The following is a 92709-nucleotide window of genomic DNA, read 5'->3' as shown; positions in this document are numbered from 1 at the left end:
AAATACTTAAAAAAAAGCCCGGTCTAAAAACCGGGCTTTTTACTTTTTAGCTAGCTTTGCGTTCGTGAGACTGGCGGTATTCCACCAGGTCTTCAATCGTCACAACAGCCATGTTGTGCTGGCGAGCAAAGGTGATGCACTCTGGCGCGCGCGCCATGCTGCCATCGTCGTTGGTCAGTTCGCACAGCACACCCGCAGGTTTGAATCCAGCAAGAGTAACCAAATCGATAGTGGCTTCAGTGTGGCCACCACGAGTTAACACGCCACCAGGCTGAGCGCGCAGCGGGAACACATGGCCCGGGCGGTTCAGGTCGCTTGGTTTTGCGCCATCAGCGATCGCGGCACGCACGGTAGTAATACGGTCTGCAGCAGAAACACCCGTAGTTACACCGGTTGCAGCTTCGATAGTCACAGTAAACCCAGTGCCATAAGCACTGGTGTTGTTCTCAACCATCATTGGCAACTCGAGTTGTTTACGGCGTTCTTCAGTCAGGCACAGGCAAACAATACCGCTACCGTGGCGAATGGTCAGCGCCATTTGCTCAACGGTCATGGTTTCCGCAGGGAAAATCATGTCGCCTTCGTTCTCGCGATCTTCATCGTCAAGAACCATAACCCCGCGGCCTTCACGTAGTGCTTCAAGAGCGTGTTCTACGCGCTGTGTAGGGGTGCCAAATGCAGAAAGGAGCGTCTGATTCATGGTAAAAAAACCTCATTAAAATTATGGTTACCAGAATCAGGGCAGTCTTAGGAGCTAAAAAAATAACGTGAGCAGGCTTAAAAGCTTGAGCTTAGTCGTTACTCTCTCCCATCCGGACTATAACCGTCGGCTCCGGAATTACACCGGATCTGCTGACCTCCAGAGTGCTCTGGAGCGCTCGCGGGCTTTCAGCGTTCGCTGATTTACCGCCGGTGGGGAGTTACACCCCGCCCTGAGAATAAGCAGACTTACTATAACGCCGATGATTTTCTCTGGCAACGGCAAACCTTATAACATTTCGGGTTTCTAACCAGTCGTGCAGGCATTACAATTAAGGCAGACCAATCCCGTAAGATTATGGAAGCCGCTATGATTGACCCGAAAAAAATTGAACAGATCGCACGCCAGGTCCACGAGTCAATGCCGAAAGGGATTCGTGAATTCGGGGATGATGTTGAGAAGAAAGTGCGTCAGGTTTTGCAGTCTCAGTTAACCCGTCTTGATCTGGTAAGCCGTGAAGAATTTGACGTACAGACTCAGGTGCTGCTGCGCACCCGTGAAAAACTGGCATTGCTGGAACAGCGTCTGACTGAGCTTGAGAATCGTAGCGTTCAGGCACCAGAAGTGGTTCCGCCGACCGAACCGCAGATGTAAAAAACGCCCCGAATTTGGGGCGTTTTCAATTATTCACAACAGATTATGCCTCGTGGCTTTGAATCTTCTTAATGATGTTTGTCGTCGAACAACCATCTTCAAAATTCAGCACCATCACTTCACCACCGTTGGCCCAGACCTCTTTACTCCCGGCAATATCATCCGGTTTGTAATCGCCACCTTTGACCAACAAATCAGGCAAGATCTCGCCGATCAAGCGTTGCGGCGTGTCTTCTTCAAACAACACCACCCAGTCCACGGCTTCCAGCGCTGCCAGCACGATCATGCGTTGATCCTGCGGGTTTACCGGGCGAGTTTCGCCTTTAAGGCGTTTGGTGGAGGCGTCGCTGTTAGCGGCCACAATTAAACGGTCGCCAAGCTTACGCGCATTCGCCAGATACGAAACGTGGCCTGCATGGAGGATGTCGAATACGCCATTGGTCATCACGACTTTCTCACCGCGCTTACGGGCGTTTGCAACAGCTACTTTCAACTCAGCTTCGGTCATAACGCCAAAGCCTGAGTCAGCACGGCCACGTACAGCGTTTTCCAGCTCAATTGGCGAAACGGTGGAAGTACCCAGTTTACCAACAACCACGCCTGCTGCCGCATTGGCAAAGTAGCACGCTTCCTCCAGTGAATTACCCGCAGCAAGCGTTGCAGCTAACACACCAATTACCGTATCACCCGCACCAGTCACATCGTAAACTTCCTGTGCCTGAGTCGGCAGATGGAATGGCTCGATACCAGGCTGAAGCAGTGTCATACCGTGTTCGGAACGAGTAATCAGCAATGCGGAAAGATCGTATTCAGCGATAAGCTTCATACCACGTTCTACCAGCTCTTCGTCGTTCTTACACTTGCCAACAACCGCTTCAAATTCAGAGAGGTTTGGCGTCAACAACGTAGCACCGCGATAACGATTGAAGTCCGTGCCTTTTGGATCAATCAGCACTGGCACATTGGCCGCCCGCGCAAGGCTAATCATGTGCTGAACAGTTGCTAACGCACCTTTTGCGTAGTCAGAAAGTACTAACGCGCCAATATGTGGCAGCGCCTGGCTAATACGCTCATGCAAAGGTTCCGGATCAACGCCTTCAAAGCCTTCTTCGAAATCAAGGCGAATCAGCTGTTGGTTGCGGGAAAGTACACGCAGTTTGGTGATTGTCGGATGAGTCGGGACCGAAACGAAATCGCACTTAACGTTAACTCCCGCCAGCGTCTGGCTGAGTGCCCGCGCAGCATCGTCGATGCCCGTCAGACCCACCAGGCGAGAATTTGCACCCAGCGAAGCAATATTCATTGCCACGTTAGCCGCGCCGCCAGGGCGTTCTTCAATATTATCGACTTTCACCACTGGCACCGGAGCTTCCGGGGAGATGCGGCTCGTAGGGCCATACCAGTAGCGATCCAGCATCACATCACCAACTACCATGACGCCTGCACGGCTGTATTCGGGCAGCGTTACTTTCATTCCTGACTCTCCAGAGAGGGATAAAATTTTGTCGCGGATAATATCACAATTAATCTTACGCGCGTGTTTGCGGCTCACTCAGCCACGTTTGCCAGCTTTTCAATACCTGCTCGCGCTCTTGGGTAAATGTATCCATTGCCACGTTTCCAGGCAGTTCTTGCAATGCCAGGTGATGAAGTTCATCGCGCAACGTGACATAAGCATGCGTCAGCGCTTTCACTTCGTCATCACTCATGATGTCGTTTTGCGCCATTAATTCCAGAATGCGCACATTGTCAGACCAACGCGTCAATTTTGGGGACTGTGACGCATAACGTAACACCAGATATTGCGTGATAAATTCGATATCGGTGATACCACCTTCATCGGCTTTAATATCAAAGCGTTCACGCGTTTTTCCACCCATGTGCGCGCGCATTTTCTCACGCATTTCACGCACTTCGGTCTGGAGTTTTTCACCTTCACGCGGCACACATAAAATATTGCGACGAATCGCATCGAACTCCTGCTTTAGCAGCGGATCGCCATAGACAATACGCGCACGTACCAGGGCCTGATGCTCCCAGGTCCAGGCTTCGTTTTGCTGATAATCAGCGAAAGCCTCGGTGGTGGTCACCAGCATTCCAGCTGCTCCAGAAGGACGTAAACGCGCATCGACTTCATACAAAATGCCCGATGACGTTCGGGTACTGAACAAGTGCATGATGCGTTGTGCGAGGCGCAAGTAGAACTGGCGACCGTCGATTTCACGTTCGCCATCTGTCATCACATCCGACGGGCAATCGTGCAGGAAGACAAGATCCAAATCGGAACTGTAGCCCAGTTCCCAGCCGCCGAGTTTGCCATAACCAACGACAGCAAACCCACGTCCTTCGCGGCTCTGCAAGTGTTTTGGCTGGCCGTATCGCAAGACCATTTGCGCCCAGGCTTGCTGCACGACCGCATCGATCATCGCTTCGGCAAGCCAGGTCAGATGGTCACTGACTTTCATTACCGGCAATGTGCCTGTAATGTCAGCCGCCGCCACGCGTAACAGCTGCGCTTGTTTAAACTGGCGCAACGCTTCCAGCTGTTGTTCTTCATCATCATCAGGAACGCGCAGCAAATACTGGCGCAGTTCATCACGATAGGCATCGGTGGCGGTCGGTTGGTAAAGGGTATTTGGGTCGAGCAGTTCATCAAGCAACAGCGGATAACGTGCCAGTTGGCTGGCAATCATCGGAGACGCGGCACATAGCGTTATCAGGTGCTTAAGTGCTCCCGGATATTCCGTCAGCAGCTCAAGATAGGTGGTGCGTGTGACAATGCCGAGCAACAGCGGCGTTAAACGGGACAATGGTAATGGCGCATCGCTGCGGGAACAGGCCTCGCACAGCAAACGTGGCATTAGTTGATCCAGCACCTGTCGTCCACGCGGCCCGATAGTTCGCTTGTCGGTATCCTGGCGGAAATCACTCACCAGGCGGAGTACTTCACCACGCGCTTGCGGCGTTAAATGCTCCAGCACAGGTGTATTCGCATCAGCGTCCAGCGCGTCCTGCCACAGCTCACGCCACGCTTGCGCGAGTGTATCTTCACCCGGTTCCGGTTCATCGTCGCCAATGAGCTCGTTAAATACCTGGCGCACAGCATTCATATGTTGTTGCAGCGTTTCTTGCAGTTCATCCCAGCTTTGCGCGTTCATGCCCCACGCCAGGCGAGCACGGTTCAGCTCATCGCCTGGCAGAGTCTGAGTTTGTTCGTCATTGATGCTTTGCAGCAGGTTTTCGAGGCGGCGAAGATATAAATAGGCCTCATTCAATTTGACGGCATCGCCTTCTGGCAGCAGGTGCAAATGCTCAATAGCTTCAAGGGTCGGCAGCAACGATCGTGACTGCAAAGAGGGCTCGCGCCCACCACGAATCAGTTGGAATACCTGGACAATAAACTCGGTTTCACGAATGCCGCCCGCGCCGAGTTTGATGTTGTCGGTCAGCCCACGCCGACGCACTTCGCGGGCGATCATCCCTTTCATATTTCGCAGCGATTGGATCACACTGAAATCGATGTAACGGCGGAAGACAAAAGGACGCAGCATGTTGCGCAGCTCCTGGCTCCACACATCGTCGTTATCGCCCATGATACGAGCTTTAACCATCGCGTAGCGTTCCCAGTCACGCCCTTGTTCCTGGTAATAATCTTCTAATGCGGCGTAGCTCACCACCAACGGGCCACTATCCCCGAACGGGCGCAGACGCATATCGACGCGATAAACAAAGCCGTCTTGCGTCGGTTGATCGAGGACTTTGATCAGGCGCTGGCCAAGGCGGGTGAAGAATTGGGCGTTATCCAGTTCACGGCGCCCACCCTGGGTTGAACCGTTTTCCGGCCAGGCAAAAATCAGGTCGATGTCGGATGAGAAATTCAACTCACCACCACCAAGCTTACCCATACCGAGAATCATCAGCGGTTGTGCGACACCCGCCTGGTTACACGGCGTGCCCCACTCGCGGCAGCATGCGGCATAGAGCCAGTCACGGGCGGCGATAATCAACGTTTCTGCAAGCACACTCAGTTGCTGGAGAGAGCTTTCTGTTGGCACCTGTTGCAATGCCTGCGACCAGGCAATTCTTACCATCATGCGACGGCGGAACAGGCGCAGCACGGTCATCAACGCGGGTTCACTATCAACCCCCTGCAACTCTTGCTGTAGCCAGACCGCGTAGTGCTGCCATTCGTCGGCAAGCGGCGCTGAGTGCTGTAATTCCTCGAGCCATGCGGGATGAGCCGCCATGCTGTCGCAAACAAAATCACTAAACGCCAGAACAGCCTGGGCCTCATGGCTTAGCGTCTGGCGGTCAATCTCTTGTGGCAGACGCGCCAGCGCCGCCTGCAAATGCTGCTGTAATAGTGGCGCTTGCGACATCATGGTCGTGTCCCTTAGAAACGGTGGTTACTACTTACCGCTATGCAGCCAGAAAGGGGCCTGCGAAATAGCTTCATTACGATAATGTTCGATTTCTACCTGCTGACGCGTTGCGATGGCGTGACGCAGCCCTTGCCAGTTGTCCAACCACGGTTGCGTTTTCGCATCTTCATAAACGCCAGCCAGCAGACGGATAGAGCCAGTTTCACGCGCCAGGCGCGGCAGTTGGTCAGCATAGCTGTCACCCAACGGGCGCTGGAAAGTTTCCTTCAGTTCTGCGGCGTGGCGCGAAAGATGGGTATCCGCAAAACGCTTAAACGAACCCGCCAGTTTGACGTTAGCTTTTTCGTCGGTGAATTTCTGCCATTGACGCCCTACCAACCACTCGGTCAGCGCCAGTTTGGCCTGGCTACTTTCCGCACTAAAAGCTAGTTCCTGCGCTTTGAGATCGGAAGCCAGCATCGTTTCGTAGGTTGCGGCCAGTTCACGGACTTGCGTGCTCGCCTTGCGTGGAATAATGCCGCCGAACAACGCCAGTGCATAGCGCACAAGGCCAACGGCTTCCAGAACCTGTGCTTTCGCTTTGCCGTTGCCACGCAACCACAGCTCTTCGTGGTATTGCCAGTGGCTAAGCGCCAGTTCCAGTGAACCTTCAAGCCCTTGTTCAACCGTCGCTTTCGGGGGAACGCGTAATACCGTTAACGGCTTAATTTCTCTTTCCATATTTCCCTGCATCAAATGGTATCCGCGCGCGGCTTTGCTCAGGCTACCCTGGCGTAAACCCGGTTGAGCAACCAGCTGCTTCGCTAAAGCTAAAACGTCTGCCGTTTCGCCTTCGAGTAATTCCAGTTCCAGCTCACACAGTGGCTCAGCCAGATCACCCGCTTTCACTTCCCCGAGATCCAGCGCCAGTTCGATACGGCTTTTGCCGTGGGTCACCACCCATTTTTCGCGGGCAAAATCAGTGCTGAAAAGTGGGTTTAAACGGGATTGCAAATCGTCCGGGGAAAGACCTTCAGGCCAGACTTCTTTTGGCAGCAGCGACAGGTCAAGTTCAGCCTTGCTGAGCTCAACATTATATTCGGGGCGCTGGTGCAGCCCGCCAGTGACACGGCCTGCGATTTTCATCGTCATTTCATAGCGACCATTATCGCCACGGATACGTAAGCCCATATCATGACGGCGCAACTGGTTGTCGGCAGTTTCATAATAGATGTTGAGCAACTGGCGGGGTTCACTATGCTGGCTTTCCAGCGAATTTAATGTGTTACGAATAGAATCCAGCTCAGCTGGATTAACAATAAATTTGAGTTCGATTTCCTGAGTCATCGTCTTTGTACTTTTAGTTGGGTTGCACCCGGTATATATACCTAAATAATTCGGATTGCAGGTGAGTGAGTACAACCAACACACCTGCAACTTAAGTATGACGGGTATATCCGGCGAACTTAGTCTCTTAATAGTGGTCAGTAGATAATATTTTTCGCCAAATTACCATGAGTGGCGCGCATTTTGACGTGCCATAAGCTGTGAGCAATTGGTCAAATTCACACCAGGATGATTCTCATTCAGGTTTACGGATTGCACCGTCAGACTGATGCCACTACTATCGTTCCACTATTTATGACAATAACGACGAAATCATGCACAAATTCCGCCTAATTTGCCTTACTTTGCTCTCCCTTAGCGTTTCTGTAGTGGCTCATGCCGATGAAAAACGTTATGTATCTGACGAATTGAACACCTGGGTGCGTAGTGGTCCTGGGGATAATTATCGCTTGCTTGGCACCGTAAATGCGGGTGAAGAAGTGACCTTGCTGCAAAGCAATGAAGAAACTAAATATGGCCAGGTGCGCGACAGTAATGGTCGCACCTCCTGGATCCCATTGGCGCAACTGAGCACCAATCCAAGCCTGCGTACGCGTGTGCCGGACCTTGAAAACCAGGTTAAAACGCTGACCGACAAGCTCACAAATATCGATACCACCTGGAATCAACGCACGGCTGAAATGCAGCAGAAAGTGGCGCAAAGCGACAGCGTAATTACCGGTCTTAAAGAAGAAAATCAACAACTTAAAAATCAATTGATTGTCGCGAAGAAGAAAGTTGATGCCGCGAATGTTCAGTTGGATGACAAACAACGCGCCATCATCATGCAGTGGTTTATGTATGGCGGTGGCGTCGCTGGTTTCGGTCTGCTACTTGGCCTGTTGCTGCCTCACATGATCCCAAGCCGCAAGAAGAAAGATCGCTGGATGAACTAATCTGCAACCCTGTATCCTACACTTACATATTATCGTAATTGGATGCAGGGGCATTAAAGCGTGAAGATTTATCTGGTCGGTGGTGCAGTACGTGATGGGTTGTTGAAATTACCGGTCAAAGATAAAGATTGGGTGGTTGTTGGTGCCACACCGCATGAGATGCTTGATGCGGGTTACCAGCAGGTTGGGAAAGATTTCCCAGTTTTTTTGCACCCTGAATCACGTGAAGAATATGCACTGGCGCGCACGGAGCGTAAATCAGGCCAGGGGTATACAGGTTTTACCTGTTATGCCGCGCCTGATGTCACGCTTGAGCAGGACTTGCTACGCCGCGATTTAACCATCAACGCGATTGCCCAGGACGAACACGGCGAATTTATCGACCCGTATAACGGGCGTGCCGATATCGAAAAACGCCTGCTGCGCCATGTATCGCCAGCTTTCAATGAAGACCCGCTACGCGTTTTACGCGTTGCGCGTTTTGCTGCACGTTATGCTCATCTTAATTTCCAGATTGCCCCGGAAACTCAGGCGTTGATGTCTGCGATGGCGGCGAACGGTGAACTTGAGCACCTCACTCCAGAGCGCGTCTGGAAAGAGACTGAAAATGCCCTCACCAGCCGTAACCCGCAGGTTTATTTCGATGTGCTTCGCAAATGCGGCGCACTGAAAGTCTTGTTCCCGGAAATCGACGCGCTGTTTGGTGTGCCCGCACCAGAAAAATGGCACCCGGAAATCGACACCGGCATTCACGTTCTGATGACACTGGCGATTGCCGCTCAACTTAGCCCGGACGTTGACGTGCGCTTTGCGACACTATGCCACGATCTCGGTAAGGGCCTAACACCAAAAGAGTTCTGGCCTCGTCACCATGGGCATGGCCCAGCAGGGGTTAAACTTGTCGAACGGTTATGCCAGCGTATGCGTGTACCGAATGAAATTCGCGATCTCGCTAAACTGGTTGCCGAATATCACGATCTGATTCATACGATTTCTATTCTACAACCGAAAACCATCGTCAAATTATTCGATGCCATTGACGCCTGGCGCAAACCGCAGCGCGTTGAACAAGTCGCGCTAACCAGTGAAGCCGATGCTCGAGGGCGAACAGGTTTTGAAGCCAGTGATTACCCTCAAGGCAGGTTGCTGCGTGCGGCATGGGCTGCGGCGCAAAGCGTCAGTAACAAAGAAGTGATTGATGATGGTTTCAGCGGACCAGCGATTCGTGATGAATTAACACGTCGTCGCATTGCCGCCGTGGAAGCATGGAAAAAAGAAGCGGGGTTGGTCACGCCATTACCATCTGCCAGCTGATGGCTATCTGCTACAAACAATAAAGCCACTCAATATGAGTGGCTTTATTGTTATTCAGTGACGAACTTTAGAAGAATACGAAATAAACCACTGCTGCGACCGCAAAGCGATAAATTGCAAACGGGATAAAGGAGATGCGTTTAATAATTTGCAGGAAGGTTTTAATGGCAATCAGCGCAACGATAAATGCGGTAATAAAACCGACGGCAAACATTGGCAAATCAGCAATGCTCAGGAAACCGATGCTCTTATACACATCCAGCACCGTGGCACCCATCATCATCGGCACCGCTAGTAAGAACGAGAACTCAGATGCTGCATAACGGCTAACGCCCATTAACATTCCACCTGAAATTGTCGCACCAGAGCGTGAAAAACCAGGCCATAACGCTAAGCACTGGAAGCAACCGATAGCAAACGCCTGACGATAGGTGATGTCATCGACTCCTTCAGCACGCGGGACCTTTGGTTTTAACAATTCGGCTGCAATCAGAAGTACACCGCCTACTACCAGTGCATACATGACGTTTACCGGATTAAATAACGATTTAATCATGTCATGGAAAACCAGGCCCAGAACAACCGCAGGCACCATTCCCAATAAGATATGAATCAGCGATAAACGCCCTGTTCCAGTACCTTCATGAGGCTGACGACCGAAATGAATACCGATAAGCCCGAACAAGCGACGCCAGAACATCACCACCACGGCTAAGATCGATCCTAGCTGGATAACCACTTCAAATGTTTTCGCGGTGTCACCTTCAAATCCAAGAAGATGGCCGACAATAATCATATGACCGGTAGACGAGACGGGTAAAAACTCCGTTAACCCCTCAACGACACCAAGAATCGCAGCAATAACCAACGAATGCAGATCGCCCATTAATAAATCCTCTAACCCCTAAAACAAACATAAAAAAAGCGGCGTCTGCCGCGAAAAGATGACAGTTATGACCAGGTTACACGCACTTGGTTTAACAAATATGAATTTATTTATTGGCTTTCAGATTACTGCCACGCTCGATGATGACCCCAACATTCGTCGCCTGAGCAACAGCACCTGGCTTGCTGACTTTTAAACGCACCCAGGGTGAGTTAAAGCGGCTTAACAAAAGCTGTGCAACCTCCTCAGCAACACGTTCTACCAATGCAAAACGGCCGCCAGATACGTGGCTGATTACCGCTTCGCTGACATCCGCATAGCTTAAACAATGAGTTACATCATCACTGCTGGCGGCCAGGCTATTATCCCATGCCATCTCGATATCAAATACCAGCTTCTGGGAGATGGTTTGTTCCCAGTCATAAACACCAATAGTGGTGATTACAGTAAGTTGCTCTATAAATACAATATCCATCACGCCCTGCCCGGTTTTTAGTCACGCCAGATACCACTTCTGGCGAAATATGCGTATTATCCACAGATGCAGAGAATACAACGACACTTTCAAAATGGAACAGCGTTATGAGTGCAATCGCGCCTGGCATGATCCTGCTTGCGTATCTTTGCGGCTCAATTTCTAGCGCCATCCTGGTCTGCCGAATCGCCGGTCTCCCTGACCCGCGAGAGAATGGTTCCGGCAACCCAGGTGCGACCAATGTTTTGCGAATTGGCGGTAAAGGTGCAGCCGTAGCGGTACTCATTTTTGATGTTCTCAAAGGAATGTTACCCGTCTGGGCGGCTTACGCGCTGGGTGTGACACCTTTCTGGCTTGGGCTTATCGCCATCGCTGCCTGTCTTGGCCATATCTGGCCCGTTTTCTTCAATTTCCATGGTGGCAAAGGGGTTGCTACAGCCTTTGGCGCTATTGCCCCTATTGGCTGGGACTTAACCGGCGTGATGGCTGGAACCTGGCTGTTGAGCGTATTACTCAGCGGTTATTCCTCACTAGGTGCCATCATTAGCGCACTGATTGCCCCGTTCTATGTCTGGTGGTTCAAACCGCAGTTCACCTTCCCGGTCGCCATGCTCTCTTGCCTGATTTTAATGCGCCATCACGACAATATTCAGCGTTTATGGCGCGGGCAAGAAACCAAAATCTGGAAGAAACTGCGCAAAAATAAAGACAAAAAAAAGGAGTGATACGTCACTCCTTTTCAAAAACTTAGTTATCTTTAGGCCGCTGGTAACTCAACCAATGGCCAGCGTGGGCGAACTGTTACACTTAATTCACCCGCTGTTCCTGCTTTCAAACGAATCATACCCGCGTAGGCAATCATCGCACCGTTATCGGTACAAAACTCAGGACGAGCGTAAAAGACTTCGCCACGGCGCTTAGCCATCATCTCTGCCATACGCGCACGCAGAGTGCGGTTGGCGCTCACACCACCAGCCATCACCAGACGTTTAAAGCCTGTTTGCTCCAGTGCACGTTTGCACTTGATTGCCAGGGTATCGACAACCGCATCCTCAAAAGCACGAGCGATATCGGCACGCGTTTGTGGGTCTGCTTCGTTGCCGCGAATAGTGTTCGCAGCAAATGTTTTCAGACCAGAGAAACTGAAATCAAGACCAGGGCGATCGGTCATCGGGCGTGGGAAAGTAAACCGCCCTTCAGTGCCCTCAGAAGCCATTTTTGACAACATTGGTCCACCAGGATAATCCAGACCCAACAGTTTGGCCGTTTTATCAAAGGCTTCACCTGCGGCGTCGTCAATTGATTCACCCAGAAGCTCGTATTGGCCAATGCCTGTCACACTAATCAGCTGCGTATGACCGCCGGAAACCAGCAGTGCCACAAACGGGAACTCTGGCGGATTGTCTTCCAGCATTGGGGCTAATAAATGCCCTTCCATGTGATGCACCGGTACAGCGGGTACATCCCAGGCGAACGCCAGAGAACGGCCAATTGTTGCGCCTACAAGCAGTGCTCCTACAAGCCCTGGTCCGGCGGTATAGGCAACACCATCAATATCTTTTGCTGTTAATCCAGCCTCTTTAAGAGCCGCCTGAATCAATGGCACGGTTTTGCGTACATGGTCACGGGAAGCAAGCTCCGGCACCACGCCGCCATAGTCAGCATGCAATTTCACCTGACTATACAATTGATTGGCTAACAAACCCTTTTCATCGTCGTAAATGGCGATGCCGGTTTCATCACAGGATGTTTCTATACCCAGTACACGCATGGCGTTCTCTACCTCAAAGTCTTGCGGCGAAGTTTAAGCCCCTGAGCGCTTATTGTAAAACTTTGCTCACATCCTGGGCGCAGGTGGTGTATAATCCGCACCCCTGGAAGATTCCGGCCTTAAAAGCCAGGTTTCTGGTTGTCCGGTGCTTTACAAAGCAGCAGTAGTTGCAGTAAAATTCCGCACCATTTTGAAATAGCTGACGCCTCAGTCAGCGGCAAACCGAATTTATCAAAGGTGAGAGTTAATGCCGGTAATTAAAGTACGTGAAAACGAGCCATTCGACGTAGCACTGCGTCGCTTCAAGCGTTCTTGTGAGAAAGCAGGTGTTCTGGCGGAAGTTCGTCGTCGCGAGTTTTATGAAAAACCAACGACTGAACGTAAACGCGCTAAAGCTTCTGCTGTGAAACGTCACGCTAAGAAACTGGCTCGCGAAAACGCACGCCGCACTCGTCTGTACTAATATCCTGGAGGTTTACACCTCCGGAACAGACTTGTAGTAGTTGTAAAGGCCGTGCTTCCGAAAGGAATGCGCGGCTTATTTTCGTTCATGAACTGACATACTTCCTGCTCTTTCGCACTGCTGCAATATCGCATGTCTGAAGGAAAGCGAGTACCAAACGGGGCCTATGGCTGGACGAATTCCACGTGTTTTCATCAATGACTTGCTGGCTCGCACCGACATCATCGATCTGATCGATGCCCGTGTTAAGCTCAAAAAGCAGGGCAAGAACTATCATGCGTGCTGTCCGTTCCATAACGAAAAAACCCCCTCTTTCACCGTAAACGGTGAAAAACAGTTTTACCATTGCTTCGGCTGTGGGGCACACGGCAACGCCATCGATTTTTTAATGAACTATGACAAGCTTGAGTTTGTCGAAAGCGTTGAAGAATTATCAGCGATGCACAATCTTGAAGTGCCTTACGAAGTCGGTAGCGGACCAAGCCAGATTGAGCGTCATCAACGGCAAAGTCTTTATCAATTGATGGATGGCCTTAACGCCTTCTATCAGCAATCCCTGACTCAACAATCGGCTGAATCTGCGCGCCAGTATCTGGAACGACGTGGTTTAAGTAACGAAGTTATTCAACACTTCGCCATTGGCTATGCTCCTCCCGGCTGGGATAACGTATTAAAGCGTTTTGGTGGCAATAGCGAAAACCGTCAAGCGCTGACGGATGCAGGCATGTTGGTAACTAACGATCAGGGGCGCAGTTACGATCGTTTCCGCGAAAGGGTGATGTTCCCCATCCGCGACAAACGGGGTCGGGTAATTGGTTTTGGTGGACGTGTGCTGGGCGATGGCCAGCCTAAATACCTTAACTCCCCGGAAACCGATATTTTCCATAAAGGCCGCCAGCTCTATGGCCTGTATGAAGCACAGCAAAGCCAGCCTGAACCAGCACGTTTATTGGTTGTGGAAGGCTACATGGATGTGGTGGCATTGGCGCAATACGGCATATCGTACGCCGTTGCTTCATTGGGCACCTCAACCACCGCTGACCATATCCAGTTGTTGTTTCGGGTGACGGATACCGTTGTCTGTTGTTATGACGGGGATCGCGCAGGGCGTGACGCTGCATGGCGTGCTCTGGAAACTGCGCTACCTTATATGACGGATGGACGTCAGTTGCGCTTTATGTTCCTGCCTGACGGTGAAGATCCCGACACGCTGGTGCGTAAAGAAGGAAAAGAAGCATTTGAAGCGCGCATGGAACATGCTCAACCGCTTTCGACGTTTCTTTTTAACAGCCTGATGCCTCAGGTTGATTTGAGTTCACCTGATGGTCGTGCGCGGCTGAGTACTCTTGCATTACCCCTGATTAGTCAGGTACCTGGTGAAACACTACGCATTTATTTGCGTCAGGAACTGGGAAACAAACTAGGCATTCTGGACGATAACCAGCTTGAAAAGCTGATGCCAAAGCTTGCGGAAAGCAGCGCCCCGCGCCCGGCCCCACAGCTAAAACGCACAACCATGCGTATACTGATAGGATTGCTGGTCCAGAATCCGGAGTTGGCCCCGAGTGTGCCACCGCTTAACGGTCTGGAGCAGGCGAAGTTGCCAGGGTTACAACTCTTTATTGATTTGGTGAACACCTGTCTGGCACAACCTGGTTTAACCACCGGGCAGCTTTTAGAGCTATATCGCGGCACAAATGAAGCTGCCACCCTTGAAAAACTCTCTTCATGGGACGATATAGCAGATAAGGACATTGCAGAAAAAACGTTCAACGATGCACTAGAACACATGTTTGATTCCGTGCTGGAGTTGAGGTTTGAAGAATTGATGGCACGTTCCAGAACAACCGGGCTTACCCCTGCGGAACGTGAGGAAGTCCGTGTGATAACAGAATCACGCGCGAAAAAGTAAATTTTATCGGCTTAAGTGCCGAACATTAATCGGGTCAAACCCGAACGCCGCAAGGATGGGCAGCGGCAATAAAATAAGTCAGCCCTCGTTACGTTATTGTTGGCGGTTTCGCCGACCGACACCAACCCTAATACTGAAGTGTGGATACCGTCTTATGGAGCAAAACCCGCAGTCACAGCTTAAACTTCTTGTTACCAAGGGCAAGGAGCAAGGCTATCTGACCTATGCCGAGGTCAATGACCATCTGCCGGAAGATATCGTCGACTCTGATCAGATCGAAGACATCATCCAAATGATCAATGACATGGGCATTCAGGTGATGGAAGAAGCACCTGACGCCGATGACCTGTTGCTTGCTGAAAATTCAAACAACACAGACGAAGATGCGGAAGAAGCTGCCGCTCAAGTACTGTCCAGCGTAGAATCCGAAATCGGGCGTACTACCGACCCGGTTCGCATGTACATGCGTGAAATGGGTACCGTTGAGCTGTTAACCCGTGAGGGTGAAATCGATATCGCTAAGCGTATCGAAGACGGCATCAACCAGGTGCAGTGCTCCGTTGCCGAATATCCGGAAGCGATCACTTATCTGCTTGAGCAATACGACCGCGTTGAAGCAGAAGAAGCTCGTCTGTCTGATTTGATCACTGGTTTTGTTGACCCTAATGCAGAAGAAGATCTTGCCCCTACCGCCACTCACATTGGTTCTGAGTTAACAACCGAAGAAAACAGTGACAGTGACGATGAGGAAGATGAAGACGACGATGCTGACGATGACAACAGCATCGACCCGGAACTCGCTCGTGAGAAATTCGGTGAGCTGCGTACGCAGTACGAAAGAACTCGCGACACAATCAAAGCGAAGGGCCGTGCTCATGCCGATTCTGCCGCTGAGATTCAACAACTGTCTGAAGTCTTCAAACAGTTCCGCCTGGTACCGAAGCAGTTCGACTACCTGGTAAACAGCATGCGCGTCATGATGGACCGCGTTCGTACTCAAGAACGTCTCATCATGAGATTGTGTGTTGAACAGTGCAAAATGCCGAAGAAAAACTTCATCACACTGTTCACTGGCAACGAAACCAGCGAAACCTGGTTCAACGCAGCCATCGCAATGAACAAGCCATGGTCTGAGAAACTGCATGACGTTGCTGACGACGTGCATCGTAGCTTGCAGAAACTGCAACAAATTGAAGAAGAAACCGGCCTGACCATCGAGCAGGTTAAAGATATCAACCGTCGTATGTCCATCGGTGAAGCGAAAGCTCGTCGTGCGAAGAAAGAGATGGTTGAAGCAAACTTACGTCTGGTTATCTCGATCGCTAAGAAATATACCAACCGTGGTCTGCAATTCCTCGACTTGATCCAGGAAGGCAACATCGGCCTGATGAAAGCAGTTGATAAGTTTGAATACCGCCGTGGTTATAAGTTCTCTACTTATGCAACATGGTGGATTCGTCAGGCTATCACGCGTTCAATCGCTGACCAGGCACGTACCATCCGTATTCCGGTGCATATGATTGAGACAATCAACAAACTCAACCGTATTTCACGCCAGATGCTGCAAGAGATGGGCCGTGAGCCGACGCCGGAAGAATTGGCAGAACGTATGCTGATGCCAGAAGACAAAATCCGTAAAGTGCTGAAAATCGCTAAAGAGCCTATCTCCATGGAAACGCCAATCGGCGACGATGAAGATTCGCATCTGGGTGATTTCATCGAGGATACCACCCTCGAGCTGCCACTGGACTCTGCAACGTCTGAGAGCCTGCGTAACGCAACTCACGACGTTCTGGCAGGCCTGACAGCACGTGAAGCGAAAGTTCTGCGTATGCGTTTCGGTATCGACATGAATACCGACCACACGCTGGAAGAAGTGGGTAAACAGTTCGACGTTACCCGTGAACGTATCCGTCAGATTGAAGCGAAGGCCCTGCGCAAACTGCGCCACCCGAGCCGTTCTGAAGTACTGCGTAGCTTCCTGGACGATTAATCTTATCGCCCTTCTAAAAGCCCTCTTCGCGAGGGCTTTTTTATGCCCGTAAGAATGTCATTCCAGTCAGTCTTCGTGTCCGTGTTGCCCGATGAAGTACCAGAAGTGAAAAGCATAAGAGTTTGATTAGGCTTTGATTATAAAAGCAGCAGATGTCACGCAATCACTGGATTGATGCTGCAAGTTACATTATAATCCTGCGCCACGGCCCCTTAGCTCAGTGGTTAGAGCAGGCGACTCATAATCGCTTGGTCGCTGGTTCAAGTCCAGCAGGGGCCACCAAATAAAACAAGGAGTTAGATGAGAAATCGTCTGACTCCTTTTTCGTTTTATACGAATCGGGTCAGGTAATGGGTCAGGTAAGGAATTGCCTCCCTGCCCTCTTCATCTCGCTGCCAGCATCCCTGGATAGTGCTTCGCCACGATATCATTCATCTTTTCTGTAAGATCGTACCGCTTAAAAGTGATGTGCGCTGTTCCCTTCTGGAAGTAACGGATACTAAAGAAATCATCTTCGTAGACATCCTTCGACGGGTTGTCCCGAATATGATCCATCAAACGTATAGTGACATCGCCACGGTTGTCGGGTATCGGTTTACCATCCAGCAGAAACAGCATTCGCTCCAAATCTGCCAGTTGATCCCGACGCCAGCCCCTGCTCAAGCTAAATCCCCAGCGGTTACACGTAACCAGATTGTTGATGATGACCTTCTTACCAAAGCTGCAGGGGCTATTGGTCTTGTAATTCCACGACAGGCCTTTGAAGACATTGATGACGCCACGTTCGAAGACGTCCATTTTGTTCAGATGTAGCTGCTCAAAAGTACTGAGTATATTGGCTTCGCTGATGGCTGGAATATTATCGCCTTCAAGATTTCTGTCCCATTGCTCTCTGGCCTGGGCATCCATCAGGCTAAGCATTCCTGATTTTTTCATCAAATCTCGCCATATACTGCGATCAAGATTGCGGGTAATGACGTCCATGGCGGTTGCCATTTTCTCCATTAACCAGCAACCCGAGCGAAAGTCTTCTCGCATGCCCCAGTCTTTTGCCATCCCACCACCAAGACTGCGGGTCAGTGTCGAGATGTCATCAAGTTGCCGGATGAGGGATTCAATCTTTTCCAGCGCAGCATTGCGGCCTGTAACAATACGTTCAATGCTGGTCGAACAGATAAGCTCATTGTGTTCCGTTAATACATCGGATTCTGTTTGCATCGTAAATCGTCCATTAAAGCAAACACGCCTGCAGGGAGTTGCAGGCGCATTATGCGGTGAATAAATAGAGTGGAAAGTACAGGGGTAAAAATCAGGAATGAGGCTCGAAGAATTTACGTATTCATTAATCCGGTAGCTCGCTTTGCTCTGAGAATATCGGTAGCCGTCAGGAACGGTGTCTGCTCCTGCCATGTAAACCCTTTGCGGTCAGTGCGTATTAGTTCATAACGTTCCACCAGGAAATTCACCGCATCAGCCAATGTTATTCCCGCTTCGATATGCTCCTGAATGGCCGTGTCATCATGGAATGGCGTGTCGTTAAGTGTCAGACCGTAATGGTGTTCTAATAGGTAAGTTAACAGTTGCTGCCAGACCTGCACGGGCGACAGGCGTGACGCAACCTGCACCGTGGCCGGTACAGTTGAGATTTGCATATGTTGAGTCTCTTAAATAAAGGAGGAAAAGGTTTGAAGGATTACGATGCAGGGATAAAGCTAAAGATCAGTCTTTAACCTATTTTGAGGGATAAATTGCGATATATACATACCCATGACTGCCCAACGTATCGGCTTCACAGGTCAACCCATTACGGTACAGCGTGACGCAATGCGCGTACCGGGGGTTCAGTTCACAGGAGAGCAGCATCAGCTCCAGATGTGCGACAAAATGAGGGAAGGCTTCATCCAGTTGTAGGGCCTGTACCTCACTGAACATACCGGTGAATCCTGCCCGGTCTGCCAGAAAATGCAGACGATTACCTTCCTGCACCAGCCGTGCTCCGAAGCATGGCGTGATATCTCGTTTAAGACCCCAGGTTTGGGTAGTGTCTTTATTCATCATTTTATTCCTGTTAAAGAAGACCATGTTCGGCGAATGAGAATATTTGCCTGCCGCCGACAATCAGGTGGTCGGGTACCCGGATTTCCACCAGCATCAGCGCCTTTACCAGTCGTTGGGTAATGGTTTTGTCAGCCTGGCTAGGGTTTACCTCCCCGGAAGGGTGGTTATGGGCAAATATCACCGCCGCTGCGTTAAAGTACAGCGCGCGTTTCACCACCTCGCGAGGATGAACTTCAGTGTGACTGAGGGTGCCGGTGAAGAGCGTTTCGTGAGCCAGCAGCTGGTTCTGGTTATTAAGGTACAGCACGATAAATTCCTCGCGCTCAAGGGTTCCCATCTTCAGCCTGAGCCAGTCGCGAGCCGCCTGTGTGGAGGTGAAAGCCACCCCCGGCTCACGCAGATGGTGGTCAAGCAGATTCAGGGCTCGCTTAATGGTGCGCTGTGAGGTCAACGGTAGTTCCGGCGTAAACAAGTTCAGTTGTTTCTCCATGGCAAAACTCCTTAATCAATGATGGCGAGAATGGCGTGGGATTCGGGATGGCTAAGGGCGTAATCCCTCAGTTGGTAGTAATGCTCTGTCATGGCATCGCACTCTGTACGACAGGAATGGTGGCTGTACTCAATCAGGCACACAGCAATGCCCGCTGCTTCTTCGCTCATTTCCGCGCTGTTGCCATTCATGTTGTTTAACAATGTCCATTTCTCATCATTCTCAGCTTCGGGTGCCATAAATGCACCACCGTTGCTGAGTGTATGGAAATGCCAGATACCACCGTTGTAGTCTTCACAGAAGCGGTCCATCCAGCCAAAGATACGGGTCTCGATAAAAATCCACTGCGGGATACGCCCGAAGTGCAGCGGCCAGAAATCCAGGCGCTGTTCATCGGGTACCAGGCTGGCCGTAATGAGGGTAGACATGTGTGAATCACTCATCGGCGAGTGGGCTGTATCAGTTTGTGTGGTCATGGTTTTGCTCCGTAATAAAAAAGCCAGCCGGTAAGGGCTGGCGTGATGTAGTTGATAAAAATCGGGATAAAGCGGGTGAGTCTGAAGAGAGAAAACGGTGTTGCGATTGAATGCAAAAGGCCCCTGCTGCGAGAACAACAGGGGCCTGGAGTGGTTATGTGATGCCCCGTAAATGGGGCAGATGCGTTATCAGAAAGCGACTTTCAGCGTTGCCTGACCGTTGTAGCCATCAGCACTGCTACCGCTGACGCTGCGGGTATAGCCACCCTGTATACCCAGCGTCACGTTCTGGCGGATAAGCGCATCAATACCGGCCTGGAAATCAACAGATGAGCCATCCTGAGACGGGCTGAAGCTGACATTGCTGCCTGCTGTCGCTGTGCCCATGCTCATATCGCCGTCTGAGCTGAAGGTACGGATAACAGAAGGACGTACCCACCAGTTCACCGGCAACTCGCTGACGCTGTGCTTCATGCTGTCAGCAAAGCCTGCGACTGTAGAGGTCCCTTTACCGAAGTCCATTTCAGACGAACTACCGAAACGGAGTCCGGCCCGGACATGCTGTGCACTGCCGTCGCCAAAGTTCACATAACCGCCGCTATCATGACCATTATCCAGAGACAGATCCTGCCAGACGTACTGCAGTTGTGGCTCCAGCACCAGTCCCTGACTGATGTTAAACGGCAGACCGGTTTCCAGTGAGGCAAGCCAGCCGGTACCCCGGGTGTCGAAACGGTTGTCTTCAGAGCTGGCTTTCAGGCTGTGACGTGAACCCTGCGCCACCACATCGGCCCACAGCCCGCTGGTTGCATGAACCGCTGTCAGATAACCGCCGAGGCTGTATACCGTATCACGCACGTAGCCCGCTGCAGAGCGGTCATCGTTTTTCACATCCACCAGCGACTGACCGGCAGCACCATACAGACCACTGGTCAGGGAGAGTAAGCCGGTATCATGCTTCAACAGGTCACCACCGAGCTGAATAAAGCCGTAGCTGCCGCTGCTTTCCGGCGTGTCGCCCTGTGCAATACCGCCGTTACCGTCATGCCCGGTATGCCCGCCCTGAATACGCCCCCAGAGACCTTGGTCAGTCACCGCACTGCTGCGCTGGCTGTATGAACCTGCCAGTGCCCGGTCGTAATCCATGCTCTGCGCAAACACAGAGGCGTAAAGTGCCACTTCGGCACGGTAGCCGGCTTCGCTGGAGAGATACCAGTTCTCATCGGCACTGCCGTGGTTCAGGGTGTAGTTATACGCCCCGGCCTGCAGTTTACGACCCAGTGCAAAAGCACCCGCATCGGTAGTGGCTCCGTTAATCGCATCCACCACTTTGATACCGTTGCCGGTAGTGGCAAGGCCGAGCCCGGCATCACCGGCATTAGTGAAGTTCAGCCAGGTTTTACCGGTTGCTCTTCCGCCGTCAATCACCAGCATATCGATCGGGAAGGTCGGGTCATCAAGGCGAAGGGACAGGTTAATTGTGCCGTTGCGGCCCGTCAGATTCGTTACCGTCAGCGTTTCAGGGACAAAGTGACTGCCTGTGGCTGGCGTAAAGCTGATGGTTCCGGCGCTATCCAGGTTGTCGAGCACCGATTTAACCGTCGCACCACGCTGAATATTCCAGCTGGCACCACTGTCGAGGGTGACATCGGTCGGGTCAATCGCCCCGTTCATCACTGAGTTACCGGTCAGGCGCACCTGCGTGCCGGACTGCGCAATAATGTCGCTGTTGATAACGGCATTATTCAGCGCCAGCGTTCCCTGACTGAGGGTCACCTGTGACTGGGACAGCGTGCCGTTGCTGACCGTCAGGGTGCCGTCCCCGTCCTTGAGTAACTGACCGTCACCGCTCACCGAACCACTGATGGCCGAGTTACCGTTGCTGAAATGCAGTTGTCCGTTGTTGGTGGCATTCCCCGTCAGCGACGCGCCGTCATTAAAGGTGGTGGTGCCGGTAAGTGTACCGCCCTGCGCCACATTCAGCGTACTGCCCGCCCCTACGGTGGTGTTATCCGCACTGCCGTTGCCCAGGACGGAAAACTGGCTGCCATTATCGAGACGCAGGTTGCTGGCTTTGCCGGTTGCCGCATCAATGCCGAAGACGCCGGAAACGTTCGTGCCACTGACCGTTGCGCCAGTATCGGCAATCAGCACGCCGCCGCTATTCATGATGATGTTCTCTGCCTTACCGCCGGAGGAGACAGCCAGAATACCGCCCTGATTGACCGTAGTGGTATCGGCACTGCCGTTGCCCAGTACATCAAGACGCCCGCCGTTTTCCAGCAACACGTTAGTGGCACTCGCAGTCGCCGCATCCACGCTGAAGTTACCCAGGCTGTTGGTCCCGGACACGGTGGCAGCGGTACTGGTGATCAGTGCCCCACCAACATTCATGGTGACATCGGTGGCGGTGCCCCCGGCGTTAACCTGTAGCTTACCGCTGTTATTTACTGTGGTGTGGTCCCCTGTCGCGCCGTCTTTTACCACCTGCCAGCCGTTGGCATTAATCACCGTATCCGATGCCGTGGCCCCGGAATGGACGTACTGATTCCCGCCGTCCAGTCGGGTATGTTGTGCATGACCATTCACACTCTGGTCGCCCCCAGCTTTAATCACTGTGCCGGTGGCAAGGCCTCCTGTCGCAATAATCTGCCGACCATCGTTATTAATGGTGGTATCAGTTGCGGTACCGGCAACCCACTGCCCGTCAGAGTTCTCCGCATCCGGCCCGCCCTGTGCACCGGTATTGACCACTGTACCGGAAGCCTGTGCGCCGGCTTTCACCAGCTGATATCCGCCCTGATTAATCAATGTGCCGGAAGCCAGTCCACCAGCATGCACCCACTGTTCACCACCATTAAGAATAGAGTCAAAGGATTCACCATGGATGCTCTGACCGCCGCCGCTGTTAACGGTTGTGTCTGTGGCGCTGCCGCCATCCAGTACTGACTGCAGTCCGTTATTGTTAACGGTAATTTGTTTTGCCACACCACCTGACTGTACAAACTGACCGCCGGTATTCGACTCGTCATCATCGCCATATTCCAGGCCGGTATTAATGACGGCGCTGTTAGCCTCGCCGAAGACCAGCTGCGCGTCGTGATTGCTGATGACCGCGCCATTCACCACCTCACCGGCGGCTACTGTACTGATATTTCCCGGTGAATCATCGGCCAGTACCGCAGGGCTTGCCACCAGTCCGGCAACGGCCAGCGCCAAAACAGCACCGCTACGTTTTCCTTTTGCTTTTGCCCGCTCTGAGACAACAATAAATGCTCCCAGAACGTCGTTCCATACCAGCCGGTAGCTGGTGTTCAGGTTTCGCTTCATCGTATTACCTTATTATTGTGTGCAAATTAAAAAGCCTGCCTCCACGAGAAGCGGAGGCAGGCCAGTGAATAAACGTTATGTAGAAGAAAGTGCATCCAGCGATTGCTGGATGCACCGGATATGCGGCAGAGCCCGGACAAAACCGGTGTCTTCCCCCAGCCGGTACAGGCGTTCGTTACGCCTGAATACCTCCGTTGTGGGCTGCACTATATGGATTTCACTCAGGGTGAAAACTGCAGGATGTCCGTTATATTCGGCTATCAGATACCAGTCTCCTTTCTGTGCAATCAGACGGTAGGGTGCCAGCCGTTCACAGCGCTGCCCCTCTGCCAGGAGGGTCACGCGCTGACAGGTATTGATGGCTTTTACCAGACGGTAAAAAGACAGGGGTGCAGAAGGTTTGCCTGTCTTAAAAATATCTCCGGCCAGGCACGGCGCGTCATCACTGGTCAGCAGGATGTTGACCAGCCGACGGTCCAGACCGGGAAACATGCCCGCCAGACCGGTGCGGTGGGCAAAGGTGAGCACGTCCAGCTCACCCTGAGCACCGGCATTCGATGAGCGCAGGTGGCAGTAACCGTTCTGATACTCCAGGTCCAGATAAATCAGCCGCTCACGAAAATCCCGCCGCAGGGTTCTGACCGATACCCCAAACTCGATAGCCAGCTTACGCACGCTCAGCGTTTCGCCTGCCACCAGGCGGCTGATAATCAACGACAGCCTGACAGCCAGCCGGTCATGGCGACGCTCTGCCTGTGTCATGTGAAACTCTCCGTGTAGGTTAACCTGCTGAAAATGGATGTGATTACTTTAAAGAGGGGGGCGGACAGGGTATGGACACTGTAAAAACTATTTTTTCGTTTTGCGAAGATGAGCGCTGGCAGGGGTTACAGAGGAAATAGACTGTTTTTTCAGCAGGTAATAAAATTCAGGAAGGACAGGTGGTGTCCCTTTTTAACGTAACGCTAACAACTCACTCTATGTGTGTTGCCCGTTTTCAGGACATCTGTGTCAGCAGCGTCTCTGCCATCACCCACAGGGCCCGGTTAAGTTTCACATCGCCATCTATGCCACGTACCGCACGGGTATGGGTTCGTCCACCTTTTGCACTACGACCACTTAGCCCGCCCTTAATAAGGTTCTCCTGAATGCGCTGATAGGTGGTCCACAGGTCATCGCTGTAATCTTCATAACGCCTTGGTGTCAGGACTTGTGCCGGGGTCACTGGCTGGTGGTCTTCACCAAACCGATAAGTAATTGCCGCTTTCGCCAGTGCCTGCCGGGCCGGTGGTGGAAGCATCAGCGACTGCATGGCATCGCGCTTTTCCTCCACCCGGTCAAAAATCCCCAGTACTTCATACGCCCCTTCAATCACCTGACTCACCACATCCCCTTTATGCGGAACGCGTACCTCACCAAAGGTCTCACCGCAAATCAGCCCATTCTGGCAAACCTCACGAAATAATCCCGGCAGCATCTGGTACGAACTGGAACCGTCATGTGAATTCAGCAGAATGATTTCTGGCACCTGCTTGACAGTAATCTGGCCCTCACGGCGCAGGCGTAACATGTGCTTTGTATGCTCGCGACGTTCCGGGTCACGAACCCGGGTCTGACAGGCAAAGAACGGCTGAAAGCCTTCACGTTGCAGGCTGTCGAGCAGAGTAATGGTGGGTATGTAGGTATAACGCTCACTACGTGAAGCATGTTTGTCTTCGCTGAAGACACTGGGCACCGTACGATACAGCTCTTCATGGGTTAACGGACGTTCACGACGGATAACATTTGCAGCGCCAAAGCGCGAAGCCAGACGGGTCATAAGCAGATTCCTTACTGAAATTAAATAAAGAAAAGCCCTGTCGCACAGGCGACAGGGCTCAGGGAATAGCAAAGGGTTGAAGAAAACTCAGAAGAAGAAACTCCAGACGGCACGGGCGACCGATACCACGGTATTGCGTACAGCTTGAATGATTGCCCGGATCGGGGCTGGTAGCAGCGGCATGGAACTTACTGTGTCCAGCACCGAGCCAACCGTTTCACCAAAATCGTCACAGGCTTTTTTATTAACGGCATCGCTACGAAGCGGCGCACTGAGCTGTGCCGCTACCGGGCTGGTGGCCTCACGAGGCAAACAACGAATCATCCGCTCAGCCATCACCCTAAGCCCCCATTGCAGGCGTGTTGATACAGTACACACCGGATGCACGGGCTGGAACAGTTCATGCAGCAGGCAGATTTTACGGCTGATGTTCTGCTTTTGCTCTGTGGATAGTTTATTGCCACCACTGGTGGGCTCGACTTTATCAGCCTGGCTGATAACAAACAGCACCTTATGCCGGTAAGACTCACCGATCACGTGGCGGTAAAAATGTTCATCCACCGCCAGCGCCCGGTCATCGGCCTTAATCAGCCACAGCACCAGGTCCAGCCGGGGAAACTGTTGCCGATAAAGCGCAGCATATTCAGCATCGCGGGTACCGTTTTCACCGACACCCGGTAGATCCACCAGCGTCATGCAACGCTCGCCTACCTGCAGACTAAAGCGCAGTGGTTCGCGCGTACAGGCGGCCACATCGCTGACAGGTGAAACCTCACTGGCAAACAAGGCATTGCACAGCGACGATTTTCCCGCCCCGGTTTTGCCCATAATGCCAATCACCGGCTCATAGTGAGTAAGCTGGTTTATTTGCTTCAGAATACGTTCTGACGCCCACTGTGGCAGGCCAGAAAGCGACCGCTGCAGCGACTGCAAGCCTTCAGATTTTTTCATCACTACTCCTCTGAAATGAAAACAAAAAAGGCAGAACCGTGAGGTTCTGCCGTTAATGCGGTATGTTCAGTTGAATGATATATATCTGAATATTTTTACAATGCTGATAGGCCGTTCTGTGCTGTGAGTTCAATTGGTCGATGCAACGCTAGGTTTAAATCAAGTGGTAACTAGGTGGTAGCCTGAAATATAGTCAGCGATTGAGACTGAATAACACAATGAGTCAGTTCTTTTAATCCCACTGAATTATTCCTGGCATATTACGCACCCGAATGCTCCTACCTCAGTACAGGCAGCGAAAAAGGACGATAGCAACCAATATAGCTGGACGAAATATGGATTGGCAGTATGGCCCGCTTCAATGTCCTTGAATATTTGCTCAACAGCGGCCTTGCTCAGTGATGAAGTCACTATGGCCACCCGTTTGGAGGTGTGAGGCGCATTCCTGCAAAACTCCACAGCAGCCCTTGACTCAGCAGGTGTGCCACGGCATGTTCGATGAATGCCAGTCCTTACTTTGTTGTTGGTGTAAAATCGCTCCCAGCGTGCAAACTTTTTACCCATGGCTGGAGCGGGCAGCGTGAGGTTGCCTAGGTTCTTGATAGCCTGGCTTACTGATACGTGAAATGCACCAGCGCCAAGAGTCAGCTCACCGTGCTTTGCATGATAGAAGGTGACTCTTGGTGAAGCAGGATCGGTTCTAAACCCAACGAAATCCGCCCATTCATCTCCAAGATCATCGCAGACTATGACATCGTCTTCGCGGGCGATCGTCGACAGTACAGCGCCAAATGTAGAGTCTGGATCGAACGTACGATGGGCAGCAGTAAAGGTACCTTTTTCATCTGTGACAGTTGCTAACTCTGCATTACCGAAAAGATAGCCCAAGAACTGTGTGCCACCGTTGACCAATGAGTCGTCTTGGTAAAGGCTGCCGTCTAGATAGGCAAATTTCGGCTGGTCAAATAAGACGATAAACGTGTCCTGTTTGTCGATAAACTGCTTAAGCGGGGTGCAGTTATCGTCCGCACCAAGTGCAAATTGAGTATCCTCTACGTATACATCGGCGAGCAAAGGCAGTGTAAGGCGTTTCAAAGCGATTCGCGTTTTATTGATCGCGATCTCACCTACCTCTACACCTGTTCCCTGCTGGGAAACCATGTGTTTGCCAGTATCGTTTTTAGCGACGTACAAGATATCTGTCAGCTCCGTGAGTATCAAATCGACTTCAGCCTTTGGCAGCTCACGATAGCCTCCTCCGTCAGGTTTGACCAAGCGGATAATTTTGTCATCAAAGATGGCCTGTCCGAGAATAGCGGTATCAACCGCAAACTGGGCAGGGCTAGCCGTCAGATCTGATAGCTCCATCGGCCGCGCGAAAGCTGCTAGGAAAGGTGAAGAGGTTGGTCTGCCAGGACGAGGGTGTAAGCGATCAATGATTTGGCAGGCATAATCAACTAAATCCAAATAGCCCGAGCGATCCGCGCGAAGAGAAATCCGCCCGGTTCGCGGCGTCGTTGAAAAGTGTTTGTCCTCTTCAGTAAAGCTGTAACCCAGCGGGGCAAATCGAGCCGAGGAAGCCATACCTACATTGTTCTGGAGGTTCTCGCCTTCAAGCGTCTTGCTGCGCAATGCAAGGCGGGATAGATTCATATGCCTCAGTCGGACCCGGGCAAATACCGAGTCCTTACTTGTCAGTCCACGGTCGATATCTTGGGCGCTTATACGCTGCAAGTGCCGCTTGGAGAAATAAGCAGGGATATCGATCTGGGATTTGAAAATGGCAACATAATCGCGATGCTCGACGATCAGCAAATATCCGGTTACCCGGTCGATCACACTTTGAGAGCCAGGCAGAAAAGCCGGTGCCTTGTCAAACTGAAAGCACAAAGCAGACCAAATTGACGCCCCGTGGGGCTGCCGAATGAAAGAGAAAAGATTGTTGGAAGGGGAAGTTTGCGCCTTTCTAATAGCCCGGAACAATGCCGTGATCGCAACTGTCGTGATTGAAGCTTTTTGGCGGTAGAAATAGCAAGATTTGCTGGCTTGAAGTTCATCGATCATGGTCGATTCCCTACGAAAATGGATGAAGCGAAAGTACTTCAGCCTCAAATGCTAACCCAGCGCTCTCATTAGTGTCTAGATAGTTTGTTTCGGGTAATAGTGGCTGTTGTGAAGGACCGTTCTGTGCCAGAAGCGGACATTTCTAACAACACGGAGCGTTAATCAATGGGGTGCAGGTCAGTCGGAGGAGTCAGTCGACGCTAGGGGAGCTGCGGTTTACGCGTTACGGAATGTTTTTCGCCACTCTCTGGGGCTGACACCGAATTTTTCCCGAAACTGCAGCCTGAACGTTGCAGCAGACTGAAAGCCCGCTTTCTCAGCGACCTGTTCTACAGGAAGATCCATGTTCTCCAGTAACTCCTGACTCCTATGCAACCGTGCTGCTGTAATCCACTCAACGACGGACATACCGGTCGCTTTCGTGAAATGTCGCGTCAGCGTCCTGCGGCTCATTGAGGCGTATGCGGCCAGAGAATTAATATCGTGCGGCTCCTGAAGGTTCTGTAGCAGGTGATCAAGAACCATGTTAATTCTACCGTCGGCGGTCTTTTGCGTGACGTGATGATTGATATACTGTGCCTGACCACCTTCACGGTGTGGAGGCGTGACCATCCTACGGGCAATGCCATTAGCCACAAGGCTGCCAAAATGTTGACGAATAATATACAGACAGCAATCCATCGCCGCAGCCGTTCCCGCCGATGTAGTCAGTCCACTGTCATCAACATAGAGTTCATTAAGATTTAAATGAACTGATGGAAACAGCTCCCGAAAATCATCCTCATATTCCCAGTGCGTTGCTGCCATATGCCCATCCAGCAAGCCTGCATAAGCCAATACGAAAGTGCCCAGGCACAATCCCACAATCTGGACTCCCGCTTCGCGTGCTTTAACCAGAGCGTCAAGCAGAGGACTGGATGGTCGTTTCCGCACATCTCCCCAGAAGGGCACAATGACGATATCAGCCTGCGCTAGCACCTCCAGACCATGATCGGCCTGTATTGCCGTTCCTTCCTCAGACCAGACGAGACCTGGTTTTTCAGCGCATATCAGGCGGGCAAAAAGCTGTTGGTCTGTGACGGTCTCACCAAAAAGAATCAGCGGAACTGATACGTGATAAGTGCTGAAGCCCTGGGTAACAAGAATGGCAACTGTGATCACAGATATTGTACTCCCTGAGGATCGGTTGGTGTCAGAACGTGACAGCTTCGCCGTCAGCAGGCGCTGAAACGTAGCTCTGAATATGGTTAGCGTACGCATAATCCAGAACTTCCTGTCGTGTGACCAGACAGTGGTTTACAGCTTCCATGTGGGTGGCAACTATTTGGGCTTCAGGCAATACAAAGTGAGCCTTCAAAATATCTTCTTTACCAAAGATGATTGCGCCAAAGCCCAGAACATGAGCCCAACCGGTATTCATAATCAACACCCCCGGCATATATTTGCGCATGTTTTGTTCAATGACTTTCACCCAGATAGAGTCACCCACAAGATATACGGTTTTTTCTGCTGGATGACGGAACACCACACCACAGGCATCGCCAAGAATTTCGGCCATCTGCGGGTTGGTATAGGCTTCATCTGAACCATGCTGGCATGCTGTCTTAATGAGTTCAATATCTTCAAAGCGGCTGGTTTCGGTCAGAGTAACCAGATTCGTAAAACCCTGAGCACACAGCTGTGTTTCATCGTTCTCATTCTGGACGTAAATCAACATATCCTTCGGCACAATATCTGCAGCGGCCAGATCCCAGTGATCCGGATGAGTATGGGTAATAATGATTGCGTCCACATCAAGCAGTAAGCTTATATCCAGAGGCAATTCCACCATAGGATTACGAATTTCTGAGCGAGCCGTTCCCTCAAAACCATCCCATGCATCTTTATCAGAAAGCATGGGATCGATAAGAAACTTCTTGCCTGCATATTCGAGGATTTGGGTCGCATTACGGATCTGAGTAATTTTCATTTTGTGTTCTCCCGAACGCTATTTAATTTGGTAAGAACCACGGCTACCATGGCCCGATAACTAATTGTAGTGATTATCGGGTAACTCAACAGTGTCCTAAAGGCCAAGTTTCACGCATATCGGGTCAAAATACTGCCAGTAAAGTCAGCAACATAAGCCAAATCTTTTATGTCCGCTTCTCGCTCAAAGCAGACCTACGGCTCGGTTGGCTGTCCGCCTCGTGCCAAAAGCGGACTTTTCTTACCCGGTAAAAACAAGCCAAAGGGTCCATAATTACATGTATTACGGACCCTTACGCAGCAGCTCACTCATTCCTCCCCCGAGGGGATTTACAGGGAATCAGGGCCAACAATCATTGACTTTTTGTCACCTGCGGCAGTTTCCATTCATTATTCATGACGGCATCCTGAGGTTGATACATACGGAACAGTAGATAGAAGTTGCCCTCAGGTGCAGGTAACCAGTTTACGTTCGGGTCGGTAGGTTTTTTTATGGCTGAGTGAAACAGTAATACTGCCATCAGGACCCTTGACCAGGCCTTCCGTGTCGGTGCCCACTTTGTAGCGATTGAGCTCATTGTTAACCAGCATTTTGGTTTTGGCATCGTACATGGTGATTGACCAGAACGCGTTCACCGGAGGCTCGCTCGGCAGCTTGATGATGTAATCATTAGCGCCGGTCAGCGGCTGGTTCTCGCTGTCGTTATAGCGGATTGGATAGATGGCCTCTTTCTCACCCTGCCCACCGAGATATGGCCCGGAAACTAACGCAGGCAGTGGGTAGTTATAGCCGAAGGAATCTAGCCCTCGCACGTAACTCCAGCCATTCCGGTCTTCGGAGGTACTGGTTAATGTAGACGCTGCGACATTTGGTGCATCCTCCAGGCCGCGTTTCACGCCATCAATCATCACCTTTGGCGCAATGCCTTTCCGGCCAGTAAAGCTTCTCTGCAGGGATATTATCGAACCAGTTTTGCAGATAAAACCAGGCATCAATGGCCGCCTGGCGTAATGCTTTTGTGGTCTTCTCATCGGGATTAAATGGCTCGCCTTTATGAATGCCCAATGAAGAAAGCATCCCCATCATGATTTTGTCCTGTTCCCTGACAGGCTCAACACTGGCTATCGCGTGCAGATCTTTGAAATGTCTTTCGTCGTAATATGGAAGTGTTGGATAGCGTTCGTTGCGCGTTAACGCCATGTTATCCCTTACAGAAAGATGAACTAAGATAAATTTACAGTTCAGTGTAGCTGGAACTTTCTATACAGCCTGTTTTGATAAGGCCGCCGCCAAAGTCGATGACCATTTTTCTATTCCCGGTGCATCTTCGTTTACAGGATGAGTCTGTCGGAAGGTCTTTAAATGTGAATGGTACGATTATGCGGGGTGGTTACCCGACGACGATAACCGGTCAATTTACTGGTAGTTGTTAATGATAGTTAATCTTTCTAATAATCAATCAACCACTCAATTTATATGGATTTAAATATTCACGCTTTCTTTTGAAATTGATACCAGCAGATTAACGACTCGGTATTTCCGTGCATTTACCCAAACTTTCTTTTCAAGATTAATAGTTTCTCTTCTAAACAAGTCTAAATGTAATAACGAATTTCTCGTCTTGACTATACTCATTTAGTCCCTAAATGAACGGAGTCCCAAAGATGCTTAATAACGTCCCTTTTAAAAGGACAATGATAGCCAGCATGCTTACATTAATGTCTGGCGCCGTGTCCGCTGTTGAAGCCACTCCCGCCACAGCCTCACCCGAAAACGCACCGAAACAAGACGCTTCAAAACCCAACATCGTGGTTATTTTCGGTGATGATATTGGTTACTGGAATATCAGTTCTTATAACCAGGGCATGATGGGTTACAAAACACCGAACATCGACAGTATTGCCAATGAAGGCGCCAAATTCACCTCCTACTATGCAGAACAAAGCTCAACGGCTGGGCGTTCTTCGTTCATTACCGGGCAAATGCCATTCCGTACCGGGATGAGTAAAGTCGGTATGCCAGGTGCACCACAAGGCCTGAGCAAAGAAGATCCCACCATCGCCAACATCCTTAAACAGCTCGGATATGCTACCGGTCAGTTTGGTAAAAACCACCTCGGTGACCGCGACGAATTCCTGCCAACCGCACACGGTTTCGATGAATTTCTCGGCAACCTCTACCACCTGAATGCCGAAGAAGAACCAGAAAATCCGGATTACCCGAAAGATCCTGAATTCCGTAAAGAATTTGGCCCACGTGGCGTCATTAAAAGCTCGGCCGACGGCAAAATTGAAGATACCGGCCCACTGACGGTTAAACGTATGGGCACCGTTGACGAAGAAACACTCGCCGCAAACAACGACTTCATGGAACGTCAGACCAAAGCTGGTAAGCCGTTCTTCACGTGGTTTAACACCACACGTATGCATAACAAAACTCACCTCAAAGATGCCAGCATTGGCGCGACAGGTCTTGGGACTTACGCTGACGGCATGGTAGAGCATGACAAAATGGTCGGTGAGGTGCTGCAAAAGATTAAAGATTTGGGCATCGAAGATAACACTATCGTTCTCTACACCACCGATAACGGCCCGATGACGGCAACCTGGCCTGATGCGGGTATCACTCCGTTCCGTGGTGAGAAAAACACCGGCTGGGAAGGCGGTTTCCGCGTCCCTGCCATGATCAAATGGCCAGGCCATATCAAACCGGGCAGTCTGGTAAACGACATCTTTGGCAGTAACGACTGGTTCCCAACGCTGGTTGCCGCAGCGGGTGTTCCGGATATCAAAGAGCAATTGCTGAAGGGCTACAAAACCCCATCAATCACCTACAAAGTCCATCTTGATGGCTATAACCAACTCGACTTCCTGCAAGGCAAAGGCGAAGACCCGCGTAAAGAGTTCTTCTACTGGAGCGATGACGGCGACTTACTGGCAATCCGCTACGGCCGATGGAAAGCGCACTTCATGATTCAGGAACACACGGGTCTGGATCTGTGGCGTTATCCGTTCACCAAACTGCGTGCGCCAATGATCTTCGATCTGGAAGTTGATCCGCTGGAGAAAGCTTCCGACGGTATGGGTTACCAGAGCTGGTTCTACGACCGCATGTTCCTGATGGGCGGCGCGCAGAAATACGTGAAAGAGATGCTGGCAACCTTTAAAGATTACCCACCTCGTCAGAAACCAGGTTCATTCACCGTTTCCGATGCCGCGGCAATGATCGAACAAGGTTCAAACGCGAATAACTAACTCGCGGTGAATCAGGTGGATTAATTAATCCGTAGGGTGGATAAGCGCGAGCGTCATCCACCATTTGCACCCGCAATGGCGGGTGACGCAGGCTTACCCGCCCTACACAAATCCTCCGTTTTCCAAAAAGAGTTTTCGAAGGGGCAGCTATGAAGTACAGCACCACATTGCCGGTTAAAGCATTACCGTCAGCAGAGAAATACGATGGCAAAGGCCCTGAATACAAGCGTCGTTTCCATGTTATGGCGAAGCCGACTGGCTCCACCTGTAATCTCGATTGTTCCTACTGTTTTTACCTGCATAAAGAAGACCTTCTACATCAGGACCGCCACACGGGTATGAGCGACGAAGTGTTGGAAAACTTCATTCGCCAGTACATCGACGGGCAAGATGGCGAACAAGTGGTTTTCTCCTGGCAAGGTGGCGAACCCACATTGATGGGGCTAGAGTTTTTTGAAAAAGTCGTCAAATTCCAGAAGCTGTACCAAAAGCCCGGTCAACGCGTTGAAAACGACCTCCAAACCAATGGCGTGCTGATAAACGACAAATGGGCTGAATTCCTTAAAGAACACCGTTTTCTGGTGGGACTGTCGATTGACGGCCCACGGGAATTGCATGACCGCTATCGCGTCACACGCAGCGGCAAACCGACTTTCGACTTAGTGATGAAAGGCGTCGAAGCACTCAAAAAATACAAAGTCCCGTTTAACGCCCTCGTCACTGTCAACCGCACCAATGCCCGCTTCCCGCTGGAAGTGTACCGCTTTGTCACCCGTGAGCTGGAAGCAACCTACGTGCAGTTCAACCCCTGCGTAGAGCCAGTTGATTTCAAAGTCACCGCCCCGCAATTCTGGCGTGACGATACCATCCCGATTACTGGCACCCGCCGCGCGCGCCCAGGGGATCTCGACTCCATCGTGACCGACTGGTCGGTTGACCCGGACGACTGGGGCACTTTCCTGAAAACGGTGTTTGAAGAGTGGGTTAATAACGATTTAGGCCACGTACAGGTCAACCTGTTTGAAACGGCAGTTGCTCAAACCATGGGCATGCCCGCGCAAATCTGTACCGCATCCGAATTCTGCGGCAAAGGTTTGGCTATCGAGAAAAATGGCGATATCTATTCCTGCGACCACTACGTTTATCCCGAATACCAGATTGGCAATATCGAAAACACTAAACTCGCCCACATGGCATTTTCCGAACGCCAGAAAGCCTTTGGTATGGGTAAGAAAGATACGCTGCCGGAATACTGCAAACAGTGCCCGTACCTGAAATTATGCTGGGGCGAATGCCCGAAAAATCGTCTTGTTCGCACCCCGGATGGCGAGCCTGGCCTTAATTATTTGTGTCCTGGCATCAAAACTTTCTTCAATTACGCCGAGCCGATTTTGGTCGGGCTCGCTACGCTTTTGAAACGTGACTTTGCAGGATTGCGCAAATGACAAACAGAGAGAAGCTGCTCGAACTCGAACGGCGTATGAATCAACAAGTTTTGGGGCAGGAATCGCTGGTACGGATGTTAATTGTCGCCCTGCTTTGCGACGGACACGTGCTGCTCGAAGGCTTGCCTGGGCTGGCCAAAACCCGTGCGGTACGGGAGCTTGCTAAACATATAGAGGGCGAGTTCCGTCGCATACAGTTCACCCCGGATCTTCTGCCGTCAGATATCACCGGCAGCGAGATTTACCAGCAAAATGCCACGCGTGAAGAAGACCAGTTTCGTTTCCGGCCAGGCCCGGTATTCGGCAATATCATCCTTGCCGATGAGATAAACCGCGCCTCGGCACGCGTGCAATCGGCCCTGCTCGAAGCCATGGAAGAACGCCACGTTACCGTTGCCGGGAAAACCTGGCCGCTACCGGGCATTTTCATGGTGCTGGCGACGCAAAACCCGGTGGATCAAGAAGGCACCTGGCCGTTGCCAGAAGCGCAGCTTGACCGCTTTTTGATGAAAGTTCTGGTGGATTATCCGTCCAAAGAAAACGAGCAAAAAGTGATGCAACTGGTGCGTTCGGAGCAGCAGCAAAAATATCTGGCAAGCGGCGATGAACAAACGGAAAAACCGGCTGAAACGCTGATGTTATCGCAGCAAGATATTGCCACCTGCTGGCAGGAAATCTCAGCGGTTTACGTCGCGCCAACCATTGAAAACTACATCGTCAATCTGGTGGATATGACCCGCCATCCGCAGGGTATCAGCGACACGCTCGCCAGTTACATCACGTTTGGCGTCAGCCCACGCGGCACCTTAGCACTCGATCGTTGTGGCCGCGCACTGGCCTGGCTCGAAGGCCGCGACGCGGTATTGCCAGAAGATATCAAGCTCGTCGCCCCGGCAGTGTTACGCCATCGCCTGATGCTCAGTTACCAGGCCAACGCCGATAACACCTCGCCAGACGACGTGATCCGGATGTTGCTCGACGCAGTGGTGGCGTAATGAATAGCGCGTTACAGGTGGATCGCCAAACCCTGATGGCGCTGGCAGGCGAAGCGCGTTTGCTGTCGAACCCGCCTGGGCAGATCCCACCGGGAGCGCTGGCGGGTGAGCGTGTTTCACGCCAGCAGGGGCGTGGGCTTAATTTTGACAGTCTCCGGCGCTACCAACCAGGTGATGACGTGCGGTTGATCGACTGGCAAGCCACCGCCCGCCTGCGATCGCCGTGGATCCGCATGTATAACGAAGAGCGCGAGCGCCCGGTGTTCTTGATCGTCGATCAGCGGCTGGATATGTTTTTTGCCACCCGCGGGCAAACCAAATCTGTCGCTGCCGCCAAAATTGCGGGCCTGCTCGCATGGCGAAGCTGGCACGATGGCGACCGCATCGGCAGCGCGGTGTTCAGCGATGCGAATTACAGCCTGCAAAAATGCCGCGCCCCACGCACCAATCTGCCCGCAGTGCTCGATGACCTGCTGCAATACAACCAACAATTACCCGAACGCTACCCTGATGAAACACCCGCAACCGTGACGCTCGGCAGCGTGCTACAACATGCCATGCATCTGATCCCTGCCGGGTCCTGGGTGGCCGTCATCAGTGATTTCCACGATCTCGATGCGTCCGGTGAAGCCTTGCTGGCCGCCCTGCGGCGACGCTGCGAGATTAGCGCGTTTGTCACACTTGATAACCTGCATCTCACCCTCCCGGCACAGGGAAACCTGGCCGCCAGCTATCAGGGTCATGAAGCCGCATTTTCGCTTTCGCCACGGCTAAAAGATGAGATTCAACAGAGCGTGACTGCGCGGCTTTCCGGTCTGCAAAATCGACTGACACGGCTTGGCATCCGCGTGAATCAGATAGTCGTCACAGACGATCTTCTCAAGCAGCTACAAAAGGGAGTCTGAATGCTGGAGAAAGGATTTAGCGTGCCGGAGCTGTTAAACCCGGCGCTTCCACGAAGTATCTCCTGGTTTCCCCTGCCGCCCGGCTGGTTTGCGCTCGGCGGCGTGTTACTTATCGCGCTGATTATCTTCGGGTTATTCCGCCTTGCGAGATGGCGGCGCAATGTGTGGCGTCGTGAAGCACTGGCGGCATTGCAACAGCCGCACAGCGCAGATAGCTGGCTGGAACTGATAAAACGCATTCTGCTGATGCACCAACCGCGCAGCCAAATTAGCCACACGCTTGCGCCAGAACAACTTCTCCAGCAGGTGGAAATCGACGCCGATTTACGCCAGCAATTGAGCGCCAAATATTGCCAGCCGGATAACCAGCTCGAGGCGAATCAAAACGCACGCCTGCAAACTCAACTGAAACACTGGCTGGAGAAACTGCCTTATGTCTGAGTTTCTGAGCCGCCTCGATTTCGCCTGGCCGTGGGCGTGGTTACTGATTTTCCTGCCGTTGCTTGGCCGCTATTTTTTACCGCAGGATCGTGAAGTCAAAGAACACGTTCGCGTACCGTTCTTACCGGAATTAATTGATGAGCTGAAACTCAACAGCCAGCCGGTGCGCACCAGCAAACTCTCAAGCCTGATTTTTTGGCTGACGTGGATCCTGCTGGTTGCCGCCCTCTCGCGCCCGGAATACCTGACTCCGCCGCAGCATATTCAAAAACCAATGCGCGATGTGGTGCTGATTCTGGATGTCTCCGGTTCGATGGGCAAAAACGACGTTCAGGGTGGGATCACGCGCCTGCAGGCCGTTCAGGAATCGGTGCGAAAATTTGTGGCGGCGCGTAAAACCGACCGCATCGGGCTGGTTATTTTTGCAAGCCAGGCGTGGCCATTCGCCCCGGTTAGCGAAGACAAACAGGCGCTGCAAACCCGCATTAACCAACTCGCGCCAGGCATGATTGGTCAACAAACCGCGATTGGCGACGCGCTGGGAATCGGTGTGAAACTGCTCGATACCACCACCAACAAAGACGCCAGCAAACTGGCAATTTTACTCACCGACGGCAACGACACCGCATCGCAATTAGCGCCGCCGCTCGCCGCACAACTGGCGGCAACGCACCACGTTCAGGTTCATACCATCGCCTTTGGCGATCTGAACAGCACTGGCGATGACAAAGTAGATTTGCCGCTGATGCAGGATATCGCGCGCATTACCGGCGGAAAATCCTGGACTGCCGCCGGTTCCGGTGCGGCTCTCGACAGCGTATGGCAGGAAATCGACGCCATCACCCCCGTGCAGGTGAAATCCATCGGCTGGTCGTGGCACATCCCGCTGTTCCAGTGGCCGCTGCTACTGGCGCTGGCGTTGCTGATTTTGCTCGCGGTCACGCGATTCGTGCGGGAGAAAACAGCATGAGTGACTTCCATTTTGTTTACCCCTGGCGGCTGCTCGGCCTACTGATTTGCGCGCTGCTGTGGTTTGTCGCCAGCAGCCAACGTAGCGCCTGGCACCAGATTATGGACAAGCCATTTGCCAAAGCGCTGATTATTGGGCGACAAAAACGCCTGACCCAGATTTTACCGTGGTTGTGCGCACTCGGTGTCATCGCCCTGGCAGGCCCGACCTGGCAGCGTGAACTCCCGGCCGCACTGACGCAGCAAAGCAACATGATGGTGGTGTTACAGCAAGATCCGGCGATGTACGCGCAGGATTTAGCTCCGAGCCGCCACCAGCGTATGCAGAGCAAAATCATGGACCTGATGAACCGTTCAACAGGCACGCATTTTGGCCTGGTGGTTTACAACGCTCATGCATATCTGACCACACCACTCACTTCCGACCCGACGTTTTACTCGCTGTTCTTGCATGCCCAAAGCCCAAATTTATTGCCAGAAGGTGAAGGCTCGGGGCTAAAACAGGCTATCGCCCTGGCGATGAAAAACATGCCAGAAACACCGAATATGCCGCGCAATATTTTACTGATTGCCGACACCGTTTCGGCGCAAGATGCAACCTGGCTTGCCCAACAAAAAGTGCCGATCCAAATCTGGGTTCCGGGGACCGCACGCGGGGGTGAGTTACCCGAAAGCTACGCCCAGCGAGGGATTGATACGCGTCTGAACGTCGAACGCTTTAGCCAAATTCGCGACGGCGGCATTCCGGTCACGCTCGTCACCAGCGATGACAGCGATTTATCGGTACTCGCCAGCCACATCCAGCAATCGGTGAGCGCGCAAAATAACGCTCGCGGCGATTTGCACTGGAAAAACAGCGGCTATCTGCTGGTGATCCCAATGCTTTTGCTACTGCTGCTCGGGCGGCGACAGCTGATTTGCTGGCTGATTGTGCTGGTGCCGCTGCTGTATCTGCCACAAAGCCAGGCCGCATGGCAGGATGCGTGGATTAGCCCGGATATGCAGGGGCAACTCGCCTTCAATAAAGGTGAATATAAAAAAGCGGCAGAGCGTTTTCAGAACCCGCTGTGGCAAGGCATCGCCTACTACCGTGCCGAAGATTTTGTCGCGGCTACTTCCGCATTTCGCCAGGCGCCGCAAACCGCTGAATCGCTGTTATGGACGGGCAACAGCTACGCCCAGCAAAAGCAGTGGCAGCAGGCCATTAACAGCTATGACCGCGCCTTAAGCCTGCGCCCGGACTGGGCAATGGCCCAGAAAAACCGCGCCGCCATCGCCAAAATCATTATGGAATTGCGCCAGAAAGAACGCGATCGCCAGGCGGCTCAGGGTAAAGAACAGGACTATAAACCGGACGAAATTAAACACGATTTAAAGAAAGATCAGGGCGTCAATCAGAAGGATATCCAACCCGTTGCCAGCAGCAGCCCGCAGGTCAATCAGTGGTTTGAAAACCTGGAGGTTTCCCCTTCCGGCCTGCTGGAAAATCTCTACCGCGCCAACACGGAGGAGACGCCATGAGAGCCTTGCTGATTGTGCTTTTGCTGGCGGTGTTACCTGCCCGAGCGGCGATGGACATTACGCGTGAGCTTGAAGCGCCAGACCATGTCGCGCCCGGTCAGCCCGTGCGGGTGGCTATCACCTTCTGGACCGATAGCTGGTTTAATCCGCCTCCGCAATGGCCTGATTTTAAAATTGAGAACGGCTCGTTACTCACCACGCCGCTGCCAAACCAACTGCTGAGTCGCCAGAAAAATGGCATTAACTGGAGCGGCGTGCGCCTTGAGCGACAAATCACCGCGTGGGATCAGGGCGTGCTGCTGATGCCTGCGGTGGAAATTACGCTGACATCGCCCAACCAACCGCCGGTTACCGTGCAGTTGCCGGAGCTGAAAAAAGAAGTTGCATGGCCGAAAGGCGTGGAACAGCCGGATCGTTTCCTGCCCGCCAGCAACTTAAAGCTCAGCCAGAAAATCACCCAGTATCACGCCGCCAAAGACGACAAACTTCACGCCGGTGACGTGGTTGAACGCACCGTGACGGTACAAGCCAACGGCATTGTGGCGACGCAAATTCCACAATTGCTGTATGCGATTCCAGGCACTGACACGCAGCGCCTGACGCCCGAAAACACGATGCTGAAAACGGGACGAGGTGAAATCGAAGGGGCGCAGCGAGTAGAAACCCTGCGCTATCTGCCGTCGCAGGCGGGAACCATCACGATTCCTCCCGTTAAATTACGCTGGTGGGATACGGCGAATAAGCAGTGGCAACTGGCTGAACTGCCCGGCTCAACGATACAGGTTCTGGACGCTCGCGCCGCAGGCGGTGAATCCGCACTGCGCGGCACCACCGATGATGACAACTGGCGCACCGTTTTGATTATTGGAACCTTCGCCGTCCTGGCATTACTCATCTGGTTTACGCGACGCCTGCTGTGGCGCAGTGTGCGTTATCTGCACCACGTCTGGCAGCGCTTCTGGAACCCTGTCCCATTGTCCGAACTGACTCCCACCAAAAGGGGTGAACGATGAAACACGCATTACTCTTCAGCGCCATGCTATTCGGTACTATTGGCGCAGCGCATGCCGATGACCCACTCTCTACCTGGAACAATACTTCGTCGAAACAGGCCATTGAGCAATGGGTGCAAAATGCCACTAATAAAGATCGTTCGACTTTTATCCCGCCAGAAAAGCGCTACGTGGTATTTGATAACGACGGCACGCTGTGGCCGGAAGCACCGCTGACATTCCAGCTTCAGTTTGCGGTGGATGAAGTGAAGCGCCTGGCACCTGAGCACCCTGAATGGAAAAACGACCCTGTTGTGAGCGCGGTACTAAATGACGATTTAAAAACCGTTGTGGCTTCCGGTGAGAAGGGGCTGATTCAGCTTTTAGAGCTGACGCACAGCAACATCACTACCGAGGAGTTTAACCAGCGTGTCAGCAACTGGGTCGACAGCCATCGTGATAACCGTTTTGGCTGCAGATATGATCAAATGAGCTACCAGCCAATGCGCCAGTTACTCGATTACCTGCGTGAAAATGGCTTTAAAACGTGGATTGTGTCCGGCGGCGGCATTGATTTTATGCGCGTAGTGGCAGAAAAAATGTATGGCATCCCGCCTGAGCAGGTTATCGGATCATTCTCGCTCAGCGAGTTTTCCCTGACAGACAACGGCACGCAGTTGCGTAAAACCATGAAAGGCGCGTTTAACGACGATGCGGCAGCCAAACCGGTCGCTATTCACCTGTTTATGGGCCAGCGCCCGGTTGCGGCGTTTGGTAACAGCGACGGTGATTTAGCGATGATGCAGTACACCGCGTCAAACCCGGACTATAAGACCTTCGGTTTACTGGTTCACCACACAGATGCGGAGCGTGAATACGCTTATGACAGCCATCCACCGGCGAGTGGAAAACTGGTTGAAGGGCTAAGCCTGGCGAAAGAAAAAGGCTGGGCTATCGTCGATATGAAGCACGATTGGAAAACAGTTTTCGACCCAGCATTATGTAAATAATGTCATTGTATCCAACACAAAGCCCTTAACTCATAGCACTGAGTTAAAGGCTTTTAACAATCAGAACTGATAACTGTAATTGACGCTGGTAAACCACAGATATGGATTATCGTAATTGCCCGCCAAAACCGCCGGAGACTGAATTATTGAAGACTGCATATGCAGATATTCCACTGCTATCCCAATATTGCTTGCCTGGCTCAGTTGATACTGCGCACCGGTGGCAAAACGCCATTCGTCACCCGTTGGCAGGGTTAAAGCCGCATCACTCTGATCTTTGTATACAGTACTATCAAATGCCACGCCGGCATTGAGACGCCACTCTTCAGTTGGACGGTATTGCACACCCAATGCGGTATGCCAGGTATCTTTAAGGCGGCTGGTTTTGTCGAGCGCCTCACCTGCCACGGTAATCTGTGGTGCACCAAACTGGCTCCAGTCCTGCCAGCCAAGATCGCCCATCACAGACCACTGTTTATCGATATCGTGTACCAGGCTCAGCATGATTTGCTGTGGCGACCGGACTTGCGCACCGATGGGTAAGGTGAAATCGACATTTGGCAGGTTGGGGAACCGCGCCTGAGCATCAATAGTAAAGTCGTAATCGGTTTTACTGTTCCAGGTTATCCCCGCGCGGGTTTGGTCAGTCAGATCCATCAACAAACCGAGACGATAGCTCATCGCCCAGTCGTGGTCTTTTTGCGTTTTATCATCCCCATCAATGTTGCGCGTCAGCGACAAGAAACCATAGTTGGCATTGACTGACCCCCCGATGGAAACACGATCGCTCAGTTTCCAGGCCAGAGAGGGGCTCAGGGTCATGGCAACCATGGTGCTCTTTTTGATTAACCGGTCTCCAGCCCAGTCGCCAAAATCTATCCCCAGACCATAGTTTCCATACAGACCAATGCCCGCATACACATCATCACTGACTTTTTGGCTATAGAAGCTACTGGCATTAGGGAAAATATTCATGACATTCCCCGGGCTCTGTCTGGCGTTATCTAACTGATAATTGATATCTCCCCCCATGACCTGTAGACCACCGGTGAACATATGATCCGGTAGACGGGTCATACCCGCCGGATTGGTGACAATGGTAGAAGCATCCTGAGCGCGTGCAGCCTGCCCGGCACCGGCCAGTGCCGTATCTTCTGTACCAATCTCATAAAAATAAAGGCCACTCGCATGAGAAAATGAGGCTAACAGCAGTCCTGAACACGCCACGATGCTCTTTTTCATGTGCCACCTGTTTCTTAAAATAACCGCTAAAAGGCCTGGGATAGCCTGCGGCTCGAAGCGAGCCGCAGTATCATCAGAAGCGAATTTTCATCCCAACAGACGCTGAAATATCAGAGGATACGGACGTGTCGCCACCGTTATCCCAGCTTTTGCCCACCTCGGTATAGGCCTGCACATCCGTGGTTACCGCCCATGTTGTACCGAGAGCCACTTCAGTTGCCTGGAAGCGCTGGTTGGCATTGATTTCCGTCGCACCGGCCTGGTTGGCCGTATTGCGATACGTCACGCTGTCCTGGCCGTCAGACAGTTCCTGCCAGTAGTTTGCGCGAACATAAGGCTTAACTTTGCCGTAGTCCGTGTCGTAATCGGCAGTCAGACGGACCCCAAGGCGGCCAATCACAGAACCGTCAGCGTCCACCGAAACTTTGGTTTTCGACCGATCGGCAAGTGTGACATCATCAAAATGACTGTACTGATAAATAAGTTGCGCCTGCGGTTCGAGCTGCCAGTTGCTATCGCCTAATTGCCACGGTTTTCCGACTTCAACCGACGCCACCACCGAGCTACCGTCCGGGCTGTAGGATTCATGATCGCTCATGTTCTTCAAATCGACAGAGTGATAACCGTACTGCAGGACGTTATCGACGTACAAACCGTCGGTGTCAGTCCAGGTGGCGTAACCCCCCAGGTATGAGGAGAAGGTCGAGTTGTACGCGGCCCCGCCGCTCATCCCGGTATCGCCATTGATCGAGCTGTCGATATCCATAAAGGTGGTATACAAACCTGCACGCCATTTATCGTTTTGCCACAGGTCCAACCCCATTTGCATCCCGTTGAAGTTGGAACTGCTTTGCGAGCCGGTAGGATCGTCGTGTTTTTGATCGACCGATTTGACGATGTAACGTGCCCAAAAACGGCTTTCCTGATCGGCCGCAACATCTGCACGCCAGGGTTGTTCATCGCCCACACGCTGGTGAAGTGTCCCAAGAACCGCTAAATCGGCCTGGCGGATAATCGCGGCCAGCGTATCGAAGCCCGGTACATCAGGACGATAACCGGCGCGTAAGAACCAGTCTTCACCCGCCCCTTGCGCGTTACCGGCAAACAGCTGGTATTGCCATGCGCCCGCGGTAAGCACGCCATCGCCAATGGTAAAGGCATCTTTGGTGGTCTGAGCGGTGGTGGTCGCCCCATTAACGGCTTCAACCACCATAATGCCGTCACCGGTGGTCGGTTCGCCGAGTTGGCTAACATCAATATTCAGGTTCGTCAGGCCAGTAGCACTGCCGCCATTTATCACCAGACGGTCGGCGACACCTGGGCTATGCTGCTGGGCAGCAATGTTCAACGTACCGTTCAGGCCGACGTAATCACCGTTGACCGTCAGGGTTGATCCGACATCGCCGCCACGCAAATTAATAGTGCCCTGGTTCACCAGGTTGGCGACCGACTGGCTGTAGCCACCGGTATCCAGTAACGCACCACGGCTCACAATATGGCTGGATGGCTGGCTAAAGCGATTCTCACCGGATGCCAGCAAGGTGCCTTTTTCCACGAGCGTAATTCCGCTCCAGCTATTGTTGCCATTGAGAATGGTGGTGCCGCTGCCCTGCTGCCAGACCTGGCCGCTGCCGGAAATGTTCCCGCTAAGCGACAAGGTATCGCTGCGGTTAATCGCAAGCGTCGCGTTATCGACAATATTCCCGCCAATGTTGCCCGCCGTACCCCCGTTCCCCAACTGCAATGTGCCTTTGCTGATAGTGGTTTGCCCGTTGAATGTGCTGTCTTGCGTGAGCGTTAATGTGCCATCGCCCAGCTTAGTGAAATCGCCATTGCCGGTAACCGCCGTTAACAGCGAAACCGCATGACCGTTGGTGTCAATTGCCCCACCGACGCCCGAAAGCGTCACCTGGCGGGCAGTATCAAACGCTGCGCCATAGCGCAACGTGCCGCCACTCACGCCAATACCGGTTCCCGCTGCACCGAGATTATTATCCGCAGAAACTTGCAGTACCCCGCCGTTAACCTGCGTGCCGCCCTGGTATTGGTTATTGCCGTTCAGAATCAAGGTGCCGAGATCGGCTTTATTAATTCCACCTTCACCGTCAATAACCGAGTTAATAGTGGCGGTATAACCCGCACTCGGTGCCGTACCATCACCGACGCGAATGATCGTATTGGCGGTATGGGTGGTGAGATTATTCCCGCCGATAACATAACCGTCAGTGGCAAACTGCGCGCCACTGATCGCCACTTCACCGAGGCTGGTGTCGATAGTGACATTACCGGCGCTACCGCCAAATACGGCAAAGGAACCATTGCTGAACGGTGTATTAAAGCGCCCTTCAGGATCGGTGACATCCGTGGTCCAGTTGTCATTGCCGCTGCTGTTTTGCCAGATACCGTTTCCGCCATCGATCTGGTCGTTATTTTTCAACGCCCCGCCCGTACCACCGAAACCGTCCCAGAAGCGCATGACATAACCACTGCGGTTGACGAGGTTCACCTGGCCTGCGATAGAGGTCTGAACGTAGAGATCGTCTGCCGCCGCAGGCGCGGTGCCAATATCGAGAATGTTGTTGGTTAACGCACCGGAATAATTAAAGACGCGATAGATCCCGACATCAAAATTGCCGCCCGGTGTCTGGGTGATATTCAGTTTGCCGTTAAGATTGAGGTCGCCATTAATATTGATAAGATCGTTAAGCGTGCCGCCGACGGTGTATGGCTGGCCAAACTGGAAATCGACTTGCGAATCCTGATTGAGGGTTAGCGCGCCCATCGTCAGCACACCCACACTTGACAGATCCTGCCCAGCCGCCAGGTGCCCGCCGTTGTCTATCACCACGCTGCCACCGAGTTGGCCCGCACCGCCAAGCGTTGCACCGCTATTCACAGTGGTTTGCCCGGTTGCCGCCACTTGATTACCGTTAATCAGTAACACGCCTTGCTGAGCATCGGTGGTTCCGGTCCAGGTGTTGGCGGCGGTGAGGTTTAGCGTTCCGCTTCCGGTTTTCACCAGATTTCCGTCACCGCTGATAATGCCGCTGATCGAGTCGTTGCGCCCTAAGGCGCCTTCAACCAGAGTTGCCGCACCCAGCATCACGTTACCTGCACCTGATAATGAACCTATCGAGGTCCCCGACAGCGCAGAACTGATATCCACCAGGCCGCCCACGAGGTTAGAAATCACCGCGCCTGCGCCCTGAGCGTTGTCAGCAAAGGTCACACGTCCGCTGTTATTGACCGTCGATGAACCCGCATCGGCACTGCCGTTGAGCGCAAGCAGGGAACTGGCATCAACCGACACATTCGTATTATCACCCTGGCTCGTATCGCTGAAAGTGGCATTACCGCCGTTAGTCAGATTGATCGTGCTTTGCCCGGCTCCGGCGTTGTCGTGGAACGCCAGTGATGCGTTGTCGACGGCAAAGGTGTGCGTTTCACCCGAAGCGGCGTTATTGAGGTTTAACAGTGCCAGAGAGCTTAACGAAACCAGGCTATCTGACGTACCAAATGCCCCAGTGGTATTAGCATTGACCGTCAGTTGCCCGGTACCATTTTTGCCGATAATCTTGGTGTCGCCCTGATAGGTATTCGCGGTGCCCAACTCAAGCACGCCATTATTGGTGCCCGTGGAGCTATCTTTAATAGTCAGAGGACCATCACCGCCAATCACGCCTGTTGGGGTAAAGGTATGGCCGAATACATCCAGCGCAGCGCCCGCAGCGCCATCGACAAAGAATAAGCGTGATGTCGTGAGATCGGCCCCCGCCTGGAAGGTGGCACCATTTTTCAACAACACTGAGTTACTGGTCGCACCAAGCGCGTTGTCGTTGGTGATATTCAGCGTGCCGTTCCAGACTTCCACGCCACCGGTAAACACATTATTGCCGGTTAAAATCAGGCGACCGGGATCGGTTTTCAGCAAACGGATATTGCCAGCGGACAGATCGTTCTGCACCAGGTTGACGTTGATAAGCGTCGTGATGTCGGCTCCCGTCGCACCATTCCCCACACGAATCGCAAAATAGCTGTTGGCATGAGTCGCCCCTTGCGCTTCGTAGCTGTTATCCGGCGGGAAATTACCCGGCGGGTTAGTCGCATCAAAGAACAGTTGCGAATCCGGGCGCGCAGGATCGGCATTCAGGATGTAGCCATTACTGGCGAACTGCATCCCGGAAGTGAGCACATCGCCAAACGCATTGCTCACGCGCACCACGTCGCCTAGCCCCTGGAATACGGCAAAAGCATCCTGCGCCCACGGCGCATTACCGACCCCATCGACTTGCGTCCAGTTGTTGCTGACGCCTGAAATCAGGCTGGTCCAGTAACCGAAGCCACCGTCAACCCGGCCATTGCCTGTCGTACCATCCCCGTGGTTGCCTGGGGTCACATCAAGGTCACCATCCCAGAACTGCAACTGATTTGTCGGGTCAATAAAGTTGAGCGCGAGGTTAACTTGCTTGTCGATGTTGGTCTGGATAGCGTAGTTATTGGCGTCGTTGGGTGGCAGCGACACGATATCCATGGTGTTGTCGGTGAGCGAACCGCCATAGTTAAACAGGCGATACACACCCGGCAGGAAGGCTCCACCTGCGGTCAGCGCCACATTGAGTGAACCATCAAGTATTAAGTTACCTTTCACATCCACCAGGTCATTGAGTGAGCCACCCGGTGTATAAACTTCTCCCAACTGGAACTGGCTGTTGGTGTCATTGGCAAGTGTCAGGTCGCCCTGAACGGTCAGCATCCCGGTGCCATTGCCACGGCTGTCATCACCCGGGCGCAATGTGGTCCCACTCTCGAAGAGAACATCACCGCCGAGGGTGCCATAACCGCCAAGCGTAGTGCCGCTCCTGACGGTGGTCAGCCCTGTGCCACTCTGCACACCGTTAATTAGCAAGGTACCCTGTTCAACAGTGGTGGTTCCTGCATAGCTGTTATTGCCACCGAGGCGAGTGACGCCGCTACCAATCTGGCGGAACGCACCACTTCCTGAAATAACACCATTGAGCGCCACTGCATCAGAGTGGTTAACCGTCAGGATGCCGTTATCAGTAATGTTGGTTTGCTCGGATAGTTTGCCGGTGGTATTACCATCGCCGAGAGTCAGCTCCGATCCTGCGCCTATCAAAGTATTCCCGGTGTAGGTGTTATCGCCGAGCAGAATAGTATTACCGCTATTGATGCGCTCCATGCCCCCCGTGCCACTGATAACACCGCTGTAGATTTGGTCAGCCGCACCATCGAATGACAGCAAGCTTGTCGCCCCCGAGGTGGCGACATTGTAATTATGGATGGTGGCCTCGCCCGCAGTCGGGGCGCTGTCGCCGCTACGCAGCGTGGCACCATTGTTGATAATGATGGTTTGTACGCCGGAGAGCGTTAAATTATCCACCACCCGTGCGTCAGTCGGATCGCCATCTAAAGTCAGCGTGCTCCAGCCCGACCCAATATTGGTGCCTTTTGCCAGGTCGTCCGCGCTAAAGGATCCCAATAATGCAGGTGTTGCTCCCTCATTCGTACTATTAAGAGTTAACGTATTATTGGTGCCGCCTTCACTGAGAATATGCGTCACGTTCGCCATCGACACGTTACCCAGCGTGGCGCGGTCATTGCCATCTGCACCTGTGAATGTCACTCCACCCGTGTAATCACCCGCCGTCCAGCTGAACTGGTCGTTACCACTACCCAGCGTTATTTCCCCACGGGTCGTTGCCCCCGGGCCATTTAACGACACCACGTCATTGCCGGTACCGGTCAGAATCGCTTGTGCGGTGGCATCTGCCGCCAGCAATGTACCGCTGTTAATGACGGTAGTATTTCCTGCGCCTGAGGCATTAATCACTGGCGCACCCGCTCCGAGGCTTGTGATCACGCCTGAGTTGGTAATCGTACGACTGCTACCGCTTAGACCATCGGTTGCCACAATCGCTGAACCCGCACCGGTGTCCATGTTGATAGTCGCAGCAGAACTCACATTGTTGGATGTTCTTGCCAGAATACCGACGCTCCCCGCCCCGTTGCCATTAATGGTGTAGCCGCTGCCGATTGTGAGAGAACCCGTAGTCACCGAACCATCGGCCTGCATAAATGCAAAGCCTTCACCATTGCCGGAAACATTCAGGGTGTTGTTCGTGCCCTCCGCGCTAAAGGTGACGGCAGTGCGAATCGCAGGGCCATCGGAGGCGTTAATCGTGACGTTGCTAAGATTGATGTTGGAGGTATCGGCGTTGTTATTAATCCCCGCGCCGCTGTCGGAAATGTCGATAACCGTATCCGAGGCGTTAAAGGAGGTGGCACCGGCATCCATTCTTACACCATCGGCTCCACCAGAGGCCGTAATCTGGTTGCCTGTACCGTTAACCGTTAAATTCGCGCCTGCTCCAATGAGCTGGACTGCCGCTAAACCGCCTGAGGCATTGACTGTGCCGAGGCGGTTAACCACCGCATTCGCTCCACCCACACGAACCCCGACGTTGCCGCTATTCGCGGCACCGCTGACGCTAATAATGCCGTTATTCGTCAGCACGCCATTATTTTGAATATCGACACCAATATTATTGGTGCCAGAAACATTCACCGGCGCACCGACCGTTGCGGTACCGTTGTCATGCAGAATGATCCCGGTACTGTTGGTGCCATTTAATGAAATGCCAGGGCCGCTTAGATTGAGCACCCCCGCATGAGCCACGTTGTAGCCAACAATGCCACTTTGTCCAGGGCTGCTGGTAATCGAGGCATTGGATGTCACGTCAGTCTGCACTTCATCGGAATCAATGGTGCCGTCGATATTGTAATTACGTCCGTCAATCAGGACTGCGGTGGTGTTGTTATGCTGCAGGACAATCCCGCCGTCACTAATATTGCCGACTGCCCCGCCAGTCACTTTTACACCAACCGCTTTTTCGCCATTGACGAATATCTGTGCGGTTCCGGTGGTGAGTGAGGTTTTAGTTCCGGTCGTTTCATCGACGCCATTGGCAATAATCCCGGTTCCATTGTTACCTGATACCGTCAGTTGATATCCCGCTGCAGCGCCGCTATTACCGGCAAAAGTCGCCCCGTGATCCACAGCAAACAAAATAGAATCGGCCTGGCCGTTATCATTGATATTCGCATTGCCGAGATTAATCTGCGCCTTATTACCCCAGGCGTAGTAACCCATCTGTTTGACGTTTTCGAAAGAAAGCGTCGAAGCTGAATCAATATCGATGCGCGCATCGCCACGCGCATGTACACCAATCGCCCCGGCAGATAACAAGCGAATGGTAGAGTTCAGGTTAACCTGGGCGTGTTGGGTGTTTAGCCCTTCCGCATAAACGGCATAGTTACGATAGGTGTAGGGTTGGCCATCGCTGCCACCGGTATCCCCCGCGGTCCCGACCGTAATCGCACTTCCTGTTGTGGTGGTAACTTCCGCCCCCGCATCTTGCGCCAGCACGTTGATGGCAATGTTGTTATCACCGTCCACCTTGATAAGGCCGCTGTGCGTCACGGTGCCGACATTGTCAACTGCGTTCAAACCATAGTTAGCAGCGGCTGAACCGTCAGTCAGTTTACCTAACACATTGATCGTGCCGGAGTTGGTCACCGCCCCTGACGCCCCTTCGATGGAGATCCCGGCGGCATTACGGGTATTTTCAGCAATGGTTATCGTACCGGTGTTGTTCACCGCGCCGGTGCTTTGGGTGCGAATCCCCGCCGACAGATCGCCACCGGTCATCGGAACCGGTGTTGGCGCGGTGGAATTTAAGACAGGATTGACGCCAAGGTAGATATTACCGGCATTATTGAATGTGGCGCTTTGATCAAGCCAGACGCCGTAACCGCCGGCTTTGCCGAACTGATTATTACTGTTGCCAGCCAGTGCGATGGTACCTGCTAACGTATTCGAAACCGTGGTGGTGCCTGACGCGCGAATGCCCACGGCACCGTTGGTGGTGGAGTCAGTAATCGCCGCATTGATATGACCGTTGTTGGTCAGCGTACTGTTACCGCTGCCCTGCATGCCTGTGCTGCCCGCATTAGAAACGTTCTGGTTGCTGCCATCCTTTTCAATAAACAGACCCGCGTTGAGCGTGCCATTGTTGATGGCCGTGGCGTCCGTCGTCAGCATACCAACAGAGTCTGGGCTACTGCCGCTGCTGCGCCAGGCGTTGATTGCCCCGTCGTTTGTGATGATGGCACCATTGTCCCCACGCATCACCGCCGATGCCCCGTCAACCGCCAGGCTCCCGTCGCTGGTGACTAAACCAGACGCATTCGCACCTGTGGCATATATAACGTTTAAATCCCCAGTTGAAACCGTGGCGTTGTTGTTGTGTACGCCTTTGTCATCCCAGACATGGTAGGTCAGGTTGATACTGGTATTTTCCTCTTGTGCCAACATGCCGCTAATAATCGCGTCGTAGGTGTTTTGCGCTTCAACAGACGAGTCAATCACCTCGCCATTGACTGTTGCACCCGCCGTCAGCCAGTACTGGATCTGCGGTTTACCAGCATAAGCCCCCTGGCCTGTCAGGAAATCATTAACATCTGCAATGTCAGTGGAAGAATGAATAACGAAGTCTTTATTCCCCAGTAGCAGAGCCTTATTTCCGACCTGCTCGTAGTGGGGCAGCGTGATGGTGAAATCGTATTTCGCACTTTGTGCTTCAAGATTTTGTGTATCAGATGACAGCACGATCGCCGGGCGGAAATGGATAAAGTTATCGGAACGCCATTCGGTTCGGCTGGTCGCACTCCCGCTGCCGTCCGCTTTTGCCAGCACAGAATTTTTAGCCAACAGGTCAATGGTATTTGCAGCTGCCGCAATCGGCGCATTCGCATCGCTTGAACCCACATTGATATTGGCCTGCCCGCCGGTTGCCGCTACCAACGCGATACCGAAATTATTAAAGATACGAATCGAGTTTGGGTCGTAAACCGGCAACAACATGTCGCTGACTGCCGTGTCATCGGCAGCAATAAACGTCGAGGAATCATAAATGCTGATGACTTGATAACTGCCGTCAAGACCTGGCACTTCGACGTTCAGTTCCTGGCTTTCCTGAGGTCTGGCCGGAGAAGGCGAATACGTGTACTGATCAATGTTTGCAGCTGTTATTGGCATAGCAGCCCCGGTTGAATCCGTGGCTTCGATAGTGATGATACGGTTTGGATCGGTCCCCGCCCCGGTTCCACCGGGGTCAGGAAGCGCATTCAGTACCGTGACCCCCGTACTGCTGCCGTTTGTCCCCGTGGCAATGTTGGGTATCGAGCCAGTAATATTCAGTTCAGTGCCTGGGGCGTAATGATTTGTCAGTGGCTGACTATCAATGGTAAACGCGTAACCCGTCTCTTTAACCGCATCGTAAACCGGTAGAAACAGGTAGTTGGGATAAGCCGCGCTCCACGTCACATCTACAGCGCTGGCTGTCGGGCCATAAACACCGGCAACAATCAGCGCAGTAGTTAATAATTTTCGGCCTCCACGCCCGGTCTTCGATCCTTTTTTCCCTGTTCGGGATGTTTCTGCAACGGCAATAAAACTGTTCGCCACATGGCTCCATACCAAACGATAAATATTATTCATAAGTCATCTCTGCAAGGCCGCATAAGGAAATAGCGCGTTGACACAAATAAACAACAAGAAACACTTGTCGAAACACTTTGAGTAACATTAGTACATGGTTGAGTTTTGAGAGGGCGGAGGAGTAGAAAAGTCTTATTTAACGGATGCTTTTATAAAATGTTCAGGTTCAGTGAAGAAACTCATGATGAGCTCTGTTTATTATTGCAACGGTATGGTGGTTACGTCTGCTCATCGCTCACAGCGGACTTTAAGCCCAGTTAACGTGTCACATTGCTCACAGTAGTGAGTTAATCATTGGAACGTTGATCAACCCCATTGAAAATTTTCAAAATATCCAATATATCGATATAGAGGGCTTCCCTCTTAAACCTCTAAAGGATAACTATCATGGGTCTTAAACCGGGTCCAAAACCAATTGCCAAATCGACAGGAAAACCTGATCAACGTCGACGTGATAATAAAGATACTCCGGGTAATACTCCGGGGCTAAAGCCTAGTAAATCCACAGGGAAATAAAAAAATTCAGGGTATAGACGATTTATTTATACCCTGATTATAAATCCAGGTTACTGAAGATTTTCCTGCAGCCAGGTACGTGTACCTTCAACATCAAAAGCTTTCGCACCATATCCTTTCGCAAGCAGGGATTCGGGTAGATACTCATCATATTTATCCAGATATTTGTCTGGAACATCCGCAGCAAGCTCAAATTCTGAAGGTAAACCCGACAATAGTATTTCTTTAAGCGCTTGCTGGACTGAGGCTACAATTGAGTCCCCGACTTCTATCACACCTGCATATGAATTAGCTTTGAAGCCACTACGTAGGAGCAAAGCCGTCATCGTATTGACGACTTTATCGCCCATCCAGGGGAGTACGTAACAGTGCTGACCGCTAGCAATAAAATGGGTGTTTTGCAGATTGAAACGCTGGAAGTTGTCACGGCCTTCCGCAAAGAGGTTTCTGGCGGCAGCATCCGCATAATCAACTCTCTGGTTACCTACCGCGATGCGATAGTCATTTTCTCTGTAGATTGCGAGCATCTCCTGGCGAACAACATCATGAACAGACATACCTCCACCACTAAACTTTGGTGGCTGACCACCTTTGGTCGCCTCAACATAGATAACTTTTTTTTCCACTTCTATCTCAGTCACTTTCCAGCGCCGCCCGCCGAAGATGATGTGCTGTTCAGGCAAAAGCGGGGAGTCTATAGGCACTGTGCCAAGGGTTCGGCTTCCCGTGACAATGCGGAACTCTTCTGGCGTATTAAACACGGCGTAAAACGTGTAATGGTTAGTCAGCTTCTCCCCTTCAGCCCCGATAACCATCTCTCCGCTAGCAAGTTGTGTGAGCAGTCCACATGCCCCCATATGCTTAAGCAGACTTTTGAAATCGGTCAACTCGACGTTCCGGAATGGGCCGGTCTGGCACAATTGTGACCACAGCTGATCGGCTCGAACACCACCCCATTGCGCAGTGATCGCCAGAATCTGGTGCAACAGCGTAGAGTAATGCATCTGGCAAGTATCAGCCGGCTCGAACCATCGCTGAGAGATCATCAGCCTAATCATTGCCATCGACTGAACCATCTGCAGCCGCAGTTGGTCCACGATGCTACTGGTTGCAGTAAGTTCATCTTCAGTAATGAGCATCCTCAGCACCGACGGGGAGTCGCGCCGCCCTGACCGCCCCATGCGTTGGCGCAGACTTGATACGGAATGCGGGGGTGTAACCTGGATAACCGACTGCACCTTACCGATATCAATACCCAGCTCAAGCGTCATGGTACAGATAGCTGTTGTGGGTAAATTCCCTTTTTGTAGACGGGCTTCTAGTGTTTCGCGTAATTCCCTGGCCAGGGATCCGTGATGGGGAAAGAATTCATTCGGAACAATATGTTCCTCACACATGTCACTCAGTGTTGCGGCAATGCTTTCAGTACGCCTTCGACTGTTTGCAAAGACCAAATGGGAGTCGCCACGGCAGAGTCTGAAAATGTCAGCGCAGACGTGTTTTTCTGCTGAGTTCTGCGGCTCTTCTCCTTCTTCACTCACCGACTCCATGTAGCCTTTAACCTGCACCTGCAATGTCGCCTTGCTGCTGTCGTCTGTCACGGTTTCGCATGGCAGTAGCTTATCCGGGCGCAACAGCTCAGGCACTTTATCCAGTTCTCCCAGCGTGGCGCTTAACGCAACGCGGGGAATCGGGTTTGCGTGACGACTAAGTACATGATCGATTCTGTTGAGCAGGGAGAGCAGTTGCATACCGCGCTCTGTACCAATAAACGCGTGAAACTCATCAATAACAATGTAGGCGACTGGCGAAAATGCCTGCTTAAGCCAACCCGATGAGTTTATAAGTAAAGACTCAAGAGATTCTGGCGTAATGAGTAAAATGCCTGAGGGGCTTGTCCGGGCCTTCTTCTTTTTACTTTGCAGTATATCACCGTGCCAAGGTGTCACTGGCATATCCAGCGCTTCACCAAGACTCTCAAGACGACGGTACTGATCGTTAATGAGTGCCTTAAGCGGGCTGATATATACAATGCCAAACCCACTTGTGATATCTGCAACCGCTGAGCAGGCAGGCAAAAAGAATGCCTCCGTTTTACCCGCGGCGGTACCGGCACTGATTAACACGTCGCGGTCACGGGCTAATATTGCCGGGATAGCGCTCTTTTGCAGAGGTCTTAAATCAGGCCAGCCTTGCTTATAAACCCACTTACGAACGCGAGGGTCGAGACGATCGTACGCGCTGCTCATAATGTGAAGTTGGCTAGGCCGTCATCGTCTTCCTGCGCAATGGCATCATCCATGTCGCTGGGCCTGTCATCCTCAATCGCCACACCCGAGATAAGCATCTGCCAGTCCATCATGTTGTTTTGTTCCAGCACGGCCAGCATGTCGAGGAACCCTTTGATGGTATTCCGGGGCGTACGGAAGTAAGCGTCCCCGATGGTTTTACTACAGTGGTGTAGAAAACCGGTGAGTGCGTCATCTGATACCAGGTACTTCTCGGGCTCTCCGCCAGCATAAACGTGGCGGAGGTTTTTCAGTAAAATATAGAGTTCTTCTGGAGTGAGACTTGCCAGATGCAGCGTGGGTGATGAGTAGTCAATTACCCCAGCTTTCTGTGCGAACCGGTTTTCTGCCAGACGCGATTGCAGCGCTTCGTAACTGTAAAGTCCTTTACGCGGATCAAACAGGAACTCGGGAGTACCGCCAAGAATAAAACCAATATTCTCGGCAGACCCCTGCAGACAGTCATTCAGGATCCGCAGAATCTGTTCGTAGTTCGCTGTTCTCGCCTGCGTGTTATTCAGCTTATAGAGGTTCACCATCTCGTCGAGACTGACCAATAATCCGGCGTAGCCTGCCTGACGAACAAAAAGGCTCATCAACTTCAACGCATCAAAGAACGAAGCATCTGAGATAATAGTCCGAACGTCAAGATCGTTACGGGCATCGGTTTTGGTAGTGTATTCTCCGCGCAGCCAGCGAATGGCATTGGATTTTAACGTTTCATTATCCTGCTCGTGCCCGCGCCAGAATGCATCGATGACTTTAGCAAAGTCATATCCGCCCACCATGTCTGACAAAGCAGCCAGGCGTTTATGAATAACCGATGAAACTGGGGAGCCATCTGCATCAGCTTCCTTCCTTGCCTCAGTGACGAACCTTTCCACAACGCTAAGTAACGCATTGCCATCAGGTTTATTTCGGGTGGACATGTTTTTCATCAGCTCTGAGTAGAGATTACGCGCTTGACCTCCCGATGAGTGAATACGTCTGTCGGGAGATAGGTCGGCACTGACTGATACTAGCTTTTTCTCCAGCGCAATAGAGCGCACTACACTCAGAAAGAACGTTTTGCCGGATCCGTATTCACCGATGATAAGTCTGAAGCTTGCGCCACCGTCAGCAATCCTCTCAATATCTTGGTGGAGAGCGGTTATCTCATTCATGCGACCAACCTGAATATGCTGAATGCCTATCCTTGGCGTTACTCCCGACTTCAGTGACTGAATAATAGCGTCGCGTTCTTTAACTCTTATGCGTGTTACAGACATTAACTATCCCTCTAATTCTTTGGCAATTTCCAGGTCTACCCAGATATCATCATCAGTATCTTCCAGCACTGGCGCATCAACCGCTGCATAGGACCAGTCATTGATCACCTCAAGCGCACCACCGAGCATCAAATTCCAATTACCGCACAGTTCTGTCGCCTCTTTCCGGGACCACTTTTCCTTCTCCAGCAACCTGCGATAAAGTTGGCTATGTGCAGAGTCAAGACTCCCCTCCTCCAATAAGGAGACGGGAACGCTTTCTGGCAGTTCCAGTTCGTCTTCAGTGAAAATCGTGCTCAGTAATTTACGGACATCATCTGTGGCCGATTCGTGGCGAGCCAGTACGTTAGCATCCAGCGTGAACTCTGCCGTTGACTGACTCGCTGGAACAGAAGAAACGGGTGTAATTTCAGCTGTGGAATGCTGATGGATATTGGCGGAAACAGATGAGGGATCCAGACCCAAGCTTGAATAAATCTTCTCTAGCTGTTTGATTTCGGTAGGCGCGATACTGCCATCCGAGCAGGCGACACTAACGATAATCCGACCCACAGCTGATTTTTCCGCCACACTCAGCAGCGCAATCCTGTTTTTCATTCCCGTCATGTTGGCCGGGGTATGAAGCTGCCACGTTAAATACGCATGCAGGGAACGTTTTTCATCATCTGTGAAGCTGGGGTTGTGATCGATGGCGTTTTCCAGCACTTTTCGCTCGGCCTGATCAAGGCTGTTATCGGTTAAGGCTACCATCGCTCCCAGCCTGAGTGTCATCACAGCTGAGATAAACTCTGGAGACGGTGAAAAAGGTGTGCGCTCACCGGCAGTAAATAGAACCAGAACGCCGTCAACTTCTGCCTTCACATGGTGATAAAACGGGTCAGGAGCCAAGCTGTAACCCATCTTAAGCGCAAAGGCCTGCATCAGGTCAGCCTCTTTTTTATTGATTTTCTCTGGGCAACTGGCACCAATATGCTCCCAAAATTTAGCAACCGAAGTTAACCCCTCATGATCTGCGATCACTTCATTAGCCCAACGTTGGAATGTCTTTGAAATTTTTCCTGCGCTTTCATCGATGATTTCTTCAGGCAGCAACATAATTGCAGCAATATCATTTTCTGACGTACCTTTCCTACCAAGATAGCGGCTGTAAGCATCCAGTTCGTCTGTGCAGATATCTGCAAGTGTCATAATTTTCTGGACAGGGCCCTTTAACGCACTAGGGTCAGGCAGGTTGGGAACCTGAAGGCGAATGCCGCGCAGATTGGGGCTTGCTGGTGTGTAATCCAGCCTCAGTCGCGTTTTATTCGGCTTAACTAACATACCCTCACCATATTTGAGGATATAACGCCGTTTGAAAAGCGCAGCAAATTCTTTCGCGCATCGGCGGGCGGGCGTTCGCAACGTATACTCTGTATGGTTTGTTATCCAGGTTAGCGCCAGATCAGCTGATACGGGTAATCCAGCATCCACAGCCTTTGCCAGTGCTAGCTTAAACTGCATACCGTTGCTGAACCCCATCTCATTGTCGAGGTCTGCAGCAAGATTAACGTCCGGGCGAAGGATGGACATTGCTTCGAGTAACTGGGAGGAGTAGTTCCGGAAGGAACGGTTTTCAATGAATACCGATCTTAGACGGCGGATTTCTTTGAACAGATCGCAGAACTCAGCGTCAGATGTATTTTCGTCCAGGCTGTCAACAAGCGCCCGTCTTTCGAGACCATACAGATAAATAAAAACATAACCAACAGGGCAGGAAGCGTCACACCTGTCGCTGGCAAGCCAGCTGAGATACGCGCCGCGTGCCACAGGTGAAAGCGAGGAAAAACTGGGCCAGTACCCCAATGAACTATCTTCGTAAATGTAAGGTTTGGGGTATATCTTAAGCGTGTCGTCAATTAAAGATGCCTCGCTGCCATCATCATAATAATTGCTTAAGTTCTGCCCGGCTGGCTTCATACGCTGTCCGAAGTAGAAATGACCACCGGTAATCTCTATACCACCGACAGTAATCACCTCGGCCGGCAGCACCCATCGAGCCAAGGCACCCGTAGTTTTTGAGGGATTCTGGCGTTGAGTGGTTGTTATTTGATACTCGACACTCCGGCCACTGCTCAGCGTAAAGGTTGCCAAATTATCATCTTCACTGTCACCGTTTCGCACAACAGCCTCTTTTTTCTTGTTGTCAGCAAGCCACTCTTTAGGTGGCGCTTCCACGGTTCTGGAGGCATAAGTTTCTGCGGGTTTATGCTTTTTCTTTTTGAAAAACAAAAAATAAACTAAATAAATCACCGCTATAAATATCCATAACTCCATGGAAAGTAACCTTAAAAATGACTTTTCACATACACCGAAAGAATGGCGACGAAAAGCAGGACAAGTGGATTAATCTCAAAATAATACTTCTAAATCGCGAGGGTTAAAACCAAATCACCATCAAAATTAACTCATTGATTTAAATAATAAGAACTATTGGATAAGTGTGCTTCACCAGCAGAGAATTTTTAAGGTGTGCAAATGCCTGATGGGTCAATCGCTTCAGAATGATGATGTACTACTGCTACGTTACGATGCGAGCAACTGCACTGGAGATGAAGATCTGACCACTGCATGATGAAACTTACCGATTCGCTTAGAATGTCGACAATCTGTATGGCAGGGAAGCCTTTAGAAGCTATACCATCTCAAACTTCCACTTCACGCTCACTTCAGACAGGGCTCAACCTGTGGGCTAGTAGTGCCAAATGCGGACGCGGTATACCTCTATTCGGATGCCCAAATTCAGTAAACCACTACAATGTCATTTATAAATGATAGAAATTCTAATTTGGCAGATTCATGGCTACAGGGATTAATACGTAGGCCTGAACTACTCCTTAGAATGGATGTTATGGGTATAATTTCTCGAGCAAGTCTACTCTATGAAATCGCTGAGACACTGGGCTGGATATCACCACTTGTTATCACCTTTGGTGTAAATCCTTGGAATGCAGCTCTTATAAATATATCCAATGATATTCAAGAAAATCAGGAAGACATACTTAAGTGTTTTCTTCTGGCTCTTGCTATTAGGTCTGGAGGTGAAAGTGGATATAACGTGATCGAAAAATTTTATAATGATATTCACAGTAAAATTCTGAAATCTAAACTATCTAAAAAAGCACACGAGATATTATCACCTCACTTACCGGAGCTTGGTTGGCTGCAGGGTTGGGATCTTGGTCTTCGTTTTCGTTTAGCAGTAGCTGACGCTTATGTTCGCTATAAGTGGCCGCCACAGAGTTACGCGGAACTTGCACATGATAGGAAAGGGCGTGTTTTACTAGCTGATGCAGCATCTGATATTTCCGGCGGTTATGCATATTTGAAAGCAGCATCACGATGAAGTCTGTTTTTTCACTGAAATATGTTATTTTATAAAGGATATTAGCTCAAATATAAAATCTTCATATATAAACCTTACAACTCGTGACTAAATGAATCTTTTATGCTGTGGATAAGGTGGTAAAATGGAAAGAGTACTTTAAAAAACCATTAATTTACTTTTAGTCCATAAAATTTAAATGGCCTTATCAAAATAAAGGCCATTGTTTTCCATAATAAATTATCCTCGACTACACCCGAAGTTTCGGTCCCCTTCACCGAAGACTTTAGTGTCGAGTTTTGTCAGGTAATCCAGACGGTTAATTAGATCATTGTAAATGATATCAAAGTCAGGATCCTTTATATCCAGTATGTATTTGCAGTTATCTGGAAAGTGAACAAGATCACGACAATCTTCAAGCTCTAGGTCCAGAGCACTGTACCAGGCTCTTATAATCATATTGCTTAATGTGCCAGTCTGCTTAAGATGACCCAAATGGTAGTAAGCATTCTTGTTAAAGAATAAGCAAATATGGAAATGGCATTTACCACTCTGTGAGTATTCTCTTGCCCAAATATTTCGTACTACATTGTAATGAATCCTGATCCCTGCAAATTTTCTGCGATATTCATACGCCTCCAGAATTGCTTTAAGTGAATCAAGAAAGCGTGATATTGCTCCTGATTGAAGATTAGGGTAACAGCATATCGTATCACCATTATCCCAAATAGGTGGATAGTGAAGATCTACTCTTAATGCCATAGTACGTGGAAACTGATTGATTGCGTTACTAACTGTCTGCGCAATTCTTTCTCGGTAAGCGAGGATGTGTGCGCCATGAGTACCTTGGTATAGTTCCATAATATATCTCTGACTTTATTATCCCTGTGAGATCACAGGGATGTATTAGTAATAGAATATTGAAGGTTATTTATATGATAGTTGCAATTAACTATATATTACCTTTCCAACATTTAAATTCTGATAAAAGGCAACCCCAGCCTGTAAGGACTGCATAAAAACAACTCTGTAATTAGAAATAGTTAACAAGCAGCCTGTTAGCATTATTTACCTAAACGCCACCTTAAATAACCGCCAAACTATCCATTGGTTGAATAAAAAGAGTTTTCCCTTTTTTATAGGTGCTTATTTTCCCTTGTGAGTAGAGTGTGCTTAGTAATTCGTTCGTTTTATTACGCTCTCTGAACCGATTGGGTCCATATTGCAATATTGTGTTTTTCCTGATGTAAGGTACAAAATTTTGACTACAGTATTCTTTCATCCACCAATAAAGCTCATTTGCATCTGTATTGATCAGATCTAACTCCTGTGGTTTGGAAAATAATTTAATATACTCCTCTACGTACCATGCGCTTATCTCTACAGCAGCTTCAACGGCGGTAAGAGATATGTCACCTTCATTACCATTGAAATAATGTAATAATGCGGCGATCCTTGCCATATTTTCAGCGACTTTAGATGCGTAATCTTTAAAGTCTGACAGAAAGCCGATTAAGCGCATTTCTGTTTCAACTTTATTATAAAATGCAACCCATCTCTGTCCTGCTTCTGGCGAGAAATGTAGGCAGATGCGTTCATCTTTGTTGATAATACTTTCGTTGACGATCTCCATTAATCTCTCATGAAACACTGGCAGATGTTCACTTGAGACAACAGGATTAGTTATTTGTCTATATCCTTGTGTTGAAAATGGATGACAAATAAGTGTACGAGCAAAAAAACCTATCCCTTTTGCTACATCCCCTTTTCTTTCAATATACCTATTGATAACTACAGGCTGAACCTGAAGGGATAATGTCAATCTGGCATTTTTTATTAATATCTCAGGTGCATTTTTCCTTTCGACTGAATAAATCGACCCATCCCACATTTTGTTTACAAACGGTAATTCGTTTAGTGTATAACCATTAAAAACCGTACCTGCCTCATCTGATATAATTCCAACTGATCGCCATTCTCCACAAAGGTACTCTTTTATCGCCGCTGGTGTGGTATCATTGAACGTCAACTTATATCTGACAGGCTCCACAGGATAACTATCTTGCAGTATTTTCAGACATTCACGTGCCATAGTTGGATCTTTGCCACAACGGATATCTGACTTCAGTTTTGACATCAAGGCTTTCTCTTCCGCCTTGAAAATCTTTACGTTATATTGCCAGTTGATTAGTTCCTGTTTATATTGCTCAAATAACCGTTCTTCCATCTGGTAAATCGGCTTCATTAACAACTTACTTACCGTGCTTTTCCTTTCCCCTGATTCAGCAATTGTCACAATAAAAAGTGATGTCGGACCACGCAGATTATTCAGCCTGCAAACATCAATTCGGTTCTGACAAGCAAGAGAAATGACACCAAGCATCTCTGCAACAACCATGGGAAGTGGTGCCTGAGTATGTTGGACTACCTCATAAATTGCATTCCCCACTATTGCGGGAAGCATACGTATGGGGAACTCTCGATTTCCCGACATAAAACCTCATCATCATTAAATGTTAAAAGTACCTCCGGTTGAGTTGCTATTCCGCTATTAATAGTGGAAATAGCAAGATGCATTCCCAACCATCAGATAAAAAATACTAAAAAACTTATGACCCTTAGCGTTCATTGATCCAGTAAAGAAGATCGCTAAGCAACCAGCCACACGACTTAGCCCCAAGTGATTTACGTTGAGGAAACCTACCAGCCTTTTCAAGCTTCCAGGCCGTCGACCGGGAAATCGAAGTGATGTACTGGCGCTCTTTTTCCCGCACCAGTCGGTCACATTTTTCGCCGTAAACATGCAGGATTTGCAATCGCTGTTCAGGGGTTGGAATGATAGATGTTGTACTCATACTGCCTCCTTTGTTTCGGTAGAGGCAGTTTGTACGATTCAAATCAAAATTTAAAGAAGATGGGTACCCATTAAGCTATTGTCTATTGAGAACCTTATTGAGAAATTTATTTCAAATTCAGTGATACATATTTGGTAATGAGCGTATCAAGATAATTCACTAATTGCGGCAATGTAATTCTCTGCTGTAATTGATAGCCATCAATTTCCTTGCCCAATAAAACAGCCAACTCTTTTGATGTACGATCTGCATGACATTGTTTAATAATCAAATATATAATATCATTCTTTGCTTCAGATAGTCGGCCATCCTCAACATCTAAAGATAACTGCCCTTTCTCTATTAAAGAGCCGTTAATCCATCTGGATATACTTTTCCCGCTAACCGGCTCTAAAGATACACACATCTCCTTACGATACGCATTCAATATATTTGCTGTCTTTGTACGGTTAATCAAACCATTTTCTTTTGAAAAATTTATTTTAAGCAAAATTACAGCAATGAAACTCTGTATATAATACCCCTCTACCTCATGGATTTCATTTTCTTCAACATTGAGATGTTGAGATAGTTCTTGACACCCAGAGCTATCAATATACAAACATTCATCAGAGACAAAGATATCTTTATTAAAAACCAAATGGTCCTTATTATCTCGCCCCAAAACTCTAACCTCTCCTGGAATTTCATCCCACGATACATTAGCATTTTTAAGATTGTAATTAACTTTTACTAGATGAGTAGTGTTTGTGAGCTGTAGTCGCCAAAATCCACTAGCATATCCATTGTAAACATATTTATAAAAACTACTCCCTTGGAAATTTATATCCTCTTTTATTTCAGATTGGTTGCAAGGTATGAATTTCCTTACTGTAGCCTGTGGACTTCTTTCATGTTGATAGAAGTCTCTACCGATACTGATATCAAAAGTATCGTAGCGGTGTTCTTTTTTATTAGCATAACGGTTTATTCGACAGTATTCAGAACGAAGATTAACATACAGTTTTATTCTATTATCCAACCAAGCGGCGATGATATCTTCCAGTCTAATATGAAATTTTTTAGTATAAGCATCAACGCAATGAAGACCATCGGGGATATCAAATAGCTCAGGAATCTTAAAAAGATCAGTAGCATCAAAAAAATTTGGATTACTATCCATCTATCACCACCAAGAGATTAACCTTATAAATTACAAACTATTGTATCAAGATGGTGAGATGAGTCTAAAAATTATTTTATGCCGAGTAAGGGATTTTCATCGTTACATCCCTATTGATAGCAGCCTTGCGGGCAATCCCCATTCGAACTAGAATCATTGCAGCAAAACGAGGCTTTTAACATGACAAAAAAAACAGTACATAGTCAGATCACTAAAACTCAAATCTACCGTTCCGTTGCCAGCTCAACTGCAATCGAAACGGGTGTTTCTGTGCAAAAAATTGAGCAGCAACTCAAACAAAATCAGGCACAGGCGAAAGCTGTGGGCCTCGCCCGTTAATCTGGCAAGATGTCGCTCACCAGTTGTATCATGGGGCTGTAATTACCTGATACGCCCGCCTGTATTGCCTTGAAGTAAAACGCCTTGTGCTCATCCCACAGGCTGTAATCAAGTAAGCCCTTTCCTGCCAGAACAGACAGCACATCGCAAAGCAGTCGCGACAGACGCCCGTTACCTTCTCTGAATGGATGGATTAAAATAAATTCCACATGGCATTCAGCCAGATAAGTGACCAGATCCGAACGAGCCAGAGATTTAAGCTCGCCAGACCGAGCGAGAAACTGCTTCTCGAAACCATCAAGAAGTAGCGGAATCCTGTCGGCAGCGGCAAACTGGAAACCGTCTTTTGTCAGGTTAGCATTACGCAGCCTCCCAGCCCAGTCGTACACATTCCCCAGCCATTGGCGATGCCACCTACTAATGTGCTCAAAAGCCAGCACCTCAGGTGGCTGCCCCTCAATAAATAGCTGCTCATACAGCATCAGCAGTAGGCCCGATTCCAGCGCCTCCATTTCCTGTTCATCAATGATCCCCAGTTTATTAGACAGCACCAAATCACCAGAGCCCGGCTGATACCGCTCTTCTGCTGAATTAAGCTTATATTTTGCCAAGCTCTCACCTCCGCCCAAACAAGTTCACAACGTTGTTTTCCTGTTGCCGCTGGTAGTTGTTGACTCTATCTTCCCAAATCTCAAGCGCCCTGCGCTTTTCAGTCACGTAATCATAACGGTCATAGTGTTTCGAGCTAACGTCGTTCAAAGCGTGATTCTGAATACGGTCACGGATCTCTTTGCTGATCCCCGACTCCCCCATCAGAGTCTTACAGGTCCGACGTAAATCTCGCGCTGTGAAAACTTTAAATTCAGGATTAAAAGCCCGGAAATACATGATGGAACGCGCCAGACTATCTGTACGCACCGGGCGTTCACCGTTGGTTGATAGCGGGAAAATATAGGGGCTGTTACTTTCCTTAGTCAGCTCTTTCACTGAAGCTAATTCCTGTAGCGCCGATTCAGTCAGCGGGATCAGGTGCTCACGCTTGTTTTTCGATACATCGGCAATGACCAGGAGCGTCTTTTGCTGCCAGTCAATCGCGCTCCACTGGCTGGCAATCATTTCAAATGGACGCTGCCCGCCAACATAAACGCAGAAGCGGATTAAATGCTGCATCAGCGGCCCAACATTGGTGGCCTCTGCGAACTGCTCCATGACAACACGCAACTCTTCCAGCGTTAGCCATGTATCACCCACTTTTTCCGCCGAAGACTGCTTCGGTATGGCCGATACCGGGTTAACTTCAAGGCCGAACGTAATACCCACGCTGGTATTCATCGGATCGTTATCAGCTTTCAGACCGTAGTTGAATGCCGCCATCAGATAAGAACGAACTCGGTTCGCATGGACCACCGCATCACGCTGGATAATACCCGAGAGGATGGTTTTGATCTGCAGAGGCGTCACGTCCTTCGCTTTAGTATCACGAGGAATAACGGTGTAGCACTCTCGCTCCATGCGCTTCAATACATCAGCCCAAGTACGCTTGTTGTCGAGCTTCATCTTGTTAACGTAGCCATGTACCAGTTCTTCAAACGATCCTTGAGAACGATGGATCTGCATAATGTGCTGTTCGGCCAGGCGCTGTTGCTCAAGCTCTTGCTGGGGTTCCTTCCCTTCGACAAGCCAGGCACCATACTTTTTCGCCAGCTCATTGGCCGTCACTAGTTTCATCTCAGGCCAGATGCCCAACTGGATGAACTTCTCTTTCTTCCCTTTCTCAACGTAGTAACGAAAATAAAAAACTTTGCTGCCTGAAGGCTGAACCTTAACACCAAGCCTGCCGGTACCACGTTGAGCACTGTTGCTCCACACGTAGTACGCCGTGCTTTTTGTCTTCAATCCACGTATAGCAGTCTCGGTAAGATTAGCGGCCATGAGTTTACCTTTCTAAGAATAAGCGTTACCTGACCCGATGCCCATTTCGGGTCAGGTAACGGGTCAGGTAAGGATAGTACAATGGGGAAATAAGAGAACCAATCAGAAACAAAAACAACCTCATAACTGATTGATTATAGACAATTAAAAACACAAACAGAGACAATGGCGAACAATTAAAAACATGCCAATTTTATGACTCATAATCGCTTGGTCGCTGGTTCAAGTCCAGCAGGGGCCACCAAACATATCAAGGACCTGGATAAGAAGTTATCCAGGTCCTTTTTGTTTTCTGAAGTTATCTCTTGATGACCGATTAGATTCAGAGCAGAAGCTAAACAATCTTGTTTTGAAGGTTGTTTTGAACATTTCACATTCTCCAGCCACCCATCATTTCAACGATACATCCCTCAGATAAACCCAACACTTAACAAAGCATTTCCACAATGCCAGTCCTCACCAGAACCTCTCTTTTACCTCCTTCGAAATTGCCCTTAGTTCCATAAACTTCTATAAAAAACGATGCCTATTCTGTTTTTAAAACAGTGATAATTTTTTGTAGTAACGCATCATTAATATTTCGCTTATGAATATGTATAACGTTTGGGATCTTTTTATATGGGATAAAGTCACAATGAACTTCTTTAATTGGTAACACATGTTGAAGTAGCTCGAAGTAAGTTCGTGGTATAAATATTATTAGATCATGTAAAAGTGCAGTGAAAATCATGTTCATCGGGGATTCGCTCTTAGCAATTGGTTTAATATCCCTGACCTGTGTTATTTGATTAATATCACTTAATAAGATGGTACCGTAATGGCGTGTACTATATGCAATAAAGGGTTCATTTGCATACTGTTCCATGCTTAAGCTATCACCTATCGTTTTATGGTCCTTTCGGCAAACTAGCATTAAATCCCACTCGAAAAGTCTCGTGGAAAGTATGTTCTTATCTCCATCAAACTGCACCCCAATATCTAAATCAACCTCACCATTCCTTAACTTAGCAACACGTTCATCTGAGCTCGCAGAGGAATATCGAAAATCCAAAATACACTCGTTAGTCACAATACCACAGCGTATAAGCCTGTCTGTAATCCAGGCCTCTGTAAAAGCATCGGCGCGAATATATATTTCGCGGACATCAGAATCAACATCGTTAACAATATTCAGAGCGTCATTAATATCATCATTTATGATTTTAAATCGTTCGTAAATATTTAGAGCTAATGCTGTAGGAGTTACTCCATGCAAAGCGCGTACGAAAAGGGGGTCATTGTAATGTTCACGCAATTTTCTGACCGCATAGCTTACTGCTGAAGGGGCAACATCTAATACTTCAGCTGCATTCACCATACTGTTGGTGTCTATGATTGCCACCAAAAAGCGGATCAAGTTGTAATCAAATTTACCGGTTCGTAATGAAGTCATTTTGTTCGTGACTCAATGAGAAGATACATGAGTATAGTTCAGTGAAATTTTGTATGAGTACTTTCCTATTGATTCATTTTTCATATGAGTAAATGCGTGTTTCAATACACCCATAGCGAAATCAATCACTGCACCTGATACCTGATGCTCTTTTCCGTAACCCGAGGTAGTTCAGCACTTAAATAGGTAAAAGACACTTTAACTGAAACAATTAGTTAACATTGATTAAAAACCAAAAAAGAAGCAGCTAAAAAGCTGACGCAGCACTCAATAAAAAAGGAATTTATATTTAATTTTTCCTATGTAAATCACTAGATTGCACGATGGTCAGCGTTTTACCCTGGCATTGCATCTAAATATGAAACTTTGTGTTAACCCGTAAAATTTAATTTAGACAGCCAAAAATATCGAGAATACAAACGTTATAAGCATTAAAACCCAAGCAACCATAAGGGTATGACATTTGGCTCCTGATTTAACCAAAAATAAACATATATTCCAGGATGTTTCCATCTGATTACTGTTTTTTTCACTTTATATAGACTGCGTACAGCTTCATATGAAGCATATAAATGAATACTGAGAGAGTAAGGGCATTTTAAATGTTTACATCTACTTTTGGTTTTTTAATAAACGATAATATTCAGGTTGATATCCATCATCGCAGGATTATCAAGCTGGACATGGATGATGCTCGCAAGGCTTATGCACTCAATGTATGTGTCATAGCTATTAAAGATCTGCATATGATGCTGCTTGCATACTTACTTAATAATGCATGTGAAAAACCCGTAAATCGTGATGATATTTTCAAAAACGTCTGGGATGACCGAAATTTTAAATCGTCGAGCCAAATATTATGGTCCACATTGAAGGAGTTGAAAACTGATCTCATGATGGTTGGACTAGATCCTGACTTTATAAAAAGTGATAGAGGTGCTTTTTATAGTATTAATGCACATAAAGTACAGGCGCTTTATATAAAAAACCAACATTGAAACATTACCTTTCAACAACTTATTAATAAATAGATTGGTTTTATATTCCTTTGGTTAGCCTAAGGAAATTCCAGTGATATTATTTTTTTGATGAAAAAATATAAGCACAAATAACTTATATTTCATACCTGTCAAAATTAAATATTCACCTTTATCGCAAGGACTCAATCCTGGCGGGGATAACTATCGCCCCCAAAACCTACCGGTGCCATTGCCATATTTAATGAGTATTACGAAATGAAAAAATCTTTCTTATTACACCAAATACGGAAATACATAGGGCTATTTAAAGAAAATATACCTTGCGTACGCCCAGCTATTTTCGGCTCGATTATTATTGCCACCAGCTATTTAATTCTGCCGGTAATGGCCAATGGAGCATCAGCCTCTATTACACAAAAGTTAAGTCCCCCCGCGACTCATCAAACACGAGTTGCTTTGTTTAATCAGGCAATTGCTGATGACTTATCTGGCCACAACCAGGCGGCTCGCAAAGTCTATGACGAACTGACGGGCTCCGATATATCCGCAGATATAGCGGTTCCCTCAGCTATCAACCTGGTCGCACTGGGCAAGTTTGATGCTGCGGAAAAAGCCTTTGATGGCCTTGCAGCCATTGCCGATGCTCGCGTTAGCGATTATGCCCATTTGTGGCAGTTGTGGCTTAGCGCCCGAACTCATGCTGGTAAACCGGCATCCCTTAAAAAAGAGCTCGCCATGTTGACTTCCGGTATGGACGCCAGTTCACCAAGTCAGCAGGCGCTTATTCGTCTTTATTCAGGCAAGGGCAGCACCGAGGCGGTATTTGCCGCAATAGCCGCCATGCCTGGTACCGACGAACTCCAACGGCGTGATGCGCTAACTGAAGCCACCTTCTTCACCGGCGGCTACCTGCAATACGTCGCCCGCAATAACAAAGCCGCGCTTGGACTTTATGAGCGCGAGCAAAACCAACTGAACAGTACCTCTCTGGAACGTCCTTTGATTATCAAAGCCGCAGCCAGCCTGCAGGCCGCGAAACACTAACCGTTATCCTGGCACGGAGCCGGGAAGGAAACTTTATGAACAAGATTTATCGTCTGGTATGGAATTCTGCGCAAAAAGCCTGGGTTGTTGCCGGGGAATTTGCAGGGGCAAAAGGCAAGGGAGCCAGTTCCTTGCGTATTGCGAAACGTGTAAGTGGATTGACTGGCGCAGTTGCTGCGACTTTGTTGTCTTTCCCTGCTGAAGCATGGGTTGCCGGCACGGGCACCAGCAGTGCCGCATTGGATAATAACAATGCGGCCAACACATCAATAAATGGTGGCGTCGCCACAGGTAACAGCTCCACAGCTATCGGTCCGACTGCGTCAGCAAGTGGCTCTAGCGCAACAGCCATAGGTCAGTCCGCAACGGCCTCTGCGATAGATAGCATCGCACTGGGTCATTCGGCCAGTGCAACTATTGTTAACGGCATCGCCATTGGTCAGGGCGCAAAAGCCAGCGGGGGCAACGGGGCGATGGCCGTGGGTTCTCTGTCAGCCGCCTCTTCTGATGGCGCGATCGCTTTCGGTTCCAATTCGGTAGCATCGGATACTAACGCCACCGCGATTGGTCGTAGCTCTGTCGCAAATGGCTACAGTGCGGTGGCGATCGGTGATATGGCAAAAGCAACCCCAGATCACAGCACAGCGATTGGTGGCGGTTCATTAGTCACGGGTTTGGAAGGCACATCCATTGGTTGGTATGCCAATACAGCTGGAGTTCAAGCGCAGGCACTAGGCTACTATGCCAATGCGAAAGGAGCTAATTCTACAGCTATTGGTCCTAACGCAAGCTCGGCCGGTGATTACTCGCTGGCCCTGGGCTCAACGGCTTCAGCAGCAGGTAGCAACAGTATTGCTATCGGTAGCAACGCCGTGAATCACGATACAGGTGTTTTTAGCTTTGAAAGTCTGGGAGGGCCAGGTGCAAACCTTACCAACAAAGCAACATCTGCTATTTCTCTGGGGACATCCTCTTATAGCAGCCGCGGTGGTATTGCTATTGGTGACCATGCAACCGTGCCGGACAGCGACGCTAATGTCCAGGGTGGCGTTGCGCTCGGTAGCTATGCCACAGCGGGTGGTGCGGCCACAGCCATCGGCGTCGGCACAACGGCTGCACAAAATGCGGTGGCTGTAGGCGCGGTTTCCGCTGCATCAGGGCTGGGGGCAACTGCTTTTGGTACCTCTGCGAACGCGCAAAAGACAGACAGCCTGGCGATCGGTCATTGGTCTAACTCTACCTCCGACTATGGTGTAGCCGTAGGCTCCACCGCAGTGGCAGACAGCGCAGACAGTGTTGCTTTGGGTCATAGTGCCCGTGCATTGTCTACCGCGCCAGGAAGTGTTGCGCTGGGCGCTGGTACGACTGCCGACCGCGCGGGCATGGCTGGTGGCAAAGAACTGTTCAGCAATACTGCGGTTGCATCAACTAAAGGCGCCGTATCTGTGGGTGACGTGAGTTCAGAACGCCAGATCACCAACGTTGCCGGTGGTACGCAGGCCACTGACGCCGTCAACGTACGCCAACTTCAGGCTGTCTCTGACAGTAGCGTGCATTACGACACCAACCCGGATGGCACGGTTAATTACAACAACGTCACGATGGGCGGTACCACGTATAACAACACCGCCCACACTGGTGGGACAAAAATCACCAACGTGGCAGACGGTTCTAACCCAAGCGACGCGGTGAACTTCTCGCAGCTGACCACCACTAACAACAACATCAACAATATCTACGCCACCGGCACCAAGTACTTCCACGCCAACTCTACCGGTGCGGATTCTAAAGCGCTCGGCGCGGACGCTATTTCCGTGGGGGTAAATGCGGTTGCGGATGCCAATTCGGTCAACGCGATTGCCATGGGTAATGGCGCATCGGCAACGGCAGCAGGTAACAGTGTCGTGATCGGCAATAATTCCTCGGCCAACTACGCGGCAAATCCAGTCTACGCCAGACAAGTCGTGATTGGTGATTCCGCGAATACAACGGGGATGTCGAGTATTGCGATTGGCGGAGCCTCAAGTGCCACTAGCAATTCAGCTGTTGCATTGGGGCCGGCTTCCTTTGTTTCTGGAAGTGGTGCAGTCGCATTAGGCAGCAGATCTATTGCCACTGGTGTGACTTCCGTCGCTCTGGGGGCTTCTGCGAACGCCAGTGCTAATAACAGCGTTGCCATCGGGTATAACACTACCACGACCGCAAATCTTGGGCAGGCTGCCTATGTGCCCAAAGGCGCGAACGCGGCTGATATGAAAGGGAGTGCCACCGGGGAAGTATCGATTGGTTCTGCCGGAAGCGAGCGCCGGATAACCAATCTGGCGGCCGGTGCTGCGTTGACCGATGCGGTCAACGTCTCACAGCTGAAATCTCTCGCTGACGAATCCGTGCAGTACGATAAGAACGGCGACGGCACGATCAACTACAACAGCATGACGCTGGGTGGCACGACCTACAACAACAGCACGCACACTGGCGGCACCAAAATCACCAATGTGGCGGACGGTTCTGCCCCAAGCGACGCGGTTAACTTCTCGCAGCTGACCACCACCAACAACAACATCAACAACATTTACGCCACAGGTACTAAGTACTTCCACGCCAACTCTACCGGGACAGATTCGTCTGCAACCGGTAAGGACGCGGTGGCGATTGGAATGGGTTCTGTAGCCAGCAGCACGTCATCTATTGCTATGGGGCAAGGTGCTCAGGCAACAAATACCAGTCCACTTGACAGTGCGGATAGCGCAATTGCCATAGGTAATGGCGCCAACGTGAACTCCACAAATGCCATCGCGCTAGGTAATAAGGCATTGGTCGGGTTCCTCGACACCGGCTCGATTGCAATAGGGAGTTCATCTACAGCTCATGGCGTGAACTCAATTGCGATGGGTGATCACTCAAGCACCATATCAGATGATGCACTTGCTATCGGTGCCAATTCCAAAACGTATAACCAGGGTGTGGCGATAGGGAGTGGTGCGAAAGCGGGCACTGTCACCACCACCGGGGCTGTTGCTGTGGGTTATAATGCAGTCGCTTCAGGGTTGTCCACCTCTTCCATCGGTCGTAATTCACAAGCGACCGCTAATTATGGCGTAGCACTAGGTGCTGGTGCGATCGCTGATCGTTCCGGTATGAATGGCGCGAAAGAGTTGTTCAGCAAAACCACAGTGGCTTCAACTCAGGGTGCTGTATCCGTTGGTTCTGCGGGTATGGAACGTCAGATCACCAATGTCGCAGGCGGTACGCAAGCTACGGATGCTGTCAACGTGCGCCAGTTGCAGTCTGTTTCAGACAGCAGCGTGCATTACGACATCAACCCGGATGGCACGGTTAATTACAACAACGTCACGCTGGGCGGCGATACCTACAACAGCAGCACGCATACCGGCGGCACCAAAATCACCAATGTGGCGGACGGGTCTGCTCCAAGCGACGCGGTGAACTTCTCGCAGCTGACTGAAACCAACAACAACGTGACCAATCTGGGTGACCAGGTTAACAACATCTATGCAACGGGCACCAAATACTTCCACGCTAACTCAACCGGCACAGACTCTGTTGCTTCAGGTATTGATGCAATTGCGATTGGTATGAATGCGGTTGCAGATGTGGCACGTAGTGTGGCACTGGGTGATGGCGCGAAAACGCAAGCGGCTGTAGGTACTACAGGTACAACATTACTGGGTACGGATTATGCGTTTGCTGGCATAACTCCGGTAGGCACCGTCAGTATTGGTGATAAAGGTTCTGAGCGTACTTTGACTAACCTGGCAGCAGGCAGCCTGAGCGCAACCAGCACCGACGGTGTGAATGGTTCACAGTTGTTCGCCACCAACACGGCGCTCAGCACGATCACCGGCGATGTCACTAATTTGGATGCGGGCTCAGTCAAATACGACAAATTTGTTGATGGCACTGTTAACTACAACAACATCACACTGGGTGGCGATACCTACGACAACAGCACGCACACGGGTGGAACGAAGATCACCAATGTGGCTGATGGTTCAGCACCAAGCGATGCGGTTAACTTCTCTCAGCTGACCGAGACCAATAACACCATCAACAATATGTACGAGACGGGGACCAAGTACTTCCACGCCAACTCTACCGGTGCAGACTCGGTTGCCTCAGGTACGGATGCTGTGGCAATCGGTATGGGTGCAGTAGCCGATGTGGCCCGCAGCATTGCTCTGGGGGATGGCGCGAAAACACAAGCCGCTGTTGCAACTTCCGGCGCGACGATTGCTGGCACAGATTATGCGTTTGCAGGCAGTGCACCTGTTGGCACCGTGAGCATTGGTAAAGCTGGTGAAGAACGCACCCTGACTAACATGGCTGCGGGTCGCCTGAGTGCGGATAGCACCGACGGTGTAAACGGTTCTCAACTCTTTGCTACGAATACGGCGGTTGATGCTCTGGATGCGGGAGCCGTGAAGTATGACCGTAACGGTGACGGCACTGTTAATTACAACAGCGTTACCATGGGTGGTAATACCTACAACAGCATCACCAAAACGGGTGGTACCAGGATAACCAACGTCGCTCGTGGTGAGAATGATAGCGATGCGGTGAATATGTCTCAGCTTAACGAGACGAACACCACGGTGAACTACATTGACAACACGCTTAGCCACATTACCGGAAATACCACCACAACTTACACCACGTTGAATGGTGAGGGGATTCGCTATGTGCGTACCAATGAAGATGGACTGCTGGAAAGCGATTCTTCTGCTGAAGGCCAGGGCAGTACAGCTGTAGGTTATAACGCCCTTTCAACCGGTGATAATAGTCTGGCAATCGGTCGTGAAGCTCAGGCAATAAATGCAAATGATGTTGCGCTGGGCTCAGGCTCTATTACTGATATCGCTGTTGGTACCAGCGGCGCGAAGATTGGGGATGTGGATTACCTGTTTGCTGGTTCCACCCCAACAAGCACCGTCAGTGTGGGTAGCCGTGGTCATGAACGCACCATTACTAACGTGGCAGCAGGCCGTCTGAGTTCAGACAGCACCGATGCAATCAACGGCTCGCAATTATTTGCCACTAACTCGGCCATTAATACGCTCGATAAAGGCTCCGTTAAGTACGATATCCATGACGACGGTACGGTGAACTACAACAGCATTTCTCTGGGTGGTGACACCTATAACAGCGTTACCAAGACTGGCGGTACACGGATTAAAAACGTGGCTTACGGTATCGACGCTGGTGATGCAGTTAACGTTCAGCAACTGACAGATGCGACCACCAACATTTATACCAATGGCGTTAAGTACTTCCATGCCAACTCCGGGAAAGCGGACTCCGTGGCGAGCGGCGCTGACTCCGTTGCTGTTGGGCCAAATGCGCAGTCTATGGGCAACAGCTCTATCGCGATGGGCGATGAAGCAAAATCCATCGGCAACGGCAGTATGGCGATGGGGGCCGGAGCAGTGGCAAACAATGCGGGTGATATCGCATTGGGCGCAGGATCAACAACGTCTGCGGCAGTCGCCACAACGGGCACAACTATTCGTGGTAACGATTATGCGTTTGCAGGCACCGCGCCGACCAGCACCCTGAGCGTGGGTAGCGAAGGTAACGAGCGGACCATCACTAATGTCGCTGCTGGCCGCATTGCCGCAGACAGCACCGACGCGGTGAACGGTTCCGAACTGTATGCCACCAACCAGGCTATCGAAAACATTGGCAGCAATGTCAAAAACATCGATAAAGGGTCAGTGAAGTACATTACCAATGTTGACGGTTCCATAAGCTACAACAATGTTGTGTTGGGCGGTGACACCTACGACAACTCCACCCATACAGGCGGCACGACGATCTCCAACGTTGCCGATGGCGTGGCGCCAAGCGATGCCGTGAATAAGCACCAACTTGATGTTGTGAATCAGACCGTGACCAACATCTCCAACGGTACAGACGGCATGTTCCAGGTGAACAACACCAGTAATAATCCGAAACCAAGACCAACGGGTAAGGACTCTGTCGCTGGTGGTGCAGGCGCGTTAGCCAGTGGGGATAACAGTGTGGCAATCGGAACCAACTCCCATGCAACGCATAATAATGCGATTGCACTGGGCAATAATTCGGTAACCGATCGTGATAACAGTGTCTCCGTAGGCTTTGCTGGTGGCGAGCGTCAAATCACTAACGTGGCAGCAGGTACTAAAGGGACTGATGCCGTCAACCTGAGCCAGTTAAAAGACGGCGTAAATAGCGCTAACCAGTACACCAACAACAAGTTTAACGACCTGAAAAACATTGTTGATGACAACAAAGACAAGCTGAGCGCAGGTATTGCCGGAGCAATGGCGATGGCTAGTTTGCCACAACCTTACCAACCAGGCGCAAGCATGGTCAGCATGGGCGGGGGTACTTACCAGGGCGAAGCAGCTGTTGCTTTGGGTGTTTCCACCATCTCTGACAACGGTAAGTGGGTAACCAAACTCTCCGGTACGTCGACAAGCCAGGGTGATCTGGGTGCTGCCGTCGGTGTGGGTTATCAGTGGTAAACCTGTTTAATTAATAAAATAAATTCCCCGGCGAGAATGCCGGGGAATCATCGCCAAAATTAATATGAGATAAAAAATGAAATACGCTAAATATGCAAAACTGGCTCTTATTGTCAGTGGTGTTGTATTACTTTCTGCCTGTACGCGCTCTGTAAGCAATGTAGATTCACAAGGTAAAACAAATAGCCCTATATTCCCTGACGCATCTCATGCAGTAAGAAGCGAAGGTAGTTTCGTAAACCTTGATAACTTAAAGCAAATGCGACCGGGCCTGAGCAAGGCTGAAGTTTACGAACTTATTGGCACCCCACATTTTGATGAAGGTGTCTTTCGTGTGAAAGAGTGGGATTATATTTTCCATTTCACAAAGCCTGATAACTCGGTATTAACTTGCCAATATAAGGTTTTATTTGATTCCAACATGAAGGCGCAAAGCTTCTTCTTTGCACCTGACGACTGCTTGTCAAAGCTGAATAAACCTGTGGTTAAAGTCGTGGCAAATACAATGCATAAAGAACTAAGTGCAGAAGGCTTATTTTCTTTTGGCAGCCCAGAACTGAGTGCTTCGGGCGTTTCCCAGGTTAATGACCTGGCTGCAGATCTCAAGGCAGAAGATTTAAATGGTAAACATGTCGTGATATCCGGTTATACCGACCGTATCGGCAACTCAGTAAAAAATATGCAACTGTCTCTGGCCCGAGCTGAGTCTGTTAAGAAAATGCTAATCGAGAAAGGTATCCCAGCTTCAATTATCGAAACACAAGGTCTGGGTGATTCTGCTCCTCGTGTTGTTTGCCCGGGTAAGAAATCACCAGCTGTTATTGAATGTCTGGCACCTAACCGTCGCATGACTGTTGATGTAGTTGCTATTCGTACAGGTAAATAAGGTCATCAGTGTGAAAAATCTAATCAAGACCGCCGCAGGCGGTCTTTTATTCCTGACAAGTTGTCATGTGTTTGCGGCAGCATCGGATCTGAATGTTAAATCCATCAATGTTCCTGCATATAATCTCATTGTTGACGCATTAAATAATATGAATGCTGCCAACGGAAAGCGTGATGATTTTATTATGAAGCAAATCTGCGACTTAGCGCGCGGTGATAAAACGCAGGAGGACGTAAATGAGTTATTGGCGAGGAGTAATATTGATGTTCGTACTATTCCACTACAGGGCTCTTTAAACTCGCTATTGGTAAATGGTAACCAGCCTGCACAGGCTTATGCATGCGCAACTTATGTTGCTACAACACTTTCTCAACCAACTGATAATTCATACCTTTATGATAAAAATAAGAATGCGAAAGGTGTTATTGAAACAACACTGAACCCAGCAAAATTTGCCAGTGATATGCGCATTAAAATGTCGATGGCACAGGCGACAGCACAGTTATATGCAGTCATCGCAGGCAATCTACCCAGTGAGAGTAATTCAACCTGGGATGATTACCAGCGTAGCGTGGTGAGGACTGTTTATAACTATGCTCCGGAGTATTTGAGACTAGTGAAAGTTCTGTATACCACTGATACAGCAAAATACAGCCCGGAAACCATCACTAAATCTACCGTCAGCGTGGCTGATAACCAGGGTAGAGAATTGCAAATTACACCGACAGGACCAGTGCTTGTGTCACGAGGAGTGGTCTGGCTAGGCAATGGAAAGATATTGGGAAAAGAATATTTTTCACCTGTAGAGATCATTGCTTCAGCAGCACCAGCAACCCCAGTAGAAAAAGCGCCACCACAGGAAAAGAAAACAACAAAAAGAAAATAAATATATAAAACCAGTAATCCACCTGACTTAAAAAATGGACATAGCTATTAAATGGATGCCCGCTAATTGCCTGTGGTTTATAAATTGTATATAGAGGGAGTCTATGAAAATATATGTTTTGACGGAAAACAATTACTTATATAATGGTATCGCACACACTCTTGCGTCGAGAGCTGACTGCCAATGTGTAAAACTCAGCACTCAAAATAAAAGCAATTATATTGTATCCCGATTGAGTAAGCCCGGAGATATTTTTATCATCGCATCAGAATATTCAAACATGAATTTTTCGATGTTAATGGAACTCAATCTAAGTAATGCTTCAGTTATAATTGCAACAAATAATTTCGGCTGGAAGATAAGTAGTATATTTAGATTTTCAACTATTGCTCGGAATTTTCATATGTTTGATTTATTGCAGGCGATAAATTTAATCAAGCCAGTGAGCAATAAGGATGTACTGCTCCCGCGGATAACTGCGTCAGAAAAAGAAGTGCTAATGTTAACAATGAATGGAGGGCGGGTTGATTTTATTAGTTCAAGGTTAAATATTGCAGTAAAAACAGCTTATGCTCATCAGCGCAGTGTATTCAAAAAGCTGGGAATTCGAAAGATCCAGGATATAACAAAGCTTCCATACAATTACATTAACTATATTGTCCATACCAATTAAAGAAATTTTATTACGCGGAATAGTAGATGTCGCAATTCGTAAAGCAGTAGCACCGCTGGCTACTGCTGTTTTTCATGCCTGTTTGTAACAACCCACGTTCGCGAACAGAACCTGTCGCCGGAAGATGGCAGACTTGATACCATCTTTAACCATCTCTGAGCGGGCGTGGATGAATTATCTCGCTCACTACCGCTGGTACTTACTATAAATACTGATAAGGGTTCAACGAAAATGGCGAATCAAACATCTACAACGCCCACTACTCCAGTATTGTCAAAAGCACCTTTTAGCCCGGCGAGTCTGCAATTCCTGAACAAGCTCGCGCAAAACAACTCCCGGGACTGGTTTAAAGAACACCAGGATGAATACGAAAATAGTGTGCGCACCCCTGCCCTGCGGTTTATCGAGCAAATGCAGCCCGGTATTCTTGCCATTTCATCGAAGCTCACTGCCGTGCCGAAAAAAGTCGGCGGCAGTCTTATGCGCCCACAGCGAGATAGCCGTTTTAGCAAAGATAAAACGCCCTACAAAACCAATGTCGGAATTCAGTTCCGTCATTTCCAGGGCAAAGACGTTCATGCACCAGGACTCTATCTCCACATCGCCCCTGAAGGTTGCTTTATTGCCGCCGGAATTTGGCACCCCGAATCAAAAGCCCTGAGTGCTATTCGCCAATGCATTGATGAGAACCCCAACGCATATCAAAAGGCGTTACAGGCGCTACAAAGCCAGGGGTTTATCATGGATGGCGATAGCTTAAGTCGCCCGCCAAAAGGCTACGATAAGTCTCATCCATTATTAGCTGAATTAAAACGCAAAGATTTTATCGCGGTGAAAAATATCGATTTTGAGGAGCTGTGCAAGCCTGATGCCATCAATTTTTGCACCGAGCAGTTCCAGCATTGCGCTCAATTGATGGCTTATCTGTGCTTTGCCCTGGAACTTGATTTCTAGAACCAAACAAGCCTGTTCTTCCAATAAAAAATCAAAAAGGGATGCCACATGGGTATCCCTTTTTCTGATATTAGTAATCGACAACCTTCTTCGCATTCCAGACTGTCAATGCCAGTACTAACGACAGCACCGAGGCACCCAACCAGAAATACTGAGCATGGCTGAAGTCATAATGTGTGACACCATCCTGTACCCGAGAGTCAATCAGTGCGGCAGAGATAAGCTCCTGAATTGACGCTGCAATATACGAACAAAGCCCGATAAAGCCCTTAACCGCACCGACAGCTGTTTTCGGCATCAGGTCACATGCGGTTAACCCTGCGAGGAACACCACCAGCCCCCCGATAGCAAAGCCAATCAGCGTGAGCGCGACGGCATCCATCATGCGGCTTTGTGGGCCCCAGAACATCATGCACATACCGACAATATTCGCGATTCCATACAGCAAAGTAGGAATATGGCGGTTGGCATTAAACAGTTTATCGGAGATAACACCGGCCAGAATCGCGCCAATAAAACCGGCTATAGGATAAGCCGACATAGCAAAACCTGCATCAATCAGGCTGTAGCCCTTTTGTTCCTGCAAATACAACACCGCCCATGAGCTCATGGCATAGCGCGAGGTATACATGCAAGCGCACGCAGCTGCAATCAACCAGACTACGGGTTGTTTCAGAATGAACAGCTGCGCGCGGCGAATTTCTTTCGGGTCAATTTTGCGGGCGATCTCGGGATTTTCACCAAAGGCAACAGCGGGTTCCGGCAGGCCATAAGTCTGCGGGCGATCTTTCAGTGTCAGATACATCAGGATAGCTGCCAGAAGAGAGGCAATTCCCGCGCCGATAAACCCGGCTTGCCAACCAAAGAAGCTTACGATACTGGCAGTAAGGATCCAGGAGATCCCTTCTCCAATATTGCGAGACCCGCCCCAGATTGAGTAAACCGAGCCGCGTTGTTTTGGGGTAAACCACTGGAAAATGGAAACGCAGGAAGGCGCAGAGCCTACAGACTGGAACCAGCCATTGAGTGCCCACAATATAATCAGCAATAGTGTGGCGGTACTCATCCCCATGAAGATAGTACAGATGGAAGATAAGCCCAACGCCACCGACATAAAGCGGCCTATATTGGCGTAATCAGAAAGAAAACCATTTGAGAACTTACCGACTGCGTAAGTAATAAAAAAGGCCGAACCAATAACGCCCAGCTCTTCGAGCGTAACGATACCGGCATCCAACATTGGCTTTTTAGCAACGTTCAGGCTCATGCGAACCACGTAAAACATGGCGTAGCCCAACACTAACCCCAAAAATACCTGCCACTGATATTTGCGATAAGTGCTGCGTATTTTCTCGGGGGCAGCATTCATCACCGGGAGGTCTTCCCGCGTTTTGAAAAAAGTTAACATTTCCCATGCTCCATGAATGATTACGAACGTGTCCAGAGCTGCTCTGGTGGTAGCCGCATCATAGAAATGGGATCAATGAATGTTCAAAATCGAGGTTTCGTGTCAGATTTGACTCAAACGCGTAAAAACACGAGTCAAAGTTGTCTGTAGTGTCCTTTCTTGCATTCTGCTTATCACTGACAATAGCGCTATCCTGCTAAAGAATTTGCGTCAGTTGTTACTCAGGTGCTCCGCAAAAATAAAATGGCTTTATTCCAAAAACTTGATAAGCAGCACATAACGATATTTATGAACCAATTTATCCGTCACCTCCGCCCGTTTACAGTACGTCGTTTATTCCTGTGCCTGCTGCTGCCAGCCCTATTTTTTACCTCGCCAGGCACTGCCACCAGCAAATCATTAACCGTGCTGACCTCATTTTCGGAAGCGCCGGTAAAAGCTCTGGTAGACGATTTTGTTAAACAAAACCCTGATGTAAACGTTGAGATAATCTATCGGCGTACGCTGCCGGCGCTGCGAGTGCTCGACCATAATCGCGGCATGCCCGTAGATGTGATGATGTCTTCCTCACCGACTTTCTTTAATACACTCGATAAAGCCGGGCAACTGGCGCCGCTGCCCAATCTGGCGATGACACCAGAATGGTTACAGCCACATACATTGGGGCTTAGCAAACAGGTAGCAACTATTGGCTATTCCGGTGTCGGAATTATGTTTAACCGTCGTTATCTGGAGAAATACAACCTGCCAGAACCACAACATTGGCAGGATCTGGCGTCTCCTGTCTGGATGGGACATGTCATGATGAGCGCTCCGTCTCAATCCGGCACGACCCACATGATGCTGGAGAATATTCTCCAGACATTCGGTTGGCAGAAAGGTTGGGCGCTTATCATGCAGATTGGCGGTAACATCTCGTCTATTACGGCACGCAGTTTTGGTGTAAGCGAAGGGATAACGCGCGGGCTTGCCGCGGCAGGATTAGTCGTCGATAGCTACGCTTACAACAGCCAGAGCCGCTTTAGCTATATTGGTTTTAACTACATCCCTGACTCCATTATTTTGCCGACCTATTTTGCTATTTCACGCGCGACAAAAAACCGCACTACGGCTGAATCTTTTATTCACTACTTACTCTCTCCTGCCGGGCAAAAAATTATCAGTACCAAAGAGATGCGTAAAATGGCACTCACCGAGCCAGCACTGGCACAACAGCATGATTTTGTGACGGATCAGCAATTACTATTCAGCCGGGAACACGTCGTGAATGCGTTATTTGACCAGGCAATCACCCAGCAGTTACCGAAATTACGTATGGCTTGGGCAACGATTTATCAGGCAGAAGAAATAGCGAAAAAGAACCCGGCGAACTGGCGTATTGACCTTATTACCAAAGCCCGAGAAAAAGCCAGCCAGATCCCGCTGGATGAAGCAGCCGCGGCTAAAACAAATTTACTTAATAACTTCAGTAATATACACGACCGTCAGCACCTTAATCCGGATGCTGAGAAAACAATGTACCAGTGGCGCAAGCAGGTGGAAGAGAACCTGAACCAGGCAATTACTTTTGCAAATCAAGCGATGAAATCACAATGAAAGCCAACCGTTCCCTAAGGCTTCCCACATCACTAGGCAAAAGGCTGATGATTGCGTTCGTCGTACTCACCGCCCTGGTACTTTGCACTGGAATTGCAGCCTGGACAGTCTGGGAACGTCTGGAAAAACAAGTAGAGCGAATTGTTGACGAAAGCCTGCCCGCTATTAACGGCACTTATCAGCTGGAACGTGCGACCTCGTATTTGCTGGTGTTGTTACTCAAACTCCGTGACACGCGTTCAAACGCTGAGCACCAACAGCTCTACAGCGAAATCACCCAAAATCTGAATGATATTCAGCATGCCAGCGTCATCAGTTCCAGAACAAATAATGAAACTCCTGAGCAGCGCCTGAAGTTCCTCGCCCTGAAGCAGGATGTGGAGTTTCAGGCCGGGCTTCTGAATAAACAAATCAAATACGAGCAAGCGGTTCAGCAACTGCAAAAGCAAATTCAGTGGCTGCATCAGGATCTGGTGGACGATGTGGCGCCTTTACTCCAGGAAGTGGAGTGGCATCTTTCCGGCATGTTGGAAAGCTCACAAGAGATGCCAAACTTCGCAAGCGCGGTGAAAGAGTTTGCCATCCTGCAAGATTTGACCTTCAAAGAGAACGAATTGCAGCAATTGGTGACCGAGGTTATCGCCCAGCACTACCATCAGGATTTGAGCAGTGCTTTCCTGTTTATTGGTTACAAAACTGAAGAAATCGCTCGGCTAACCAACAAACTGGCAGATTATCCTTCGACCGTGAGCTACAGACAGATCCTCAGCGAATTGATAGAACAGGTTAAGCCTGATGGACCACTGCATAAGTTGCTGCAAGAAGACGTGGCGAACTATCAACAGCTCAGAGCAATGGAACCCCGGCTGGATAAGGCAATAGCGCAGTATCAACTGAATATTCAGCAAGTTGTGATCGATGCCAATAACATGTTGGGGCAAGCCGGGAAGACAACGCAAAAGATGGTCACGACCGGAAAAATCGTGATGGGGCTTGTGGTATTCCTTGCCCTTACTATCAGTATTTTCGTGCTGGTGTTTTTGATTGGCCGCCGTCTGGTTCGCCGCCTGAATCTGCTGGGCCAGGACTTAACACGTATTGCCCAAGGTGAATTTGATTTTGCGATATCCGTCACTGGTCGAGATGAGATCGGAAGAATGGGCGAAAACTTGCGCCGCTTCTGCGAAGAAATCAAAAAGATGGAAAAAACCAATGCGCTCAACCTGATTAACAATACTCATGCCAGCCTGATAACCTGCTATCCAAATGGCACCATTGAGTCTGTGAACCCCAGCGCGCAGGCATTGCTTGCGCCATACGGCCTGAAAACTGGCCAACCGTTATGGTATGCATTTCCTGGCATGGCGAGCCACTTAGTGGAACAGCAATTTATCGCCGGTAGCGAACTTGAATGCTCAGGCTGTAGTGAATGTATTGTCGCCATTGATAACCAAGGTGAGCCCAGCTACCTGCATCTCTTTTTGCGCCGCTATGAGCAGGCCAATAGCGCAAAATTGATTATTACCATCACCGATGTTACGCGCCAGGAACTCAACGCGCGGGAACTATCGCGACAGGTTGAAGAGCGTACGCTCGCCCTGACACAAAACAATCAGCAATTAGCGCAAGAGATAGAGCAGCGAAAAAGAGCCCAGGATGAGCTGATTCAGGCTGCGAAAATGGCCGTCATGGGCCAGGCAATGACCAGTCTTGCCCATGAGTTGAACCAACCGCTTTCGGCAATGCGAACTTATATTTTTACCAGCCGCATGTGCTTGCAGCGTGGTGAATTGAACCCGCTATCGCAAGGGCTGGTAAAAATGGAAAAACTCACCCTGCGTATGAACCACATCATTTCCGCTTTGAGAAACTTTGCCAGAAAATCGTCGGTTGAAAGCCCGCGCAGTGCTATTGAATTACAGGAAGTTGCCACGCAGGCTATTGTGCTGTTGCAGGCTCGGGCTAAAAAAGACCGCTGCCAATTGCAGAACTCGCTGCCAACAGAGCTGGTGATTTACGCCGATAATATTCAAATGGAACAAGTGTTCGTCAATTTACTGGTTAACAGCCTCGATGCCGTTGCTACGACAAGCCAGGGCTGCGTAACCATTGATTTGCTCGAGAAAACTGATACCCGGATACGTTGCGCCATCAGCGACAACGGCCCCGGATTTTCCGCAGAATTACTTCCACGTTTGTTCACACCGTTTACCACATCAAAGGAAATTGGACTCGGGTTGGGGTTATCTATCTGCCGCTCATTGCTGGAGAAATGTGATGGGGAAATCTCTCTGGCTTCAAACCTGAACCGGGGAGCCATGGTGATACTGGAATTTAATGCGGCCAATGACCCAGTAACAACAGGAGCTTAATGATGATGTTAACGCAAAGCCATCAAGGACAGGTGCTATTGGTCGACGATGACGACGATGTTTTAGAGTCCTGGTGCCACTTACTGAGTCTTTCTGGCTACCGGGTCACAATGACGCAAAACCCACAGAAAGCATTAGCGCAGCTTTCACCACAGTGGGATGGTGTGGTGGTGTCAGACATTTATATGCCAGCAATGAACGGTATCGATTTTCTGGGCCAGATCCAAAAAATTGATAGTGAAATCCCGGTGATTATGATTACGGGACATGCGGATATTCCACTTGCCGTCACAGCGGTTAAACAAGGCGCATGGGATTTTTTGGAAAAGCCACTAGACCCCGAAAAACTGCTTCATCTTCTGGCAACAGCGCTTCCTCAACGGCTTGAGGTTCTTGCCAGACGTGAAAAAATCACCTCTGCTATTGAGCAACAGATCATCGGTAGCAGCGCACAAATCAATATTCTGCGCCAACATATCGCAAGCCTTGCACAGACCGACAAAGATTTTATGCTTGAAGGTGAACCGGGTACCGGGCGCCATACCTTTGCTGAATTGCTGCATTCTCTGAGCCACAGGCGAGATTCTCCTCTGACGGTTCATGACTGCCGCTTGCACTCCTCTTTGCAAGAAGTTAGTGAACGCCTACAAACGACTGTGGGTGGAACACTCATCTTCCATGCGCCTGAGTACTTACATGCATCCTGCCAACGTTGGTTAGGGCGTGAACTGCTCAATTATGAGCGGCAAGGGAATAAAGCGCTGCGCCATATTGTTATTTTCGACAGCAATCCGGACCAGTTGGTTGAACAGCATCAACTCATGCCTGAACTGTATTACTACTTTTCACAGGTGAGATTAAAACTCCCAAGGCTTACTGAACGCAAAGACGACATTACAGCGTTATTTCGCTATTTCCTGCGCCAATGCTGCAAAAAACTCACTATCCCACTGCCACCTGTTGAGAACGCCTATCTGGCAAAACTCAAGGATTACACGTGGCCTGGAAACGTACGTGAATTGAAAAATGTAGCGGAACTGTATGCGGTCGGAATCGTAAAACTTGCTGGCGATAAACGCGTACTGTCCAGCCCTTTAAACAGCGGCCCGCTGGATAGCATCGTGGATGATTACGAAAAAAAGGTCATTGAGGATACGCTCTATTTATTCGCAGGAAGGCTTACCGAAACGGCTGAACATCTCGGAATTCCACGCAAAAAGCTTTATCTGAAGATGAAAAAGTACAATCTGACAAAAGAGGTGTTTAAGCCACACTCCTAATATGCTGTGAATATTTTCCGAACCGATAGTTGCCGAAATGTTAAGTTCGTCACACTAGTGGTGCTACACTACGCGGCTTTACCGCAGAGCGTACCAGGTGACGAAATGAGTGAACATATTGAAGGGAAGATTGAGCCAAAGGCCGTATCCAGGCCTAACTGGTCAGCGGTATTTGCAGTGGCGTTTTGCGTAGCCTGCCTGATTACCGTGGAGTTCTTGCCAGTAAGCTTGCTGACGCCAATGGCGCAAGATCTGGGAATCTCAGAAGGTGTTGCCGGGCAATCCGTTACCGTCACGGCTTTTGTGGCAATGTTCGCAAGCCTGTTTGTGACCAGCATTATTCGCTCAACCGACAGACGCTATGTAGTCATCCTTTTCTCCGTGCTGCTTACACTCTCCTGCCTGCTGGTTTCCTTTGCTGAAAACTTCACCATGTTGCTGATTGGGCGCGCCTGTCTGGGGATTGCCCTCGGCGGCTTCTGGGCAATGTCAGCCTCTTTAACCATGCGGTTGGTTCCAGCTCGTACAGTGCCAAAAGCACTCTCGGTTATCTTCGGAGCTGTCTCTATCGCACTGGTTATCGCCGCCCCGCTTGGTAGCTTCTTAGGCGGCATTATTGGCTGGCGTAATGTCTTTAATGGCGCGGCATTAATGGGTGTGGCTTGTATCATATGGGTGTGGAAAGCTTTGCCACCGCTGCCAGGTGAATCAACGCAGCATAAGCAAAACATGTTTGGCCTGCTTAAACGCCCGGGCGTACTGGCCGGCATGACGGCAATATTTATGACATTTGCCGGGCAGTTTGCCTTCTTCACTTACATTCGCCCGGTATATATGACGCTTGCAGGCTTTGATGTCGACGGCCTGACGCTGGTGCTGTTGAGTTTTGGCATTGCAAGTTTTGTCGGCACATCGCTTTCCGCGGTTTTCCTCAAGCGTTCACTCAAGTTGTCTCTCACCTGTGCGCCGCTGATTCTGGCACTGAGCGCTTTGGTTCTGGTGTTATGGGGAAGCGATAAAATCGTCGCATCTGCAGTTGCCATTATCTGGGGCTTTGCCTTTGCTCTGATTCCAGTTGGCTGGTCAACATGGATCACGCGTTCACTGGCGGATCAAGCTGAGAAGGCGGGCTCTATTCAAGTTGCGGTGATCCAGTTAGCAAATACCTGTGGCGCGGCAATTGGCGGGTTGGCTCTGGATAATCTCGGCATAATTTCGCCGCTGGTGTTGTCAGGGAGTTTGATGTTGCTCACCGCTTTGCTGGTAGCCGCAAAAGTACGAGCTAAGTAATTGTGTCGGGTGGCGTCTTGCTACCCGGCGGGCAACTCATTGAATCATTGGGTGGGTAAGCGCCAGCTCCACCCACCAACATCTCATCACCCTCGCCAGAAAGGCTTATCTCCCAAAATCGTTGCACGATGCATGATGCGACGAGCGGGGAGATAATCAGCATTCGCATAATGCTGCGTAACACGGTTATCCCAGATAGCGATGTCGTTTTCCTGCCAGCGCCAGCGAACCTGGAACTCCGGCTTCGTAATATGGGCAAACAGGAAGGCGAGCAGCGCATCGCTCTCTTTTTGCGAGAGGTCAACAATCCGCGTGGTGAAACCCTCGTTAACAAACAGCGCCTGCTTGCCGCTTACCGGATGGGTACGAACCACTGGATGCAACAACGGTGGATTCTTAACGACCGCCTCACGCCAGCGCTGATGCTCCTCCTCACTACGGAGATGTTTATATTCCGGGAATGATTTGCGGAAATCGTGTTCCGCCTTCAGCCCTGAGAGCAAGCGCTTGAACGGTTCTGAAAGTGCCTCGAATGCTGCAATTCCACTGGTCCACAATGTATCACCGCCGAATTCCGGAAGCTGTTTTGCTGCCAATATCGCGCCGGCTGGCGGCGTTTCGATAAAGGTCACATCGGTGTGCCAGTTATCGTTATCAGGCGGGTTATCGTTGTGCGTATCCAGCACAATAATCTCCTCTACGCCTTCCGCATGTGGATAAACCGGGTGGATGTGCAGATCGCCAAACCGCTGTGCCAACGCGCGCTGCTGTGCAGGAGTAATCGGCTGGTCACGCAGGAACAAAACCTGATGGCGGATCAGCGCGTGGTAAAGCTGCTCGAACTGGTTGTCGGTCAATCCCCGACTCAGCGTCACGCCACTAACCTGTGCACCAATGTACGGCCCCAACGGCAAAACATTCACTTTTTCACTCATTGCCCTTCTCCATGCCATGGGGTTAAGCGGCGCTGTAAGGCACGCAAACCCAGCTCTAAACAAAATGCGATAACCGCAATTACACCGATACCCGCAAGTACGACATCGGTTGCCAGAAACTCACCGGCTGACTGCACCATAAAGCCCAACCCGCGCGTGGCGGCGATAAGCTCTGCTGCAACCAGTGTTGACCAACCTACGCCAAGCCCAATGCGGAATCCGGTCAGGATTTCCGGCAATGCTCCGGGCAAAATCACATGCCAGACTATCTGAGCGCGTGACGCTCCCAACGCCTTCGCAGCACGAATGCGCACCTGTTTTGCGCTGCGCACTCCCGCCATGGTCGACATCGCAACAGGGGCAAAAATCGCCAGATAAATCAGTAAGATCTTCGAGGTCTCCCCAATACCAAACCAAATCACCATTAGCGGTAAATAAGCCAGCGGTGGTACCGGGCGATAAAGCTCAATCAGTGGATCAAGAATGCCGCGTACCGTCGGGCTTAGTCCCATAGCAATGCCAATCGGAATACCAATGAGTACTGCGGCTAACAGCGCGGTGAGTATCCTCAACAAACTGGCAGCGAGGTGCTGCCAGAGTGTGGCATCCATAAATCCCTGCGGCCCGGCGATGCTAATCAGCTTCATCAATACCTGGCCTGGCGGTGGTAAAAAAAGCGGGCTTATCCACTGCTGCGCCGCCACCCACCACCACAGCAAAATGATGCTCGTGATCGTCGTGAGGCTTAACGTAATCTGGCGCGAGAATGGCCAGCGCAACGCCAGCCGTTTACGGCGAGCTTTATCCTGAATAACGATGCTCATAGGAAGCCCTCACGTTGCTCAAACACTCGGCTCAATACATATTCACGTTTCGCGATAAATTCCGGGTCGGATTTAATACTGCGGCACGGCTCACCTGCGGTGAAGCGGCGGCCAAAATCGAGCGGAAGACGTTCCAGCACGCGCCCAGGCCCTGGAGAAAGCAGCACCAACTCAGTTGCCAGAAACACGGCTTCTTCAATGTCATGCGTAATCAACAACACCTGGCGGCGGCTTTCATGCCAAAGTTTGAGCAGCAAGGTTTGCATTTGCTCGCGGGTGAAGGCATCAAGTGCACCAAAAGGCTCATCGAGCAGTAAAAGTTGCGGGCGAGTTGCCAGTGCGCGGGCAATTCCCACACGCTGGCGCTGCCCGCCGGAGAGCTGCCAGATGGCGCGTTTTGCTTTATCTTCGAGCCCCACTTTGCGCAACATATCGAGCGCGATGTCTTCACGTTCCTGCTTTGGTTTCCCGGCGAGTTGTAAGCCAAACGAGACGTTATCCAGTACCGAACGCCACGGCAGCAGCCCTTCATTCTGAAACACCACGCCGCGCTCAGCGCCCGGCCCTGTGACCTGTTTGCCCGCAAGGGTGATGCTGCCGGAGTGATAAGGAACAAAGCCAGCTATCAGGTTCAGCAACGTGGTTTTCCCGCAGCCGGATGGGCCGAGAACCACCAGTAACTCGCCCTCATCCACGGTCAGATTAATATCGTTAAGAACTGTTTTACCGTCATAATCTGCGCTTAAATGCGAAACCTGTAACATGGCTAACTCCTTACTGCGCCAGTGTTTTCACGAAGCGGTCGGTGACAAACTGGCTGTAATCCGTTTCTACGGACGGGACTTTCCCTTGCGCTTTAAGGAACTGGGCAGTATCAACAATCGCTTTGTTTACTGGGCCGCTAAGCTGCTCAGTTTGTTGGTTAGCGGTGAGGTAGGTATTACCCTTCACCAGCACCGGAACATCGCTTTCAGGTACACCACTCAGACGTGACAGCTTGCTCAGGTTATCCGGCTGTTTTAGCCAAACGTCCGGGTTGTCGATATAGCTTTTCTGCGCAGCGAGAGCGCTTTTAGCAAAGGCTTCCACCACTTCAGGATGCTGTTGGGCGAAATCTTTACGCACTACCCAAACATCCAGCGTTGGCGCGCCCCATTTGCCCACTTGTGCGGAGTCGGTCAACACCGTCCCATCTTTCTCCAGCTCGTTGACCGCAGGTGCCCAAACATAAGCGCCGTCAATGTCGCCGCGCTGCCAGGCCGCAATAATCGCCGGAGGCTGAAGGTTAAGAATTTCTACCTGACCGGGCTTAATTCCCCAATGTTTTAGGGCCGCCAGCAGGCTGTAATGCGTAGTGGAGATAAACGGTACGGCAATGCGCTTGCCGATGAGATCTTTCGGACTTGAGATACCTTTCTTCACAACCAGCGCTTCGGAGTTACCCAATTGCGAAGCGAGCAAGAAGACTTCGATAGGCACATTCTGGCTTGCCGCCACAGCCAACGGGCTGGAACCGATATTGCCAATTTGCACATCACCCGATGCCAGCGCTCGGACCACACTCGCACCGCTGTCGAATTTGCGCCATTCAACTTTTGCACCGCTGTCTTTGGCAAAAGTGTTGTCTGCCTGCGCGACCTTGGCTGGTTCCGCAGAAGTTTGGTACGCGACGGTCACATCTACCGCGAATACTGGCGTTGCAATAAGAGCAAGTGTTGCCAGCCAGAGAGAATGTCGTTTTGCCATGGGGAGTGCTCCTGTATCGATGATGGGAGCAGTATTTCCAATGGAGGTGATTAGATAAAAGAATTAAAAATTATCGCTAATGCTTTTATGTTTTTAGATCAAATGTAGGGAAGGATAGTCAGGAGATGGGAATAGGATCGGGGCCCAGAAAGAAGAAATGGGCCCGAAGGGCCCATGCCGATTAGTGTTCCAACTCAAGAGTCGCTTGCTGGCAATAATACTCATAACGCCCTAGAAACCAGGCCTTTTGCTCCATATCCATATTGCCGGTCACGGCTCGAATATCGACAGCTTGCCCAAGTACATGCATACGAGCAAAACTACTCGCCAGAAAATCGAAATTCTTCACTGCCTGTAAGTCTTTATTCATCAGCATATTCCTGTGGTTAGCTTATTTCTAATGAAGGGCCATATGCTTTATCTGAATTCAGTATCCGCCTGTTATTGATTGTTTTATGAGCTATCAGTGCTGGTTTTTGGAAAGTAGCTGGTTGAGAATCGAAGGCTTGAAGTAACTCACAAAATGGGCGACCTGGAAGCTATGGGAGAAAAATGAAAATATTGAAAAGCAGCATCAGGAATGTGATAGCCAGTGAAAAAGTAACAGTATGCGAACCACTAAATATCTACGAATGCACCCTGCACGATGACGTCTTTGTGGGCCCTTTCGTGGAAATTCAAAGACATTGTGTTATTGGCGCAGGAACCCGGATCCAGTCACATTCATTTCTTTGTGAGAAAGTCACAACCGGCAAAAACTGCTTTATTGGCCACAATGTGACGTTTGCCAACGATCTTTTCCGTTCCGGCAAACTCAATCCAGATCCCGAAAGCTGGATCAGTATTCATCTTGGCGACAACGTGATCGTGGGCAGTGGAAGTACGATCCTGACAGAATTTATCTGTAGCGGTGCGGTGATAGGTGCTGGAAGTGTGGTCACGAAGGATATTCTTAAGCCGGGGATTTATGCAGGCAACCCGGCTCGATTGTTGCGGGAGATTTAGGGCCGGGCTTTACCATGTTATGACGACCGGGCAACTGTCACGCTCTGGGTTTAAGTCCAGAGCGTAACAGTTCATCAACCAAGAATTGCCGCTTCGATAGTAGCAACATCTATTTTCTTCATCGACATCATCGCTCCAAACGCACGCCTGGCGGTGTCTCCACCCGTAGCAAGGGCTTCAGTCAATACGCGAGGGGTAATTTGCCAGCTAACACCCCATTTATCCTTGCACCAGCCGCAGTCGCTTTCCTGGCCGCCGTTGCTGACAATTGCGTTCCAGTAGCGATCCGTTTCAGCCTGATCGTCGGTGGCGATCTGAAAGGAAAAAGCTTCACTATGTTTGAAATGCGGCCCGCCGTTGAGGCCGATGCATGAAACACCCGCGACGACAAATTCGACAACTATTGTGTCGCCAGCCTTACCATCTGGATAGTCTCCAGGGGCAGGAATGACGGCACCAACGCTGCTGTCTGGAAAGGTTGCAGCATAAAAATGAGCAGCGTCTTCCGCATCATGATCAAACCAAAGACAGATAGTATTTTTAGCCATGAGTTAACCCGCTTATCGTGTTTCTCAGTTCCGTTAACCGTACCCGCAATGCCCTATCGGCATTGCATCTTTTATCTTTTACCAACGATAAGTATGTACCGGATCTGCTCCATACGAGTGTCAGAGGTGTGATCTGTGGTCTGTATCGCTTAACGGATGTAAGGTTTACATGCGGGGATAGTAAATCAGTGGAATTTAGCAATTTAAAATAGTGGATTAAACTGCATGGCATCCCATTCCGCAGAGGATTATATCGAGGAAATGAGAGTGGTTTTCGTAAATC

The 92709-nt window shown here is 50.2% G+C and carries 71 protein-coding genes, 1 tRNA gene and 1 riboswitch; of the genes, 31 read left to right on the top strand and 41 right to left on the bottom strand.

Annotated elements, in window-relative coordinates; genetic code table 11:
• Window positions 1-46: 46 nt before the first annotated feature.
• Window positions 47-700: a 3,4-dihydroxy-2-butanone-4-phosphate synthase gene (ribB, locus tag M979_RS20750; RefSeq protein ID WP_034460824.1), complete on the bottom strand. Its 654-nt coding sequence runs from the start codon at window positions 698-700 to the stop codon at window positions 47-49.
• Between the two features lie 96 nt (window positions 701-796).
• Window positions 797-944, bottom strand: a riboswitch (FMN riboswitch).
• A gap of 125 nt (window positions 945-1069) precedes the next feature.
• On the opposite strand from ribB, the gene ubiK reads away from it, so the two are divergent.
• Complete coding sequence (ubiK, locus tag M979_RS20745) at window positions 1070-1354, top strand: ubiquinone biosynthesis accessory factor UbiK (protein ID WP_034460823.1); 285 nt, start codon at window positions 1070-1072, stop codon at window positions 1352-1354.
• A gap of 43 nt (window positions 1355-1397) precedes the next feature.
• Here the strand turns inward: ubiK and hldE are convergent, their stop codons facing one another.
• Genes hldE through M979_RS20730 form a run of 3 tightly spaced genes read right to left on the bottom strand, consistent with a single transcriptional unit; the run spans window position 1398 to window position 7062 of the window.
• Window positions 1398-2828 carry a bifunctional D-glycero-beta-D-manno-heptose-7-phosphate kinase/D-glycero-beta-D-manno-heptose 1-phosphate adenylyltransferase HldE gene (hldE, locus tag M979_RS20740; protein ID WP_034460822.1) on the bottom strand — a complete coding sequence of 477 codons (1431 nt, stop codon included), beginning with the start codon at window positions 2826-2828 and terminating at the stop codon, window positions 1398-1400.
• A gap of 55 nt (window positions 2829-2883) precedes the next feature.
• A complete protein-coding gene (glnE, locus tag M979_RS20735; RefSeq protein ID WP_064556247.1) occupies window positions 2884-5733 on the bottom strand; it encodes a bifunctional [glutamate--ammonia ligase]-adenylyl-L-tyrosine phosphorylase/[glutamate--ammonia-ligase] adenylyltransferase in 2850 nt (949 codons plus the stop codon).
• 30 nt (window positions 5734-5763) lie between these two features.
• Complete coding sequence (locus M979_RS20730; RefSeq protein WP_064556242.1) at window positions 5764-7062, bottom strand: CYTH domain-containing protein; 1299 nt, start codon at window positions 7060-7062, stop codon at window positions 5764-5766.
• Between the two features lie 314 nt (window positions 7063-7376).
• Here M979_RS20730 and M979_RS20725 point away from each other — a divergent pair, with 314 nt between their 5' ends.
• Both M979_RS20725 and M979_RS20720 read left to right on the top strand, forming a co-directional pair.
• On the top strand, window positions 7377-7997 hold the full coding sequence (locus M979_RS20725; protein WP_064516062.1) for a TIGR04211 family SH3 domain-containing protein: 621 nt from the start codon (window positions 7377-7379) through the stop codon (window positions 7995-7997).
• A gap of 60 nt (window positions 7998-8057) precedes the next feature.
• A complete protein-coding gene (locus tag M979_RS20720) occupies window positions 8058-9311 on the top strand; it encodes a multifunctional CCA addition/repair protein (RefSeq protein ID WP_064556241.1) in 1254 nt (417 codons plus the stop codon).
• A 67-nt stretch (window positions 9312-9378) separates the two neighbouring features.
• On the opposite strand, the gene bacA is transcribed toward M979_RS20720, so the two are convergent.
• Both bacA and folB read right to left on the bottom strand, forming a co-directional pair.
• On the bottom strand, window positions 9379-10197 hold the full coding sequence (gene bacA / locus M979_RS20715; protein WP_064556240.1) for an undecaprenyl-diphosphate phosphatase: 819 nt from the start codon (window positions 10195-10197) through the stop codon (window positions 9379-9381).
• A 106-nt stretch (window positions 10198-10303) separates the two neighbouring features.
• A complete protein-coding gene (gene folB, locus M979_RS20710) occupies window positions 10304-10672 on the bottom strand; it encodes a bifunctional dihydroneopterin aldolase/7,8-dihydroneopterin epimerase (RefSeq protein ID WP_034460817.1) in 369 nt (122 codons plus the stop codon).
• Window positions 10673-10779: 107 nt separating this feature from the next.
• On the opposite strand from folB, the gene plsY reads away from it, so the two are divergent.
• Window positions 10780-11397, top strand: coding sequence for a glycerol-3-phosphate 1-O-acyltransferase PlsY (gene plsY, locus M979_RS20705; protein WP_034460816.1), 618 nt, complete (start codon window positions 10780-10782; stop codon window positions 11395-11397).
• Between the two features lie 32 nt (window positions 11398-11429).
• Here the strand turns inward: plsY and tsaD are convergent, their stop codons facing one another.
• On the bottom strand, window positions 11430-12443 hold the full coding sequence (tsaD, locus tag M979_RS20700; RefSeq protein WP_064556239.1) for a tRNA (adenosine(37)-N6)-threonylcarbamoyltransferase complex transferase subunit TsaD: 1014 nt from the start codon (window positions 12441-12443) through the stop codon (window positions 11430-11432).
• A 247-nt stretch (window positions 12444-12690) separates the two neighbouring features.
• Here tsaD and rpsU point away from each other — a divergent pair, with 247 nt between their 5' ends.
• The 4 genes from rpsU (at window position 12691) to M979_RS20680 (ending at window position 17093) form a co-directional block, all read left to right on the top strand.
• Complete coding sequence (gene rpsU, locus M979_RS20695) at window positions 12691-12906, top strand: 30S ribosomal protein S21 (protein WP_001144069.1); 216 nt, start codon at window positions 12691-12693, stop codon at window positions 12904-12906.
• Between the two features lie 166 nt (window positions 12907-13072).
• A complete protein-coding gene (gene dnaG, locus M979_RS20690) occupies window positions 13073-14818 on the top strand; it encodes a DNA primase (protein ID WP_064556238.1) in 1746 nt (581 codons plus the stop codon).
• 154 nt (window positions 14819-14972) lie between these two features.
• Window positions 14973-16811 (top strand): RNA polymerase sigma factor RpoD, encoded by a 1839-nt coding sequence (rpoD, locus tag M979_RS20685; protein WP_034460813.1) that lies wholly within the window; start codon window positions 14973-14975, stop codon window positions 16809-16811.
• Between the two features lie 206 nt (window positions 16812-17017).
• Window positions 17018-17093: transfer RNA gene (locus tag M979_RS20680), tRNA-Ile, on the top strand.
• Window positions 17094-17195: 102 nt separating this feature from the next.
• Here M979_RS20680 and M979_RS20675 read toward each other — a convergent pair.
• From M979_RS20675 to M979_RS22865, 15 genes are all read right to left on the bottom strand, one after another.
• Window positions 17196-18029, bottom strand: a complete 834-nt coding sequence (locus M979_RS20675; protein ID WP_064556237.1) for a DUF4942 domain-containing protein — start codon at window positions 18027-18029, stop codon at window positions 17196-17198.
• A 113-nt stretch (window positions 18030-18142) separates the two neighbouring features.
• Entirely contained in the window at window positions 18143-18463 is a 321-nt protein-coding gene (locus M979_RS20670; protein ID WP_064556236.1) for a TA system toxin CbtA family protein, read from the bottom strand.
• Window positions 18464-18542: 79 nt separating this feature from the next.
• Window positions 18543-18866, bottom strand: coding sequence for a type IV toxin-antitoxin system YeeU family antitoxin (locus M979_RS20665; RefSeq protein ID WP_064556235.1), 324 nt, complete (start codon window positions 18864-18866; stop codon window positions 18543-18545).
• Window positions 18867-18879: 13 nt separating this feature from the next.
• Complete coding sequence (locus tag M979_RS20660; protein ID WP_064556234.1) at window positions 18880-19359, bottom strand: JAB domain-containing protein; 480 nt, start codon at window positions 19357-19359, stop codon at window positions 18880-18882.
• Window positions 19360-19370: 11 nt separating this feature from the next.
• A complete protein-coding gene (locus M979_RS20655; RefSeq protein ID WP_064556233.1) occupies window positions 19371-19835 on the bottom strand; it encodes an antirestriction protein in 465 nt (154 codons plus the stop codon).
• Window positions 19836-20024: 189 nt separating this feature from the next.
• Window positions 20025-23165 (bottom strand): AIDA repeat-containing protein, encoded by a 3141-nt coding sequence (locus M979_RS20650; RefSeq protein ID WP_064556232.1) that lies wholly within the window; start codon window positions 23163-23165, stop codon window positions 20025-20027.
• A gap of 75 nt (window positions 23166-23240) precedes the next feature.
• Window positions 23241-23927 (bottom strand): DeoR family transcriptional regulator, encoded by a 687-nt coding sequence (locus tag M979_RS20645; protein WP_064556231.1) that lies wholly within the window; start codon window positions 23925-23927, stop codon window positions 23241-23243.
• 235 nt (window positions 23928-24162) lie between these two features.
• Complete coding sequence (locus M979_RS20640) at window positions 24163-24984, bottom strand: DUF932 domain-containing protein (protein ID WP_064556230.1); 822 nt, start codon at window positions 24982-24984, stop codon at window positions 24163-24165.
• Between the two features lie 87 nt (window positions 24985-25071).
• On the bottom strand, window positions 25072-25935 hold the full coding sequence (locus tag M979_RS20635) for a GTPase family protein (protein WP_064556229.1): 864 nt from the start codon (window positions 25933-25935) through the stop codon (window positions 25072-25074).
• Window positions 25936-26181: 246 nt separating this feature from the next.
• Complete coding sequence (locus M979_RS23650; RefSeq protein ID WP_209439643.1) at window positions 26182-27999, bottom strand: hypothetical protein; 1818 nt, start codon at window positions 27997-27999, stop codon at window positions 26182-26184.
• Between the two features lie 216 nt (window positions 28000-28215).
• On the bottom strand, window positions 28216-29166 hold the full coding sequence (locus M979_RS20625; RefSeq protein WP_064556245.1) for a GlxA family transcriptional regulator: 951 nt from the start codon (window positions 29164-29166) through the stop codon (window positions 28216-28218).
• A 25-nt stretch (window positions 29167-29191) separates the two neighbouring features.
• Window positions 29192-29968 carry an MBL fold metallo-hydrolase gene (locus M979_RS20620; RefSeq protein ID WP_064556228.1) on the bottom strand — a complete coding sequence of 259 codons (777 nt, stop codon included), beginning with the start codon at window positions 29966-29968 and terminating at the stop codon, window positions 29192-29194.
• Window positions 29969-30320: 352 nt separating this feature from the next.
• Window positions 30321-30488 (bottom strand): DUF1214 domain-containing protein, encoded by a 168-nt coding sequence (locus tag M979_RS23965; protein WP_243839628.1) that lies wholly within the window; start codon window positions 30486-30488, stop codon window positions 30321-30323.
• The gene (locus M979_RS20615; RefSeq protein WP_243839633.1) at window positions 30415-30876 is read right to left on the bottom strand and encodes a DUF1214 domain-containing protein; all 462 of its coding nucleotides are present in this window, start codon (window positions 30874-30876) and stop codon (window positions 30415-30417) included. The genes M979_RS23965 and M979_RS20615 overlap by 74 nt, the downstream gene beginning before the upstream one ends.
• Complete coding sequence (locus M979_RS22865; protein WP_243839629.1) at window positions 30869-31168, bottom strand: hypothetical protein; 300 nt, start codon at window positions 31166-31168, stop codon at window positions 30869-30871. The genes M979_RS20615 and M979_RS22865 overlap by 8 nt, the downstream gene beginning before the upstream one ends.
• A 464-nt stretch (window positions 31169-31632) precedes the next feature.
• On the opposite strand from M979_RS22865, the gene M979_RS20610 reads away from it, so the two are divergent.
• The 9 genes from M979_RS20610 to M979_RS20570 all read left to right on the top strand — a co-directional run bounded on the left by M979_RS20610 (window position 31633) and on the right by M979_RS20570 (window position 41500).
• Window positions 31633-33222, top strand: coding sequence for an arylsulfatase (locus M979_RS20610; protein ID WP_064556227.1), 1590 nt, complete (start codon window positions 31633-31635; stop codon window positions 33220-33222).
• Between the two features lie 149 nt (window positions 33223-33371).
• Window positions 33372-34667: an anaerobic sulfatase maturase gene (locus tag M979_RS20605; protein ID WP_064556226.1), complete on the top strand. Its 1296-nt coding sequence runs from the start codon at window positions 33372-33374 to the stop codon at window positions 34665-34667.
• Window positions 34664-35662, top strand: a complete 999-nt coding sequence (locus M979_RS20600; RefSeq protein WP_064556225.1) for an AAA family ATPase — start codon at window positions 34664-34666, stop codon at window positions 35660-35662. The genes M979_RS20605 and M979_RS20600 overlap by 4 nt, the downstream gene beginning before the upstream one ends.
• The gene (locus M979_RS20595) at window positions 35662-36567 is read left to right on the top strand and encodes a DUF58 domain-containing protein (RefSeq protein WP_034492681.1); all 906 of its coding nucleotides are present in this window, start codon (window positions 35662-35664) and stop codon (window positions 36565-36567) included. Before M979_RS20600 ends, M979_RS20595 begins: the two co-directional genes overlap by 1 nt.
• Window positions 36568-37008: a DUF4381 domain-containing protein gene (locus M979_RS20590; RefSeq protein WP_064556224.1), complete on the top strand. Its 441-nt coding sequence runs from the start codon at window positions 36568-36570 to the stop codon at window positions 37006-37008.
• Window positions 37001-37978 (top strand): vWA domain-containing protein, encoded by a 978-nt coding sequence (locus M979_RS20585; RefSeq protein WP_064556223.1) that lies wholly within the window; start codon window positions 37001-37003, stop codon window positions 37976-37978. Before M979_RS20590 ends, M979_RS20585 begins: the two co-directional genes overlap by 8 nt.
• Window positions 37975-39498 carry a vWA domain-containing protein gene (locus tag M979_RS20580; protein ID WP_064556222.1) on the top strand — a complete coding sequence of 508 codons (1524 nt, stop codon included), beginning with the start codon at window positions 37975-37977 and terminating at the stop codon, window positions 39496-39498. Before M979_RS20585 ends, M979_RS20580 begins: the two co-directional genes overlap by 4 nt.
• The gene (locus M979_RS20575) at window positions 39495-40511 is read left to right on the top strand and encodes a BatD family protein (RefSeq protein WP_064556221.1); all 1017 of its coding nucleotides are present in this window, start codon (window positions 39495-39497) and stop codon (window positions 40509-40511) included. The genes M979_RS20580 and M979_RS20575 overlap by 4 nt, the downstream gene beginning before the upstream one ends.
• On the top strand, window positions 40508-41500 hold the full coding sequence (locus M979_RS20570; protein WP_064556220.1) for an HAD family hydrolase: 993 nt from the start codon (window positions 40508-40510) through the stop codon (window positions 41498-41500). The genes M979_RS20575 and M979_RS20570 overlap by 4 nt, the downstream gene beginning before the upstream one ends.
• A 60-nt stretch (window positions 41501-41560) precedes the next feature.
• Here M979_RS20570 and M979_RS20565 read toward each other — a convergent pair whose 3' ends face one another.
• From M979_RS20565 to M979_RS20545, 5 genes are all read right to left on the bottom strand, one after another.
• Window positions 41561-42742, bottom strand: a complete 1182-nt coding sequence (locus M979_RS20565) for an OmpP1/FadL family transporter (RefSeq protein ID WP_064556219.1) — start codon at window positions 42740-42742, stop codon at window positions 41561-41563.
• A 73-nt stretch (window positions 42743-42815) separates the two neighbouring features.
• Window positions 42816-52322: an autotransporter-associated beta strand repeat-containing protein gene (locus M979_RS20560; RefSeq protein ID WP_064556218.1), complete on the bottom strand. Its 9507-nt coding sequence runs from the start codon at window positions 52320-52322 to the stop codon at window positions 42816-42818.
• 566 nt (window positions 52323-52888) lie between these two features.
• Window positions 52889-55087 carry a DEAD/DEAH box helicase gene (locus tag M979_RS20555; RefSeq protein WP_064556217.1) on the bottom strand — a complete coding sequence of 733 codons (2199 nt, stop codon included), beginning with the start codon at window positions 55085-55087 and terminating at the stop codon, window positions 52889-52891.
• Window positions 55084-56394 carry an ATP-binding protein gene (locus M979_RS20550; protein ID WP_064556216.1) on the bottom strand — a complete coding sequence of 437 codons (1311 nt, stop codon included), beginning with the start codon at window positions 56392-56394 and terminating at the stop codon, window positions 55084-55086. The genes M979_RS20555 and M979_RS20550 overlap by 4 nt, the downstream gene beginning before the upstream one ends.
• A 3-nt stretch (window positions 56395-56397) precedes the next feature.
• A complete protein-coding gene (locus M979_RS20545; protein WP_064556215.1) occupies window positions 56398-58707 on the bottom strand; it encodes a tellurite resistance TerB family protein in 2310 nt (769 codons plus the stop codon).
• Between the two features lie 574 nt (window positions 58708-59281).
• Here M979_RS20545 and M979_RS20540 point away from each other — a divergent pair.
• Entirely contained in the window at window positions 59282-59776 is a 495-nt protein-coding gene (locus tag M979_RS20540) for a hypothetical protein (RefSeq protein ID WP_157093281.1), read from the top strand.
• A 219-nt stretch (window positions 59777-59995) separates the two neighbouring features.
• Here M979_RS20540 and M979_RS20535 read toward each other — a convergent pair whose 3' ends face one another.
• The 4 genes from M979_RS20535 to M979_RS20520 all read right to left on the bottom strand — a co-directional run bounded on the left by M979_RS20535 (window position 59996) and on the right by M979_RS20520 (window position 63772).
• On the bottom strand, window positions 59996-60616 hold the full coding sequence (locus tag M979_RS20535) for an inovirus Gp2 family protein (protein ID WP_064556213.1): 621 nt from the start codon (window positions 60614-60616) through the stop codon (window positions 59996-59998).
• Between the two features lie 223 nt (window positions 60617-60839).
• Window positions 60840-62249, bottom strand: coding sequence for a YfjI family protein (locus tag M979_RS20530; RefSeq protein WP_064556212.1), 1410 nt, complete (start codon window positions 62247-62249; stop codon window positions 60840-60842).
• 124 nt (window positions 62250-62373) lie between these two features.
• Window positions 62374-62610: a helix-turn-helix transcriptional regulator gene (locus M979_RS20525; RefSeq protein WP_064556211.1), complete on the bottom strand. Its 237-nt coding sequence runs from the start codon at window positions 62608-62610 to the stop codon at window positions 62374-62376.
• Window positions 62611-62716: 106 nt separating this feature from the next.
• Window positions 62717-63772, bottom strand: a complete 1056-nt coding sequence (locus M979_RS20520) for a hypothetical protein (protein WP_064556210.1) — start codon at window positions 63770-63772, stop codon at window positions 62717-62719.
• A gap of 180 nt (window positions 63773-63952) precedes the next feature.
• Here M979_RS20520 and M979_RS23435 point away from each other — a divergent pair, with 180 nt between their 5' ends.
• A complete protein-coding gene (locus tag M979_RS23435) occupies window positions 63953-64111 on the top strand; it encodes a hypothetical protein (protein WP_102016203.1) in 159 nt (52 codons plus the stop codon).
• Here the strand turns inward: M979_RS23435 and M979_RS20515 are convergent.
• From M979_RS20515 to M979_RS20505, 3 genes are all read right to left on the bottom strand, one after another.
• The gene (locus tag M979_RS20515) at window positions 64108-64722 is read right to left on the bottom strand and encodes a Fic/DOC family protein (RefSeq protein ID WP_209439642.1); all 615 of its coding nucleotides are present in this window, start codon (window positions 64720-64722) and stop codon (window positions 64108-64110) included. The genes M979_RS23435 and M979_RS20515 overlap by 4 nt on opposite strands.
• 4 nt (window positions 64723-64726) lie before the next feature.
• Complete coding sequence (locus tag M979_RS20510) at window positions 64727-66043, bottom strand: tyrosine-type recombinase/integrase (RefSeq protein WP_064556209.1); 1317 nt, start codon at window positions 66041-66043, stop codon at window positions 64727-64729.
• A 526-nt stretch (window positions 66044-66569) separates the two neighbouring features.
• Window positions 66570-67475, bottom strand: a complete 906-nt coding sequence (locus M979_RS20505; RefSeq protein WP_064556208.1) for a LysR family transcriptional regulator — start codon at window positions 67473-67475, stop codon at window positions 66570-66572.
• A gap of 602 nt (window positions 67476-68077) precedes the next feature.
• Here M979_RS20505 and M979_RS20500 point away from each other — a divergent pair.
• From M979_RS20500 to M979_RS20470, 7 genes are all read left to right on the top strand, one after another.
• Window positions 68078-68473 (top strand): winged helix-turn-helix domain-containing protein, encoded by a 396-nt coding sequence (locus M979_RS20500; protein ID WP_034460800.1) that lies wholly within the window; start codon window positions 68078-68080, stop codon window positions 68471-68473.
• Window positions 68474-68911: 438 nt separating this feature from the next.
• Window positions 68912-69499 carry a hypothetical protein gene (locus M979_RS20495; RefSeq protein ID WP_157093280.1) on the top strand — a complete coding sequence of 196 codons (588 nt, stop codon included), beginning with the start codon at window positions 68912-68914 and terminating at the stop codon, window positions 69497-69499.
• 35 nt (window positions 69500-69534) lie between these two features.
• Complete coding sequence (locus M979_RS23430) at window positions 69535-76023, top strand: YadA-like family protein (protein WP_064556206.1); 6489 nt, start codon at window positions 69535-69537, stop codon at window positions 76021-76023.
• Between the two features lie 76 nt (window positions 76024-76099).
• A complete protein-coding gene (locus M979_RS20485) occupies window positions 76100-76909 on the top strand; it encodes an OmpA family protein (protein ID WP_064556205.1) in 810 nt (269 codons plus the stop codon).
• Between the two features lie 10 nt (window positions 76910-76919).
• A complete protein-coding gene (locus M979_RS20480; RefSeq protein WP_157093279.1) occupies window positions 76920-77795 on the top strand; it encodes a hypothetical protein in 876 nt (291 codons plus the stop codon).
• Between the two features lie 103 nt (window positions 77796-77898).
• Window positions 77899-78468 carry a helix-turn-helix transcriptional regulator gene (locus M979_RS20475; protein ID WP_064556203.1) on the top strand — a complete coding sequence of 190 codons (570 nt, stop codon included), beginning with the start codon at window positions 77899-77901 and terminating at the stop codon, window positions 78466-78468.
• 231 nt (window positions 78469-78699) lie between these two features.
• Window positions 78700-79422, top strand: a complete 723-nt coding sequence (locus M979_RS20470) for a DUF2461 domain-containing protein (RefSeq protein ID WP_064556202.1) — start codon at window positions 78700-78702, stop codon at window positions 79420-79422.
• Between the two features lie 70 nt (window positions 79423-79492).
• Here M979_RS20470 and M979_RS20465 read toward each other — a convergent pair whose 3' ends face one another.
• Complete coding sequence (locus tag M979_RS20465) at window positions 79493-80830, bottom strand: MFS transporter (RefSeq protein WP_064556201.1); 1338 nt, start codon at window positions 80828-80830, stop codon at window positions 79493-79495.
• A gap of 288 nt (window positions 80831-81118) precedes the next feature.
• Between M979_RS20465 and M979_RS20460 the strand changes: the two genes are divergently transcribed.
• The 4 genes from M979_RS20460 (at window position 81119) to nepI (ending at window position 87368) form a co-directional block, all read left to right on the top strand.
• Entirely contained in the window at window positions 81119-82426 is a 1308-nt protein-coding gene (locus tag M979_RS20460; RefSeq protein WP_083963951.1) for an ABC transporter substrate-binding protein, read from the top strand.
• A gap of 47 nt (window positions 82427-82473) precedes the next feature.
• Window positions 82474-84798 (top strand): ATP-binding protein, encoded by a 2325-nt coding sequence (locus tag M979_RS20455; RefSeq protein ID WP_209439641.1) that lies wholly within the window; start codon window positions 82474-82476, stop codon window positions 84796-84798.
• A 2-nt stretch (window positions 84799-84800) separates the two neighbouring features.
• Window positions 84801-86078 carry a sigma-54-dependent transcriptional regulator gene (locus M979_RS20450; protein ID WP_064556199.1) on the top strand — a complete coding sequence of 426 codons (1278 nt, stop codon included), beginning with the start codon at window positions 84801-84803 and terminating at the stop codon, window positions 86076-86078.
• A 105-nt stretch (window positions 86079-86183) separates the two neighbouring features.
• Window positions 86184-87368, top strand: a complete 1185-nt coding sequence (gene nepI, locus M979_RS20445) for a purine ribonucleoside efflux pump NepI (protein ID WP_064556198.1) — start codon at window positions 86184-86186, stop codon at window positions 87366-87368.
• An 86-nt stretch (window positions 87369-87454) separates the two neighbouring features.
• On the opposite strand, the gene tauD is transcribed toward nepI, so the two are convergent.
• The 5 genes from tauD to M979_RS20420 form a co-directional block, all read right to left on the bottom strand.
• Window positions 87455-88303 (bottom strand): taurine dioxygenase, encoded by an 849-nt coding sequence (gene tauD / locus M979_RS20440; protein WP_064556197.1) that lies wholly within the window; start codon window positions 88301-88303, stop codon window positions 87455-87457.
• The gene (tauC, locus tag M979_RS20435) at window positions 88300-89127 is read right to left on the bottom strand and encodes a taurine ABC transporter permease TauC (protein WP_064556196.1); all 828 of its coding nucleotides are present in this window, start codon (window positions 89125-89127) and stop codon (window positions 88300-88302) included. Before tauC ends, tauD begins: the two co-directional genes overlap by 4 nt.
• On the bottom strand, window positions 89124-89891 hold the full coding sequence (gene tauB / locus M979_RS20430) for a taurine ABC transporter ATP-binding subunit (RefSeq protein ID WP_034460788.1): 768 nt from the start codon (window positions 89889-89891) through the stop codon (window positions 89124-89126). Before tauB ends, tauC begins: the two co-directional genes overlap by 4 nt.
• A gap of 10 nt (window positions 89892-89901) precedes the next feature.
• Complete coding sequence (gene tauA, locus M979_RS20425) at window positions 89902-90873, bottom strand: taurine ABC transporter substrate-binding protein (RefSeq protein ID WP_034460787.1); 972 nt, start codon at window positions 90871-90873, stop codon at window positions 89902-89904.
• 181 nt (window positions 90874-91054) lie between these two features.
• Window positions 91055-91243: a hypothetical protein gene (locus M979_RS20420; protein ID WP_064556195.1), complete on the bottom strand. Its 189-nt coding sequence runs from the start codon at window positions 91241-91243 to the stop codon at window positions 91055-91057.
• Window positions 91244-91425: 182 nt separating this feature from the next.
• Between M979_RS20420 and M979_RS20415 the strand changes: the two genes are divergently transcribed.
• The gene (locus M979_RS20415) at window positions 91426-91878 is read left to right on the top strand and encodes an acyltransferase (protein ID WP_064556194.1); all 453 of its coding nucleotides are present in this window, start codon (window positions 91426-91428) and stop codon (window positions 91876-91878) included.
• A 74-nt stretch (window positions 91879-91952) separates the two neighbouring features.
• Here the strand turns inward: M979_RS20415 and M979_RS20410 are convergent, their stop codons facing one another.
• Window positions 91953-92426, bottom strand: coding sequence for a VOC family protein (locus M979_RS20410; RefSeq protein WP_064556193.1), 474 nt, complete (start codon window positions 92424-92426; stop codon window positions 91953-91955).
• Window positions 92427-92709: the final 283 nt, after the last annotated feature.

The organism is Buttiauxella noackiae ATCC 51607 (assembly GCF_001654865.1).
Taxonomy (GTDB): Bacteria; Pseudomonadota; Gammaproteobacteria; order Enterobacterales; family Enterobacteriaceae; genus Buttiauxella; species Buttiauxella noackiae.
Note: the sequence above shows the minus strand (reverse complement) of the source record. Positions and strands in the feature narration are given on the sequence as shown.

Excerpts from the sequence above, each read along its gene's own strand:
- M979_RS20565 (WP_064556219.1), bottom strand. The coding sequence starts at position 42,742 with ATGAAAAAGAGCATCGTGGCGTGTTCAGGACTGCTGTTAGCCTCATTT.
- M979_RS20600 (WP_064556225.1), top strand. The coding sequence starts at position 34,664 with ATGACAAACAGAGAGAAGCTGCTCGAACTCGAACGGCGTATGAATCAA.
- M979_RS20725 (WP_064516062.1), top strand. The coding sequence starts at position 7,377 with ATGCACAAATTCCGCCTAATTTGCCTTACTTTGCTCTCCCTTAGCGTT.
- folB (WP_034460817.1), bottom strand. The coding sequence starts at position 10,672 with ATGGATATTGTATTTATAGAGCAACTTACTGTAATCACCACTATTGGT.
- tauB (WP_034460788.1), bottom strand. The coding sequence starts at position 89,891 with ATGTTACAGGTTTCGCATTTAAGCGCAGATTATGACGGTAAAACAGTT.
- M979_RS20730 (WP_064556242.1), bottom strand. The coding sequence starts at position 7,062 with ATGACTCAGGAAATCGAACTCAAATTTATTGTTAATCCAGCTGAGCTG.
- hldE (WP_034460822.1), bottom strand. The coding sequence starts at position 2,828 with ATGAAAGTAACGCTGCCCGAATACAGCCGTGCAGGCGTCATGGTAGTT.
- M979_RS20640 (WP_064556230.1), bottom strand. The coding sequence starts at position 24,984 with ATGACCCGTCTGGCTTCGCGCTTTGGCGCTGCAAATGTTATCCGTCGT.
- M979_RS20620 (WP_064556228.1), bottom strand. The coding sequence starts at position 29,968 with ATGAAAATTACTCAGATCCGTAATGCGACCCAAATCCTCGAATATGCA.
- nepI (WP_064556198.1), top strand. The coding sequence starts at position 86,184 with ATGAGTGAACATATTGAAGGGAAGATTGAGCCAAAGGCCGTATCCAGG.
- M979_RS20465 (WP_064556201.1), bottom strand. The coding sequence starts at position 80,830 with ATGTTAACTTTTTTCAAAACGCGGGAAGACCTCCCGGTGATGAATGCT.
- M979_RS20560 (WP_064556218.1), bottom strand. The coding sequence starts at position 52,322 with ATGAATAATATTTATCGTTTGGTATGGAGCCATGTGGCGAACAGTTTT.
- M979_RS20505 (WP_064556208.1), bottom strand. The coding sequence starts at position 67,475 with ATGACTTCATTACGAACCGGTAAATTTGATTACAACTTGATCCGCTTT.
- M979_RS23430 (WP_064556206.1), top strand. The coding sequence starts at position 69,535 with ATGAACAAGATTTATCGTCTGGTATGGAATTCTGCGCAAAAAGCCTGG.
- tauD (WP_064556197.1), bottom strand. The coding sequence starts at position 88,303 with ATGAGTGAAAAAGTGAATGTTTTGCCGTTGGGGCCGTACATTGGTGCA.
- M979_RS20410 (WP_064556193.1), bottom strand. The coding sequence starts at position 92,426 with ATGGCTAAAAATACTATCTGTCTTTGGTTTGATCATGATGCGGAAGAC.
- M979_RS20540 (WP_157093281.1), top strand. The coding sequence starts at position 59,282 with ATGGGTATAATTTCTCGAGCAAGTCTACTCTATGAAATCGCTGAGACA.
- glnE (WP_064556247.1), bottom strand. The coding sequence starts at position 5,733 with ATGTCGCAAGCGCCACTATTACAGCAGCATTTGCAGGCGGCGCTGGCG.
- M979_RS20530 (WP_064556212.1), bottom strand. The coding sequence starts at position 62,249 with ATGTCGGGAAATCGAGAGTTCCCCATACGTATGCTTCCCGCAATAGTG.
- M979_RS20525 (WP_064556211.1), bottom strand. The coding sequence starts at position 62,610 with ATGAGTACAACATCTATCATTCCAACCCCTGAACAGCGATTGCAAATC.
- M979_RS20590 (WP_064556224.1), top strand. The coding sequence starts at position 36,568 with ATGCTGGAGAAAGGATTTAGCGTGCCGGAGCTGTTAAACCCGGCGCTT.
- M979_RS23965 (WP_243839628.1), bottom strand. The coding sequence starts at position 30,488 with ATGGCAGTATTACTGTTTCACTCAGCCATAAAAAAACCTACCGACCCG.
- M979_RS20455 (WP_209439641.1), top strand. The coding sequence starts at position 82,474 with ATGATTGCGTTCGTCGTACTCACCGCCCTGGTACTTTGCACTGGAATT.
- M979_RS23650 (WP_209439643.1), bottom strand. The coding sequence starts at position 27,999 with ATGATCGATGAACTTCAAGCCAGCAAATCTTGCTATTTCTACCGCCAA.
- dnaG (WP_064556238.1), top strand. The coding sequence starts at position 13,073 with ATGGCTGGACGAATTCCACGTGTTTTCATCAATGACTTGCTGGCTCGC.
- M979_RS20420 (WP_064556195.1), bottom strand. The coding sequence starts at position 91,243 with ATGAATAAAGACTTACAGGCAGTGAAGAATTTCGATTTTCTGGCGAGT.
- tauA (WP_034460787.1), bottom strand. The coding sequence starts at position 90,873 with ATGGCAAAACGACATTCTCTCTGGCTGGCAACACTTGCTCTTATTGCA.
- M979_RS22865 (WP_243839629.1), bottom strand. The coding sequence starts at position 31,168 with ATGGCGTTAACGCGCAACGAACGCTATCCAACACTTCCATATTACGAC.
- ribB (WP_034460824.1), bottom strand. The coding sequence starts at position 700 with ATGAATCAGACGCTCCTTTCTGCATTTGGCACCCCTACACAGCGCGTA.
- M979_RS20635 (WP_064556229.1), bottom strand. The coding sequence starts at position 25,935 with ATGAAAAAATCTGAAGGCTTGCAGTCGCTGCAGCGGTCGCTTTCTGGC.
- M979_RS20550 (WP_064556216.1), bottom strand. The coding sequence starts at position 56,394 with ATGTCTGTAACACGCATAAGAGTTAAAGAACGCGACGCTATTATTCAG.
- M979_RS20575 (WP_064556221.1), top strand. The coding sequence starts at position 39,495 with ATGAGAGCCTTGCTGATTGTGCTTTTGCTGGCGGTGTTACCTGCCCGA.
- M979_RS20660 (WP_064556234.1), bottom strand. The coding sequence starts at position 19,359 with ATGGAGAAACAACTGAACTTGTTTACGCCGGAACTACCGTTGACCTCA.
- M979_RS20555 (WP_064556217.1), bottom strand. The coding sequence starts at position 55,087 with ATGAGCAGCGCGTACGATCGTCTCGACCCTCGCGTTCGTAAGTGGGTT.
- M979_RS20665 (WP_064556235.1), bottom strand. The coding sequence starts at position 18,866 with ATGAATAAAGACACTACCCAAACCTGGGGTCTTAAACGAGATATCACG.
- M979_RS20460 (WP_083963951.1), top strand. The coding sequence starts at position 81,119 with ATGAACCAATTTATCCGTCACCTCCGCCCGTTTACAGTACGTCGTTTA.
- M979_RS20615 (WP_243839633.1), bottom strand. The coding sequence starts at position 30,876 with ATGATTGATGGCGTGAAACGCGGCCTGGAGGATGCACCAAATGTCGCA.
- M979_RS20610 (WP_064556227.1), top strand. The coding sequence starts at position 31,633 with ATGCTTAATAACGTCCCTTTTAAAAGGACAATGATAGCCAGCATGCTT.
- M979_RS20545 (WP_064556215.1), bottom strand. The coding sequence starts at position 58,707 with ATGGAGTTATGGATATTTATAGCGGTGATTTATTTAGTTTATTTTTTG.
- M979_RS20645 (WP_064556231.1), bottom strand. The coding sequence starts at position 23,927 with ATGACACAGGCAGAGCGTCGCCATGACCGGCTGGCTGTCAGGCTGTCG.
- M979_RS20500 (WP_034460800.1), top strand. The coding sequence starts at position 68,078 with ATGTTTACATCTACTTTTGGTTTTTTAATAAACGATAATATTCAGGTT.
- M979_RS23435 (WP_102016203.1), top strand. The coding sequence starts at position 63,953 with ATGACAAAAAAAACAGTACATAGTCAGATCACTAAAACTCAAATCTAC.
- tauC (WP_064556196.1), bottom strand. The coding sequence starts at position 89,127 with ATGAGCATCGTTATTCAGGATAAAGCTCGCCGTAAACGGCTGGCGTTG.
- rpsU (WP_001144069.1), top strand. The coding sequence starts at position 12,691 with ATGCCGGTAATTAAAGTACGTGAAAACGAGCCATTCGACGTAGCACTG.
- M979_RS20475 (WP_064556203.1), top strand. The coding sequence starts at position 77,899 with ATGAAAATATATGTTTTGACGGAAAACAATTACTTATATAATGGTATC.
- plsY (WP_034460816.1), top strand. The coding sequence starts at position 10,780 with ATGAGTGCAATCGCGCCTGGCATGATCCTGCTTGCGTATCTTTGCGGC.
- M979_RS20470 (WP_064556202.1), top strand. The coding sequence starts at position 78,700 with ATGGCGAATCAAACATCTACAACGCCCACTACTCCAGTATTGTCAAAA.
- ubiK (WP_034460823.1), top strand. The coding sequence starts at position 1,070 with ATGATTGACCCGAAAAAAATTGAACAGATCGCACGCCAGGTCCACGAG.
- M979_RS20655 (WP_064556233.1), bottom strand. The coding sequence starts at position 19,835 with ATGACCACACAAACTGATACAGCCCACTCGCCGATGAGTGATTCACAC.
- rpoD (WP_034460813.1), top strand. The coding sequence starts at position 14,973 with ATGGAGCAAAACCCGCAGTCACAGCTTAAACTTCTTGTTACCAAGGGC.
- M979_RS20650 (WP_064556232.1), bottom strand. The coding sequence starts at position 23,165 with ATGAAGCGAAACCTGAACACCAGCTACCGGCTGGTATGGAACGACGTT.
- M979_RS20485 (WP_064556205.1), top strand. The coding sequence starts at position 76,100 with ATGAAATACGCTAAATATGCAAAACTGGCTCTTATTGTCAGTGGTGTT.
- M979_RS20675 (WP_064556237.1), bottom strand. The coding sequence starts at position 18,029 with ATGCAAACAGAATCCGATGTATTAACGGAACACAATGAGCTTATCTGT.
- M979_RS20510 (WP_064556209.1), bottom strand. The coding sequence starts at position 66,043 with ATGGCCGCTAATCTTACCGAGACTGCTATACGTGGATTGAAGACAAAA.
- M979_RS20670 (WP_064556236.1), bottom strand. The coding sequence starts at position 18,463 with ATGCAAATCTCAACTGTACCGGCCACGGTGCAGGTTGCGTCACGCCTG.
- M979_RS20450 (WP_064556199.1), top strand. The coding sequence starts at position 84,801 with ATGATGTTAACGCAAAGCCATCAAGGACAGGTGCTATTGGTCGACGAT.
- M979_RS20605 (WP_064556226.1), top strand. The coding sequence starts at position 33,372 with ATGAAGTACAGCACCACATTGCCGGTTAAAGCATTACCGTCAGCAGAG.
- M979_RS20570 (WP_064556220.1), top strand. The coding sequence starts at position 40,508 with ATGAAACACGCATTACTCTTCAGCGCCATGCTATTCGGTACTATTGGC.
- M979_RS20415 (WP_064556194.1), top strand. The coding sequence starts at position 91,426 with ATGAAAATATTGAAAAGCAGCATCAGGAATGTGATAGCCAGTGAAAAA.
- M979_RS20535 (WP_064556213.1), bottom strand. The coding sequence starts at position 60,616 with ATGGAACTATACCAAGGTACTCATGGCGCACACATCCTCGCTTACCGA.
- bacA (WP_064556240.1), bottom strand. The coding sequence starts at position 10,197 with ATGGGCGATCTGCATTCGTTGGTTATTGCTGCGATTCTTGGTGTCGTT.
- tsaD (WP_064556239.1), bottom strand. The coding sequence starts at position 12,443 with ATGCGTGTACTGGGTATAGAAACATCCTGTGATGAAACCGGCATCGCC.
- M979_RS20520 (WP_064556210.1), bottom strand. The coding sequence starts at position 63,772 with ATGGATAGTAATCCAAATTTTTTTGATGCTACTGATCTTTTTAAGATT.
- M979_RS20580 (WP_064556222.1), top strand. The coding sequence starts at position 37,975 with ATGAGTGACTTCCATTTTGTTTACCCCTGGCGGCTGCTCGGCCTACTG.
- M979_RS20595 (WP_034492681.1), top strand. The coding sequence starts at position 35,662 with ATGAATAGCGCGTTACAGGTGGATCGCCAAACCCTGATGGCGCTGGCA.
- M979_RS20585 (WP_064556223.1), top strand. The coding sequence starts at position 37,001 with ATGTCTGAGTTTCTGAGCCGCCTCGATTTCGCCTGGCCGTGGGCGTGG.